Annotated in this window: 96 protein-coding genes and 1 tRNA gene (1 of these 97 running past the window's edge); 59 read left to right on the forward strand and 38 right to left on the reverse strand. The window is 44.5% G+C overall.

The genetic code is table 11. The features are described from left to right. On the forward strand, positions 1–71 hold a 71-nt coding region (locus IE103_RS18675; RefSeq protein ID WP_189345014.1), incomplete at its 5' end, for an IS3 family transposase. Between the two features lie 74 nt (positions 72–145). Here the strand turns inward: IE103_RS18675 and IE103_RS14120 are convergent. Beyond that, positions 146–610: an OsmC family protein gene (locus tag IE103_RS14120; protein WP_189346783.1), complete on the reverse strand. Its 465-nt coding sequence runs from the start codon at positions 608–610 to the stop codon at positions 146–148. A gap of 571 nt (positions 611–1,181) precedes the next feature. On the opposite strand from IE103_RS14120, the gene rplM reads away from it, so the two are divergent. The 9 genes from rplM (at position 1,182) to glcF (ending at position 9,280) form a co-directional block, all read left to right on the forward strand. Then, entirely contained in the window at positions 1,182–1,610 is a 429-nt protein-coding gene (gene rplM, locus IE103_RS14125) for a 50S ribosomal protein L13 (protein ID WP_189346784.1), read from the forward strand. Positions 1,611–1,619: 9 nt separating this feature from the next. Further along, positions 1,620–2,012, forward strand: a complete 393-nt coding sequence (rpsI, locus tag IE103_RS14130) for a 30S ribosomal protein S9 (RefSeq protein WP_189346785.1) — start codon at positions 1,620–1,622, stop codon at positions 2,010–2,012. 382 nt (positions 2,013–2,394) lie between these two features. Further along, positions 2,395–3,432: an N-acetyl-gamma-glutamyl-phosphate reductase gene (gene argC, locus IE103_RS14135; protein ID WP_189346786.1), complete on the forward strand. Its 1,038-nt coding sequence runs from the start codon at positions 2,395–2,397 to the stop codon at positions 3,430–3,432. Between the two features lie 66 nt (positions 3,433–3,498). Next, positions 3,499–4,179: a DUF6776 family protein gene (locus tag IE103_RS14140; RefSeq protein WP_189346787.1), complete on the forward strand. Its 681-nt coding sequence runs from the start codon at positions 3,499–3,501 to the stop codon at positions 4,177–4,179. Positions 4,180–4,259: 80 nt separating this feature from the next. Beyond that, entirely contained in the window at positions 4,260–4,646 is a 387-nt protein-coding gene (locus IE103_RS14145; protein WP_189346788.1) for a bactofilin family protein, read from the forward strand. 78 nt (positions 4,647–4,724) lie between these two features. Beyond that, complete coding sequence (gene erpA / locus IE103_RS14150) at positions 4,725–5,075, forward strand: iron-sulfur cluster insertion protein ErpA (RefSeq protein WP_189346789.1); 351 nt, start codon at positions 4,725–4,727, stop codon at positions 5,073–5,075. Positions 5,076–5,212: 137 nt separating this feature from the next. Then, positions 5,213–6,679, forward strand: coding sequence for an FAD-linked oxidase C-terminal domain-containing protein (locus IE103_RS14155; RefSeq protein WP_189346790.1), 1,467 nt, complete (start codon positions 5,213–5,215; stop codon positions 6,677–6,679). Positions 6,680–6,703: 24 nt separating this feature from the next. Further along, positions 6,704–7,774 carry a glycolate oxidase subunit GlcE gene (gene glcE, locus IE103_RS14160; RefSeq protein ID WP_189346791.1) on the forward strand — a complete coding sequence of 357 codons (1,071 nt, stop codon included), beginning with the start codon at positions 6,704–6,706 and terminating at the stop codon, positions 7,772–7,774. 48 nt (positions 7,775–7,822) lie between these two features. Continuing rightward, a complete protein-coding gene (gene glcF, locus IE103_RS14165) occupies positions 7,823–9,280 on the forward strand; it encodes a glycolate oxidase subunit GlcF (RefSeq protein WP_189346792.1) in 1,458 nt (485 codons plus the stop codon). 66 nt (positions 9,281–9,346) lie between these two features. On the opposite strand, the gene IE103_RS14170 is transcribed toward glcF, so the two are convergent. The 4 genes from IE103_RS14170 to glk form a co-directional block, all read right to left on the reverse strand. Then, on the reverse strand, positions 9,347–9,958 hold the full coding sequence (locus IE103_RS14170; RefSeq protein ID WP_189346793.1) for an OmpW/AlkL family protein: 612 nt from the start codon (positions 9,956–9,958) through the stop codon (positions 9,347–9,349). Positions 9,959–10,388: 430 nt separating this feature from the next. Beyond that, positions 10,389–11,735 carry an alpha-amylase family glycosyl hydrolase gene (locus tag IE103_RS14175; RefSeq protein ID WP_189346794.1) on the reverse strand — a complete coding sequence of 449 codons (1,347 nt, stop codon included), beginning with the start codon at positions 11,733–11,735 and terminating at the stop codon, positions 10,389–10,391. A gap of 41 nt (positions 11,736–11,776) precedes the next feature. Next, on the reverse strand, positions 11,777–13,708 hold the full coding sequence (locus IE103_RS14180) for a glycoside hydrolase family 13 protein (RefSeq protein ID WP_308427002.1): 1,932 nt from the start codon (positions 13,706–13,708) through the stop codon (positions 11,777–11,779). A gap of 176 nt (positions 13,709–13,884) precedes the next feature. After that, complete coding sequence (glk, locus tag IE103_RS14185; protein ID WP_189346796.1) at positions 13,885–14,895, reverse strand: glucokinase; 1,011 nt, start codon at positions 14,893–14,895, stop codon at positions 13,885–13,887. A gap of 632 nt (positions 14,896–15,527) precedes the next feature. On the opposite strand from glk, the gene IE103_RS14190 reads away from it, so the two are divergent. The 4 genes from IE103_RS14190 (at position 15,528) to IE103_RS18615 (ending at position 21,208) form a co-directional block, all read left to right on the forward strand. Continuing rightward, a complete protein-coding gene (locus IE103_RS14190) occupies positions 15,528–17,474 on the forward strand; it encodes a glucokinase (protein ID WP_229827300.1) in 1,947 nt (648 codons plus the stop codon). Positions 17,475–17,771: 297 nt separating this feature from the next. Beyond that, positions 17,772–18,035: a hypothetical protein gene (locus IE103_RS14195; protein ID WP_186890763.1), complete on the forward strand. Its 264-nt coding sequence runs from the start codon at positions 17,772–17,774 to the stop codon at positions 18,033–18,035. An 870-nt stretch (positions 18,036–18,905) separates the two neighbouring features. Next, entirely contained in the window at positions 18,906–19,178 is a 273-nt protein-coding gene (locus IE103_RS14200) for a hypothetical protein (RefSeq protein ID WP_189346797.1), read from the forward strand. A gap of 611 nt (positions 19,179–19,789) precedes the next feature. Continuing rightward, positions 19,790–21,208 (forward strand): methyl-accepting chemotaxis protein, encoded by a 1,419-nt coding sequence (locus IE103_RS18615; protein WP_189346798.1) that lies wholly within the window; start codon positions 19,790–19,792, stop codon positions 21,206–21,208. A gap of 29 nt (positions 21,209–21,237) precedes the next feature. On the opposite strand, the gene IE103_RS14210 is transcribed toward IE103_RS18615, so the two are convergent. The 4 genes from IE103_RS14210 to mutL form a co-directional block, all read right to left on the reverse strand. After that, positions 21,238–24,354 (reverse strand): bifunctional diguanylate cyclase/phosphodiesterase, encoded by a 3,117-nt coding sequence (locus IE103_RS14210; RefSeq protein ID WP_189346799.1) that lies wholly within the window; start codon positions 24,352–24,354, stop codon positions 21,238–21,240. A gap of 318 nt (positions 24,355–24,672) precedes the next feature. After that, a tRNA-Met gene (locus IE103_RS14215) sits at positions 24,673–24,749 on the reverse strand. A gap of 119 nt (positions 24,750–24,868) precedes the next feature. Beyond that, positions 24,869–25,798, reverse strand: a complete 930-nt coding sequence (miaA, locus tag IE103_RS14220; protein WP_189346800.1) for a tRNA (adenosine(37)-N6)-dimethylallyltransferase MiaA — start codon at positions 25,796–25,798, stop codon at positions 24,869–24,871. A 143-nt stretch (positions 25,799–25,941) separates the two neighbouring features. Further along, positions 25,942–27,834 carry a DNA mismatch repair endonuclease MutL gene (gene mutL / locus IE103_RS14225; RefSeq protein WP_189346801.1) on the reverse strand — a complete coding sequence of 631 codons (1,893 nt, stop codon included), beginning with the start codon at positions 27,832–27,834 and terminating at the stop codon, positions 25,942–25,944. A gap of 113 nt (positions 27,835–27,947) precedes the next feature. Here mutL and IE103_RS14230 point away from each other — a divergent pair, with 113 nt between their 5' ends. From IE103_RS14230 to IE103_RS14245, 4 genes are all read left to right on the forward strand, one after another. Then, positions 27,948–28,598 carry a VTT domain-containing protein gene (locus tag IE103_RS14230; RefSeq protein ID WP_189346802.1) on the forward strand — a complete coding sequence of 217 codons (651 nt, stop codon included), beginning with the start codon at positions 27,948–27,950 and terminating at the stop codon, positions 28,596–28,598. Positions 28,599–29,086: 488 nt separating this feature from the next. Further along, positions 29,087–30,163: a methionine ABC transporter ATP-binding protein gene (locus tag IE103_RS14235; protein WP_189346803.1), complete on the forward strand. Its 1,077-nt coding sequence runs from the start codon at positions 29,087–29,089 to the stop codon at positions 30,161–30,163. 1 nt (position 30,164) lies between these two features. Beyond that, on the forward strand, positions 30,165–30,824 hold the full coding sequence (locus IE103_RS14240) for a methionine ABC transporter permease (protein WP_189346804.1): 660 nt from the start codon (positions 30,165–30,167) through the stop codon (positions 30,822–30,824). A 108-nt stretch (positions 30,825–30,932) separates the two neighbouring features. Next, a complete protein-coding gene (locus IE103_RS14245; protein WP_189346805.1) occupies positions 30,933–31,739 on the forward strand; it encodes a MetQ/NlpA family ABC transporter substrate-binding protein in 807 nt (268 codons plus the stop codon). 116 nt (positions 31,740–31,855) lie between these two features. Here the strand turns inward: IE103_RS14245 and IE103_RS14250 are convergent, their stop codons facing one another. Together IE103_RS14250 and tsaE are read right to left on the reverse strand one after the other, a co-directional pair. Next, on the reverse strand, positions 31,856–33,166 hold the full coding sequence (locus tag IE103_RS14250) for an N-acetylmuramoyl-L-alanine amidase (RefSeq protein ID WP_189346806.1): 1,311 nt from the start codon (positions 33,164–33,166) through the stop codon (positions 31,856–31,858). Positions 33,167–33,179: 13 nt separating this feature from the next. After that, a complete protein-coding gene (gene tsaE / locus IE103_RS14255; RefSeq protein ID WP_189346807.1) occupies positions 33,180–33,665 on the reverse strand; it encodes a tRNA (adenosine(37)-N6)-threonylcarbamoyltransferase complex ATPase subunit type 1 TsaE in 486 nt (161 codons plus the stop codon). Between the two features lie 45 nt (positions 33,666–33,710). Between tsaE and queG the strand changes: the two genes are divergently transcribed. Further along, entirely contained in the window at positions 33,711–34,781 is a 1,071-nt protein-coding gene (gene queG / locus IE103_RS14260) for a tRNA epoxyqueuosine(34) reductase QueG (RefSeq protein WP_189346808.1), read from the forward strand. A gap of 2 nt (positions 34,782–34,783) precedes the next feature. On the opposite strand, the gene IE103_RS14265 is transcribed toward queG, so the two are convergent. Both IE103_RS14265 and IE103_RS14270 read right to left on the reverse strand, forming a co-directional pair. Further along, complete coding sequence (locus tag IE103_RS14265) at positions 34,784–35,392, reverse strand: response regulator transcription factor (protein ID WP_189346809.1); 609 nt, start codon at positions 35,390–35,392, stop codon at positions 34,784–34,786. 8 nt (positions 35,393–35,400) lie between these two features. After that, on the reverse strand, positions 35,401–37,404 hold the full coding sequence (locus IE103_RS14270) for a two-component system sensor histidine kinase NtrB (protein ID WP_189346810.1): 2,004 nt from the start codon (positions 37,402–37,404) through the stop codon (positions 35,401–35,403). Positions 37,405–37,626: 222 nt separating this feature from the next. Between IE103_RS14270 and IE103_RS14275 the strand changes: the two genes are divergently transcribed. From IE103_RS14275 to plsY, 7 genes are all read left to right on the forward strand, one after another. Further along, the gene (locus IE103_RS14275) at positions 37,627–38,604 is read left to right on the forward strand and encodes a TRAP transporter substrate-binding protein (protein WP_229827314.1); all 978 of its coding nucleotides are present in this window, start codon (positions 37,627–37,629) and stop codon (positions 38,602–38,604) included. A 93-nt stretch (positions 38,605–38,697) separates the two neighbouring features. Then, complete coding sequence (locus IE103_RS14280; protein ID WP_189346811.1) at positions 38,698–39,249, forward strand: TRAP transporter small permease; 552 nt, start codon at positions 38,698–38,700, stop codon at positions 39,247–39,249. Further along, positions 39,246–40,526, forward strand: a complete 1,281-nt coding sequence (locus IE103_RS14285; RefSeq protein ID WP_189346812.1) for a TRAP transporter large permease — start codon at positions 39,246–39,248, stop codon at positions 40,524–40,526. The genes IE103_RS14280 and IE103_RS14285 overlap by 4 nt, the downstream gene beginning before the upstream one ends. A 716-nt stretch (positions 40,527–41,242) precedes the next feature. Continuing rightward, a complete protein-coding gene (locus IE103_RS14290; RefSeq protein ID WP_189346813.1) occupies positions 41,243–41,788 on the forward strand; it encodes a methylated-DNA--[protein]-cysteine S-methyltransferase in 546 nt (181 codons plus the stop codon). Then, complete coding sequence (gene xerD, locus IE103_RS14295; RefSeq protein WP_189346814.1) at positions 41,782–42,714, forward strand: site-specific tyrosine recombinase XerD; 933 nt, start codon at positions 41,782–41,784, stop codon at positions 42,712–42,714. The genes IE103_RS14290 and xerD overlap by 7 nt, the downstream gene beginning before the upstream one ends. Before the next feature lie 35 nt (positions 42,715–42,749). Next, positions 42,750–43,235, forward strand: a complete 486-nt coding sequence (locus tag IE103_RS14300) for an aminoacyl-tRNA deacylase (RefSeq protein WP_189346815.1) — start codon at positions 42,750–42,752, stop codon at positions 43,233–43,235. A gap of 140 nt (positions 43,236–43,375) precedes the next feature. After that, positions 43,376–43,981: a glycerol-3-phosphate 1-O-acyltransferase PlsY gene (gene plsY, locus IE103_RS14305; protein WP_189346816.1), complete on the forward strand. Its 606-nt coding sequence runs from the start codon at positions 43,376–43,378 to the stop codon at positions 43,979–43,981. 116 nt (positions 43,982–44,097) lie between these two features. Here the strand turns inward: plsY and tsaD are convergent, their stop codons facing one another. Together tsaD and IE103_RS14315 are read right to left on the reverse strand one after the other, a co-directional pair. Next, positions 44,098–45,138 carry a tRNA (adenosine(37)-N6)-threonylcarbamoyltransferase complex transferase subunit TsaD gene (tsaD, locus tag IE103_RS14310; protein ID WP_189346817.1) on the reverse strand — a complete coding sequence of 347 codons (1,041 nt, stop codon included), beginning with the start codon at positions 45,136–45,138 and terminating at the stop codon, positions 44,098–44,100. A gap of 73 nt (positions 45,139–45,211) precedes the next feature. Beyond that, on the reverse strand, positions 45,212–47,347 hold the full coding sequence (locus IE103_RS14315) for an EAL domain-containing protein (RefSeq protein WP_189346818.1): 2,136 nt from the start codon (positions 47,345–47,347) through the stop codon (positions 45,212–45,214). Between the two features lie 288 nt (positions 47,348–47,635). Here IE103_RS14315 and IE103_RS14320 point away from each other — a divergent pair, with 288 nt between their 5' ends. Beyond that, positions 47,636–47,950 (forward strand): hypothetical protein, encoded by a 315-nt coding sequence (locus IE103_RS14320; protein WP_189346819.1) that lies wholly within the window; start codon positions 47,636–47,638, stop codon positions 47,948–47,950. A gap of 279 nt (positions 47,951–48,229) precedes the next feature. Here the strand turns inward: IE103_RS14320 and IE103_RS14325 are convergent, their stop codons facing one another. Then, positions 48,230–48,808 carry a hypothetical protein gene (locus IE103_RS14325; RefSeq protein ID WP_189346820.1) on the reverse strand — a complete coding sequence of 193 codons (579 nt, stop codon included), beginning with the start codon at positions 48,806–48,808 and terminating at the stop codon, positions 48,230–48,232. A gap of 23 nt (positions 48,809–48,831) precedes the next feature. Beyond that, on the reverse strand, positions 48,832–49,515 hold the full coding sequence (locus IE103_RS14330) for a MarC family protein (RefSeq protein ID WP_189346821.1): 684 nt from the start codon (positions 49,513–49,515) through the stop codon (positions 48,832–48,834). 222 nt (positions 49,516–49,737) lie between these two features. Here IE103_RS14330 and IE103_RS14335 point away from each other — a divergent pair, with 222 nt between their 5' ends. Beyond that, on the forward strand, positions 49,738–50,505 hold the full coding sequence (locus IE103_RS14335) for a GNAT family N-acetyltransferase (protein WP_189346822.1): 768 nt from the start codon (positions 49,738–49,740) through the stop codon (positions 50,503–50,505). Next, on the forward strand, positions 50,502–51,359 hold the full coding sequence (locus IE103_RS14340; RefSeq protein ID WP_189346823.1) for a UDP-2,3-diacylglucosamine diphosphatase: 858 nt from the start codon (positions 50,502–50,504) through the stop codon (positions 51,357–51,359). Before IE103_RS14335 ends, IE103_RS14340 begins: the two co-directional genes overlap by 4 nt. 149 nt (positions 51,360–51,508) lie before the next feature. On the opposite strand, the gene sixA is transcribed toward IE103_RS14340, so the two are convergent. Next, positions 51,509–51,988 carry a phosphohistidine phosphatase SixA gene (gene sixA / locus IE103_RS14345; RefSeq protein ID WP_189346824.1) on the reverse strand — a complete coding sequence of 160 codons (480 nt, stop codon included), beginning with the start codon at positions 51,986–51,988 and terminating at the stop codon, positions 51,509–51,511. Between the two features lie 21 nt (positions 51,989–52,009). Further along, a complete protein-coding gene (ppk1, locus tag IE103_RS14350; protein WP_229827316.1) occupies positions 52,010–54,094 on the reverse strand; it encodes a polyphosphate kinase 1 in 2,085 nt (694 codons plus the stop codon). Between the two features lie 432 nt (positions 54,095–54,526). Here ppk1 and pstS point away from each other — a divergent pair, with 432 nt between their 5' ends. The 8 genes from pstS to IE103_RS14390 all read left to right on the forward strand — a co-directional run bounded on the left by pstS (position 54,527) and on the right by IE103_RS14390 (position 62,180). Then, positions 54,527–55,570, forward strand: a complete 1,044-nt coding sequence (gene pstS, locus IE103_RS14355) for a phosphate ABC transporter substrate-binding protein PstS (protein WP_189346826.1) — start codon at positions 54,527–54,529, stop codon at positions 55,568–55,570. A gap of 173 nt (positions 55,571–55,743) precedes the next feature. Continuing rightward, entirely contained in the window at positions 55,744–56,721 is a 978-nt protein-coding gene (gene pstC, locus IE103_RS14360; protein WP_189346827.1) for a phosphate ABC transporter permease subunit PstC, read from the forward strand. Further along, a complete protein-coding gene (pstA, locus tag IE103_RS14365) occupies positions 56,718–57,578 on the forward strand; it encodes a phosphate ABC transporter permease PstA (protein ID WP_189346828.1) in 861 nt (286 codons plus the stop codon). The genes pstC and pstA overlap by 4 nt, the downstream gene beginning before the upstream one ends. A gap of 16 nt (positions 57,579–57,594) precedes the next feature. Next, a complete protein-coding gene (gene pstB, locus IE103_RS14370) occupies positions 57,595–58,380 on the forward strand; it encodes a phosphate ABC transporter ATP-binding protein PstB (RefSeq protein ID WP_189346829.1) in 786 nt (261 codons plus the stop codon). A gap of 57 nt (positions 58,381–58,437) precedes the next feature. Then, the gene (phoU, locus tag IE103_RS14375; RefSeq protein WP_189346830.1) at positions 58,438–59,157 is read left to right on the forward strand and encodes a phosphate signaling complex protein PhoU; all 720 of its coding nucleotides are present in this window, start codon (positions 58,438–58,440) and stop codon (positions 59,155–59,157) included. 93 nt (positions 59,158–59,250) lie between these two features. Continuing rightward, positions 59,251–59,940 carry a phosphate regulon transcriptional regulator PhoB gene (gene phoB / locus IE103_RS14380; protein ID WP_186890802.1) on the forward strand — a complete coding sequence of 230 codons (690 nt, stop codon included), beginning with the start codon at positions 59,251–59,253 and terminating at the stop codon, positions 59,938–59,940. A 75-nt stretch (positions 59,941–60,015) separates the two neighbouring features. After that, complete coding sequence (phoR, locus tag IE103_RS14385; protein WP_189346831.1) at positions 60,016–61,314, forward strand: phosphate regulon sensor histidine kinase PhoR; 1,299 nt, start codon at positions 60,016–60,018, stop codon at positions 61,312–61,314. Between the two features lie 167 nt (positions 61,315–61,481). Further along, on the forward strand, positions 61,482–62,180 hold the full coding sequence (locus IE103_RS14390; RefSeq protein ID WP_308426999.1) for a response regulator: 699 nt from the start codon (positions 61,482–61,484) through the stop codon (positions 62,178–62,180). Between the two features lie 22 nt (positions 62,181–62,202). On the opposite strand, the gene IE103_RS14395 is transcribed toward IE103_RS14390, so the two are convergent. The 3 genes from IE103_RS14395 to IE103_RS14405 form a co-directional block, all read right to left on the reverse strand. Next, complete coding sequence (locus tag IE103_RS14395; protein WP_189346832.1) at positions 62,203–62,958, reverse strand: hypothetical protein; 756 nt, start codon at positions 62,956–62,958, stop codon at positions 62,203–62,205. Positions 62,959–63,008: 50 nt separating this feature from the next. Then, on the reverse strand, positions 63,009–63,869 hold the full coding sequence (locus IE103_RS14400; protein WP_189346833.1) for a MipA/OmpV family protein: 861 nt from the start codon (positions 63,867–63,869) through the stop codon (positions 63,009–63,011). A 139-nt stretch (positions 63,870–64,008) separates the two neighbouring features. Beyond that, the gene (locus IE103_RS14405) at positions 64,009–65,217 is read right to left on the reverse strand and encodes a hypothetical protein (RefSeq protein WP_189346834.1); all 1,209 of its coding nucleotides are present in this window, start codon (positions 65,215–65,217) and stop codon (positions 64,009–64,011) included. A gap of 329 nt (positions 65,218–65,546) precedes the next feature. On the opposite strand from IE103_RS14405, the gene IE103_RS14410 reads away from it, so the two are divergent. From IE103_RS14410 to IE103_RS14425, 4 genes are all read left to right on the forward strand, one after another. Next, on the forward strand, positions 65,547–66,887 hold the full coding sequence (locus IE103_RS14410; RefSeq protein WP_189346835.1) for an ATP-binding protein: 1,341 nt from the start codon (positions 65,547–65,549) through the stop codon (positions 66,885–66,887). Between the two features lie 70 nt (positions 66,888–66,957). Then, positions 66,958–67,854 (forward strand): DMT family transporter, encoded by an 897-nt coding sequence (locus IE103_RS14415; RefSeq protein ID WP_189346836.1) that lies wholly within the window; start codon positions 66,958–66,960, stop codon positions 67,852–67,854. Positions 67,855–68,030: 176 nt separating this feature from the next. After that, the gene (locus IE103_RS14420) at positions 68,031–68,180 is read left to right on the forward strand and encodes a hypothetical protein (RefSeq protein ID WP_189346837.1); all 150 of its coding nucleotides are present in this window, start codon (positions 68,031–68,033) and stop codon (positions 68,178–68,180) included. A 46-nt stretch (positions 68,181–68,226) separates the two neighbouring features. Beyond that, positions 68,227–70,464: a DUF1631 family protein gene (locus IE103_RS14425; RefSeq protein WP_189346838.1), complete on the forward strand. Its 2,238-nt coding sequence runs from the start codon at positions 68,227–68,229 to the stop codon at positions 70,462–70,464. Positions 70,465–70,580: 116 nt separating this feature from the next. Here IE103_RS14425 and IE103_RS14430 read toward each other — a convergent pair whose 3' ends face one another. Further along, on the reverse strand, positions 70,581–71,291 hold the full coding sequence (locus IE103_RS14430) for a DUF4136 domain-containing protein (RefSeq protein ID WP_189346839.1): 711 nt from the start codon (positions 71,289–71,291) through the stop codon (positions 70,581–70,583). Positions 71,292–71,755: 464 nt separating this feature from the next. On the opposite strand from IE103_RS14430, the gene pepN reads away from it, so the two are divergent. From pepN to IE103_RS14455, 5 genes are all read left to right on the forward strand, one after another. Beyond that, entirely contained in the window at positions 71,756–74,425 is a 2,670-nt protein-coding gene (pepN, locus tag IE103_RS14435) for an aminopeptidase N (protein ID WP_189346987.1), read from the forward strand. 48 nt (positions 74,426–74,473) lie between these two features. After that, a complete protein-coding gene (locus tag IE103_RS14440) occupies positions 74,474–75,478 on the forward strand; it encodes a class 1 fructose-bisphosphatase (RefSeq protein ID WP_189346840.1) in 1,005 nt (334 codons plus the stop codon). Between the two features lie 399 nt (positions 75,479–75,877). Further along, entirely contained in the window at positions 75,878–77,605 is a 1,728-nt protein-coding gene (locus IE103_RS14445; protein ID WP_189346841.1) for an alpha-keto acid decarboxylase family protein, read from the forward strand. 59 nt (positions 77,606–77,664) lie between these two features. After that, the gene (locus IE103_RS14450; RefSeq protein ID WP_189346842.1) at positions 77,665–79,677 is read left to right on the forward strand and encodes a flavin monoamine oxidase family protein; all 2,013 of its coding nucleotides are present in this window, start codon (positions 77,665–77,667) and stop codon (positions 79,675–79,677) included. A 289-nt stretch (positions 79,678–79,966) separates the two neighbouring features. Further along, positions 79,967–80,545: an outer membrane beta-barrel protein gene (locus IE103_RS14455; protein ID WP_189346843.1), complete on the forward strand. Its 579-nt coding sequence runs from the start codon at positions 79,967–79,969 to the stop codon at positions 80,543–80,545. Positions 80,546–80,668: 123 nt separating this feature from the next. Here IE103_RS14455 and IE103_RS14460 read toward each other — a convergent pair whose 3' ends face one another. The 6 genes from IE103_RS14460 to IE103_RS14485 form a co-directional block, all read right to left on the reverse strand. Beyond that, positions 80,669–81,157: a hypothetical protein gene (locus IE103_RS14460; protein WP_189346844.1), complete on the reverse strand. Its 489-nt coding sequence runs from the start codon at positions 81,155–81,157 to the stop codon at positions 80,669–80,671. Positions 81,158–81,177: 20 nt separating this feature from the next. Continuing rightward, entirely contained in the window at positions 81,178–81,495 is a 318-nt protein-coding gene (locus IE103_RS14465; RefSeq protein ID WP_189346845.1) for a hypothetical protein, read from the reverse strand. A gap of 264 nt (positions 81,496–81,759) precedes the next feature. Further along, a complete protein-coding gene (locus IE103_RS14470; protein ID WP_189346846.1) occupies positions 81,760–83,274 on the reverse strand; it encodes an aminotransferase class V-fold PLP-dependent enzyme in 1,515 nt (504 codons plus the stop codon). Between the two features lie 252 nt (positions 83,275–83,526). After that, positions 83,527–83,988: a YeeE/YedE family protein gene (locus IE103_RS14475; RefSeq protein ID WP_229827302.1), complete on the reverse strand. Its 462-nt coding sequence runs from the start codon at positions 83,986–83,988 to the stop codon at positions 83,527–83,529. 16 nt (positions 83,989–84,004) lie between these two features. Further along, complete coding sequence (locus tag IE103_RS14480) at positions 84,005–84,445, reverse strand: YeeE/YedE family protein (protein WP_189346847.1); 441 nt, start codon at positions 84,443–84,445, stop codon at positions 84,005–84,007. A 332-nt stretch (positions 84,446–84,777) separates the two neighbouring features. After that, positions 84,778–85,437 carry a pyridoxamine 5'-phosphate oxidase family protein gene (locus tag IE103_RS14485; protein WP_189346848.1) on the reverse strand — a complete coding sequence of 220 codons (660 nt, stop codon included), beginning with the start codon at positions 85,435–85,437 and terminating at the stop codon, positions 84,778–84,780. A 106-nt stretch (positions 85,438–85,543) separates the two neighbouring features. Between IE103_RS14485 and pdxR the strand changes: the two genes are divergently transcribed. From pdxR to IE103_RS14505, 4 genes are all read left to right on the forward strand, one after another. Further along, positions 85,544–87,007 carry a MocR-like pyridoxine biosynthesis transcription factor PdxR gene (pdxR, locus tag IE103_RS14490; protein ID WP_189346849.1) on the forward strand — a complete coding sequence of 488 codons (1,464 nt, stop codon included), beginning with the start codon at positions 85,544–85,546 and terminating at the stop codon, positions 87,005–87,007. A 157-nt stretch (positions 87,008–87,164) separates the two neighbouring features. After that, on the forward strand, positions 87,165–87,986 hold the full coding sequence (gene imuA / locus IE103_RS14495) for a translesion DNA synthesis-associated protein ImuA (protein ID WP_189346850.1): 822 nt from the start codon (positions 87,165–87,167) through the stop codon (positions 87,984–87,986). After that, positions 87,901–89,538, forward strand: a complete 1,638-nt coding sequence (locus IE103_RS14500; protein WP_189346851.1) for a Y-family DNA polymerase — start codon at positions 87,901–87,903, stop codon at positions 89,536–89,538. Before imuA ends, IE103_RS14500 begins: the two co-directional genes overlap by 86 nt. Before the next feature lie 148 nt (positions 89,539–89,686). Next, positions 89,687–92,845, forward strand: a complete 3,159-nt coding sequence (locus IE103_RS14505; protein ID WP_189346852.1) for an error-prone DNA polymerase — start codon at positions 89,687–89,689, stop codon at positions 92,843–92,845. 5 nt (positions 92,846–92,850) lie between these two features. Here the strand turns inward: IE103_RS14505 and IE103_RS14510 are convergent, their stop codons facing one another. Further along, positions 92,851–94,326: an aminoacyl-histidine dipeptidase gene (locus IE103_RS14510; RefSeq protein WP_189346853.1), complete on the reverse strand. Its 1,476-nt coding sequence runs from the start codon at positions 94,324–94,326 to the stop codon at positions 92,851–92,853. Positions 94,327–94,521: 195 nt separating this feature from the next. Continuing rightward, complete coding sequence (locus IE103_RS14515; protein ID WP_189346854.1) at positions 94,522–95,211, reverse strand: GNAT family N-acetyltransferase; 690 nt, start codon at positions 95,209–95,211, stop codon at positions 94,522–94,524. A gap of 111 nt (positions 95,212–95,322) precedes the next feature. Between IE103_RS14515 and IE103_RS14520 the strand changes: the two genes are divergently transcribed. After that, positions 95,323–96,042, forward strand: a complete 720-nt coding sequence (locus tag IE103_RS14520) for a hypothetical protein (RefSeq protein WP_189346855.1) — start codon at positions 95,323–95,325, stop codon at positions 96,040–96,042. A 30-nt stretch (positions 96,043–96,072) separates the two neighbouring features. On the opposite strand, the gene IE103_RS14525 is transcribed toward IE103_RS14520, so the two are convergent. Next, the gene (locus IE103_RS14525) at positions 96,073–96,678 is read right to left on the reverse strand and encodes a YdeI/OmpD-associated family protein (protein ID WP_189346856.1); all 606 of its coding nucleotides are present in this window, start codon (positions 96,676–96,678) and stop codon (positions 96,073–96,075) included. Between the two features lie 240 nt (positions 96,679–96,918). Here IE103_RS14525 and IE103_RS14530 point away from each other — a divergent pair, with 240 nt between their 5' ends. After that, positions 96,919–97,392: a hypothetical protein gene (locus IE103_RS14530; protein ID WP_189346857.1), complete on the forward strand. Its 474-nt coding sequence runs from the start codon at positions 96,919–96,921 to the stop codon at positions 97,390–97,392. A gap of 1,806 nt (positions 97,393–99,198) precedes the next feature. Further along, positions 99,199–99,651: an FxLYD domain-containing protein gene (locus IE103_RS14535; RefSeq protein ID WP_189346858.1), complete on the forward strand. Its 453-nt coding sequence runs from the start codon at positions 99,199–99,201 to the stop codon at positions 99,649–99,651. Between the two features lie 392 nt (positions 99,652–100,043). On the opposite strand, the gene IE103_RS14540 is transcribed toward IE103_RS14535, so the two are convergent. Further along, positions 100,044–101,306 carry a DEAD/DEAH box helicase gene (locus IE103_RS14540; RefSeq protein WP_189346859.1) on the reverse strand — a complete coding sequence of 421 codons (1,263 nt, stop codon included), beginning with the start codon at positions 101,304–101,306 and terminating at the stop codon, positions 100,044–100,046. Between the two features lie 176 nt (positions 101,307–101,482). Between IE103_RS14540 and IE103_RS14545 the strand changes: the two genes are divergently transcribed. Then, the gene (locus IE103_RS14545; RefSeq protein WP_189346860.1) at positions 101,483–103,630 is read left to right on the forward strand and encodes an alpha/beta hydrolase family protein; all 2,148 of its coding nucleotides are present in this window, start codon (positions 101,483–101,485) and stop codon (positions 103,628–103,630) included. An 8-nt stretch (positions 103,631–103,638) separates the two neighbouring features. Here the strand turns inward: IE103_RS14545 and IE103_RS14550 are convergent, their stop codons facing one another. Then, entirely contained in the window at positions 103,639–104,118 is a 480-nt protein-coding gene (locus tag IE103_RS14550; protein ID WP_189346861.1) for a GNAT family N-acetyltransferase, read from the reverse strand. 129 nt (positions 104,119–104,247) lie between these two features. On the opposite strand from IE103_RS14550, the gene IE103_RS14555 reads away from it, so the two are divergent. Beyond that, positions 104,248–105,615, forward strand: coding sequence for an FAD/NAD(P)-binding protein (locus IE103_RS14555; protein WP_189346862.1), 1,368 nt, complete (start codon positions 104,248–104,250; stop codon positions 105,613–105,615). A 76-nt stretch (positions 105,616–105,691) separates the two neighbouring features. Here the strand turns inward: IE103_RS14555 and IE103_RS14560 are convergent, their stop codons facing one another. Beyond that, entirely contained in the window at positions 105,692–106,462 is a 771-nt protein-coding gene (locus tag IE103_RS14560) for a substrate-binding periplasmic protein (RefSeq protein ID WP_189346863.1), read from the reverse strand. A gap of 381 nt (positions 106,463–106,843) precedes the next feature. Between IE103_RS14560 and IE103_RS14565 the strand changes: the two genes are divergently transcribed. Continuing rightward, positions 106,844–107,983, forward strand: a complete 1,140-nt coding sequence (locus tag IE103_RS14565; RefSeq protein WP_189346864.1) for a carboxylate-amine ligase — start codon at positions 106,844–106,846, stop codon at positions 107,981–107,983. Next, the gene (locus tag IE103_RS14570) at positions 107,958–109,199 is read left to right on the forward strand and encodes a hypothetical protein (RefSeq protein ID WP_189346865.1); all 1,242 of its coding nucleotides are present in this window, start codon (positions 107,958–107,960) and stop codon (positions 109,197–109,199) included. The genes IE103_RS14565 and IE103_RS14570 overlap by 26 nt, the downstream gene beginning before the upstream one ends. A gap of 119 nt (positions 109,200–109,318) precedes the next feature. Here IE103_RS14570 and IE103_RS14575 read toward each other — a convergent pair whose 3' ends face one another. Beyond that, positions 109,319–110,647, reverse strand: coding sequence for an NAD(P)/FAD-dependent oxidoreductase (locus tag IE103_RS14575; protein ID WP_189346866.1), 1,329 nt, complete (start codon positions 110,645–110,647; stop codon positions 109,319–109,321). Between the two features lie 545 nt (positions 110,648–111,192). Between IE103_RS14575 and IE103_RS14580 the strand changes: the two genes are divergently transcribed. Next, positions 111,193–112,614, forward strand: a complete 1,422-nt coding sequence (locus IE103_RS14580; RefSeq protein WP_189346867.1) for a histidine kinase — start codon at positions 111,193–111,195, stop codon at positions 112,612–112,614. Between the two features lie 41 nt (positions 112,615–112,655). Beyond that, positions 112,656–113,468 (forward strand): LytR/AlgR family response regulator transcription factor, encoded by an 813-nt coding sequence (locus IE103_RS14585; RefSeq protein ID WP_229827303.1) that lies wholly within the window; start codon positions 112,656–112,658, stop codon positions 113,466–113,468. Positions 113,469–113,629: 161 nt separating this feature from the next. Here IE103_RS14585 and IE103_RS14590 read toward each other — a convergent pair whose 3' ends face one another. Together IE103_RS14590 and IE103_RS14595 are read right to left on the reverse strand one after the other, a co-directional pair. Continuing rightward, a complete protein-coding gene (locus IE103_RS14590; protein ID WP_189346868.1) occupies positions 113,630–114,571 on the reverse strand; it encodes a phytanoyl-CoA dioxygenase family protein in 942 nt (313 codons plus the stop codon). Positions 114,572–114,750: 179 nt separating this feature from the next. Then, on the reverse strand, positions 114,751–115,343 hold the 3' portion of the coding sequence (locus IE103_RS14595) for a YceH family protein (protein ID WP_189346869.1). It continues 97 nt past the right edge of the window; only the last 593 of its 690 coding nucleotides appear in the window; its start codon lies beyond the right edge, outside the window; the stop codon is at positions 114,751–114,753.

Consider the following 115,343-nt stretch of genomic DNA (forward strand, 5'->3'; position numbering starts at 1 on the left):
ACGACAGAATCAAACTGAAACTAAAAGGGCTGAGTCCTGTGCAATACAGAAATCAGCCCTTGCATGCCTAACTAACAAACTGTCCAACTTTTTGGGGTCAGATCAGAGATTATCCGGCATTTTTTTACATTGAAATTCTTCTCATTTATTCATTAACTTCTGTTTTGTCGTGTTCTGATGTCAGAGTTAAGTCTTCGATAATTTCATAGCTGTGTGACATCTGTGCAGTTTTACTCAGCATAATCGAAGCTGAGCAGTATTTCTCATGGGAGAGTGCGATTGCGCGTTCAACCAAGTTTGCTTTCAGATTGCGGCCAGTCACCACAAAGTGGAAATGAATTTTTGTGAACACTTTCGGTTCGGTTTCAGCACGTTCTGCACTTAATTTCACTTCGCAACCACGTACATCTTGTTTGCCTTTACGCAAAATCAAAACTACGTCATAAGCTGAACAACCACCAGTTCCAAGCAAAACCATTTCCATTGGTCTCGGTGCAAGATTATGACCGCCACCTTCGGCAGCTCCATCCATTACGACGGCATGACCCGATCCAGTTTTGGCTAAAAAACTCATGCCGGAAGTTCCGGTCCAGGCTACGTTGACTTCCATTTCTCTTTCCTCCGTATGGGTATGTATACAAACTGGTCTATTGTAACTGAGTCATGCAAAGTCTTGTTTTTATGCAAGAGGGCGCATTTGACAAGAAAATGAAGAAGAATCTGCGCCTTCTCGATTGTAAATGTCACGAAATATGCTACTTCGAGTAGCGAATTTCGATACTTTCTAGATGGTGTGAAGTTTTCCTAGTATAGAAGGATTGATTCGCCTAAGATGATTCCTCAGATTTCGTGTGAGTTTGTCATTGATCTCTGCACGCATCTCCTCCGTCACACCAAGTGACTTATCCCGAAGCTCACCTTCGGGTTTTTTTTGCCCTTTAAAATTGTGCTTTTAGGTTTTTTGAGGCTTGTTTCAACAAAAAAGAAACTGATAATCGATTTAAAACTGCTTAAAACTTAAACAGTGCGTAAAGAGTGCTTGCGCTAAGTCTTTGAAAATACTATAATTTCCGACTCTCTGTTCGCCCAGGAGAGAATTTAACAAGGGAGCGTCTGCCAGAAGTTGTTGGTAGAACCACCGAAATCAGGGTGTTTTTTATCTTTTTTATTTAGGATTCAACATGAAAACCTTTTCCGCTAAGGGCCATGAGGTTCAGCGCGACTGGTTCGTGATTGACGCGACAGACAAAGTTCTCGGACGTGTTGCCAGCGAAGTGGCACTCCGTTTACGCGGCAAGCATAAACCAGAATTTACTCCACACGTTGACACGGGCGATTTCATCGTCGTAGTGAATGCAGCTAAACTGCGCGTGACTGGTACTAAAGCTCTGAACAAAGTTTACTATCGTCATACTGGATACCCAGGTGGTATCTACGAAACGAACTTCCAAAAAATGCAAGCTCGCTTCCCAGGTCGCGCATTAGAGAAGGCTGTTAAAGGCATGTTGCCAAAAGGCCCACTCGGTTACGCAATGATCAAGAAGTTGAAAGTGTACGCAGATGCAACGCATCCGCACGCTGCTCAGCAACCACAAGTACTCGACATCTAAGGAATAGCCATGATCGGTAATTACAACTACGGAACTGGCCGTCGCAAGAGCGCAATCGCTCGTGTATTCCTGAAAACAGGTAGCGGCAAGATTGTGGTCAACGGTAAACCAGCTGACCAATATTTCTCTCGTAAAACTGGCTTGATGGTTATTCGTCAACCACTCGAGTTAACAAATCACCTCGAAACATTCGACATCATGATCAATGTACACGGTGGTGGTGAATCTGGCCAATACGGCGCGGTTCGTCACGGTATCACACGTGCTTTGATCGACTACGATGCAACTTTGAAATCTGAATTGTCCAAAGCTGGCTTCGTTACTCGTGATGCTCGTGAAGTTGAACGTAAGAAAGTTGGTTTGCGCAAAGCACGTCGTGCAAAACAATTCTCCAAGCGTTAATTTGCTTATTGCAGATTTTTGCTGGAACAAAAAAACCGCCACTTGTTGGCGGTTTTTTTTCGCCTAGAATAAATTTTGATTGGCATAGATATTTTTTCGACGCAGAGGCGCAGAGGGCGCAGAGAAATTTTAATTGCAGCCCGGCTCGCCCTAGCTTATACGACTCGTACTAGTTCGAAGAACTCTTCAGTTGAGCCGCCGGAAAAACTCAATTAAACACATTACATCAAACTCTGCGGTCTCCGCGCCTCTGCGGCAAAAGGTCTCAAATACATTTCAAAGATTCCTGCGGAAACAATCGTCTATTGGGAAATCAGGTTTCGACTGCTAGAATGCACGCACAATTTCTTAATGGCACCAGTTTTAGTTTAGGACAATCAACATGATCAAAATCGGTATTGTAGGTGGAACAGGTTACACAGGCGTTGAATTATTGCGAATTCTCGCAACCCATCCACATGCACAGTTGACCGCCATTACCTCACGTAAAGAAGATGGTGTACCTGTTGCGCAGATGTATCCATCCTTGCGCGGTCGTGTTGACTTGGCGTTTTCTTCACCTGACAAAGCGAATTTAAATGAGTGTGATGTGGTGTTCTTTGCGACGCCGCATGGTGTGGCGATGGCACAAGCGCCGGAGTTATTGGCCAATGGCGTAAAAGTGATTGATCTAGCAGCGGACTTCCGTATGCAAGATGTCGCGCAATTCGAAAAATGGTATGGCATGGAACATAGCTGTAAAGATTTATTACCAGAAGCTGTTTATGGCTTGCCAGAACTGAATCGCGCGCAAATTAAAGATGCTCGTTTGATTGGAAATCCCGGTTGCTATCCAACCACGATGCAATTGGGTTTTGCGCCATTGTTAAAGGCAGGTGTGATTGATGCGAGTAATTTGATCGCGGATTGTAAGTCAGGTGTGTCTGGCGCAGGTCGCAAAGCAGAAATTGGTATTTTGTTTTCAGAGACGAGCGATAGCTTTAAGGCTTATGGTGTTGCTGGTCATCGTCATACACCTGAAACTATTGAGCAATTGCAGCGTTTGACTAAGGATAAAGTAGAGTTGTTATTCACGCCTCACCTCGTACCAATGATTCGCGGAATGCATTCCACTTTATACGCGCAATTAACACAAGAAATTAGTAATGAAGCCTTGCAAGCTCTGTTCGAAACTGCATACCAAGATGAAGCTTTTGTCGACGTGATGCCTTTTGGTTCGCATCCTGAGACCCGTTCAACGCGTGCTTCCAATATGTTGCGCATAGCTCTGCATCGTCCAGGCAATGGTAAGCATGTGGTGATTCTGGTGGTGCAGGATAATCTGGTTAAGGGCGCTTCTGGTCAAGCCGTGCAATGTATGAATATTATGTTTGGTTTGGATGAAAGCACAGGTTTACAGCATGTATCTGTCAATCCATAAATCGATCGTTCATCATTGATTATGCCAATCTCAAAATTTTTTCGGCGCCGCATGGCGGTGTCAAAGATGACGATCAATCAGCATTTGCCATGGCCAATCAAGTTTGCCTTGTTTGCAGTGGTGATTGGCTTAGGTGGTGCAATTGCGATGTGGACTTATGACATGGGACGTAGTTTTGCGTTTGGCCCCAAGTTTTCGCCCGAGCAAATGACTGCCTTGCAAGATAAAGTCGCCAGCTTGAGTGCGGAGCGCGATAAGTTACAAGCACTTGCTGCCACCATTGAAAGCCAGCAAAACATTGAAAAGTCGATACAAAAACAATTGACGGATCAAATCAATACTTTAACCGCTGAAAATAATCGGATTAAAGATGATTTAGCTTTTTTTGAGAGCTTGATGCCTTCAGCCAATCGTCCACAAGGGATTACTTTGCAGAAGGCGAAGATAGAGTTGGTAGGTCCGAATTTGTTGCGTTATCGCGCCTTGGTTATGCAGGGGGGCAAAGCGGTTCGTGAATTTAGTGGTGAAATGCATGTCAGCTTGACACTAATTCAAGATGGTAAACCTGTTATGATGGAATTTCCCGATCCTAAATTAGGAGAGGCTGCAAAGTTAAAACTCTCATTTAAGCATTACCAAAGGTTAGAGGGGCAGATTACTTTGCCAGAAGGTGTAACCGTAAAATCAGCACAGATGACAGTTCTCGAAAAAGGTGAATTGCGAGCTAAGCAAGCGCTTAGTTTGTAAGTTTGTCGCGTAGCGCTAAGTGTTATAAAAACCATCTTTTTATTAAACACTGTCAATATTCTAAAAACTGAGGAGTTTGCATGTTTAATCGTAAAAACAAAAGCACGATAGATAGCCTGATCGGTTCTAGTACCAGTATCGAAGGTGATATCCACTTTAAAGGTGGTTTACGCATTGATGGGCGAGTGAAGGGAAATGTCATCGCTGAATCAGGCACGACAAGTATTTTGATTATTTCGGAACAAGCCGTCATTGATGGCGAAGTGCGGGCTGGCCACGTGGTGGTAAATGGCGTCATTAATGGCCCAGTGATTTCCACAGAGTTGATTGAATTGCAAAGCAAAGCAAAAATTTCAGGCGATGTGCACTACAAAGCGCTGGAAATGATGAATGGTGCATTAGTTTCAGGAAAGCTTGCGCATGATCAAAATGCAGAGCCAGTCTTGAAGTTAGCTGCTTCCAACTAGCTTGTGAAATAAGGTCTATAATAGCAACCTGATTTGAACCAATTTGAGCCACTTTGTGCCAACTAGCAGGAGCCGATTATGAACGCTGTTACCGATATGCCAAGCCCAATTATTTTCACTGATAGTGCAGCTGCGAAAGTTGCACAATTGATTGAAGAAGAAGGTAATCCAGATTTGAAATTACGTGTATTCGTGCAAGGCGGCGGATGCTCTGGTTTTCAATACGGATTCACATTTGATGAAGTGACGAACGAAGACGACACCATCATGGACAAAAATGGTGTGCAATTGTTGGTTGATGCCATGAGCTATCAATATTTGGTTGGTGCTGAAATCGACTACAAAGACGATTTAGAAGGTGCACAATTTGTGATTAAAAATCCAAATGCACAATCAACTTGCGGTTGTGGTTCCTCATTTTCTGCATAAGCTGTTTTCCAGATGCACACAAAAAAAGACGCTGCGGCGTCTTTTTTTTATCCAAAAATTATTTCCTACTCACAAATTATTCACTACACGCTACACTGATTGTGATCACTAAATTCAGTGAAACTATGAGGTAAGTCATGGATAGTGTACAGACTCGAGCGGCTATGCTTGCGGCTTTACGCAAGCACCTGCCGGCACATTGTATTTTGTCTGATGCAGAAGATACGCGTCCTTATGAATGTGATGCATTGAGCACTCACAAGCAGTTGCCTTTGCTCGTGGTGTTGCCAGAAAATGAAGCGCAGATTGTTGCGATACTTCAGGTTTGTCGTGATTTTCAAGTGCCCGTTGTGCCGCGTGGTGCTGGAACAGGCTTATCGGGTGGTGCAACGCCTATTCAAGATGGCGTAGTTTTGTCTACTGCAAAATTGAATAAAATTTTGGAAGTGAATCCTTATGCGCGAACTGCAAAAGTGCAACCTGGTGTGCGTAACTTAGCGATTTCAGATGCAGCCGCGCATGCTGGCTTGTATTACGCGCCTGATCCCTCATCGCAACTGGCGTGTACGATCGGCGGCAATGTTGCCGAAAATGCTGGTGGCGTGCATTGTCTAAAATACGGGCTGACCATACATAATGTGTTATGCCTGCGTATCGTCACGATCGATGGGGAAGTTTTAGAATTGGGTAGCCAGGCTTTGGACGCTCCCGGCTTGGATTTGCTGGCGATTTTTATTGGTTCAGAAGGTATGCTTGGCATCGTCACCGAAGTGACTGTCAAGTTAATTCCGAAGGCGCAAACTGCACAAGTGATTATGGCTTCATTCTCTGAACTAGAACAAGCCGGACACGCTGTGGCACAAATCATTGCAGAAGGGATTATTCCAGCGGGATTAGAGATGATGGATCAAACCTCGATCAGAATGGTGGAGCCATTTGTTCACGCTGGTTACGACATCGATGCGGCGGCAATTCTTTTATGCGAATCGGATGGCAATTCAGAAGAAGTTGCCGAAGAAATTGCACGTATGAGCGCAGTTTTAAAAGCTGCGGGTGCTAATAATTTGACGGTGTCGTTTAGTGAGGAACAACGCCAACAATTATGGTCGGGGCGTAAAAATGCCTTTCCCGCCGCAGGCAGAATATCACCAGATTATTATTGTGTGGACGGCACTATTCCGCGCAAACATTTGGCGCAAGTATTAAACGCGATTCGTCAAATGGAACTTCGTTATCAGATGGTGTGCGCAAATGTGTTTCATGCCGGTGATGGGAATTTACATCCTTTGATTTTATTTGATGCTAATCAGCCGGGAGCTTTAGAAAAAGCAGAGGCATTTGGCGCTGATATTTTGGATCTGTGTGTTCAACTCGGTGGCAGTATCACTGGCGAACATGGCGTAGGGATAGAAAAACTCAATGCAATGTGTGTGCAATTTAATGCTGAGGAATTGCTGAGTTTCTTTGGCGTCAAACATGCCTTTGACCCTTTGAATCTGCTCAATCCAAGCAAAGCAATTCCGAGTTTGCATCGCTGCGCTGAATTTGGCCGTATGCATGTCAATCAGGGAAAAATTGGGTTTCCTGATTTATCACGCTTTTAATCTGAAAGAGAACTGAACTTGACGATGAGTGATACCTACAATGAATTGTTACAGCAGTTTCGCCAGCAGATTTTGACTGCGGGCGAGGTTGGTTCATCGCTTTGCATACAAGGTGGTGCTAGTAAGTCTTGGTATGGCAATCCTGTAGCGGGCGATATATTGGATACACGTCCATACCGAGGTGTCATCAGCTACGAACCGACGGAGTTATACATCACCGCGCGCGCTGGCACACCATTGTGCGAGATCGAAGATTTGCTGGCACAACATGGCCAAATGCTGGCGTTTGAACCACCGCATTTTGGCGCGAATGCGACCATTGGCGGTATGGTTGCTACTGGTTTATCCGGTCCACGTCGGGCTACGCATGGAGCATTACGCGACTTCGTACTTGGTGTATCGATGATGAATGGTAAAGGCGAATTTTTGCGCTTTGGTGGACAAGTCATGAAGGATGTCGCGGGTTACGATGTGTCGCGATTAATGGCTGGTTCGCTCGGCAGTTTAGGCTTGCTATTAGACATTGCTCTGAAAGTAATGCCGCGCCCAGCATGCGAAACTAGCCTAGCATTTGCGATGTCCGAACAGGATGCCTTGCATGTCTTGAATCTTTGGGCGGGTCAAGCTTTGCCGATATCGGCGAGTTGTTATCATGCAGGACGTTTGCTAGTTCGCTTGTCGGGTTCTGAATCTGCGTTACGTTTGGCGAAGCAGAAACTAGGCGGGCTAGAGTTGCCGCAAACGGAATTGTTTTGGCAAAATTTACGTGAACATCAACATCACTTTTTTATTCCTGAAGATGGCTTAGCTTTGCTGCGTGTGTCCTTACCACCGACCGCGCCAGCTTTAAAAATAAAAGCAAAATCATTGATTGAGTGGGGTGGTGCGCAACGGTGGTTATGGACACATGAGCCGATTCCTTCTTTGCGTGAACAGGTACAAGCAATGGGGGGGCACTTGACGCAGTTTCGCTATGCCGATCCAACACAAGCTATTTTTACGCCCCTGAGTGCACCGCTTTTAAATATTCATCAGCAGCTCAAGAAAAGTTTTGATCCCGCATCGGTCTTTAATCGCGGTAAATTGTTTTCTTGAGTGGTTTTTCGGTTTAATTTGAATTATTCAACTTAGTGGTCTCCAAGTATGCAAACCAACATTAGCGAAACATATAAGCACACCACGGAGGGGCAAGAGGCTGAACAGATTTTACGTCAGTGTGTCCATTGCGGAATGTGCAATGCGACTTGTCCGACTTATCAATTATTGGGTGACGAACTCGACGGGCCACGCGGACGGATTTATCTGATTAAACAAGTGCTGGAAGGCAAACAAGCGACGCAAAAAACACAGACGCATTTGGATCGTTGCTTGACTTGCCGTAGTTGCGAGACGACTTGTCCTTCTGGTGTTCAATATGGACGATTATTAGAAATTGGACGAGGTATCGTCGAGCAGCAAGTTGCTCGTTCTTGGTCACAAAAATTGTTCCGCTCAGCATTGAAGAATGGTTTGAGTAATCCTCGTTTGTTTCAACATGCCCTAAGGTGGGGACGCCGCTTGAAGCCTGTATTGCCGCAGCAGTTACAAGAAAAAATTCCAGCCATAACCGCACTTACTCCGAGTTCACATCCGATCGCGGCAGGCCAGTACCAGCGTAGGGTCATTTTGCTTGAGGGCTGTGTACAAGGCAGTTTAGCGCCGAATATTAATGCGGCAACTAAGCGTGTATTGCAGCGTTTGCAGGTCGAATCGATAGTGGCGACAGAGGCGGGGTGTTGTGGTGCTGTGCGATTACATTTGAGTGATGTCTCTGGCGCACAAGTGGCTGCAAGACAAAATATCGATGCATGGTGGCCAATCATCAATCAGGCTACAGAGTCAGCGCAAGCGGAGATAGCGATTGTGATGACAGCGTCGGGATGCGGTGTTACGGTCAAAGATTACGCCAGTTTGTTAGTGCATGATGCAGCGTATGCAGAAAAGGCAAAACGCATTAGTGCACTGACTGTGGATTTGAGTGAATACCTAATGAACTTTTTACCAGAATTAATCGCCTTAGTCGGTGGCGATATTCCACAAAAACTGACTTGGCATGCGCCATGTAGTTTGCAGCATGGGCAGCAAGTACGAGGTAAGTTAGAGAAAATACTAGCTAGTCTTGGTGTTGATGTGCGTAGCTGCGAGAATAGTCATTTGTGTTGTGGCTCTGCTGGGACTTATTCGATATTACAGCCGACTTTGGCGAGACAATTACGAGACAATAAAATCGCTGCATTAGAGCGAACTCAGCCCGACATTATCATTAGTGCGAATATGGCGTGTCAGCAGCATTTACAAGCAGCTACAAAAATTCCCGTCTTGCATTGGATAGAAGTACTCGATCAGGCGATGGATACATTGCTTACCACGACCAAAGAGTCGCTTGCACCTATCTTAGTGGCAGAGCAAGCTGAGACAGTTGTACTGCCTGCGCAAAGTTCAACAAACCATTCTGAAAATGCGTCACATGCTGTCAACGATAAGACAAAAGCGGCTTTAGGTCCGAAGACCAATCTAGCAAAGAAAAAACAAAGCAAAAAGAAATCAAAAAGAAATCAATAAAGAAAAAAGTCGCCTCGCTATTAGCACGGCGACTTTATTGCTTTTAGTATCTAATTAAAACTTAGATTAGAAACGGTAGCCTACACCAACACCGATCAACAATGGATCAACTTTAACAGCACTTGCTTTCGCGCCAGCGATTTTCACATCGCTACGAATTTGTACTTTTTTCACGTCTAAGTTTAAAGACCAGTTTTTGTCGATTGCGAAATCAACACCAGCTTGTACAGACAGGCCAAAGCTGCTGCTTTCCAAACTGCCTTTGCCACCCAACAAATTCACTTTAGAGATGTTTGTGTAGTTCACACCAACGCCGAGGTATGGGTTGATGTTGGAGTTTGGTGCGAAGTGATACTGAGCAGACAATGTTGGTGGCAAGTGTTTGAATGTACCAATATTGTTACCATCCAAATACACATCGTGTTTTTGTGGGTAAGTCAAAATCAATTCAGCAGATACGTTTGGTGAGAAGAAATAAGAAATATCGATTTCTGGAATTGTCTTTTTGCCGACTGTGATGCGGTCTTCCGCGCCAACACCGCCAACTTGATCAGATTTGTTTGCTGTGTCGATATTAACAACGCGACCACGAACCAACCATGGGCTATCTTGTGCAATTGCTTCTGCGCTGATGAAACCAACTGATGCTAAAGAGAGTGCGAGAACGAGCTTTTTCATTTTCATTTTCCTTGGTTATTAATACAAATTTTGATTCTTTTGGTTTAGCGATTTGTTTCCTAAACTCGATGGAAACAGTTTAGTTGCGCACTGCAGCATGCGTCTTGAGCTAGATCAAATTAGCTGTCAGCTGGATAAAAAATCTGATGGATTTGTTTTTTCGCTGTTTTGAGTGCATTTCGATTTGATTGTTGAGGCAAGCCCACTTTATTTGCCGCTGTCTATAGAGCACAAAGTAAGTTGAAAAACTACGCGCACAATAAAAAACACCAGCGTTGAGATTTCACGCTGGTGTTTTTTTATAGTTTGATTTTCTTGGTGCTACTTCGTCTCTTCCTACTACCTCTACTACAAACTGGTATTACTGCTCTGCGCTAAGAATTCAGCATTCATTTAGCATTTATGTGGCAAGCATAATACTGTATTTTGCCTATTGCGCAAACACTTTGTATTCCCAAGGTTTGAGATTAAATTTGACATTGGAGCCAAGTGGTGCTTTTGCGCCACTATGAATATCACGTAGTTTGCCTTTTGCCAGCGCGGATTGAACATCGGCGGTTTGTGCCTGATTCGATAAGTTAAAAATCGCCACAATTTTGTTACCATCTTTTTCACGGGTAAATGCAAATACCTTGTCATCTGCACCAGTGTGGATACGTTGCATTTCGCCACCCGCCACGCCATTCCACAAAGCCTTGTTAGTTTTCTTTAATTGAAACAGTTTGGTATAGAGCTGTTTGAATGGGTGTGCTTTCCATTCGATAGGATCGCGTTCAAAGAAATTCAATGCCTTGTTATTCCCCGCTTCTTGGCCGCTATACATCAAAGGCATGCCTTTCATGATATTGGATAAGACTAAGAAGGTTTCTACTGCATCGCCAAGACGTACAAATTCGGTGCCTTCCCAACTATTCAAATCATGATTGGTGATGTGCAACATACGATAGGCGTCGGCGTGGTAATTTTTTTCTTCCCCATTTAAGTAAGCATCTAAATCTTTTACTGATTTTTTACCTTGGGCGATTTCATTAAATAAATCCTTGTATTGCCAGCCATACGTCATATCGAATGCTTTCTCGTGCAATTCAAACTCATGTGCTTCGGCCAGCATGAAAACTTTTTTCGTCTTATCGAGTTCTTTGCGCGTGTCATTCCAGAAATCAGTCGGTACCATCGCGGCGACGTCGCAACGGAAGCCATCGATATTGTATTCAGTGAGCCAGAAGCGCATTGCATCGACCATTTCTTTACGCAATTGTTGATTACTATAGTCGAGCGCAATCACGTCAGCCCAATCTGGTACCGGTGGCACGAACTTACCGTCCTTATCTTTCTTATAGAATTCTGGATGCTTTTCAGTCCATGGATGATCCCATGCAGTGTGATTTGGTACCCAATCAATAATCACATACATACCTTGCGCATGGATGGCTTTTACGAGTTTTTTGAAGTCGGCTGGTGTGCCAAATTCAGGATTGACCCCTTTGTAATCGCGCACTGCGTAGTAGCTACCTAATGTGCCTTTGCGATTCTTTTCACCGATAGGATTAATCGGCATTAACCAAATAACTTTGACGCCCATTTTTTTGAGCTCGGGTAAGTACTCTTCAAACTTTTGAAAACTACCTTCTTTAGAATATTGGCGAATATTCGCTTCATAAATGGTGGCATTTTTTGTCCAAGCTGGATGCACTACTTCGCTACGTGTTTGTGCAGTCGCTGGCATGGCGCTCAGAGCGCCGATACTAAGTAAGAGTGAGAACAGTAAATTTTTCATGATGTGACCTCGTTGGGGGGATGGTTTGCTTTGCTACAGAGTTAGTGCAACTCCAAAATCATTGCTGACTTGGCGTTGACGTTGAGTGTTTTGTCTAAAACCAAAGCACGATTATTCATAATCTCAATCGCACGCTGACTTCCTTGAAGTGCTTCATTAAAGCGCGATAAGTCGAGTTGGACTGCTTTTTCGTTGCGATTAATAATGACCATTACTTTCTGTTTGGCGTCGCTGCGGAAGTACACATAGCAATTATTTTCAGGAATAAAGTGAAGCAGTTTTCCGTGATGAATTGCGCTAGCGGTTTTACGCCAATTGAATAGACGCGTTACAAAATTTTGCATGTCTTGTTGCGCTGGGCTTAAATTTCTTCCGGTAAAAGCATTGACTTCGTCACCCTCCCAACCACCTGGAAAATCGCCTCTGACTTTGCCATCATCGCGCTGTTTGGGGCTGGTCATTAAGACTTCTGCGCCATAAAACATTTGTGGAATACCACGTAGTGTTGCGAGCATGGTGAATGCAAGTTTGTTTAAATCGACATCCTCATTCAGCGCTGAAAATATGCGTGGCGTATCGTGATTGCCCTCAAAAATGGTTAAATTGTCTGGTTCAGCATAAATGAAATCATTGGCAATCGTCTCGTACATCGTCATCATGTCGACGCCTTTGCCATAGCCACCGACTAAGCTCGCGTGCAAGGCTTGATAGGTAGGGAAATCCATCAAACTTGGAACTGATGAGCGATATCCATCATGATTTTGTTTGCCACGCTGCCAGTAGGCGACGATGTTTGGATTCATACTCCATTCTTCACCGACGATATTGAACTGCGGGTATTCTTCCATCACACGTTGCGACCAACGCGCTAGAAACGCTTTATCCGAGTAGGAATAGGTATCCGTGCGTAGACCGGACAGATCTGCAAACTCGATCCACCATAAACTGTTTTGGATTAAATACTTGGCTAGAAATGGATTGCGCTGATTCAAATCCGGCATGGTTTTAACAAACCAACCATCTGCAAATTTTTGTTTATCAATTTGCGCGGCGTGCGCGTCTTGCAAGGTGCTGCGAATATGGTTGGTTTCCGTATATTGCTGCGGAAAATTGAGCCAATCCTTGCTCGGCAAATCCTTCATCCACCAATGATTCGAGCCGACATGATTCAGCACAATGTCTTGGATAACGCCGATGTTTTTTGCTTTTGCTTCTTGCACGAATTGCTGATAATCGCGATTGCTACCAAAACGTGGATCGATGCGATAGAAGTCGGTTGCTGCGTAGCCGTGATAAGAATTAATCTCCTGCGCATTTTCGACCAATGGAGTCGGCCATACCATCGTAAATCCCATTTTTGCAATGTAGTCGAGATGTTGCCGCATACCCTCAAGATCACCACCATGTCGTCCACCTGGGACATCACGTGCATGTTTGTCGCTGTAGTTGTGTTGATTGTCGTTGCGTGTGTCGCCATTCGCAAAACGATCTGGCATCAATAAATAAATCGCGTCACGAGGAGCAAATCCTTTGCGTTGTGCAGAGCCTGCGCGTCTAGCATGTAATTCAAACTTGATACTGCTTGCGACTTTTGCCGCAGAGTTTTTTGTTTTATCTGATGTTTGTAAAAACTGGATGGTGAGCGCACCGGGTTTGGTTTGATCTGCGATCTTTAGATCGATGAAAACATAGTTAGGATTGTCGCTACGATTTACTTGTTTGATGCTGACACCAGGATAAGAAATTTTTGGAGTCAGTTCAGTGATATTTTTTCCATGCACCATCAGTTGCACTTCTGGGTTTTTCATCCCTATCCACCAAGAGGCGGGTTCTACACGATTGATTTGATATTGTGATTGCTGCGCGTTTGCCGTCGGTATTGCAACTACATTGCTGATGAGTGTGGAGAGTAATACTGCAGATGAAAATAGCGTCGCACCAAAAAATCGCTGGCATGCACTTCTAATCGTTATTGAGGAGCGTATTAATGGCCGTGCTAGTCTAGGCTGTACTAATTGCGAAAGCCGCGTAAATGAACATTTTGATAGAAAAAAAGCAGCGCTGCTACACGCCTTACTATGTGGGGATAGTAAGGTCCCTTGGGAGAATAGCGAGAATTTAGAAAAAAATGCGCAGCGCTGCATAGGGTTCACTCTTCACTTTGTTCAATGGCAAAGGCCGCGCCACTCAGTGCCGCTAAGGTGTCTGTAATAAGTGCGGTTGGAATTTGTTGCAGATAGGATTGGAAGCGACCTTTTGCTTCAAACTTACTACGGAAGCGCGATGTGAAAAAGTAATCGCCTAGACGCGGTACGATGCCACCGCCAATATAGAGTCCACTACGTGCGCCTACCGTCAATGCGATATTGCCGCAGAAACTACCTAGTAGTGCGCAGAAACAGTCTAAAGTTTTGGCGCAAACGGCATCTTGAGCTTGTAATCCACGTTCAACGATTTGTTCTGTGCTGAGCTCTTCGGATTGCAGTTGTAAGCTGCGTGCTACTGCGCGATATAGAACTGGTAAACCTATGCCTGATAACAAGCGCTCTGCAGAAATATGATGAAACTCTAGCCGCGCGTGATTCAAGACACTAGCTTCAAAATCATCCGTTGCTGCAAGTGTCGCATGACCACCTTCACCAGGAATCGCAATCCAACCATGCCGCGTCTCAATCACCGATCCGACGCCCAAGCCAGTGCCTGGCCCGACTACGGCAAGTGTTCCTGAATGCTCTGGTAGGGCGCCGTGAGCGCGTATTTGTTCTGCCTTTAAGCGCGGTAAGGATAATGCTAGCGCTTCAAAGTCGTTCAGTGCAATAAAGCGATCTAGTTGCAATGCCGCTTTGACTTCTGTTCGCGTAAATTTCCAATGGCTATTGGTGAATTGAATTTGTTCTTGCCCTACCGCTGTCGCAACCGCAAAGGCGGCGCATCGGGGGGCTTGATATTGTTTGCCTAATTCTTGCTGCAATTGCTGTAGATAAGTTTCGCTAGCCGCAATTGGTGTCGCAAAGTCGGTGACGGCTAAGGTTTTGACTTGCGTAATATCAGCGCCAGCAGCAGCGACCCAGCCAAAACGCGCATTGCTACCGCCAATATCGGCAATCAGCCAAGGGTAGGGGGCAGTTGGTGTTGGCGGCAAATTCGATGCGGTTGTCATTGCGGGTTATTCCTATAGCGTGAATCGTATTCTGTTTAAGTTGATATTTCTGCGATTAGGCGAGCCAAGATAATTCAACTTATACCGAGATAATTGGAATGAATGTAGCAAAACTACATCAAAGTGGCAATGATTTTCGTGTCGAAATTCTGAATTTCGTGGAAAGTGTGGTTTTCCTCGAATGAAAGATTTTGCGAGAATGCGATTGTAGTCAGATAAAACGGTAGCTTGCTCTATAGATCTAATCGACCTTAATGCTAACTATTTGATTTTGATGGTTTATTGATGTCAGTATAGATGCTTAATCATCCGTAAAAATTTGATTGTTATCAATTTGTCTTATGTCGCAAAGCTTGTGATTACATAATGATTCTGTAGTCTAGTTACAAAAATGTACCGAATAGTCAATCAAATATTTACAAAAAATACCTCGTTGACTGATATATCCAAAATTAGTTTAGTCAGACTACAATGCAATCTCTTGCTTTTTTACTTGCATCTTTATTTGCATTTCAGTGCCGCTTGATGCAAGAAAAGAGCGAGGTAAGCACCGACCATGAGTGAGTTGCGCGTGTTTTGAGCGTATTCGCTTTGTTCAGATTTGATCCGTAAAACTTCGATTTTGGAAAATTATGCAAGCCCATCCAGTTGCTCGCACTTCAACCGCGCAAATTGCGCAATATCAGACCCCTCATTTGTTGGCAGATATTGGCGGTACTTATGCACGCTTTACTTTGGAAATGGGGCGGGGCGATTTTCAATATACGCACTCTTTGCTGTGTGCTGATTACGCCGATTTCTATTCAGCCGTGAAGGCATATTTACAAAGTTTGCCAGATCTTCATATTGAACATGCTGCAGTCGCCATCGCTAACCCTGTCGATGGTGATCAAGTCAGTATGACCAATTACCATTGGCAGTTTTCGATTGAAGAGATGCGGCAAAAGTTGGGCTTGGATACATTGTTGATCGTCAATGATTTCACCGCGCTAGCGATGGCATTGCCTCGACTTGGACCGAACGATGTGCAGCAAATTGGTGGTGGTGAAGCGCGTAAACAAAGTGTGATCGGCTTATTGGGGCCGGGTAGTGGTTTAGGTACCTCGGGTTTGATTCCAGCGGGCGATGGCTGGATTTCTTTGGGTTCGGAAGGTGGTCACACTAGCTTTGCTCCGCGTGATGAACGTGAAATTGCGATTTTGCGTTATGTCTGGAAACATTTTTCCCATGTCTCATTTGAGCGCTTAGTCTCTGGTCCTGGCTTAGAGTTGATTTATCAAGCTTTGTGCGACTATGCGCAAATACAAGTACAGGAGTTGACCGCGCCAGAAATCACCCAACGCGCCCTCGATCGAACCGATCCGCAATGTGTTGAAGCGCTGGACGTATTTTGCGCATTACTAGGAACCGCGGCAGCCAATCTTGCGGTCACTCTGGGGGCGATGGGGGGAATTTATATTGGCGGCGGCATCGTGCCTCGTTTGGGTGAGTATTTCGCCGCTTCAAGTTTCCGCGCTCGATTCGAAGAGAAAGGGCGGTTTAGTCGCTATGTTGCCGCCATTCCAACATTTGTGATCACAGCCGAGCATGCGACTTTTATGGGAGCCGCCGCCATCTTAGACGCCCAATTGCGTAGCTTGCAAACCGAACCGGGCTCGGCAATTTTGGGGCAAATTCGTCGGATTCGAGCAGATTTGTCACCGGCTGAATTGCGTGTTGCGGATCATGTGTTGGCGCATGCGAGAGCGGTGGTGAATGATCCGATTGCCGAGATTGCACGGGCTGCCGATGTCAGTCAGCCAACTGTGATTCGCTTCTGTCGCTCTTTGGGGTGTGAAGGCTTATCTGACTTCAAATTACGATTGGCTTCTGGCTTAACCGGCACGGTGCCAGTCACGCATATTCAAGTCACGGACGATGATTCTGCATTGGAATTAGGTGCCAAGGTGTTGGGAAATACCGCCTCATCGATTTTGCAAGTGCGTAATCAATTAAACCGCGACATGATAGAGCGCGCGATTCAATGCATTAGTAGAGCGAATAAATTAGAGTTTTACGCGATTGGCCACTATGGTGTGGTCGCGCAAGATGCGCAATTTAAATTCTTACGTTTAGGTATTCCTAGTATCGCGCATACCGATTCACGTTTACAGCTGTTGTCTGCAAGTGTCTTGGGTGAAAATGATGTGGTGGTTATCAGTAGCAGCAGCGGTCGCTTACCAGAGTTAATTGAAGTAGCTGAGAAGGTGCGTGAACGTGGCGCCAAAATTATTGCGATTGCCGCCAGTCACTCTCCCTTGATTCGTAAAGCGGATATTGCTTTGATTGTTGATCATGTTGAAGATGTCACCACGCACTTGCCTATGGTGAGCCGTATTTTGCATTTGCTGGTGATTGATATGTTAGCAGTCGGCGTAGCGATGGGGCGCAATCCAGGCGCTGCAAGCTTAATGTCGGGTGAGGCTGATGAGCGTCTAGATGAAGCCATGCCCGTTTCTAAAAAGCCCGCTGCACGCACGCAAGCACCTGGCGTGAGCCTCGCCACCCCTCTGGCGACTTTGACTTCACATAGTCGTTAAATCAACTAGCCGCCATCACTATGTGGGTCTCAAGTAGATTTCATTTCCTTATGTAGCATGAAGTAAGCGAATGTAAGCTAGCTGAGACTTCAGGTAGGTATTCGCCTATCTGTGTCGCCCTCCCATTTGTCGTTTAAGTGCCGATTTTGTAGCTTAATCCCGTGCTTTTTGCATTTCGTCGCATGTCGATAGCACTTGACTTAAAGCTTGATTACAGTACACCCATCGAATCACGATTCGATGCAAGAAAACAGTAAAACTTAAATCTTATTAAACGACATCTTTAGGAGAAATATCATGAAAACACTTACCGCTACCGCTATCGTTTCTGCAGCTTCTGCTTGCGTAACATCGTTGATTTTTGTTGGTATCGTCAATGTGGCAACGACCACCCAAGTAGAAGCTTCACCAGCACCGATACAAACAGTGACAGTGCGTCATGCACGTATGACAGAAGCAGAAAAACTCGCTTATGATCAAGAAACATCAATGATGCAAACCGTGGTGATTAGCGCTAAGCGTTTGACACCAGAACAAAAAGCAGCGATGTCTGCCGAGTAATTCAGCCTTGCCTATAGTTGAATAACATTGCTAAATTGTCGTATCGCGTTAAATTTTTCGATGTGATGTAGCTGGTTTAAACGTCATTAAATCGCGCTAGATAATTTAGAAAAATAAGGTGGCAAAATTAGCGTCAATTTCATCATGAGAAAGTTCTGAGTAGAGTCATGAATGAAATCAGAGTTGACGTAACAGTTGGAGTCACAAACAAGAGTTCGAGTGCCGGCTCTTGCGTAATTGAAGTTAATCCGCCGTTGTCTATCCTCAGAGCGGCGATGAAGAGATTTAAGTAACGGAACATCTCCTCAGGCACTCATTTGTCTTCCCGCGTTTACTTATCCCCAGATCGATCAAATACTTCTCAATACAGCTGATTGTGGCTGATGTCGACAGTTTTGTCTTGCGCATAATCTTTGTGTTCATGTAGGTGGTGCGTTAGCACTACAGAGAGAATTATTTTCAAAGCATTTTCAAGTTATTTTGCATACATCTTCTTTGCAATTTTTTTCCTGTTCTAGTCATTTCCAACTTATCTTCAAGCTGCTATCAATTTTCTTTCAAGTTGATTTGAAATCGGAGTGCATCGTCAGCGCACAAGTACATTATTTCTTTGAATATCTCCGCAATTTCATAAGGCGCTTTTTGCCTAAGATGTGAACTACATTCGTTCACCGATTGATTACTTTAATTCCCGCATTTCCGTATTTCGGTCGCGCAATTTTGCAGTTCGTCGCATTGCCCTAGAACTTGATTTTGTGCTTGGATATAGTACACACATCGAAATGCAAAACGAAGCGCAAATCGATCAAATAAACAGCGAAATCAAATGACATTTCGCACTATTTTTGAATCTAACTTTGGAGATTTATCATGAAAACATTTACTGCAACTGCGATCGTTTCTGCGGCATCTGCTTGCTTAACATCACTCATTTTTGTTGGTATCGTCAACGTCGCGACCACAACAGAAGTTGAGGCATCAGTTGCACCGATTCAGACCGTGACAGTCAGCGCAAAACGTATGAGCGATGAAGATAAACTTGCTTACGATTTAGAGTTGGCGCAAATGACTGTAAGCCAAGTGGTAGAAATTCGTGCGAAACGTTTGACTGCTGCTGAAAAAGCAAAGATGGCTGCGGAATGAATTTGTGTCGTCTTATAGACGTAATGTAGTTCGTATCTAGGGTCAATATTAATTGAGTAGATACAGTTGTTTTGATTGTCGCGTTGTTCAATTGGCTTATTTAATTAAGCAATGCTTAGGTAAGTCTTAGATCATATTTTGATCAGTTGTAGTAGTAAAACAGTACAAAATTTCACCAAAGCTTGCGCACTTAAGTGAGTGTTCAGCAAGTCCTCAGTGAGCAAGGATCGTACTGTTAGTCATCGGGTGAAACGCCTGTGTGAGGTTGGTAATCACGCGTAATTCACCCGCCGTCATGGTGACAACACATCATGTCAACGTATTTTCAAACATGCGATTTTAAAGTCGAACAGGTTGCAATATCCTGTCGGTCACATGATTGAATTGTGACGATAGCGCATCAATCGCACTTGGTATTCTTTGTAAATTCCTCCTTAATAAAAAGCATAGAATCATTCGATAAGTCTTAACAAGACTAACTAGGTTCTAGTGGGCGACTTCAACGTCTTTCTTGTCAAACTTGATGTGGATCAAAGTCGATTAGAGTAAACTGAGGAAAGCTCATATTTTTTAACATCGATTGTCGGTGTTTTGCTTTTCTGGAGTTCTCTATGTCAAACCATCTGCTTTCCAAAATGGATGCCACTTATGCAAAGTCAGATAAGCTGATTTTTGTGATCTTAATTGGTATGCAATTATTTGCTTTTGCTTTAGCAAGTTGGCATGACACCTGGAAGATGGCATTCTTTGTTGGTTTGCCTTTGTTGTTAATTCCGGCCTATTTGATGTATGTTTTTCCGGGTCAATTAGTCACACGCTTAGTCAATGCATTTGCCCTGATGTCTTTTTGTGCTTTGCATATACAACAGGCATTAGGCATGACCGAGCTGCATTTTGGCATCTTCGCATTTTTAGCGTTCTTATTGATCTATGCTGATTGGCGCGTGATCTTGGTTGCTGCATTAACCATCGCGGTGCATCACGCTAGTTTTGGTTACCTGCAAGAACTAGGTTTTGGTGTGATTTGCTTTACCAAGCCAAGCTTCGCTATTTTTCTGACACATGCCGCTTATGTGATCGTAGAAGCAGCAGTGCTGTCCTATATTGCTGTGCAGATTAATCGTGATCGCGTGCAAGAAATTGAGTTGATGAACTATACCTCTGAGTTAGATGGGCAAAATGGGGTGATTAATTTGCGTGATCATGAAATGCATCCCGCTAGTGATTCTGGTAAGGCATTGGTCTACGTGATTGAGATGCTGCACAAGTCAGTCAGTGAAGTTAAAAATGGTGTCGACGCGATTATCAGTGCATCACGTGAAATGGCTGATGGCAATGCTGATTTATCGAATAGAACAGAGGCGCAGGCAAATTCACTCGATCAAACTTCTGCCACGATGGATAAGTTGACGGTAACAGTGCAGCAAAATACTGAGCACGCGATTCAAGCAAATAAATTGGTGCTGGCGGCTTCTGACATTGCGCGTAAAGGTGGTGAAGTGGTCAGTGAGGTCGTGCAAACTATGGGTTCGATCAAAGATAGTTCCAAACAGATCGTAGATATTATTGGTGTGATTGATGGCATCGCATTTCAGACCAATATTTTGGCATTGAATGCGGCAGTCGAAGCAGCACGTGCGGGCGAGCAGGGGCGTGGGTTTGCGGTGGTCGCATCTGAGGTGCGTAGCTTGGCGCAACGTAGCGCAAGTGCGGCAAAAGAGATCAAAGAACTGATCGGCAATTCTACACAAAAAGTGGATCAGGGTAGTCGCTTGGTTGATGAAGCTGGTCAAACCATGGAGGCGATTGTTAATAGCGTTAAGCATGTCGCCGACATCATGGCTGAAATCGCCGCAGCGAGTGAAGTGCAAAATGCTGGAATACGCCAAATCAATGCAGCAGTGAACGATATCGATAGCATGACACAGCAGAATGCGGCCCTAGTCGAACAAGCCACCGCAGCATCAGAGAGTCTGTTAGAACAAGCAGGGCACTTGCGTGAAGTTGTTAATCATTTTGTGATTCGTTGATGTTTGATCTGGGATGTTCGATCTAGGCCTTAGGTTTTCGATTTGGCATCTAAGAAGTCCATAAAAGTAGCCTCGGGCAAGGGTTTTGAGTACCAGTAACCTTGCCCATAATCACAAGCCATTTGTTGCAATAATTGATGTTGTTGCTCAGTCTCTACGCCTTCTGCAATGACCTTGATTCCTAGTTTATGCGCCATCACGATGATAGCTTCACATAGCGCGTATTCTGATGAATTTTGGCTTAGGCTTTGTGTGAAAGATTGATCGATTTTTAAATAGTCGACATCAAATTTCTTGAGATAAGATAGAGACGAATAACCTGTTCCAAAGTCATCAATCGCGACTTGGATTTTTGCATCGCGATATTGCAATAGGCTTTGGGTAACACGCACATCATTGTTGATTAACACGCCTTCAGTGATTTCGATCACGATACTCTCGCCATCAACCTCTGATGCTGCAAGCTGATCTAGCCAATTGTGTTGATCGCCGCGCTCAATTAAGAACTGTACCGGTGATTTGTTAACACTAATTTGGAATGGATAAGCCAACAGCGATTGGCACGCGCGTACTTGTTGTAAGGCTTGCGAAAATACCCAATCGCCAATTTGATGGATGGTGCCAGTGTCTTCTGCGATGGGTATAAAACTTGCTGGGGAGATAAATCCGAGTTCAGGGTGTTGCCAACGAATCAGCGCTTCAGCTTTACAATATTTGCCATCACTTAAGTTGATGATAGGCTGATAGTAAACCATGAATTGATTTTGCTTTAATGCATGGCGCATATCGTTTGCTAAGCGCATTCTTTGGGTCGCGTCTTCTTGCATGGTTTTTGTGAAGAACCTGAAACATTGTCGGCCACTATCTTTTGCAGAGTACATTGCCTGATCAGCATTTTTTGTGAGTTCCACAACGTTACTGGCATCATCGGGATAGAGGGCAATACCGATACTTGCAGAGACATAGGATTCAATCCCGCCGATCACAAATGGCAGCGAGAGATGCTCGATAATTTTTTCTGCGAGATGACCGACATCGGCACTGTCGTGAATGCCAGTCAATATCACGGTAAATTCATCGCCACCCAAGCGCGCTACAGTGTCATAAACTCTCACGGTAGATTTGATCCGCGTTGCTGCTTGTATGAGTAACTGATCACCAACATCATGCCCTAATGTGTCGTTGACTTCTTTAAACCGATCTAAATCGATAAAAAGTAGTGCGATGCGTTCATGTTCACGGCCCGCTTTTTTAATGTTCTCTTCAATTCGATCATAGAATAAACGCCGGTTTGGCAATTTGGTCAGTGCATCGTAGTTAGCTTCTATCCAAATTTTTTCTTCCGCATTTTTCATTGCAGAAATGTCTGTATGGGTGCCGACCATACGAAGTGATTTGCCGAATTCATCTGTGCTCACGACCATGCCGCGACCGAAAATCCACTTGTAAGTACCGTCGGCACAACGCATCCGATATTCTGCAGAAAATTGCTTGGTTTGGTGACTTAAATGCCTCTGCATTTCGTCGAGCAAGTGACCTCGATCTTCAGGGTGTATGCAATCAATTAGTTCGCGATAGTCTTCAGAAAATGAGCCTGGTGGATAGCCGAGCATGTCGAGATAACGCTCAGAAAAATTTCCTTTTCCGTTGACAAAGTCGATATCCCAAACGCCGTCACCCGCACCATCTAAGGCAAATTGCCATCGCAACTCAGCCTCTTTCTGTTGCGTAATGTCATTAAAGTTCACAACGATTTGTTTGAGTTGATTATGTTCATCGTTCTCTAGAAACGCGCTAACTTGCACCCAGCGAATCCCAAAATGATTTGGATGGCGAATGCCCATAATCATCTCAGTGAAGGATTTTTTGCTTAACAAAGCGCGATTGACTGGATAGTTATCGGGATGCAGCTTGATGCCAGCTTCATCAACAAAACTCCAAGTTGGATCAGCCACAAACTTACCTAGCATTTGATCTTCATTGAGCCCTAACATTGTGGCTGCGCGCGAATTACTAAATAAAATGCTGGTGTCGGGCGCATGAACGACGATCGCAGTATGCAGTTTTTCTAACAGTGATCGGTGCTGATTTTCTGAGCGAATCAGGGTTTGATGTTTTAACTCTAGTTGTTCAGTACTATTTTTTAAATTGATGATGACTTCATCATATTGACGCCATGCAAAGCCAATTCTGTGAGCGAGGTAAAGCAAACACAAAGTGAATAGCGCGATAACGATACCAACCGAAATAGCTAGATTTCGCCATCCAGATAGGGCGACTTCGGTCGATAGACCAACGTTGATGATGTAGTGATACTTGCTGCTCCGTTGAAAAGAATACAGTCTAGTGATGGGATCGGTGCTGGTCGCGTCGCTGATATAACTACCGGATTTGGCGTTGCTTTTTAGTGCTTCTTGGAACGGCTGTGAGATTGTTGTGCTGCCGATCGGAATCGGGTTGCTTTGTTGAAAAGTGTTGCGTGCAATCAAATGGACATTCTGATGGCGTATGGCGATTGACCCGCCTGGTTCCATATGAATCTGGTTAAACAGTTTTTCAATTTCGTCGGTGTAAATCGAACCATAGACTACACCGGCAAATGAGCCATCAAGATGATTGATGCGGCGCGCGAAAGCCCACACCCATTTTTGTGCAATTTTTGCAAACACTGGTTCGCTGATTACTAAACCTGCATTCGGATCATCGCGTAGGCGTTTGAAAAATTCACGGTCATCGAGATACGTGGTTTTTCTGCTTTGATCAACGCCATAGATGATTTTGCCGAACTGATCCGTACTACGAATAAAAGCGAGGTGTGGCACACGCTTGGCTTGTCGTTCCAGTAAATGGCGAATGCTGTCTGGATCTACATTCTTATTAGCGTGTTGTCGACTAATTTCATCGACAGCAGAAAGTAAAGCAACATCGATGGTATTGATCATGCCATCAAAAGTTTGTTGTAGCGAACTTGCGAGATTTTCGGTGGTGCGCTGTGCACGGGCTGTCGCTTCTTGCCGCAAATACATCAGCGTTATGATGGATGAAGTAATGAAAAATATGATAACAAGACCAATACCAATATATAAAAACCGGCGCCGACTATCGGCAGTCGTTTTTTTCAAGTCGATAGTTGATTTGTTGTTCATAGATAAGGTACAAGTGGAGTAAGGATCGCGTGCTTTGCTTGAACCTAAGTAGTATTTGTGGTCTGAGTTGCTTTATAAGCTTTATTAATCTTCAGGCAAATTTCTCAATTTATCCAGCGGAATTTTTTTTGAGCTGTTATTTAAACGACAGACACAAAACTGGATAATTTATTGCTTCGTTGATGTCACTAGCATATTACATAGCGGTGTTGATTAGTGAGCGGTATGTTTTATTTTTTCATTCTGTTGTTGCTTGGTTTTATTTTGAAAATGAAAAAAACAAAAAAGCCCTGTTATTGCTAACAGGGCTTTGTGTTCTGGTGGTGATAGGTGGATTTGAACCACCGACCCCAGCATTATGAGTGCTGTGCTCTAACCAACTGAGCTATATCACCAAGAAGCCCAAGATTATGCCAGTGGAAGTTTGATGCGTCAAGAATTAATCTGAAATGCTGCTGTGAATTTATTAAAATTGCTTAAGATCGCTTAATTTCTTTTATCTATACAGTTTGAATTATTTGTTGGCGAGCGCGTATTGTAGAACTTGCTGATTAATATTGTCTTTTGTGCAGTCAACTATGTGTCGTTCTGGAATCGATCTACACCAAGTGAGTTGGCGTTTGGCGAGTTGGCGGGTGGCGATGATGCCGCGTTCGCGCATTTCTTGGTAGTCGATGCTGCCGTCTAAATAATCCCAAGCTTGGCGATAGCCTACGCAACGTATTGATGGCAGATCAGCGCTGAGTTCGGGTCTTGATTTGAGCGCACGTACTTCGTCAATAAATCCCTGTTCAAGCATCAGATCGAAGCGTTTGGCGATCCGATCGTGCAGGAAGCTGCGCTCACTTGGTTCTAAGGAAATCGGTAACAAGTCGAAAGGGGCGGCAGCTCTGGGCTGTTGCGCGATCAGTGCTGACATAGCTTGACCCGTGAGCTGATAGATTTCTAGCGCGCGTTGAATGCGTTGGCTATCGTTGGGCTGTAGACGTGCGGCGGTGATGGGGTCGACTTGCGCTAGTCGTGCATGTAAGCCTGGCGCGCCAATCTCTGCCATGTCGGTATCAAGTTGCGCGCGGATGGCGGGATCTGCAGGTGGCAGATCGTCGATGCCGTTGATCAGCGCTTTGTAATACATCATGGTGCCACCAACCAAGATAGGAAGCTTGCCGCGCTCGCGTATTTCTTTGACCAGCCTGGCGCTGTTGTTTAAGAATTGGGCGACTGAATACGCTTCGCTCGGGTCGATAATGTCGATCAGATGATGCCGAGCAGCGGCGAGTTCTTCGGCATTGGGTTTTGCCGTGCCTATGTTCATGTCGCGATAGACCAATGCTGAATCAACTGAGATAATTTCAGCAGGAACTTCACGCGCAATCGCCAATGCCGCTGCGGTTTTGCCGGAAGCGGTCGGTCCCATGATGGCGATAATTTTTTGTTGTTGCATAGCTTTAGAAAAAATTCTGGAGATTTGGTAGCGTCAGAAAATAGCTGAGTCGGGATGCAGCGCTAGGCACACGACGGAGCAATACGTCGGTATTGCGATTAAGTACAACAACGCGATGCGCACCACTGAGACGTTTGATGACATTACTGCCCACGCATAAACATTCTATCTAAGTCATTTAATCCCAATTGCACCCAAGTCGGACGTCCATGATTGCACTGATCGGCGCGTTCGGTTTGTTCCATTTGACGTAGTAGGGCATTCATTTCGACGATGGTTAAACTGCGATTTGCACGCACTGCGGTGTGGCAGGCGAGGGTGCCGAGCAATTCATTGCGTCTATCGATTAACACGCGAGAACCGCCATATTCTCGAACTTCGCGTAATACATCGCGCGCTAAAGATTGGGCGTCGGCGTTCTTCAATAATGCAGGAACCGCGCGCACTGCCAATGTGGTCGGTGAGATTGCGGCAATATCAAAGCCTAAGGATTTTAAAATATCTTGATTCTCTTCTGCGGTTCCCACTTCAACGCCGTCGGCGTGAAAAGTCATCGGGATCAACAACGACTGCACAGGCATTGCGTTTTCATCTAAAGCATTTTTGAGTTGTTCGTACAAAATACGCTCGTGCGCAGCGTGCATGTCGACTAACACTAAACCTTTGCTGTTTTGTGCGAGAACATAGATGCCGTGTAGTTGCGCGAGCGCGAAGCCGAGTGGATGATCGTCGTTGGGTAAATGTGATTCCGACCCTTTCGCTGATTTGTCGCCAAAAAATGCGCCATAACTTTCTGCGGACTGAGCGACTCCTGCGCCTTGCGCACGTTGTTGCATGAAACTGTAATCGTAGCCAGTGCCGCCGCTATTGTTGCTAAAACCACCGCTTTGGTTCAAGTCACTATCTTTGATAGTAAAAGCCGGCGATGCAAATTGCGCTGAAAAGCTGGTTTGTTCGCCACCTATCCATGGCAGTCGTCCGCTATTGTTTTGCACTTCGCCGATTCCAGCCGTGGCGGGCGCGGGTACGGTACCAAAAGAGGTTGCTGAAGTTTGCGCTAACGCGCGATTCACCGCATGGAAAACAAATTGGTGCACGGCACGGCTATCGCGAAAACGTACTTCAATCTTGGACGGATGGACATTTACATCAACCAAGGCGGGATCGAGATCGAGTGCGATGACATAAGAGGGATAGCGATCACCATGTAAAACATCTTGATAAGCTGCGCGCACTGCATGTGTTAATAATTTGTCGCGAACAAAGCGGCCATTTACATAAAAATACTGTGCATCTGCGCGACCTTTAGATGCAGTTGGCAAACCAATAAAACCATGTAAACGCAATGGTCCTGCACAATCGTCGATAGGCAAGCGCGCATTCGCAAAACCTTCGCCCAAAATGGTGGCACTGCGTTTATCGATTGCACTGACATTCCAATGATCGACGGTTTTGCCGTTGTGCGACAGAGAAAATGATACGTCGGGGCGTGCAAGCGCAATCCGCCGCACCACCTCAGCGCAATGACCAAACTCAGTTTGTTCGGATTTTAAAAATTTGCGTCTTGCGGGAGTGTTGTAATACAAATCTTGAACATCGACCGTGGTGCCTTGTGCGCCAGAGGCTGGGGTGATTTTGCCATTTTCAATTTGCCAAGCATGCGGTGCATCGGCGGTACGCGTCGTCAAAGTGAGAATAGCAACCGAAGAGATCGATGCTAAGGCTTCACCGCGAAAGCCGAGCGTCGCAACATTTTCTAATTCTTCTAGTGAGCTGATTTTAGAAGTGGCATGGCGTTGAACCGCAAGCGGTAATTGATCCGCTGGGATGCCGCGCCCATTATCAATGATTGCAATCCGTTTGACGCCGCCTTCTTCAAGCCGCACCGTAATAGTTGAGGCACCTGCATCCAATGCATTTTCGAGTAATTCTTTTACTACGGCAGAGGGGCGTTCCACCACTTCTCCAGCGGCAATTTGAGAAATTAAGTGATCAGGCAGTGCCTGAATTGGGCGGGGAGTTAATGTTGTCGTCATGCTGTCATTATAACTGTGTTCGCTTAGTGTATGATGTCGCCGAGAGGCGATCTCGCGTGACTTTTTTACTCAATATAATCAATAGAACTTGCCCACAAAGAAAGTTGAGCATTATGGATTTTATGCAGTTTTTAGATATGGTGTTGCATGTCGATAAGATGGGGCAACTGATCGAACAATATGGAACGCTGATTTACGTCGTGTTGTTTGCGATTGTGTTTTGTGAAACCGCTTTTGTTATTTTTCCATTCTTGCCAGGTGATTCTTTGTTATTTATTGCAGGGACTTTTTGTGCTGCAGGTGCAATGGACCCTTGGTTCTTGATTGCGATTCTCTTATTTGCATCGATCTCTGGTAATTCGATTAATTATTGGATAGGTAGTACAGTCGGTCACAAGGTGATGGCAAGTAACTCGCGTTGGATTGATAAAGCTGCGTTGGAAAAGACGCATGCTTTTTATGAGAAACATGGTGGTAAAACCATCGTCTTAGCGCGCTTTACGCCTATCGTGCGTACTTTTGCTCCCTTCGTTGCCGGTTTCTCAGAAATGAGTCATCGTAATTTTCAGTTCTACAATGTACTTGGCGCGATCTTGTGGATCGTTTCCTTGGTTTTGGCTGGTTACTATTTTGGGCATATTCCACTGATTAAAAATAATCTGTCGATTATTGTGATGGTTGGTGTAGGCGCGGCGATCGTTCCAATTATTCTTGGCTTGGCTTGGAAGTTCGGTCGTAAATTATTTGTTAAGAAGTCCTCTTAAGCTAGTTTGATCAGTGATGAATTCCTCGGGACATGATCATCAAGTGATATGGTGTCAGCCCGAGGCACCATCAAAACCAATAGTCGGACAAGCTTGTAACGGCTGTGGTGTTTGTTGTTTAGCTAGCCCTTGTCCCGTTTCCCGACTCTTCTTGTGGCAATGGCGTGGCGCTTGCCGTGCGCTAGAATGGCATGCCGAGTCTAGGCAATATCGATGCGGCATGCTGTTGCGGCCCGCATACTATCTCAATTCTCTTCCTGTATTTTTAGAACCCATGTTTCGTCGTTGGGTTCGACGCTCTATTGCGGCCGATGTTGCATGTGATTCTAGTGTATAAGTCACTAAATGCTTTGAGCTTATAAGCTAAGCTTTTTAAAAGATTGGATAGAGATAAGCGACTTCGATAGAATGTTTCGTATCTTGACTTAGCTTTATCCGGCTTTGCTCAATTTTTGCTCAATTGCGAACAACCAAAAGGGAATTCCTCCGTGATAGAAATCGCGCAATTAGAAAAAGATTATTTGGTACAGGGACGACAGGTCTCCGCGCTGCGTAATATCAATTTGCACATCGCGCAAGGCGAAGTGTTTGGTATCATTGGTCGTTCCGGTGCTGGTAAAAGCACTTTGCTGCGTGCTTTAAATTTATTAGAGCGACCTACGCGTGGCAAGGTCGTATTCGAGGGCGAAGACATCACGCAATTTGATGCATCGCAGTTGCAAAGTCTGCGTCAACGGATTGGTATGGTGTTCCAACATTTCAATTTGTTGAGTGCGAAAACTGTCGCGCAAAACATTGAATTTCCACTTAAATTGACTGGAAAATATACAACCGAAGAACGCACAAAACGGGTTGCTGAGTTGATTGATTTGGTAGGTTTGCAAGAGCATGCGAATAAATATCCAGCGCAATTATCCGGAGGTCAAAAGCAACGAGTGGGGATTGCTCGCGCATTGGCCAATTATCCGCATTTATTATTATGTGATGAAGCAACCTCGGCACTTGATCCCGAAACGACGCAACAGATTTTACGTTTGCTGCTCGATATCAATCAAAAGCTGGGCTTAACGATCGTTTTGATTACGCATGAGATGCAAGTAATCCGCAGCATTTGTGATCGGGTTGCGGTCATTGATAGCGGCGAGATTGTCGAAACTGGCAATGTGGTCGAAGTGTTTTTGCATCCACGACACACGGTTACGCAAAGTTTGGTAGCAGAGAATCAAGCTTTAGATCTGAGTTTGTTGCAAGAGTTGGCTCAGCGTGGAAATGTGGCCGAGCATAGTTATTTATTACGTCTAACGTATGTAGGAAATGCGACGCATGAACCGATATTAAGTCGCATTACCGCGCAGACCAGTGCTGAGATTACCATTTTGCAGGGCGTGATCGCGCGCATTAAAAATACCCCCTATGGTCAATTAATTGTGGAAGTGCTTGGATCAGAAATTGAAATCGATAAAGTCTTAAAGCTGTTGGGACAAGCGAATATTCGAGTAGATGTCTTGAATCACTTGGTGCAGAGTTCGATTAATTCCACAACAGATCAAACACAGGAGAACTAAGATGGATTTTTCAGTGATTGATTGGGAAGATATTCTGCAAGCGACCTTGGATACGTTGACCATGACTGGTGTGTCTTTGGTTTTTACTATTTTGTTGGGCTTGCCTTTGGGCGTGCTGTTGTTCTTGACTGGTAAAAAGCAATTGCTAGAACAGCGCGGGATTTATGCATTGTTGTCGTTTGTCGTGAACATGCTGCGTTCCGTGCCTTTTATTATTTTGCTCATCGTTTTGATTCCCTTAACCTTGATTCTGGTAGGAACATCGCTAGGTGTGGCAGGAACGATTCCGCCTTTAGTGATAGGAACGACACCGTTCTTTGCGCGCTTGGTCGAAAACGTCTTGCGTGAAGTGGATAAAGGCATCATCGAAGCATGCCAGGCAATGGGTGCTAAAACGCATCAAATTATTTTGCAGGCCTTGCTGCCAGAAGCCTTGCCTGGCTTACTAGCTGCAGCTACGGTGACGACGATTGCCTTAGTATCTTATTCCGCGATGTCGGGCGTGATTGGTGGCGGCGGTTTGGGTGATCTAGCTTTGCGTTATGGTTATCAACGTTTTCAAACTGAAGTCATGATCGTGACCGTGGCGATCTTGGTGATTTTGGTGCAGTTGTTTCAATGGTGGGGCGATCTGTTGGTCGCTAAATTTACACGCAAATAATCGTTGGTAATAACTGCCTCCCCTTGAAGGTGACGGAGTTAGAGCCAGCTAGTCGTACAGACGAGAAAAAATTTTTACAAAGAATTTAACAAAATACAGAGAGCTTTTATGTCCGTTTTATTTCAACAAAGTCGTCGCGTTTTTACCCTTGCTGGATTGAGTCTATTGCTATGCGCGAATGTGGCACAAGCACAAGAAACATTGACGATTGCAGCAAATCCCGTTCCACACGCCGAGATTTTAGAGTTCGTAAAACCTCAGTTAGCAACACAAGGTGTAACGCTAAAAATCAAAGTGTTCACCGACTACATCCAACCTGGCGTACAGGTCAACGAAAAGCGTCTTGATGGTAATTATTATTTGACTCAGCCTTACTTAAACGAATTTAAGAAAAGTCATAAAAATGATTTGCAAGTGCCCCTAGTGAAAGTGCATGTAGAACCATTCGCGGGCTATTCCAGCAAATACAAAAAACTCAGTGATTTGCCAAACGGCGCGACGATTGCGATTCCGAATGATCCTGCCAATTCTGGTCGTGCTTTGATTCTGTTGGCAAAGCAAGGACTATTGAAATTAAAGGATATGAACAATATTTCGGCGACCAAAAAAGATATCGTTGAAAATCCTAAGAGCCTGAAGTTCAAAGAGTTGGAAGCAGCGACTTTGCCACGTATCTTAGGGCAAGTCGATCTGGCATTGATTAACACTAATTACGCGATTGAAGCAAAATTAAATCCTTTGAAAGATTCCTTATTTATCGAAGATGCGAATTCACCGTATGCCAATTTGTTGGTCGCACGTGAAGATAATAAAAACAGTCCAGCGTTTAAGAAATTGGCAGCAGCGTTAAATTCGCCAGAAGTGAAGAAGTTTATTCAAGAGCGTTACAAGGGAGCGGTTGTGCCTGCGTTTTGATGGAGATTGATTCGATACCAGAAAATTTTCTTAGTCATCTCTGTGCTCTGTGTGTGGCGGGCGGCGCCAGTATTGCCGCCCTACATCGTTACTCACGCAATTAAAGCGTTATTGGTTTAAGCAATCTTGCCACGGTTTAAAGGTGGGTTCTTGGCAAAGTATTTCTTAATTCCACGAACGATCGCTTCTGCTAATTCATTTTGATAGGCTTCATCGGTTAAACGCGCTTCTTCTTCAGGATTGGAGATAAAGGCTGACTCAATCAAAATGCTAGGGATGTCGGGCGCTTTTAGGACCGCGAATCCTGCTTGTTCTACCGCAGGTTTGTGCAAACGATTGACGCCCGAAATCTCTTTTAACACGACTTTGCCGACTTTCATACTATCGTTGATCTGCGCTGTGGTCGAGAGATCGAGTAAAACGCCAGCTAATTGTTTATCTTGATCTTTAAGATTGATGCCACCGATTAAATCTGCATCATTTTCTTTTTTTGCCAACCAGCGTGCTGCGGTTGAGCTTGCTCCTTTTTCTGAGAGCACGAACACCGAAGAGCCACGTGCTCTGGGTTCGATAAACGCATCAGCGTGAATTGATACAAATAAATCTGCTTGTACACCACGCGCTTTTTTGACGCGAGTTTGTAGCGGTACAAAATAATCGCCATCGCGCGTTAACATCACGCGCATATTGTCTTCTTGTTCTAATTGATGCTTAAGGCGTTTGGCGATTGCCAACACGACATCTTTTTCGCGACTGCCAGCACGACCAATTGCGCCCGGATCTTCGCCACCGTGGCCAGGATCAAGGGCAATGGTGATCATGCGAATTTGTTGATTCGATGTTGGTTTATCGGTTTTTTGTTCTGCTTTATTGTCGTGCTTATTGTTGTTATTCGCGGCATTTTCGTTTTTGTTATTGCCAGACATGGCAGCCGTCAGTGCATCATCTTTGTGCCACTCACCTTTTTCAATTAAGGCGGTGATAGGATCAACTGGATTGGCGGGATATAAATCAAATACCAAGCGATGTTGATAATCGCCTATTGGCTTTAGGCTAAAAACTTGCGGGTTAATTTCTTCTTTTAAATCAAACACTAGTCGCACCACATTCGGACGATTTTGTCCTACTCTGACTTGTTTGATATAGGGATCATTGGTTTGTATTTTTGCGACCAGATCTTTTAAGGTTGCGTTCAAAGTCAAACCTTCGATATCCACCACCATGCGGTTCGGATCTTTGACTAAAAAATGGCTCGCTTTGAGTTCAGCATCATTTTCTAGCGTGACGCGCGTGTAGTCAGCCGCTGGCCAAACCCGTACTGCTAAAATTTGCATGGCGTTGGCCGCCATTGGCGCGATGACCGATAGCAAAAGGGTAGAACCTGCTTTGAGGAAGGTGCGACGATGAGCAGGAGTGCGACTAGACATGATGAAGGTCAACTTAAAGATTTGGTGCAAAGTGCAATTGGCTTAGACAAATATTACCCTTGTCTGATAAAGCGCGTAATTCTACCTCGCGTCCGATTTCTGCAATAGTAAAATGTATTGCTAAATCAGGTAAAGGCAAAATGCCATCTCCTTTTTCTGGCCATTCAATAATACAGATGGTTTTTTCATTCATCTCATCACGAAAGCCCGCTTCAATAAATTCGTCTGCACTACGCATACGATACAAGTCGAAATGCATTAACTTGGTCGCTTCGCCTTTGACAAGAATTTCATATGGTTCTGCTAAGGTATAAGTCGGGCTTTTGACGGTGCCTTGATGACCCGCTGCGTGCAAAATGGCTCTGGTGAGTGCAGTTTTACCTGCACCAAGATCACCGTGTAAATGAATTACGATGCCCGCCAATAAGCATTGCGCCAAACTTTTGCCCAATGCTTGGGTCGCTGCTTCATCTGCCAAGCTTGTTTTATAATGTTGCATTCTGAATTCTTTTGCTGCCTTAGAAGGCTCAAAACATACCATAACATGACTGATTACGTCCAACTTGCGCAAGAAATCAAAGAACTTGGCAAGCAAGCGGGTTTCGCTGATATTCGCATTAGTGATGTGGATTTGTCGCATGTAGTTGAACGGTACCAAGCTTGGATTGCAGCTGGATTTCACGGCGATATGACGTATATGGAAAGCCATGGCAGCAAGCGGTATCGGCCTGATGAATTGGTACCCGGAACAGTGCGGGTAATAACCGCGAGAATGGATTACCTTCCGAGCGATACAACTAAGGATTGGCGCGATGTTGAGAAAACGCGGGCGGCCGATCAAGCGGTGATTTCGATTTATGCACGTGGACGCGACTACCACAAAGTCTTGCGGCAACGCTTACAGCAATTGGCTGATGCGATTGCCTTAAAGCTTGGAGATTTTGGTTATCGGGTATTTACCGATTCTGCACCCGTGATGGAGGTGGCCTTAGCGGAGCAGGCTGGCCTCGGTTGGCGTGGTAAGCATACTTTGTTATTAACGCGCGAAGCCGGATCTTTGTTTTTCTTGGGCGAGATTCTGGTTGATATTCCTTTGCCAGTGGACCCGCCCACTAGTAATCATTGTGGCCAATGTCAATCTTGTATTACCGTCTGCCCGACGCAAGCGATTGTCGCTCCTTATCAATTAGATGCACGACGTTGTATTTCTTATTTAACGATAGAACTGCACGGCGTGATACCGCTTGAATTCCGTTCTTTGATTGGTAATCGCGTCTATGGTTGTGATGATTGTCAGCTTTACTGTCCTTGGAATAAATTTGCCCAGCCTGCGACCTTGAATGACTTTGATGTCCGACATGGCTTGGATCAGCGCACCATGTTGGAATTGTTCGCGTGGAGTGAAGCCGATTTTTTACGCAGAATGGAAGGAAGTCCGATTCGTCGTATCGGTTACGAACGATGGTTGCGCAATCTAGCGGTCGGCTTGGGAAATGCGGCTAGTGAGTTCAAAGGACGTGCCGATATCGTCAATGCCTTACAAGCGCGGCTTGATGATAGCTCTGAGATGGTGCGCGAGCATATTACATGGGCATTGGCACAACATCTGAACTGAAATTATTTTAATAAACCCGCTAACTCAACTGCGGACTTGATCTGCATTTTGTCAAAAATATGCGCGCGATGGACTTCGACAGTACGCATGCTAATACCAAGTTCGTCGGCAATATTCTTATTCATTTTGCCTTGTAAGATCAATTCTAAAACTTCGTGTTCGCGTTGCGATAAGCTTTGCAAGCGCAGTTGAATTTGATGCGCTTCGCCCGCTTTCAGCGATTGCTGCAATGCCTGTTCTACTCTATCCATTAAGGCATTGTCATTAAATGGTTTTTCAAAAAAATCAAAGGCGCCGCGTTTGAGACTATCGACCGCCATTGGTACATCACCATGACCAGTTAAAAAGATGACGGGTAATCGTTGAGTCAATTGACGCGCGCTGAGAATGTCGAATAAGGCAGTGCCGCTGAGTTCTGCCATCCGCACATCAAGCAATAGACAATCACCGTGTTTTGATGCGCTAAACCCTGCATCGGATAGCGCTGCCGCATCGATGGCAGCCAGAAATGCCTCGCCATTGACATAGGTTTTTGCCTCGATCTGACGCGAACTAGCCAGCCATAACAAAGCATCGCGCACCACTTCTTCATCGTCAACAATATGTAACATGCTTAGCCTTACTTCTTATGCAGATCATTTTTCTGAGCATCGCAGGGGAGCGTAAATTCAAATACCGTACCGCCAGCGGGATTGGCGCGATACTTTAAGCTGCCACCATGAAACTCTATCGCAGTTCTACAGATATTCAAACCCATGCCCATGCCAGTCGCTTTGGTCGAAAAGAATGGCGAGAATAATTGTTCGGCGACTTCTGGCGCAATGCCGTGTCCTTGATCGATGACTTGCACCAGCAGCGACCGACTGTGCGGTAGATGTGGGTCAGCAATCACGTGTGCATGTATTTGCATTTGCCTTTTTGCATAGGCGACATCGTGCATCGCTTCGATGGCATTTCGGGTCAGATTTAATATAACTTGCTCGATCAGAACTTGATCGCCAAAGACTTCTGGCAAATCAGGATCGATTTGATATTGCACGTGGATGTGCGCACTTTGCGATTGTAGTGCGATTAAAGGCATTACACTTTGTAGTAAGGTCTGGATATGAAACAAAGCACGACTAGCTTCGCGTTTTTTGACGAATTGATGTACGCTGCGTATGACTTGCGCTGCACGTTGCGCTTGTTGTGTCGTTTTTTCTAGTGCATCACTTAAAGATAGTGTGTTGACCTGATCGCTTTGTTTCAAAATATTTAGCGCACCGGTGGCATAGCTAGAAATCGCGGCGAGTGGTTGATTCAGCTCATGCGCCAGCATTGATGCCATTTCTCCCATCGTCGCTAAACGTGCGTTTTGATGTAATTTTTCTTCTTGTTGGCGACTTAGTTCTTGCGCGCGTTTGAGTTCGGATACATCCAAAATCGAACTCATCCAACCAGTTTGCTTGCCATTTTCATCCACCAACGGCGACTCATAAATTAGTACTGGAAATCGTTCGCCATTGGCACGTTGGTAGATGGTTTCAAAACCTTCAGGTTGTACCGTGCCAGTCAATATTTGCGCGAAGCGATTTTCATATTCGGTAATTTCTTCCGGTGCCCAATAAGGCATAGGAGGCAGTTTTCCTATTAATTCCTCTGCGGGGAAGCCAAGCATTTTGCAGAAGGATGGATTGACATAAGTGAGTCGACCTTCCATATCACGTGCCCGCAATCCAGTAATCAAGGAGTTCTCCATTGCCGCCCGAAACATGGCTTCTTTGCGCAGTGCGCCTTCTGCCTGCAAGCGTCGATTGATATCTCGCCACAGCGCGATCAGGCTCCACACTAATCCTAGCGAGAGTAGTACTACTGAGACCACCAATAAGTTAGACAGTAATTTGGGTTCAGCCTTGGTGCTATTGGTATGTAGATTTAAACTTAATTGTGGAAAATCAAGTGCTCGATTGTGGGTGTAGACATTTTTTCCCGCACCAGCAGCAGCGCGTTTTGCTAGTATTTTTTCGTCTTGATCCAACAGTGAAATTTCGTTTTCTTGTGCAAACCACCATGGTACGGTTTCATCCAATAAGGTTTGCAAGCGATAACTAACCGTCACGCTGGCGAGATAAGTGACATCACTGAATAATGGAAAGCGGCAGTACAGGTTAGCGACTTGTTGTTGGCTTTTAACGCACGAGGCTTTGCGTAATTTCTGAGTGAAATTGGCGTTTGACTGGAGAGCTTCGATCAAGGAGTTAGGTGGAGATTTTGTTCCCGACTCAATATTGCTAGCAACTAGCTTGTCACGTGCATCCCACAACGCGAGTTCGCCAATTTCATGATTATTCGTTGCGTATAAATTTAGGCGTGCTTTGAGTACTTCGACGCTGACTTTGCCGCTAGCGAAATCTTCCGCGATATTCGACAAACTTTCTTGATGCCGATTGAGTTGAAATTGCAATGCTTGTTCTACCCACAGCGTATCAGCGATGAGTTGCTCTTGGCGCTCATTGGTTTCCATCCTTTGTGCTTGCCAAGGTAACCAGATCAAAACCGCAACAAACAATAAAACCAGCACGATAGGTAACATCCACGGTAGCGTGGTTGGGAATCGTTGGCTGGATAAGGTCTTGATTTTCATATTAAAAGTGTAGCTGAACTACTGTTGAATGCCCACTTTGACAGGCTTTTGTCACCATCTGGCGACATTGTGGTTAACCACAGTTGTAAATTGGCGTCCGAACGGCTAATAATGATTGCACAATAATTTAATTAGGAGACTTTAATGAAACATACAGATATGCGCATGTCTAAAAGGCAGAGCTTGCGTCAACTGCTCACAGCGATCGGCACCAGTTCCTTAATGGTAGCTAGCTTTAGTCTAAGTGGGTCGGTATTTGCACAAAATCCGATCGTGATTAAATTTAGCCATGTGGTGGCGAACGATACGCCAAAAGGTAAGGCTGCGGAACGATTTAAGGAATTGGCCGAGAAGGCAACCAAGGGCAGGGTTAAGGTTGAACTGTATCCAAATAGCACGCTGTATAAAGATAAAGAAGAACTAGAGGCATTGCAGCTCGGTGCAGTGCAAATGTTGGCACCATCTTTGGCAAAATTTGGTCCACTGGGTGTCAAGGAATTTGAAGTATTTGATTTGCCTTACATCTTTCAAAACCGAGATGTTTTGCATCGTGTTACTGAAGGTGCCGTCGGTGCCAGTTTATTAGCTAAGTTAGAACCAAAAGGGATTACCGGTTTAGGTTTTTGGGATAACGGCTTCAAGGTCATGTCCTCGAATGTGCCGATGCGTGTACCTAGTGATTTGAGAGGCAAAAAACTACGTATCCAGTCCTCTAAAGTACTCGATGCACAAATGCGTGCGCTTGGTGCAAATCCGCAAGTGATGGCGTTCTCTGAAGTCTATCAGGCTCTACAGACAGGCGTGGTCGATGGCACAGAAAATCCACCATCGAATTTATACACTCAAAAAATGCATGAAGTGCAGAAGCATGTGACGATGACCAATCATGGCTACCTAGGTTATGCGGTGATTGTGAATAAAAAATTCTGGGATGGCTTGCCAGCAGATATCCGCTCAGAACTTAATAAGGCAATGAAATCGGCAACCCAGTATGCGAATGCGATCGCGCAAATTGAGAACGATAACGCGCTCGAAGCAGTTAAGAAATCTGGCAAAACCAGCGTCTATGTACCGACCGAAAAAGAGCGCGCAGAATGGGTGAAAGCCTTGATGCCAGTGCAGCGTTCGATGGAGAGTCGAATCGGCAAGGAGCTAATTCAAAGCGTGCATAAAGAAGCACAAGCTTTAGGCTTGAAGTAATCCTTCCTTTCGTCAATCCAGCAGAGAATTGTTGAAGTTCTTTAGTACGCTGGATTGACTCCTCACACTTATTTTTTCTTACCGGGAGCTGGCATGAAATTGCTTGATCACTTGGAAGAGTATTTGATCGCCTTGCTGATGGCAACCGCGACCCTGATTACCTTCGTCGCGGTACTACATCGTTATATGTCGGGTTTCGATATTCCTGTAGTGCAGGATTATCTGATTAGTTTGAATACCAGTTGGGCACAAGAATTGACGATCTACTTATTTGTGTGGATGGCCAAATTTGGCGCCGCATATGGTGTTCGTTCTGGGATTCATGTCGGCGTTGATGTTTTGGTCAATCGTATGAATGAAAAGAACCGCAAGGTGTTTACCTTGATTAGCCTCGGTTCTGGCGCATTGTTTACATCGATTATCGGTAGTTTAGGTGCGTATTTCGTTTATGGTATCGCGCAAACCGATCAAACTTCACCCGATATGGAAATCCCGATGTGGTGGGTCTATATGGCAATTCCACTTGGGTCGTTTTTAATGTCCTTCCGTTTTCTTCAAGTGGCTTGGCATTTCATTCAACGTGGCGAATTGCCCAAGCATGATCATGCCCATGTCGAAGGCTTGGATAAAGAGGTGCAAGCATGAACGCGCTGATTATTTTTAGCTTGTTGCTGTTATTGATGCTTACTGGCATGCCGATTTCGATCGCGCTTGGTTTAACAGTATTGACCTTTTTGTTTACGATGACTTCAGTGCCAATAGAATCGGTTGCTTTAAAACTTTTCACGGGAATAGAAAAGTTTGAAATCATGGCGATTCCGTTTTTTATCTTGGCGGGTAATTTTCTTACTCATGGTGGAGTCGCTAGGCGCATGATTAACTTTGCGACTTCGATGGTGGGACATTGGCATGGCGGTTTGGCATTAGCCGGTGTTATCGCTTGTGCCTTATTCGCTGCGGTGTCCGGTTCGTCTCCAGCAACGGTGGTTGCGATTGGCTCGATTATTATGCCGGCGATGGTCAAACAAGGTTATCCAAAAGGATTTGGCGCGGGTGTGATTACGACTTCCGGTGCTTTGGGGATATTAATTCCACCATCGATTGTGATGGTGATGTATTCAGTATCGACGAATACTTCGGTAGGCCAATTGTTTATGGCAGGAGTGATACCAGGTTTAATGTTGGCTTTTTTTCTTGGCTTAACGACTTGGTACTTAGCGCGTAAGCATAATTATCCTCGTATGATCAAGGCGACTTGGGGTGAGCGATTTGTCGCTTTTCGCAAAAGTGCTTGGGGACTATTGCTAATTGTGATCGTCATGGGGGGAATTTATTCTGGCATGTTCACGCCGACAGAAGCGGCTGCCGTATCTGCGGTCTATGCGTTTATTGTTGCCGTGTTTGTGTACAAAGATATGAGCATCAAACAAGTCCCCAAAGTCTTGATTGATTCTGCCGCAATGTCAGCGATGCTACTGTATATCATCACCAATGCGGTTTTGTTTTCCTTCCTAATGACTAGTGAAAATATCCCACAATCGATGGCCGCATGGATATTGGATAGTGGCTTTGGCATGCTGAGTTTTTTGTTGGTGGTGAATATTTTGTTGCTATTGGCTGGCAATGTGATGGAACCATCTTCGATCGTTTTGATCATGGCACCCATCTTATTTCCGGTGGCGATGAAGTTAGGCATTGATCCTGTGCATTTCGGCATCATCATGGTCGTCAATATGGAGGTCGGTATGTGTCATCCTCCAGTCGGATTAAATTTGTATGTAGCTACCGGCATTGCGAAAATGGGCATTACTGAATTGACAGTCGCCGTACTGCCTTGGTTGATGACAATGATTGCGTTTCTGATGTTGATTACTTATGTGCCGATTATTTCAACTTGGCTCCCACGTTTGATTTATGGTTGAACGATTTGCTGAAAGTTTGAAACTTCGTCTGAAACTGAATTCGCGTCCGCGGTACAAAGATAGCAAGCTAGGTTTTCAGGTTTTTGTATAGAATAAAAAACGCTTCGAATAAAAATCGAGGCGTTTTTTTATGTTAGAAATTTTTTTGTGACGGTCGATTTAGTACATCTGCGTGGCAATTCTTGTACGCTTAAATTTTGAATTTACGATGCTGGCGAAGCTTATCTATATGTTTAAAAATTTCTCCACGGAATTGCTAATATTTCCCTATGGTAAATTAAATAAATCATTTTTGATTTAGCACATTTTTTTTGTAATTTGCGATCTTTCTCTGCTGCAGAAGCACAAATGCAACAAAGCTTTTTTTTAATCAAAAGCCTTGCCTAATTTTTTGATTAGCCATGCTATATTTCGCACACCTTAATAATTCGCTGGATCAAATGATCGCGAGTTCCTTTAAGGCAGCAGAAAATAAGGCAGGAGAAATAACAAAGCTATATTCGCTCCTGATACAGGTTATGGAAGTGCAATAATAGTGCCCAATAGGGCGCAGTCAAAAGGGGGGGAGATTCGCGTTTCAAGATAAGCTGAGTCCTTGTTCGAAGAGACTAAACAGCACAAACGTGAAAAATTTTAGAAGGCGCATCCAGTGGATGCGCCTTTTTTCTTGCGCGTTTCTGTAGGACAATCACGTTATTCTTATGAATGGAAATGTGATGGCAACTCCCGAATCAATCATTGAAGCGGCTATTTTCTCGGCAATTGTTCCTGCACCGTTTGGTTACATCGGTGTGCGCACTGAAAACGCAGAACTAAGTGAGCTAGTCTATTTACCGCAGCGCTTCCAAGAGAAAGCGCCGAGCGACGCTATCGCGCAAAGCGCTGCTGAACAAATTACACGCTATTTCGCCGATCCTGATTTCCAATTTGATTTGCCATTAAAGTCTGTAGGAACAGCGTTTCAGCACAGAGTATGGCAGGCTATTTCTAGTGTTCCGCGTGGCCAAGTGCGCACCTATGGTCAAATTGCACATCTGATCGGATCGGCACCGCGCGCAGTAGGACAGGCTTGTGGTGCGAATTGGTTTCCATTGATCATTCCTTGTCATCGCGTGACGGCATCCGGTGGACTCGGAGGCTTCGCACATCATGATGATGCGACGGGATTTCATTTAGGCGTTAAACGTTATTTACTACGCTTAGAAGGTGTGCCAGAGTATAGTCAGCCTGAATCAACGCAACATCAGGAGTCGATGTGGTAAAACCTGCTGAAAAGCCCGTATCGGTAGAGTTGCCAGCTCTAGTGCAAGCGCAAATTGATCAGTTTTGCGATAGCTTATGGTTGGAAGATGGTTTGGCAAAAAACTCTTTGGATGCCTATCGTCGTGATTTGCGTTTGTTTGCCGAATGGTTACATCAAACCCATCAAAAGCATTTATTACAAGTAAGCGAAGTCGATATTTTTTCCTATGTCGCTGCCAAGCACCAGAGTTCTAAAGCGACTTCGGTGAATCGCCGTATGTCGGTGTTAAAGCGTTACTACCAGCAAGCATTTCGCCAACATCAAATTGCGGTCAACCCTTGCACCAAACTTAAATCAGCAAAACAGCCAGATCGTTTGCCTAAGACCTTAAGTGAAGCGCAAGTTGAATCGCTATTACAAGCGCCAGATGACCAGACCCCGCTGGGATTGCGCGATCGCACCATGCTTGAACTGCTCTATGCCTGTGGTCTGCGGGTGACAGAATTGGTGTCGTTGAAGGCGTTCGAAGTCAGTTTAAATGATGGGGTTTTGCGTGTGACGGGGAAAGGTAGTAAAACGCGTTTGGTGCCTTTTGGTGAAGTAGCGCGGATGTGGTTGCAACGTTATTTGAGTGAAGGTAGGCCAGCAATCTTAAACGGACAGATTGATGACGCGTTATTTGTTACTGCTCGCGGTGGTGCAATGACACGTCAAATGTTTTGGGTGGTGATAAAAAAATGCGCTGCGCTAGCCGGAATTACCGCGCCTCTGTCGCCTCACACATTGCGTCATGCGTTTGCGACACATTTACTGAATCATGGTGCTGACTTACGTGTGGTGCAATTATTACTGGGGCATGCTGATATCTCCACAACGCAGATTTACACGCATGTCGCACGTGAACGTTTAAAACAGCTGCATGCGCAGCACCACCCGCGCGGTTAAAATAATGCAATTTTGTAGAGCTTGAGAGAATTATCTTGGCAAAAAAAGAACACGTATCAGAAACACCCGCAACCCAATTATTGCGAAAGCATGGCGCGGTTTTTACAGAACATCCTTATGCGTATGAAGATCATGGCGGCACTGCTGTTTCTTCACGCGAGCTAGGGGTTGAAGAGCATGTTGTGGTAAAAACTTTGGTGATGCAAGATGAACAGGCTAAACCCCTGATCGTTTTAATGCATGGCGATAAAACCGTTTCCACCAAAAATTTGGCGCGTCAGATTGCTTGTAAGTCAGTAGAACCATGCAAACCAGAAGTGGCTCAGCGCCATTCAGGTTACATGATTGGCGGCACCTCTCCTTTCGGTACCAAAAAGGCGATGCCTGTTTATGTCGAGGCATCGATCTTGGCGCTAGAAAAAATCTACTTGAATGGTGGGCGTCGAGGATATTTGATTGGCATCACGCCACAATTATTGGTCGACTTATTATCTGCCAAGCCAGTCAACTGCGCTTTATAGCGTTGTTGCGCTTTGTTAAACACTAGAGTTTCATACCTCGATGTGTAAGAATGTCGCGCTAGTTCGGATATTCGCTTTTGCCTTGATCCGGACGAAAAAAACAGTCAAATGAAATTTAAAATAATAGGATGGAGAAGTAGATGAACGCAGCGATTGCCATAGCGGTGGCATATTTAATCGGATCGATTTCCTTTGCGGTGGTAGTCAGTCGTTTGTTTGGATTGTCCGATCCGCGCACTTATGGCTCTAAAAATCCAGGTGCTACCAATGTTTTGCGTTCTGGGAATAAAGCCGCTGCGGCATTGACGCTAGTTGGTGACGGTTTTAAAGGTTGGCTCGCGGTTTGGTTAGCGATGGTTTATCAAGATCAATTCAACTTGTCGGATACCACGGTTGCGCTAGTAGGATTAGCGGTCTTCGTTGGTCATTTATGGCCTGTCTTCTTTAAATTTGTTGGCGGTAAGGGCGTTGCGACTGCTTTGGGGGTTTTGTTAGCGATTAATGTTTGGTTAGGATTAGCCACTTTTGCGACATGGCTAATCGTTGCCTATGCATTTCGCTATTCATCGTTAGCGGCACTCATCGCGTCTTTGTTCGCTCCGTTCTATTACGGCCTGCTATTTGGTGCAAACTTCACTTTGCTAGCCGTCGCAGTGATGAGCGCCTTACTGATTTATCGTCATGCACAAAACATTGCGAATTTGATGAGCGGTAAAGAGAGCCGTATTGGTAGTAAGAAAAAATAAGATCTTTGACTTTACCGAACTAGAAGCGTTCCTGATCGCAGGATCTGTAGTTCACAGTGAATAGAATAAATCCCTCGACCTATTGGACTTCAGTTCATTGGGTGCGAGGGATTTTTTTATGCAGAAACCAATTCATGCAATGGCCAACGCGGGCGCACATTGAAGCTGTAATTTTTTGTTGCTAGTTCCGGGTAGGCTTGCAAGCGCATAGCTCCCGCAAAAGCAATCATGGCGCCATTATCGGTGCAGAACTCTAGTTCTGGATAATAGACTTGAAAACGTTTTTTCGGATTCGATGCATTGGCTGCTGCATTGAGTGCCGCACGCAATTGTTGGTTGGCACCGACGCCACCCGCGATGACTAAGCGTTTTAATCCAGTTTGTTTCATCGCAGTTTGGCACTTGGCTACTAGAACATCAATAATCGCATCAACAAAACCGCGTGCAACATTAGCTTTGTCATTGTCAGTCAATGCCTCTGGGTATTTTTTTACTGCAGTAAGGACAGCGGTTTTGAGTCCAGAAAAACTGAAATTCAAGTCTTTCGAATGTAGCATCGGCCGTGGAAATTGATGTATCAATGGATCGCCGCTCTGTGCTAATTTAGAAATGGCGGGGCCACCAGGATAATCGAGTCCGAGCAATTTGGCTGATTTATCAAATGCTTCACCTGCGGCATCGTCCAGTGTCTCACCTAATAAGCTGTATTGGCCGACGCCATCGACGCGCATCAATTGTGTGTGTCCACCAGAGACGAGTAAGGCAATAAACGGAAATTCAGGCGGCTGGCTAGCTAGTAGTGGCGATAGCAGGTGGCCTTCTAAATGATGGATGCCAATTAGTGGTTTGTCTAATGCTAAACCTAATCCACACGCCACGGATGCCCCGACTAAAAGCGCACCTGCTAAGCCAGGGCCTTGAGTGTAGGCGATGGCATCGATGTTTGCCGCTTGTACTTGGGCTTTAGTTAAGGTTTCACGCAGTAAAGGAAGTGCACGTTTGACATGATCGCGCGATGCGAGCTCTGGTACCACGCCGCCGTATTCTTGATGCATGGCGATTTGGGAGTGCAAGGCATGCGCCAACAATCCGCGGTTGGTATCGTATAGAGCGATGCCAGTCTCGTCACAAGAAGATTCGATACCAAGAACGATCATAATGAAATTCTAAGAAAATGCGATGATGTGGAAAAATTATCCCGCATTATAAAGCATTGCTATAGATCACTCGTTATGAGTGCTGTCGGTTCTGGTTATGAGGCAAAGATGTCAACCAATCACCGAGCGTGCTGCCGTGTAGTGGCTTACTCGCAAAGTAACCTTGCATGGAGTCGCAACTCAATTTGATTAAGGTGTCGCGTTCGGCTTGGGTTTCTATGCCTTCGGCGATAACATGTAGCCCCAAGCTATGCCCCATTTCTACAATGGTTTTAACGAGTTTTTGAGTAGATTCTTGCTGATCAATATCAATCACAAAACTGCGATCAATTTTTAATTCTGATACGGGTAGTTTCTGCAGATAGGCGAGCGATGAGTGTCCAGTACCAAAATCATCGATCGATAATCCGATACCTGTAGCACGTAGACTGTGCAGTAAGGGAATGGCATCGTCGGGATTTTCCATGATGCCACTCTCGGTTAACTCTAATTGTAAGTTCATCGGAGAAATTTGGTATTGATGGATTAATTGCTTTACCCTTTCTGGTAGTTTTTGGTCGCGTAAATCATTAGTGCTGACATTCACCGCGATACTTAATTGCGGGTATTGGTTTTTCCATTGAGCCAAGGTTTGTACCGCTTGTTCTAACATCCAGTTTGTTACGTGACTGATGTATCCAGCGCGTTCTGCAAAAGGTACAAATTCGATCGGTGAGATAAATCCTCGCTTTGGATGTTGCCAGCGTACTAGGGCCTCAAATCCATAACAGTGCATATCATTTAATCGTATTTTAGGCTGTAGCCACATTTGTAATTCGTTGTTTTGAATGGCGGAGCGAAGATCTGACAATAGGCTTAAGTGACTTAGACGAGATGCTTCTTGCGCATCGGAATACCAAGCAAATGTCTCGCTACGTTCTTTCGCTGCATAGAGTGCGACTTCGGCGTTTCGGATCAGTGTGGTTAAATTGTTGGATTCGCTATTAGCTATTGCACTCCCAAATACGAGATTGACGTCAATACTATAACTACCGCATTGAACCGGTACGTTTAGTTCGAGTTGGATGTCGTGAATGATTTGTTCGACCAAATTTTGCGTGTACGAGTCTGAATTATCAGCACAAAATAGAGCAAACTGTCCGCCCGAGAATTTTGCCAAAAATGTCTTTTTTTCAGAATGTTTGCCAAGCGCTCTTTGTAATCGTTGGCTAGTTTCAACAATTAAAGTATCGCCAGTCCCAAATCCCAAAGTCTCATTCACAATTTTCAACCGTGCGATATCCATTAAGATCATTGCATGGTGTCGCAAATTTTGCTGTGAAAACATTGTTAGCAAGCGCGTACGATTTGGTAAATTACTTAAGCTATCGTAGTAAGCAAGCTGCTCAATTTCCGCTTCACGACTGGCGATTGCATCGGTCATAACGTTAAGTGCATGGCTTACTTGAGCAACCTCAGTGGTGCGAGTCGTCGGCACCTTGCTGTTGTAGTCGCCCGATGCGATTCTTAGTGCACTATGTTCTAACATACTGAGTGGTTGTACGACGCTGCTTTGCGTAATAAAGGCAAGCACCATACCTGACAATACTATTAACACGGAGATCGCAAGGATGTGAAGTTTGAGTTGCGCCAAATCTTCTTGTTCTTCTGCCTGTCTTTGTCGTATGCGTTGTTTCGCAAGTTCTAGCAAAACATTGCTTTCGCTTAAGAAAGCCTGGCGTGCGGGCGCAACTTGCGTTTCGAATACTAGTTTTGCTCCTTCAGTATTATCTAGTTCAATTTCATCAAATAGATTTAAATATGATTGTCGATATTCTTGATGAGTAGAAGATAATCTTTGTAAGCATATCAATTGCGCCTCATCGTCTGATTCGGCACTCAGTTGCTGGATTAATTCATCGATATGTTTTTTCTTCGCATCAATGGCATCGTAAGCGGGTTTTCTTTTTTCCTGAGTAGCATTAAAAATTAAGACTAAAGCGCTGGTTGAGCCTTCAATATCGAGAGCAAGATTTTGTACTTGCAATAATTTCTGCAGGTCTTGACTTGCAAACTCTTGACTGCGTCGTGACACTTCTTGTACTTGCGATACGCTACGGATGACTACAAGGATAAATAGACTCAGTATCAATATATAACTTAGTGCCAAACGATAGCTAATTCTGCTAGGCAGAATGCGTTCGATAAGATAATGATAGGCATTTTTCATGATTCTTTGATTATCAAAGTGTCGACTTTCTGCGTTGACTTGAACACGCAAACCCAATAGTTTGGCTTTACTCGAAAAATCACATTGTTTGCTTGGCGATCAAAATGAATCCATTAGAGCAAATTGCCTGCTTGCTGCAAAGTGAATTTTCAAATTGTTGTTTGAATCGTTGTATGACTATAGTGATTATCAAGTCTCTGCGATCAAATTCACGCCAAATTGTCCCGATTAGTGAGGGGATGGGCTAGAATGAAGTTCTTCATATTCTAAGGATGTTAGGAGAAGTCTATGTTTCTAGATCACGCAAAAATCTCAGCCACGCATAGTGAAACCGAACCAGATCGGATAGAACGTTTGAATCGTGTGTATGGATATGCGATCGCTTTAGCCGATGCAGATGGGAATCATGACTGCATTATCAAACTCGCTAAGCTGCATGATCACAAAGGAACCTTGATGGTGCTGTGGCATCAAGCGCCGACGGAACTTGAGCGAATTTATTTTATGAAAGCTTGGAAAAGTCGAGTTGGCGATGAATCAACCCAAGTTGAGCATGCTTTGATGTTACAAGATGCTAATGCGAATGAAGCGGAAAGCGCTTAGCTGCATTAAGCAATGCACGCATAAATTCAGGCTTAAAAAATAAACTAGGATAGTGCGGCAGGCTAAATAAGAAAATGGCTTGTTGATTTGTGTGATAAATCACATTCATCAACAAGTCATTTTTTTGATTCAAAATACGCTAGAGCAGTTCTAACTCACAATAGAATTGCTAACTACTGGCGTAAGATGCGCCGGAACATTGCAGTTGCGTAGGGCGCCAGTGCCGACCAAGAGAATACCGAAGTCGTGGCCTGTGTTTTCGTCCGATAGACCGCCCAGTTAGGCTAGTCTTGGGCGAGATGTAAGCTCATAGCTTGGTGGAGCGATTCCGAGCGGAACATAGAAGCCATTTACCAGCAACGTAGGCACGCCACGAAAGGCGATCTCGAGCAGCCGAGCCTCACCACCGTGTAGCTTGAAAGATCCGGTGGTGTGAGCCAACCCCTTGTTGGCAGAGTAAAAGATAAGCGCTAATGCTGCTTCTGCTTCGGACTCTTCTCCTGGATACGCTGCAAGAGCTTTGGCCTTAGTGAGCATCGAAAGGCTCGCGAACTGCTCGACGCCCAGATCGTCGGCATTCGTGCGAGCTGAGCGCTCCATTACTTCGGTTGGCGACGTTTTTGAGGCCTTGATGCCAAGGAACTCAAGGACCGCGCGACAGTGAATAATTGCAGACTCGATCGCCGCATTGGTGAAACCGGTAGCTTTACCTTCAATCACTTGTTGGCCGTTGAAGAAAACCTCCATAGATGGAGCCTCTTCCCACGACATATGATGTTGCAATGCTAGATGACCGATGGAAATGGCTCCTAGGCGATAGGCCAGCATGTTAAGCAGAGCGTGGTCCGGAGTTTTCATTAGAGTTGCTAACTTGTATTTTATTATCGGCGCATTTTCAGATCTTCTAATAATTCAGAGAAGCCAGACCAGCCAATTTCAATACCAATACACAGCAAGATAAATGCGGACAAACGCATCAATACAGTTGCGCCAACATCACCCAAGAAACTTTCTAAATTGCGAGCAAAGCGATATGACAAGAAAATCGCAATTGTGGTCAAAAACACGCCTATCGTCGCAGCCAAACCTGTGATCAGCCAATCGACCGGTTTGTTTGGTAATTGCGCACCTAAAGTAATTGACGCAGCAATCGCACCAGGTCCAACCGTCAAAGGGAAGCTAAACGGGTAAAAACTATGGCGACGTAGTTCTTCCTTGGTCCAATTACCGGCAGATGCCGCGACTGAATTGCGCAATTTATCCTGTCCTTGATCGTTCAGTAATTTCCAACCTGCCATGCCGACTACGATACCACCGGCGACGCGCACAATCGGTAATGAGATACCAAAGAAGTCGAGCACGTAAGATCCAATAAAAACGGCTCCCATCAATAGAAAGAAACAATTAATTGCGATTCGCTTGGCAAGTCGATTTGCCATCACTTGATCCATAGGTCCAGTCATCGATAGAAAAATTGGCGCAACGGCGATTGGATTGAGAATCGGTAGCAGCGTGACGGGTACCACAATGAGCGCTTTTACAAAAACGGTTAGTGCGATGCTCATTTTGCCTCCTTGATTTTAGAATAATTGTGATTATGCAATATTTCTTTTATTTGTTGGGGGTTTTCATGGATTGCCGTCCAGATGACTATCGCTACGACGCCACACTCATTATTTGTTGTAGTTTTACATTGTCATAAAACGGACATGCAACTGTCACAGTCTTGAAGTATTCGCTCTTTATTCTGCAGCCTAAATGCTGATTTGAATAAAGGAGACCAGCGCATGCGAGTGTTGACGATACCCGGGGATGCTAATCCTAGTTTTTCCAAATTAAGTCTCAGTCTTGCGAGTACCAAAAAAGAAGTGAAAGAAGTGCAGCGTCTGCGCTACAAAGTCTTTATCGAAGCAATGGGACTGACTGCTTTGGCAAATGATGATTGTTTAGATAAAGATGAATTTGACGAATACTGCGATCACTTAATTGTACGTGATACCAAATCCTTGAAAGTGGTCGGTACCTATCGGATTTTGAGTCCAAATGCGGCACGTCAGATTGGACGTTACTATTCCGAAGGTGAGTTTGATTTGTCGCGCTTGCAAAACATACGTGGCAGCATCGCCGAGGCTGGTCGTGCATGCATACATCCGGATTATCGTAGCGGTGCCGTGATTATGTTGTTGTGGGCTGGTTTGGCTGCATATATGCGTCGTGAGCGTTGTGAATTCCTGATTGGTTGCGCCAGCATTAGCTTGGCCGACGGCGGACACAATGCTGCAGCGATCTACCGCAATTTCAAAGATCAAGAATTTGCTCCCCTTGAATATCGTGTTACACCACATTTGCCATTTCCTCTTGAAAATATGGATGAGGGCTATGAGGCGCGTATTCCTCCACTTTTAAAAGGCTATTTGCGCGCTGGTGCATGGATAGGTGGCGAGCCTGCTTGGGACCCAGATTTTCATAGTGCGGATTTATTTGTGATGCTACCAATCGCGAATTTAGATAATCGTTACGCTAAACACTACGGAACCGAGGATATTGCCAAATGATGCCAGCAGATCAGTTTCTCGATAAGAAAATGCAAAAGCTTTTAAAGCCATCTAAAACGCCGAAGAAAGACATCAAACATTTTCGAACTATCTGGATATCTGATCTGCATCTTGGTACGTCCGGCTGCCAAGCTAAACGCTTGCTAGAATTTTTAAAATCGACCGAATCAGAAACTTTGTATTTGGTCGGCGATATCATCGACGGTTGGCAATTGAAGCGACGCTGGTATTGGGATCAAACCCATAACAACATCGTGCAAACCGTGCTGAAGAAAGCGAAGAAGGGGACCAATGTGATTTTCGTTCCAGGAAATCACGATGAAGCCGCCCGTCAATTTATTGAACTTGATTTCGGTGGCATTCAAGTGCGCGATGAATTGGTTCATACCACCGCAAACGGTAAGCGCATGTTGGTCTTGCATGGAGATAGATTTGATGGCGTCATTGCTTGTGCAAAGTGGTTGGCCTATTTAGGCGATAGTATGTACACCGTGATTCTGAAAATTAATCAAGTCTTTAATCAATGGCGCGCACGCGCCGGGCTGCCTTATTGGTCCTTATCGCAGTACCTCAAGCTGAAGGTCAAGAACGCGGTGAGTTATATTACCAAGTTTGAAGATGCCTTAGCCGACGAGGCTCGTAAGCGCGGTTTAGACGGTGTGATCTGTGGGCACATTCACAAACCAGAAATCCGAGATATCGACGGTATCATTTACTGTAACGATGGTGATTGGGTAGAAAGCTTGTCGGCCTTGATTGAGGAAGCGGATGGCGAATTACGGCTGATTACTTGGCACGATGTGGTACCACATGCACAGGCTGTTGAGGCACAGCAAATTGCCGTGCCTGCTTAAGTTATTGCGGCTTCACTAGAATTGGCTGAATTGTGTAGCTTCAAGTCAGCTAGGTCGAATCCGTTGATGTGACTGTTAGCGATAGGTTTTGATATCAATGACCGCTATCGATAAATAAGTGATCAAGTAGAGCAAGGGCGGTTTTGATCTTATTTGATGACCAAATCAGGCGACATAATTGCTTTTAAATAGGTACGCAAGCCTTCACCATCGCGTTCCTTTTGTGTAATCCACCAGACGTTTGCTTTGCGTACAGCACACTCATTTTGTTTGGGCGTAATTAAGCGCGCTGCTACATCACCTAGACTGGGTTGGTGCCCAACTAACATCACGGTTTCGCGCGCGTCTGGCCAATTAGCTGCTTTGAGTAAATCGTCGGCACTCGCTTCAGGACTAATCTCTGTGGCAATCTTGAATTTTCGATTTAACTTGGCAAGTGGCATCATGGTTTCGCGGGCGCGAATTGCCGGGCTGACCAGAATCCGACAATTATCCGGCAACACGCTGTCTAACCAATACGCCATTTTTTGCGCTTGTTTGTGACCTTTAGGCGTCAGGCGGCGTAGCGCATCGGCTAGTTCTTCATTTCCGGGTTCGGCTTCCGCATGGCGCCAGAGAATCAGATCCATCGACTTTTTCCTCAATATGATTTAGTTATCTTCTGATTCAGGCGAACCTAAAGTCTGCATCAAATATTGTTGTGCGCTAAATGGCTTCTGTTTGCCACGAACTTTTTTGCGTTCATAACTACCGTCAGAGTCAAGCACCCAAGCATTTTGGTTATCTTTTAAGTAGGGATCTAAACCTTCGGAGATAATGCGTTTCTTCAGGCTCTTTTCTAAGACCGGAAACGCAACTTCAATACGACGGAATAAATTACGGCTCATCCAATCTGCACTAGCCAGATAAACATCGTGCTGCAAATCATTCCGGAAATAATAGATACGTGAATGTTCTAAGAAGCGTCCAATGATAGAACGCACCGTAATGTTTTCAGACAATCCAGGAACACTAGGGCGTAAGGTGCAGGCACCGCGAACGATCAGGTCGATTTTGACGCCATCTGCTGATGCGGCATATAAAGCACGGATCACCGATTCATCGACCAAGGCATTCATTTTTGCGATGATGCGACCGGGGCGACCTTCACGTGCGATACGTGCTTCATTCCGAATTGCCTTGATGATTTTGGGTTGTAAGAAGAAAGGTGCGAGCCACAGATGTTCTAGTTTTTTCGGCTTGGTTAAACCTGTTAAGTGAATAAACACTTCGTTGACTTCAGCTGCTTTTTTGGGGTGAGCCGTGAGTAGACCAAAATCTGTGTAAAAACGGGTGGTGGAAGGGTGATAATTGCCAGTCCCTAAATGCGCATAATGACGCAAGCCTCCACCTTCTTCACGGCGAATCACTAAGGCTAGTTTGGCATGCGTCTTTAAACCGACCACACCATACACAACTTGAGCGCCAGCTCTTTGCAAGCGATCTGCCCAATTAATATTTGCCTCTTCATCAAAACGCGCCATTAATTCGACTACCACCGTGACTTCCTTGCCCATGCGTGCTGCGGTGATCAGTGATTCCATTAGATCGGAATTCATGCCGGTGCGATAAATAGTTTGCTTGATCGCTAAGACATTCGGGTCAAGCGATGCCGTTCGTATGAAATCAATTACCGTTTGGAACGGCTGAAATGGGTGATGCAATAAAATATCTTGTTTGTTTAAAACATCAAAAATATTTTTTTGTGCAAGCTTGGAGTCCGATTTGGCTGAAAAGGCTGGGAAGCGCAGGTTTGCTTGATTCACATGGTCGATTAACTCAGATAATCGCACCATATTGACTGGGCCATCGACCGCATAGAGACGGTCTTTACTCAGAGAAAATTGTTCTAGTAAAAATTGTGACAAAGATTCAGGGCAATTTTTGGCAACTTCTAGGCGAACTGCCATGCCAAATTGACGACCTTGCAATTCTCCTTGCAAAGCTTGACGTAGATTTTTCACTTCATCTTCATCCACCCATAAATCACTGTCACGTGTGACGCGAAATTGCGAGTAAGCGAGAACTTCTCGATCATTAAATAAATCACCAATGTGCGCATGGATGACTGAGGACAATAGACAGAAAGCTTGCCCTTTCTCAGTTAGCTCGTCGGGAATCTTGATGACACGCGGTAAAACGCGTGGTGCTTTCACAATCGCGATCGCAGTGCCGCGTCCAAACGCATCTTTACCCGCCAGCGAGACAATAAAGTTGAGACTTTTATTAACAACTTGGGGAAAGGGGTGTGCTGGATCTAAACCTATCGGTGTTAATAAGGGACGTACTTCGCGATCGAAATAGGATTTCACCCAAGCACGTTGAGCTTCGGTTCGTTCGGTGTGACGTAATAAATGTATGCCTTTGCGCGATAAGGCTGGCAAGATGTCTTGGTTTAATACTTCGTATTGACGTGTCTCTAACGCGTGACACTCTTTATCGATACGTTCCATCATGCTAGTGAAAGCGGCGTGTTGGGCTAGTTGCCCATCGATGGTATTTTGCGCTAATAAACTAGCTACGCGCACTTCAAAGAACTCGTCTAGATTACTGCCAACAATACATAAATATTTCAAGCGCTCTAATAAAGGGATACTTTTGTCTTCTGCTTGTGCCAACACGCGCCAGTTAAACGCAATTTGTGATCGTTCTCTATCTAAATAGATTGCTGACCGTGGCAAGCCTAGGCTTGTCATTAATGCCGATTCGCTATCGTTTGTCGCTTTGTGGCTCATGTTAGCGCCTGCTGAAGAAGAGGAATTTGCATTAACCTCTATTGCTTCTGTCGTGTCAATGACATTGTTTATGACATCCGGATTGATCATTGCGATTTTTCGTTTTAAACGATTTTGAACTAAATAAACACGCTGCTTGGCAAGCAAAATAGCCAAGTTCTGCAAAGATTGTAATTATTAATTATGACAAGTTTGTGACAGAAATATTTCCCCAATTCAAATATTTCATAGATCATTAAAGTCTGTCATATTCTTGTCATATTGGGCTAGTACAGTTCGATCCATGTTATTTCAGTGCACAAGCAAATTGCTTAATTCATGAAGTCACATACAGGTTTTATAAAGATTTTTATTAAGCTTGAAGAATCGTTTTCCCAATTACACGAGGTCAATATGCAATTTAATCGTATTGTTAAGTCTTTGGTCATGGCAGCTGGTGCTGCGTTGGCTTTTTCGTCTGTGCATGCTGCTGAAGTCACTGGTGCAGGCGCGACTTTCCCCTATCCAATCTACGCAAAATGGGCTGATGCTTACAAAAAAGCAACGGGAAATACTATCAATTACCAATCCATCGGTTCTGGTGGTGGTATTAAACAAATTAAAGCAAAAACAGTTGATTTTGGTGCAACTGATATGCCATTGAAAATCGAAGATTTGAACACTGACGGCATGATGCAGTTCCCAGCAGTGATCGGTGGTGTTGTGCCTGTAGTGAATTTGGAAGGGATTACGCCAGGTCAATTGAAAATGACTGGTGAGGTATTGGCGAAGATTTACATGGGTACAGTTACTAAGTGGAATGCAGCTGAAATCGCGGCGATCAATCCAGGTGTGAAATTGCCAGCGGAAGATATCACTGTAGTACATCGTTCTGACGGTTCTGGTACAACATTTATCTGGACAGATTATTTGTCTAAAGTAAGCCCAGAATTCAAATCTACTGTGAGCTCTGGTACTGCGGTTAAATGGCCAGTTGGCTTAGGCGGCAAAGGTAACGAAGGTGTTGCTGCAAATGTACAACGTATCAAAGGTTCTATTGGTTACGTTGAATATGCTTACGTGAAACGCAACAAAATGACGCACACACAAGTGAAAAACTTGGATGGTCAATTTGTACAACCAGATGACGCTAACTTTAAAGCAGCTGCTTCTGGTGCAGATTGGGCAAAAACACCAGGTATGGGCGTGATTTTGACAAACCAACCAGGCAAAGCAACTTGGCCTATCAGTGGCGCAACTTTCATCTTGTTGCATAAAGTACCTGCGAATGCAGCGAATACACAAGAAGTTGTGAAATTCTTCGACTGGGCTTTTGCAAACGGCTCAGCCATGGCGACTGAATTGGAATACGTTCCATTGCCAGCAGATGTCGTGAAATTGATCCAAGCTAGCTGGAAAGCGAACTTGAAAGATGCATCTGGTAAAGCGCTGTATTAATCTTCTAAATCTTTTAAATCGTTAGATTGATTTGATTATTGTGAAGTAAGTAAGACACAAACATCCCGACCACACGTTGGGATGTTTGCACATAAAAAGTAAAAATATCTACTCCAGCTTTGAACTCTTCATCTGCATCGATTCGGGATGAAATACAGGAAGATAGTCAAGTGATGACAAGTACTCAAACCACACAAACCATGATGCATAGCTCAACTATGCGGAAACAGAAATTGCAGGATTTTCTGTTTCATAAATTGACCTTTAGCTTTGCGCTAATGGTCTTACTCGTTTTAGTCGGTATCGTCGTATCGCTATTTTATGGCGCTTTACCGGCAATGAAAGAATTTGGATTTGCCTTTATCACCACCGTTGAGTGGGATCCAATCAATGATCAATATGGCGGCATGATTGCGATTGTTGGTACCTTGGTGACTTCAGGTATTGCCTTGTTGATCGCGTTTCCAATTAGTTTTGGTATCGCTTTATTTTTAACAGAGATCTGCCCAGTTTGGCTAAAACGTCCACTCGGTACCGCGGTTGAATTGTTGGCAGGTGTGCCTAGTATTATTTACGGCATGTGGGGTTTATTCGTATTCGCCCCATTTTTCAGCACTTATGGACAGCCATTTTTGGCAAGCACTTTAGGTAAGTTGCCTGTCGTTGGCGTTTTATTCTCAGGTTCGATGATTGGGATTGGCGTACTAACAGCCGGCATCATTCTGGGCATTATGATTATCCCGTTTATTGCATCCGTAATGCGCGACGTGTTTGAAATTGTGCCACCTGTATTGAAAGAATCTGCCTACGGCTTAGGTTGTACACGCTGGGAAGTGGTGCGTAAAGTTGTGTTGCCATACACCAAAGCCGGTGTGATTGGTGGTGTAATGTTGGGGTTAGGGCGCGCACTCGGTGAGACCATGGCAATTACCTTTGTGATCGGTAACGCGCATAAATTACATTGGTCTTTATTTGCAGGTGGAAATAGTATCGCTTCTAGTCTCGCAAATGAATTTGCCGAAGCAGAATCTGAATTGCACGTCGCTTCCTTATTCTTGCTGGGCTTAATCTTATTTGTAATTACATTCGTGGTCTTGGCTTCGGCAAAATTGCTGCTGTTAGGTATGAAAAGAAAAGAAGGTGTGAAATGACCCAAGCTGCTGTGAATTCTGTATATAAGTCGCGTTTGCGCAAGCATAAGATTGGTATTTTCTTTTCTACTGCTGCGATGGCTTTAGGCGTATTTTTCTTAATGTGGATTTTGTTAACTTTGGTCAGCAAAGGTTTGGGCTCATTAAGCTGGGAAGCCATTACCACTGCGACGCCAGCTCCAGGTGAAGAAGGCGGTGGTTTAGCCAATGCATTATTAGGTAGTTTAATGATGGTTGGTTTCGCGACTTTGATCAGTACACCAATCGGCATATTGGCAGGGATTTATTTGGCAGAATATGGTGAGAAAAATTGGTTTAGTGATTTGACGCGCTTTGTGACAGACATTATGTTGTCTGCACCATCAGTGGTGATTGGTCTATTTGTGTACGCGATTTACGTGGCACACATTAAACACTTCTCCGGTTGGGCCGGTACGTTAGCGATTTCTCTGATTGCGATTCCTGTTGTTGTGCGTACTACCGATAATATGTTGGCGCTAGTTCCCACAAGCTTACGAGAAGCTGCATTTGCGCTGGGTGCTCCGCGTTGGAAAGTCGCTTTGTTTATTCGTGTGAAAGCGGTTAAGGCAGGTATTTTGACCGGTGTCTTGTTGGCAATTGCACGCATCTCGGGTGAGACTGCTCCTTTGCTTTTCACTGCGTTGAACAACCAATTTATTAATATCGACATGAATAAACCGATGGCGAATTTGCCGGTGGTTATTTATCAATTCGCAATGAGTCCTTATGACAATTGGCGTGGTCTGGCTTGGACCGGTGCCTTATTAGTGACCTTTAGCGTATTGGCATTGAATATTCTGTCACGTACTGTATTCGCACAAAAAGTGCATAAATAATTTAGAGCTGAACATCATGATTCCAAATACAAAACCAGTAGTAGAGCAAAAAGCTTGCATCGAAACGAAGAATTTGAATTTCTATTATGGGAATAACCGCAGTTTGCATGACGTGAATTTGAAGGTCTATGACAAGAAAGTGACTGCTTTCATCGGTCCTTCTGGTTGCGGCAAGTCGACTTTGTTACGTACTTTTAACCGTATGTATGACCTGTATCCAGGTCAAAAAGCTGTTGGTGAAATTATTTACAACGGCCAGAATATTTTGTTGCCAGGTCAAGACATCAATATGTTGCGTGCAAAAGTGGGTATGGTGTTTCAAAAGCCAACTCCGTTCCCGATGTCGGTGTATGACAATATCGCCTTCGGTGTTCGTTTATACGAGAACCTCTCTAAAGGTGAGATGGATGAACGTGTTGAATGGTCGTTGAAAAAGGCGGCTTTGTGGAACGAAGTTAAAGATAAATTGAGTAGCAGTGGATTAAGCTTGTCTGGTGGTCAACAGCAACGTTTATGCATTGCGCGCGGTGTTGCGGTGAAGCCAGAAGTCTTGCTGTTAGATGAACCGACCTCGGCACTGGACCCAATTTCTACAGTAAAAATTGAAGAGTTGATTAACGAGTTGAAAGAAGATTATACGATCGCGATCGTCACGCACAATATGCAGCAAGCTGCGCGTTGTTCCGATTACACCGCCTATATGTATTTAGGCGAATTAGTCGAGTTCGGTGAGACCGACAATATCTTTATGAATCCCGTACGCAAAGAGACCCAAGATTATATTACTGGCCGTTTTGGCTAATTTTGGCGAGTACATTTGCAAATACCGTAGACGATCAATCAGAATTCAGGAGCTAACATGACAGGCGAACATTCATCGAGTCAGTACAATCACGATTTAGAAGCAATCCGTTCCCAAGTATTGTTAATGGGCGGTTTAGTAGAAAACCATTTTCAGGATGCGATGTCTTGCTATCGCACCGGTAACAGCGAACATGCAGCAGCGGTTGTGAAGTCAGACGAAGAAGTGAATCGTTTAGAAGTCATGCTTGATGATATGTGTAGTCACTTGATCGTTAAACGTCAACCAGCCGCGAATGATTTACGTACCGTGATGGCGACTGGTAAAGTAATTACCGACTTAGAGCGTATCGGTGACGAATCAACCAAGATCGCGCGTATCGCACAAGAAATGATGCATAAAAATCGTAGCAACGCGATGTTTAGTGGATATGAAACTGTACGTGTTTTGGCCAATAGCGTTGGCCAGATGTTGCATCAATCGTTGGACGCATTTGCACGCCATGATGATGCAAAAGCAGTGCAGTTAATCGCATTTGATGAAATTATCGACAGTGACTTTCGTTCGATCATGCGTAATTTGATTACGTTTATGATGGAAGACCCGAGCACGATTTCTTTCGCTCTCGACGCATTGTGGGTAGCAAAAGCGATTGAACGAATTGGCGATCATGCAAAGAATATTGCCGAGCATACGATTTATATCGTTGAAGGTCGCGATATTCGCCATTCCGATTACGTCGCTAGCAAACAAGATAAAGCGACACCACAAGTATAAGTTGGGAAGTAGCGGTGTGAATGAAATCGATTGCACCGCTATTACTTATCCTGTGCAAGCAATTAAAAATATAATCCTAAAAAATATAATCCTATGTCAGTTGATAAAACCACGATTTTAATCGTAGAGGACGAACCTGCGATTAGTGAGTTGATTAGTTTTACTTTACGTGCGGCAGGTTGGAATACAGTTGCTGTTGGTAATACCGCAGAAGCTTGGGAATTCTTGCAACATCGCACGCCGCAATTAATTTTGTTAGATTGGATGCTGCCAGATCAAAGCGGCTTGCGATTGTTATCTAGAATTCGTTCCGATCGCAACTTCAATGAAATGCCGGTCATTATGTTGACTGCAAAAAGCATGGAAGAGGACAAGATTTCAGGCCTCGATCATGGCGCAGATGATTACATCACCAAGCCATTTTCTCCGCGTGAATTAACTGCGCGCATCAAGGCCATGTTGCGTCGTAAGAGTCCAGAGCATGCGCAAACGAGTTTAGTGATTGCCAATGTGCATTTAGATCCTGTTAGTTGCACAGTCAAGATAGACGACAAGAAAATCGAGATTGGTCACGCAGAATATAAATTGTTAAAGTTCTTTATGGCTCACCCAGAACGTGTGTTTTCTCGCAGCCAGCTATTAGACAAAGTATGGGGCGATCATGTTGTGATCGAAGAACGTACCGTTGACGTGCATGTGCTACGTTTGCGCAAAGTTTTAAAGAATGCGGAAGGATTGATTAAAACAATTCGTAGCGTTGGTTATATGCTGTCGGAAAAGTAAAAAATTTTAATCGATAGTTTTGTCTTATCATGACTGAGATATTCTTTCTCAGTCTTTAATTTGAATCACTCAATAATGCGCCCACATCTCGTTTTTTGGATTTCAGCGGCCGTCCGTATGACGATCATTCTGGCAATGTCGGCGGTAGCTGCGTACTTTTTTGGTGTGGTGACAGGTTTAGCACTCGCACTGATTAGCATGATCGTGTTGATTGTGGTGCAGTTGCAGTATTTATTGAACTTGTCTGATTGGTTGGATAATCCCAATAGCGCTCGACTTCCCGATGGTTGGGGGGCATGGACTGAAATCTTTTCGCGGCTCTACAAATTGCGTCGTGGCGACGAAAAAAATCAATCTGAATTAGCTGAATGGTTAGCCCGTTTTCGACAAGCGATGACCTTGTTGCCGGATGGTTTGGTGATCATGGATGACGTGATGTTTTTGGAGTGGTGTAATCCAATTGCAGAACATCATTTGGGTTTGGATTTGTCGCGTGATAAGGGCATGCGCGTGACTAACCTTGTACGCGCACCGGAGTTTATTGATTATATTATTCTTGGTCGTTACGAGACGCCATTGACCTTATCACTACGTGACCGAAAGTTAATCGTGCATGTGATTCCGTTTGAAAATCGTCGTCAAATTTTGGTTACTCATGATATTACTGAATCAGAACGTATTGATATGATGCGCCGTGATTTCATTGCCAATGCATCACATGAGTTACGTACCCCACTTACGGTAATTAATGGCTTTTTAGAAATCGCCGCGATGCAACCGGATATGGAAGTATCGATTCGTTCTTCGCACGTGAAGTTGATGATAGAGCAGGGCGAGCGTATGCAACGATTGGTTGAGGATATGCTGACCTTAAGCCGGCTAGAATCAACTGAATTTAAAGTACGCACAGAACACATTGATATGCATTTGATGTTGCGCCATATTTGCCAAGAGGCGCAGGCATTGTCAGCGGGTAAGCATCAAATTAGCTTAGAGTTTGATGGACCAGATATTCAAGGTAGTAGCGATGAAATTCGCAGTGCGATCAGTAATTTGGTAACCAATGCGGTGCGATATACACCAGAACACGGCGAAATTAAGATCATTTGGAAGAACACACCACAAGGGCCGAAGTGCGTGGTTCAGGACAATGGCATTGGTATCAGCCAAGAGCACATATCGCGCTTAACCGAACGATTTTATCGCGTCGATAAAAGTCGTTCGCGTGAGACCCAAGGAACTGGTTTGGGCTTAGCCATCGTCAAGCATGTATTAATTCGTCATGATGCGCAATTGTTGATTGAATCGACCGTTAATGTCGGTAGTAAATTCTGTGTACAATTTTCACCGCGTGCCGTTGTGTTGCCTAGTTAAAACCCTTGGTTTAACTTTTGCTTAACTTGTCGTTGCGGTCTGATTGTAAATCGCCTTCAGCTACAGCTAGTTGCTGATTCTATTTCTCCGTCTTAGTGCTTTTCTTTACGCTCAGAGGATTGCTGTTGTAATGTAGTCCTTATACAATGGAGCAAAGGAGAATACCTATGTTTCGTGTGATGTTAGTAGAGGATGATGAGCGCCTCGCCAGTTTAATTATCGAATATCTGCAAGCGTATGAGTTTGCTGTTGACCTAGTGCCACGAGGTGATTTGGCATTGGCGCACTTTCAAGCGACGTCACCGGATATGGTGGTATTAGATTTAATGTTGCCCGGCTTGGACGGCATGGTGGTGTGCCGCCAGATTCGCGAAATTAGCCGTGCGCCGATCTTGATCTTAACAGCCCGTGAAGATTCCTACGACGAAGTCTCTGCATTAGAGCAAGGTGCCGATGATTTTGTCAGTAAACCTGTGCAGCCGCGAATTTTATTGGCGCGTTTGCGTGCTTTGGTAAGACGAATTCAGGGTGCAACAAGCTCTAGCAATGCCGTAGATAATGATGGGTTACAGTTTGGTGCCTTGAGTATTTCTCGTAGTGACCGAGTGGTGCATTGGCGTCAACAAGTCGTCGATTTGTCGAATACAGAATTCAAGCTATTGATGGTGCTGGTTGAGTCACCTGGGAAAGTCTTATCACGCGACGATATTTTGAAGAAAATGCGTGGTATTGAATTCGATGGACTCGATCGGAGTATTGATAACTTGATTTCACGCTTACGCCGTCGTTTCGATGATCAAAACTCGGAAAAAATCAAAACCGTGTGGGGCGAAGGTTATTTGTTCTCACCTTCTGCTTGGGAATAAATTTGAATAGCGTTCTGATCGTTTATTCTATCAGAGCGATGATTGCTAAAGGGCTGGTACGTGTATGTATCTGCCCTTTTTCTATTTTGAGGTTGGCTTGCGTGTAGTTCGCAACATTTCCGGGGGCGCCAAAAATTACATTGCTTGTTTTAAAGTGGGGAGGGCTGTCAGGCCATAAACCAGTATTTTCACTAAGCGCTAACGTTGTACTTTGCGTTAAATATTTAAATTCGACAGTCGCGTTAGTATCTTTCTTCGCAAAGGCGAAGCGCACGCCAACACATCGTTTGCCACGAAAATTAGATGGTTCAATATAGGCTTGGTAAGCAAGTGTTTGTTCGCAAGCGGCACGAAGGTCGGCCAATTCATAAATCCCATCGGCTCTGAGATTAATACTCGTTCTAAAGCGAAATGCTGCTTGTCCTTCTTTTTGATTAAGGACTAGTTCTGCATTGTCATCGTAGGCTGCCTTTAATAAGGGCAAAGAGGTGCGCCCGAGCGCATCAAGAGGTAAATCCAGATGGGTGGATTTTCCTAAAATCCGTAATTTCAGTTGATCGATTGTAAGTGATTTATCTGCTGGAATAATTTGTAATTGGAGCTGGATCAGATTTTTTGCTTTTCCATATTTCTCAAACCAAAGCATTGATTTATACGCATCGCGGTAACTCATCCATTCAGCGTCTTTCGCACGTATTGGTTCGCCAGCAGACTGCGCTAATGCATGCGGTGCAATAGTCAGTGTGATTAGGGCGAATAATGCGTTACAGAGTTTCACGGTGAGCTAACTTACTTATAAGTGGTTGAGATAAAAGAGCTTTGATTCATTCAGAAACGATAAGCAAGTGCGGTTGATACATAGACATTCGTTTTGCGTTCAACTAATGGACTTTTACTGGCGTTTCCAACTAATTGGCTTAAGCTGAGTTTGGAGGTTACTAACCATGAGGCGTTTAAATTCCAATTCCAAAAAGCTTCTGCATGAATGTTTTTTATTCCTGCGCTGGACTCAAACTGTGGATTAATGCTGCGTCCCGCTTCAACTTCGGTGACCCCAAAATAGCTATTGGAATAGGCTTTGTTGACAAGGTTGACACCAACGCCGACGATTAATTGGTGGTGACGTGCAATATCTTTGAAGTGATATCGAAGGTCAGAACTTAAGCGGATTCCTTGGCGGTTGTTACCTGCGCCAAACACCAGGGTATTGGTGTTGCATAAGTTCTCGCTGACATGGAAATTGTAGAAGCCGCCTGCCAGCACGCGGGTATGAATATTATCCATGCCCACCAATCGGTTATTTTGTCTAAGGCTTTTTTCGTCTAAACCTGGACCCACTGCACTCGAGTGACCATAAGCTGGTGATTGAATCGCGTTCGATGTTCCATCGGGTGTGCGACTCGGTTCTAGCATAATGATGGGACCAAACTCATGACCATACTGATTTGACATGTGCAAGCCAGCACTCATTCCTGCTACAAATAATCCATTACTCCATTGCATTTGTAAGACAGGAACAGCAACGCGTTTTGTATTCGCAGCGCCTTCATATAAAGGGCGCGATAAAACACCTAAGCCTAAGTACATATCATGACTCCCATCGGGCATCAGGTTCTGTGCTGGGCTTTGCGCATTTGCTGCCTGGCTCAAAGCACAGGCAGCGATCAAAAAGCTGGTTATTTTCTTCATTGTAAATTCTCAAAATTGCAAAAAAAGATGGGTACCCTTCAGCATTTTACAATTGAGAAATAATTTCAGGGTTGAATTTCAATTTTGATTCATAGAAATGTGGGATTGAAATGCCTTCGACCTAGAGAAATAAATTGGTTTAATTCACCGGAAGCTTCACTGAGTTAAATTCCACGGACTCATTACTTTGATCAACTTCTGCGATGTAATAGGGTGTTGTAATCACCGCTGTGCATACATTATGAGGTGCAGGCTCAGTCTCGTAGTAGCTTGCTGCCAATTTGCCATTGTTACGCCATACGCGTAAATCGCTAATATTGTTGCAGCCTGATCCGCGTGAGCCAAGAAATACGGCAATCAGCATTTTCTTCGAGAAATCAACTTGCGCTTGTGATGCATTATTTTCTTTGTTGTGCGCTTGCCAAATACTATTCCAAGTGGCTTGATCTTTAATGACTAAGGTACGTGCATCTTGGATACCTGAATAAAATCCACTTGTGATCGTTTTTTGCGTTACTAAGGATTTACTGACATCGGTAAATTCTACTGGTAAGCCTATCTTCGGTGTCTCGACCATATGCATAGGTGTGCTTGCGGTCGGGCTTTCGGGATCACAGCTCGCAATCGCAATTCTTTCTTCTTGGAAGTAATGCGCACTTAGTTTTTGGCCGTCTGAATTGAGTCGTAAGAAGCGTGTAATGCTGCAGTTATTCGCCGTTTTAAAGAAGTTCACCAAAACCATTTTTGAATTGAAGTCCGGTGTCAACAAGCCAGCATCTTGTTTAATATTGGCAAGTGTCCAGAACGTGTTCCAACTAGCTTGGTCTTTAATGACCGTATTTTGCGGGTTGCTGCCGCGATAAAACGGTGCTGACAATCCTTTGATCGCAATCAGATTGCTCGCTGGTGCAGGGATATTTAAGCTCTGTACTTGATGTCCAGATCCCAAGCCGAGGTCAGCTTTATCAAGGTTTTGAATCATTGTTTTGAATAAACTTTCTGCTGCCGTGTCTGTGCAACTTGTACGTGGCCCAGCGATTGAATCTGCATGAGTACAAAGCAAGCTTTGCACATTATTGCCATACAAATTTTGTGCGTAGGACGCATCCGCGCAGCTGCCTGCTTTATCCCACAAGACATATTTCTGATCTACGATGAATAGACGATTTCTAAAGTTCGCACAACTAGCATCTTTTACCAAATTCAAAAATTCACTGCTAGCGATCGGTGGTGCTATTTTTGCAGGTTCTTGTTGCTTAACACCACCATCACCGCCACAGGCGCTTAATGTGATGCTCAGCGTGGTGGCCAGAGAAATTGCTTTGAGACGAGAATTAAAAGCTGACATTCGAAATTCCTTTGCACGAATTGGGGCTAGTCGATTGGCTAAATTGTCTAAATGGATTAAGTCAGTGTGTTAGTGTCAATGCGCTCTGTTATCAACAGTATTGCATGCAGTGTTCACATCTTAAAATTGATTCAAATTCAAGTCTTCCTCGAATTAAGCGGAATTTGTCGTCAATTTGTACAAAGTTTCAAAATGTGCGCAAAGCCGACGAAAACGCTTAAAAATCTCGTGTTTGGCATAGACATTCTTATAAAATAGCCGGCGAGGAGAATCTTAATGTGGTGTTTTTGCAATAATCTAATAGTCATACATGGCGACCGAGGGTACTTGTGAATCGCCTCTTTCTGCGTTTTTTAATCCCCGTGTTACTTTCTATCGCGTTAGCCACGGTGCTGGTGTACGCCGTGATTACTTGGTTATTCGGTGATCCAATTGAAAAGAATGCAGAGCGTCAGGCAGCGCCGCAAATTTTTTTGATTGAGCAATATATTGATAAGGCAGCGACGGATGAGTGGCTAGCGCGCCTAAATAAGGTACGTGAAGTTTCACAAGTACAATTTGAATTGATCCCGCTCGCGCAAGCGCTTGAGAAAGTCGATCGTGCTCAAGTAAAGAAATTGCAAAGCGGTAAAATCGTCATAGATGCTGCGAATCGTGCATTGTTTCGTCGCGTCGACCTTGATGGTGAACGCTATATCGGTAGTGACGAAGATGTCTTGTATGCACAAAATTTACCGATCGATTATTGGTTTAATATCCGACTTGAGATAGTTCGTTTTATCATTGTCGCCTTTGTTCTCTTGATTCCGATTGCTTTTTGGTCGAGCGCGCACTGGCGGGATATTCAAGCTTTGTCCCGCGTCACAACTGCGATTGGCGAGGGGGAATTATCTGCACGTGCGACAACTTCGAGCAAGGCAAGTATTTATCCCTTAGCGCAACAAATTAACTTAATGGCGGGCAGGATTGAGCAGCTGATTAGCGCGCAAAAAAATCTTTTACATTCAGTCTCGCATGAAATTAGAACGCCAATCGCGCGTTTAGAGTTTGCGCTAGAAATTTTGCAGGATAGTGCTGACAGTGATGTAGAGGACAAGCTGACGAGTGCCGAGCAAGAAAGACGTAGGCATAGAATTCAAGCGATGCAAGCAGATTTGGGTGAGTTGAATATGCTGGTATCTGAGTTACTCAATATGGCTAAGTTGGAAGCGCAAGGGCAGCTAAGTAAGGCACAACTGGATGCTAAAGTCTTGGTCGAAGAATGTTTGCAACATTTACCGCCAATGCCCGCACATTTGCAACTGCAGACAGTTTTAGCGGAGAACGATTTGCTGCTTCAAGTCGATCAACGTCTGATTGTTCGCGCAATTCAAAACTTATTGAAGAACGCATTCAAGTATGCCGAACAGCAGATTATTTTTTCAGTGCGGCAAGACAGCGATCAATGCTTGATTACCGTAGAAGATGATGGCGCAGGTATTCCCGATAGTGATGTAGAAAAGATTTTTGAACCTTTTTATCGTCTAGATCGTAGTCGCGATCGTGCTACTGGCGGGTTTGGTTTGGGCTTGTCGATCGTGAAGCAGATTGTCTTGTTGCACGGCGGCAGTGTGTCGGTTCTTAAATCGGAAATTGGTGGTGCGCGCTTTGATATTCGTTTGCCGATTTAATCTTATCTTTGAAGGCGACGAATAATTTCGTTTGGCGTCATCGACGATTGTCTACTATTGGGAGTACTTCTTGCAGTCCACGCAACTTGATCGTCGTAAGCAACTGATAGGCCTTAGTTTAGCAATTGCTGGGGCAATTTTATTTTCAGCTAAAGCGATAGTCGCCAAATTGTTGTATCAATATCAGCTTGACGCTGTTACGGTGATTGCTTTCCGCATGCTTTTTTCTTTGCCAGTCTTTGGCGTAATCGCGTGGTGGCAAAGCCGTCAACAAGCGCCACTCGCCTTGGCAGATCGTTGGCGCTTAGTAGGCTTAGGATTAGTTGGCTATTACTTGTCGAGTTTTTTAGATTTTTTAGGACTCCAATATATTTCGGCAGGTCTTGAGCGTTTGATCTTGTTTTTAACGCCTTCATTTGTATTGTTGATCCATGTGTGGTGGTTCAAACGTTTAATTCGTCCCATTGAATATCTGTCACTTGGGATAGCTTATCTTGGTATCGTGCTGGTTTTTATGCATGATCTTTCTTTTAATGGAAATCAGGTTGTCCTTGGCGCGGGTTTAGTGTTGGGATCAGCGTTGGCGTATGCCACGTATTTGATTCAGTCTGGCGAAATGGTGGCGAGAATTGGTTCATTACGTTTGGTGTCATACGCCATGTGTGTCTCTAGCGTGGCATGTATTCTGCAGTTTTTGTTATTGAAACCGATCAATCATTTGATCCAGCCTTGGCCAGTGATTTCTTTATCTGTTGTAAATGCGATTGCCTGTACTGTGTTTCCAGTATTTCTAACGATGTTTGCCATTCAGAAGATAGGTGCGCCAAAGGCATCACAAGCTGGCATGATAGGACCCGTATCAACCTTGATATTCGCTTATATTTTTTTGAATGAAGCGATTACCGTTTGGCAGTTAATTGGTTCCAGTTTGGTTATTGTTGGAATGTATTTGTTGAGTCGTAAATAATGCGCTTGGCGCTAGAAAAGAATAATTAAAAGAATAATTTTTTACGTTCAAGCTTCGAGAATACTTATTTTTCTTTTTCTTAGCGTGAGAACGACTAGTCGAATTAATGGAAAACAACTTATACTCAAGTATTCCGTTTGTCCTTAAATTTTAATTTAGGAAAGCAACAAATCTTTATGGCATCAGAGAATTCCCCAGAAACCAAAGAACATTCTACTGAGGACGATGGCAGCCCCAAGTTTGGGCGACTTCTTCTTATTTTGTTAGCTGCGGTTGCATTGATTGTGCTGATCACATTCGCGACCGAGGCTTATCATACGCCTTAGTGAAAAATGGTTGCTGCCGATTTTGAATCATTATTCTGAGTAAGCTATGGATTCCACGCCAATTTCTCCAACTGCTGCTAATACAGCGAAAGACGCCGCTAGCGTAAGCAAGCCCGCGACTGGGCACTTGCGCGAGAACAAAGTATTGGAATCTTCGAGCGCTTCTCGTTTATTGATTTTACAAAGCATGGTGCCGTTGGCTACGAATTTGGTCTCCTCGCAATTAGAGGCACTGTCCAATCGTTTGGCAGAACAATTATTCAAGCTCTCTGATCAAGCCGTGCGACCAGAAGAAGCGCGTATCAGTCTAGATGCCCATCAACTCATAAAGCGTAATAGCACCAGCTTTTATCGTCTGGTTGCTAGCCAGATTAATGCTGCTTTAAGTCGTGAAGTGAGTGTTTTTAATACCAGAAAGCGTGTTAAGAAAGATCAGCAATATTTAGATAACACTGCGCAAACCTATGAGGAAATGGAAGGCAAGATTTTGCTACGCAATGCAAGTCATGCGCTAGAAGTCTTGAATGCGGAACCTTTGGTGATGCTTAATACTTTAATTGGACGCATATTAAACCGCATACCAATTGATGTTTCGCAAAATCCGTTTCGGCCTGAAATCTTTGTAAAAGCGGTGCATCAGGCGTGGATGGAATTAGATCCGAATCCAGCTTCGCATTTATTAGTTTTGCGATTATTGCAGCCAGCGGTGTTTTTGCAGTTGCACCCCATCTTAGATGAAATCAACCAAGCCTTGATGGCGCGTGGCATTCGTCCAGATGGTGACGACTTGGCGGATGCTTCAACCGGGAATTCAGTTTATTTGCCTGTGCAAAAATCGTTCAATATGGATCCTTATCTTCAAGATAAGTTGAAGCGTGTATTTTCCGGACAAATTGAGTTACCGTACACCGATCCTGATCATGGCTTAAGTAGCCTAGCGATGGTTAGCGACACCTTGACCAATCAATTAGATCATGATGCGGAAGAAGATCATGCAGACAAGGCGAGTATCGACCAACAGTTTTTTGAAGATTTGCGTGAGATGCAAATTCGCTATGCAGAAACTGAGAGTAATACGACGCAGTTAAGATCGCGTTTGCACAAAGTGCTGCATTCGCCGTCGGCACAAAAGCTCAGTTTGCTTGAACGGAATACGATCGAATTACTGGCACGAATGTTTGATTATATTTTTGCTGATCCAAGTTTGGGCAGCGATATGAAAAACATGATTGCGCAATTACAAATTCCGATTGTGCGAGTCGTTTTATTTGATCGCGATTTCTTTTTTAGAGAATCACATCCAGCGCGTACCTTGCTTGATATGCTCGGCAGTTCAGGCATTGTGTTGGATCAAGAGTCCAGCAATCCAGACCCATTACTAGGCGTGATTGGCGATGTCATCGAGCGTGTGCAATCTGAGTTTGATGAGCATATTGATTTGTTTTCTGATGTCGTCTCAGATTTAGAATCGTATTTGAAGGAAGAAGAATCGAAAGCGCAGATGGCGATTAGCCAGCCTGTACAAACCGCATTAAGCGCAGAAAAGATGCGGATTGCGAGGGAATTTGCCGAACATGATGTGGCAATCCGGGTCGAAACTGGCGAGGTAGCGGGTTTCTTAGAAGTGTTCTTAGAAGAGCAGTGGATACGCATTTTGACTATTGCGCATAGCGTTAAAGAAGAAAAACCACATGCGTTGGAAAATGCCTTAAAGACGATGGACGATTTGATCTGGAGTCTTAAACCCAAAAATAGCCCAGAAGAGCGTAAAGAGTTGATTGCAAAGTTACCTGCAATGCTGACTTTACTCAATGCGTGGTTGAACGCGATTCGTTGGGATGAACCTGACCGCGTTTTGTTTTTTTCTAAGTTAGCCGAACGTCATGCGGCGATGGCGCGAGCGCCGTTAGAGCTGTCGCCTCGTCGTCAATTGGAAATTGCCGTCAATATCGCACAGCGTGCTAGTAACCGTCGATTAGAGCGATTTGTACATGACAAAAACGTGCAAGAAGAAGATGAAGCAAGCAAAGAAGTCGCGGCTTTAGAGCGAGGAATGTGGCTGGCTTTTAGTGAAGATGCAGAGCAAGTGACCCGCTATAAGTTAGCGTGGATTAGCCCGAAACGCGGTAGCTTTATTTTCGCAAATCGCCAAGGAGATCAGGCATTTTCTATTACAAACACGGATTTGGAAGCCAAATATCGGGCCGGAACAGTCAGCACTATATTGGCTAATTCTTTGGTAGATCGTGCTCTCAGCCATGCCTTGCGAGATTTAGCAGTGTAAAAAATAAGCTGACTTTTTGCTTTTGTGAACCAGCAAGTTAGACAAAAAATACCCCGATGCTTTGTTGTATCGGGGTATTTTTTATAATGGTGCTAATAGATTTGTATGGAACAAGCTTACTTTTCTAACTCGATTTCTACTTTGCTTTCACCAGTCTTGTTTGGAAATTCACGCAAAGCGCTTTCTACTAGTAAGGCGATATAAGGATCAATATTCTCATCAGCCTGAGTTGTTTTTGCGGTAACTGAATACAATAATTTTCCTGTTTTTGCATCATTAATACTGACCTCAATGCCATGATCAAAGTATTGGCGAGCCTCTAATTGCGCTCCGTAAAATGGATCATTTAGACGACCAAATGCCCAAGGTGAATAAATTGGTCGAATATAACGTGGATAGAACACGGAACGCACTCGCATAGGATAGTAAGGGTAGCGCAAAAATCCAGAGTACATAGGGAAGGAATTAAAACCACCCATAGGAATCACTAGACCAGATGGGGTAACGATGTAACTGATAGGCCCGTAAAGTGAAGAGACGTGAACATTGCCGGGAATCGAGATCAGTTGTAAGCCAACTTTTAGCGCTGCGTTTTCAGCTGCAGCCTCGCTAAAACCTAATTCTTGCATACGTGCTTTGAGGTCTTCGGTCGCATGTAAATATTCTGGTTCTTTAGCTTGTTCAGCATGTTCAACAAAGGTGTAGGATTTTTGCGGTAACACCTCCGGTAGTTGATTAACTGTCTTGATATTGCTGGTAAAAGTGCTCGCGCATCCTGTGAGTAAAAAAGCACTGAATATGAGTAAGCTAGCTGTAAATTTTTTCATGATGTTTGTCTCCGGTATTGCTGGATGATACTAGAACTACATAAAACAAAGTGAATTGCATCGATTGTTGTGACTCTAACATGATCTATAAAGCCATGAAAGTCGGTGTCATGGTTCAACGTCGAAATTATCGATGTGCTTGAAACGGTTTGCATACCACTTTAAAAAATCTCACTTCGAACTTAATTAGTATTGAATAAGGAATAAACGTGAACGAGCCGAGTTTGGTAACAATATTTTTCTGCTTGTGGTGGATTTTTATCTAATTTCTTGATTTTTCCGCCATCTTGGCTTGCTTTAATTGCGCTGTGACGACTATCTCAATGCAATTGTTGAGATTTGCAGCCTTCCAGTGTCTGTGCTTGGTAAAATACGGGCTTCCAATTTTTTCTGCCGAATAACACCACTTTCGACAGTTGTTTTTATTCATTTGGGTGAAATTTATGCGAAAACCAGCGCAGGACATGAATATTGCTACTCCCGTCACAATTTATCGTAAAGATTACGTTGCTCCGGGTTTTTGGGTTGATACCGTAGAAATGGGTTTTGACTTACACCCGCAACGTACCCATGTTGCTACCCGTATCACGATGCGGCGCAATCATGAGAGCGCGGAAAAGGACTTAGTGTTGTTCGGTGAAGATATCAAACTGCTGCAATTGCGCATGAATGGTATCAATCTGAAAAAATCCGCTTATAGCTTGAATAAAGAACGCCTAGTGATCAGCAATGCGCCTGATCAGGTGACGTTGGAAATCGAAACCGCGATTGCAGCCGATAAAAATACCACGATGTCGGGTTTGTATGTCTCGAATGGCAATTTCTTCACCCAATGCGAAGCAGAAGGTTTCCGCAAGATCACGTATTTCCCTGATCGTCCAGATGTGATGGCGAGTTACACCGTCATGTTACGCGGTGATAAGAAGTTATACCCAGTGCTCTTGTCGAACGGGAATTTGATAGAGCAAGGTGATCTTGGTGATGGTCGTCATTATGCGAAGTGGGAAGACCCATTCAAAAAGCCGTCTTATTTATTTGCCTTAGTCGCTGGTAAGTTGGTGTGCCAAGAAGAAAAATACAAGCTCAAATCCGGCCGCAAAGTCTTACTGCAAGTGTGGGTAGAAGAGGGCAATCTCGATAAAACCCAACACGCGATGGATTCACTGAAAAACAGCATACGTTGGGATGAAGAGCGTTTTGGTTTAGAACTTGATTTAGATCGCTTCATGATCGTTGCAACCAGTGATTTCAATATGGGCGCGATGGAAAACAAGGGCTTGAATATTTTCAATACCAAATACGTGCTAGCGAATTCTCGCGTAGCGACAGATACCGATTATGCGGGTATTGAATCGGTGGTTGGTCACGAATATTTTCACAATTGGACGGGTAATCGCGTCACGTGTCGCGACTGGTTTCAATTGTCTTTGAAAGAAGGATTGACCGTCTTCCGCGATCAAGAATTTTCTGGTGATCTGGTTGGCAACGAGACTGGGCGCGCGGTCAAACGCATCGAAGATGTACGCGTGCTACGTCAATTGCAATTCCCTGAAGATGCAGGTCCGATGGCACATCCTGTGCGTCCTGATTCGTTCGTAGAGATCAATAATTTCTACACCGTGACTGTGTACGAAAAAGGTTCCGAAGTCGTGCGCATGTATTACACCTTGCTGGGCCACGAAGGCTTCCGTAAAGGGATGGATTTGTACTTCCAGCGTCATGACGGACAAGCGGTGACTTGCGATGATTTCCGTGCAGCGATGGCTGATGCGAATGGCCGCGATCTCAAGCAGTTTGAACGTTGGTATAGCCAAGCTGGCACACCACGTGTGAAGGCGCATGCTAGCTACGATGCCAATGCAAAAACGTATACCTTGAACTTGAGTCAATCTTGTTCTAAGACTGCTGGGCAGGCAAAGAAATTACCTTTCCATATTCCTGTCGCCGTCGGTTTGATTGATGCAGAAGGAAACGATATACCTCTGCAATTGCAAGGTGAATCTGCGATTGCTACGACCAAGATTTTGGAATTAAAAGAAGCGCAGCAAAGCTTTGTGTTCACCAATATTGATCGTGAAGTTACGCCATCCATACTGCGCAATTTTTCTGCACCGGTGATTTTGGAATACGATTATAGCGACGAGCAATTAGCGCATTTGTTAGCACACGATAGCGATCCGTTCTGTCGTTGGGAAGCGGGACAACGATTGGCGATGCGTCGTTTGTTGGGCTTAGTGAGTGCGGTACAAAAGGGTGAAGCCTTGAGCATAGATGATTTGTTCATACAAGCATTGCATAAGACTTTAAACGATCAACATCTTGATCCTGCCTTCCGTGAATTGGTGTTGACTTTGCCGTCGGAAGTCATGATTGCTGAGGAAATGGCAATCGCTGATCCGCATAGTATTCATACCGCACGTCAATTTGTGCGCGCGACTCTGGCGCAGCATTTGAAGGCAGATTTGCTGCAAGCCTATCAAGATAATTTGACGCCAGGCAAATACAGCCCTGACGCGCAATCTGCGGGCAAGCGTGCGTTGAAAAATTGCGCTTTAGCGTATTTAGTCGAGTGGCCAGAAGCAGCTACCTATGCTTTAGCGCATACCCAGTATCAAGAAGCAGAAAATATGACTGACCGTATCGCAGCTTTGAGCGCGATGCTGCATTGTTCTTCCGCATTGGATAAAGCGCACAGCAAGACACGCAAGCAAGTGTTAGCACACTTCTATAAAGAGTTTGAAAGCGAAGCCTTGGTGATCGATAAATGGTTCACTCTGCAAGCGACGGCGCCGACAACGGATGTGGAGCAAGTACGCGCTTTGATGCAACACAAAGCCTTTAGCATGAGTAATCCGAATCGTGCGCGTAGCTTGATTTTTGCTTTCTGCAACGCCAACCCCGCACGCTTCCACGCGGCTGACGGTAGTGGTTATGCTTTATGGGCTGAGTGCGTCATTGCATTGAATAAACTCAATCCGCAAGTCGCAGCGCGCTTGTCTCGTAGCATGGATAGATGGACTAAGTATCCCAAAGCCAATCAAGCATTAATGAAAGTGGCTTTGCAAATAGTAGCAGCGACCAAGAATTTATCGAAGGATGTATTGGAAGTGGTAACGAAAGCTTTGGCGGCGTAACGATCGCCAACAAAAAGATCATTAGATTTATTTTAAAGAAGGAACAATATGAAACGCATTAGTCTGACCCGTTTTCTGGTCGAAGAGCAAAGGCTCAACAATAATATTCCTGCAGAGTTACGCCTGTTAATTGAGGTGGTAGCACGTGCTTGCAAAACCATTAGTCACGCGGTTGGTAAAGGTGCATTGGGCGAAGTCTTGGGTACAGCGCATTCAGAGAATGTACAAGGCGAAGTGCAAAAGAAACTCGATATTTTATCCAATGAAATTTTGTTAGAAGCGAACGAGTGGGGCGGTCATTTGGCGGCGATGGCGTCGGAAGAAATGGAAACCATCCATCCAATTCCCAATCGTTATCCACAAGGCGAATACATGCTCTTGTTCGATCCACTTGATGGTTCTAGCAATATCGATGTGAATGTCTCGATTGGTACTATCTTCTCGGTTTTGAAAGCACCTGAAGGCATGGGCGCACCAACAGAGCAAGATTTCTTGCAAAAAGGTAGCCAGCAAGTCGCAGCAGGTTACGCCATTTATGGCCCGCAAACGATGTTGATTTTTACCACTGGCAATGGCGTGAATTGCTTTACCTTAGATCGTGAAGTGGGTGCTTGGGTACTGACTGAACGTAATATTCAAATTCCGGTGGATACGCAAGAATTTGCAATCAATATGTCGAATGTGCGTCACTGGTATCCGCCAGTAACACGTTATGTGGATGAAATGTTGGCGGGTAAAACTGGCCCACTGAATAAAAACTACAATATGCGCTGGATCGCTTCGATGGTGGCGGACGTGCATCGCATCTTACATCGCGGCGGTATCTTCATGTATCCAGCCGATAAGCGTGAACCGGACAAGGCTGGTAAATTACGTTTGATGTATGAAGCCAATCCTATGTCGATGATCGTGGAGCAAGCGGGTGGTGCGTCAACCGATGGCAAGCAACGTATGCTCGATATTCAACCAAGCGCATTGCATCAGCGTGTGCCAGTGTTTTTAGGCTCTAAAAATGAAGTGGATTTGATTACACGTTATCATTTAGAAGGATGAGCTAGAACTAGCCAGTAAGTTCTCCAAAGAGGGACTTTAACTAGAGTCGGGTGTTTAACTTAGAAGGCACAGACAGAGAGTACTCTGTCTGTGCCTTTTTTGTTTTAGCGTGTAAGCGAATCATTAACACGTTAAATTGGTGAGTCTCTATTCACTTGGAACTCGCTGAATAGTTGTGATTCCTGATTCAAAATTGCTTGCCGCGCAATTTGAATTCCCGCTGTAGAACAATCCTAAGTTCCACCCTTTAAATTCGATATTTTCAAAGATGATTTATTAACTGGCATGTAATTTGCTGTTGTTGAATTTGCGATTGTCAACATGCTTATGCTGATTTTTATTGATCAGAATTTGTAAGCCTGAGATCGCCCGGTTAATTAATCACAAGGAAGATATCTCATGCGTTCTCAACCATTTACCGTAGCCGATTATCTGCTAACTCGTTTACTGCAGCTGAATGTCACCGATGTGTTTCAAATTCCTGGTGATTACGTTAAACATTTCACCCAAGCTTTAGAAAATTTCGATGGCATCAACACGATAGGCGCGATCAATGAATTAGATGCGACTTATGCAGCCGATGCTTATGCGCGTACGCGCGGTCTTGCAGCAGTTTCCCTGCAATATGGTGTTAGTACTTTTAGTGCTTTAAATGCGGTCGCTGGTGCCTATGTTGAACGCAGCCCTATTGTCGTGATCAGTGCTTGTCCGGGCGCAGATATGCGCAATCAAACCAATATGTACGGCATGATTTTTCATCATTCCACTGGTAATTTAGATGCTGATCAGAATGTGTTCAAGAACGCCACCGTTGCAGCAGAAACTTTGAGCACCTCGGTGGGTGCTGCCGAAAAAATTGATGCCTTATTGATTGCCGCACTCACGCATCGTCGTCCTGTGTATATCGCTTGCTACAAAGAAGTGTGGGGGGAACCTTGCCCACGCCCATCGTCAACGCCGTTGAAAGCGGCGCGACTAACAAGTGAAAAACTCGCTTTAGAAAATGCAGTGGAATTGGCATGGTCGCAAATCACTGCGGCGAAAAAGCCATTGATCTTTGCTGGCGTGGAAGTGCTACGTTTTGGTCTCAGCAAGTTACTACAAAAGATCATCGACGCCAGTGGCATGCTCTATACAACGAGCACTTTGGGAAAAACCGTGGTCGATGAAGTGGGCGAGCAATTTATTGGAACGTATGCTGATCAAGCTTCTATTTCCAGTGTGATCACAACGGTTGAACAAGCCGACTGCATCATTTCACTGGGCACGATTTTGACTGATGACTATTTGTGGCTGATGGAAAATAAATACCCTCAAATGATACAAAGTTCCATCGGACAAATGCGGGTCGGTTACTTCCAATACGATGGCGTGTTTATGGAAGACTTTATGGAAGCGCTCTTAAAGCGTTTTAAAAAATCCAAGTCCTACCCGTTAAAAGTACAAGCGCCAGCTAAGCCAGTTTATCCGGAACCTTGGTTATCGAACTCAGATGCGCGTTGGAAAGACAAGCCAGAAGTCATCACCTACAACCGCTTCTTCCAGCACACCATGAAATTCTTGCTGGACCAAAAGATGATGGATGACATCGTCATGGTGTATGGCGTGAGTAGCGCGATGTATGTTGCCAGCAATGCGATCGGTATGAAGCAAGGCAGCTATATCAGCTCCGCTGCTTGGCAATGCATAGGATTTGAAACTGGAGCTGCCTCTGGCGCACAACTAGGTAGCGGCAAACGCGCGCTAACGATCGCTGGTGATGGCGGCTTTATGATGGTCTGCCAATCTTTATCTACCTTGGCTCGCAATAACTTGAACTCAGTGATCTTTGTTATGAGTAACGGCGTGTATGCGATTGAACAAGTGTACGTTGATATCACCGCCTTTCAGGCAGGTCCTCAGCACAAATTTGATCGCTTCGACATCTTGCCCAAATGGGATTACATGGCGCTGGCGCAAGCCTTTGGCGCTAAGGGATTTAAAGTCGAGACGGTAGAGGAGTTGAAACGTGTTTTACCACTGATTAAAAAAATCAAATCACAGCCAGTCTTGGTGGAAGTTTGTATTCCAGAGAAAGATTTACCTCAACAGATGGCACGTTTGGGTAACGAAACTTTACCTGTGTAAGCAGGTATTTACTAAACAGCAAGCGATCAATCATTCTAATTATTTAGTCGGAGACTTTCATGGCAAAAGCAAATTCAAATGCAAAGACATATTCCATCTTTGGTGCTGGTGCTGCGGGCTTATACACCGCATGGCGCTTACTCAATGGCGAGGTCAAAAACAGCAAAGATAAAAGTAAAAAGCTCGCAAAAGGCGATACTCTAGAGCTCTACGACTGGGGGCGATACGACTTTTCTAAAGCCTTTCCCGGTACTCGCGCTGCGGGTGCGCGTATCTGCACTTGGCACTACAAAAATGATCAATCACAGTCCTACCTAGAACTCGGCGGTATGCGTTATTCCGATTGGGATATGAATGCAAAAGATGCGAACAACGGCACTGCACCCGGCCATCGAGTCGTTACGACCGTTATCAAGCAATTAGGGCTCGACAAATATTCTGTGCCATTTAATGAATCGACGAACCCTCTTTACTATTTGCGCAGTAAGAACTTTTTTTTAAATCAAATTACCTCACAAAATCCCGCGCCTTATCACGTTGATCATTATGGCGCAGATGGCGCGCCAGATAATGGATTCTCAACCTTAGAGAAATTATCAGTGAGCAAAAATCTGACCCGTCGTCAATGGGATACTTTTTATCGTGACGGCGTGATTAAGGTGGAAACGGGCGATGCTTCTGTTTATCAAAAAGGCGATAAATTAAAAGACATCGGTTACTGGAATTTGATGTACGACCAATTAGGCAGCGAAGGTTATAACTATGCAGCGGACGGCAATGGCTATAGTTCCAACGTGATCAATTGGAACTCTGCTTACGCATTTCAAGCGAATAATGAGTTCACCCCGGGGAATCAATATAAGACGATTAATATCGGCTATTCTGGCATGTTTAACGCCCTGTTCGAGCAAATCGTCAAGCTCGCCAGAGCGCAGGGCGTGATCTTCAACTATCAACCGAATACGCGCCTGCAATCTATCGTTGCCAAAGATAAAGTCATTCACTACAGCTACGCAACACGTGAAAATCCATGGAAAAAAGCTGACACCAAAACTACCGATGCTGCGTGGTTAGCGATGCCGCGCCACGCGATTGAGCAGGTGGCACAAGGTTCTCGCTTTGATGCTGACGCCGGCGTGACTGATGTTCTCAATCACCGCAAAGTACAGTTGTATTTAGAGGCCGCAATCATGCAGCCATCGTACAAAGTTGGGATGTTTTTTGATACGCCTTGGTGGACTGCGGACGCAGAAAATCCACCGACTTATATGCCGCAATTAACAGGCTATGAGGTGACGCAACGCGCAGTAGTGCAATTAAAGGCTATGGGTTTGTCGAAGGCAACTTTGAAAGCATTAAGTAGTTTAGTTGGCATTCCTTATGCGAGTTCTGCAGACTTGATCGGTGCAGTGGAAGCGATCACGGAAGAGCGTTTAAGTCTTAAACATGAAAACGCTTTGCTACAAGTGACTTTGAATAACACGATAGGCCCTAGCGTGACCGACACGCCAATTCGTCAAGTCGTGTATTTCGGTAATAACGCCAGTGATACCAAAGCTAAACCTATCTATGGCTTGCTAGCCAGCTATGATGATGAAGTCTATACGACATTTTGGAAAGAGATGGAGCTAGAGCCAAATCAAGAGCAGCACATTCCTACGAATGAAAATGTACAAACTTTGCAAGGCCCGAAAAAGGTTCCAGCACGCATGGTGAAAATGTTGCGCAAACAATTAGCCGAAATTCATTTTGGCCCTAATTCAGATTACAGCATGGTGCCAGCACCAGTTGAAGCTGCTTATATGGATTGGTCACTGCCACCTTTTAATGCTGGCTACCACGCATGGGCGTCGCATTTTAATATTGGTGATGTACAACAGAAAATTCGTAAGCCTTCGCAATTGATGGAAAAAACCGATGTGAATATTTTTATTGTTGGTGAAGCGTATTCGAATGATCAAGCATGGGTAGAAGGAGCTTACTGTACTGCAGAGTCAGTGCTGAATGATTTCTTCGGTATCGAGCCAATAATCGATAATCGTGAGTATCCGTTTATTTGTTCCGCGAAGTAAGACTTGATTGTGGAATTGGTTTGGCTAGATAGAATCACACCGAGATTTTATGTAGCCAGTTCTGTCTATTTGATGTCGGTTAGCAATGCCTTCGTACGAAAATTGATGTGTACTTTTTGACTGAAGGTACTGTATTTTAATACCACTTAGTTTATACAAGACGACTTAGTAAAACAAATTTCGATTTCTTTGACCTCAACACTAGACTCGCTTCCATGTTGTGCACAGCGATGAAAAGCAGTGCATACATTGAAGCAGCTGGTTTTGATTACTTTTAATAGAGGTTCATATGTTGAAGAAAAATTTGTTTGTGTCCCTGTTGTTGGTTGCTGGTTTGGGTATCGGCGCTTCCGCTTCTGCACAAGTTTATGTTGGCGGTACAGTTGGACAATCTAAATGGAATGTCGATTGCAATCAATCTGGTGTGAGCTGCGATAAGACAACGAATTCATACAAAGTGATCGGTGGTTATAACATCGATAAAAACTTTGCAGTAGAAGCAAGTTACTTCTCCTTAGGTAAAGTAAAAGCAAATGCCGCGATTGGTGCAGTTAATGCATCAGCAGAAGCGAAGGGTACTGGCTTTGAATTGGCTGGTGTGCTCAAGCATGACTTTACTGAAGAATTCGGTGGCTTCGCGAAATTGGGTGTTGCGCGTGTTTCCGTTGATACAAAAGCGAACGTTCCATCAGCGTTTTCATTCTCTGAAGATACGAAATCAACGCAGCCTGTCGCTGGTTTAGGTTTGACTTATAAAGTCAGCAAAGAAATCGCATTGCGTGGTGAGTTTGAGTCACGCCGTGTAAAAATCGGTGACGAGAAAAATACAGTTAATAATTTCTCAGTTGGTGTGCAATACACGTTTTAATTTGGCGTAGTTGTTAGCTGTTTTTTTGAAATAGATCTTACCGGAAATTACGTTGTTAATCGCAATATCAAGGTAGTACGAACGCGCAATCAATTAACGCTGATTGCGCGTTTTTTTGAGCATTTAGTCGAGGCGTTGAAAACCTTGCTCTAGCCACTTGGATGCGGAAGATGGATTTAATTTGAAATCGGGGCGGACTTTAATTTTCGCAATCTGTTCGCCATTGGTATCGAATGCACTTAGATAAGCGTGTGGGTCATCTTCATCCGGAATGATTTGTAAACAGATTTTGTAATCAGTGTTATCTGCATTGAGCACTAAACTTTTGTTTAGGCTGGCATGCAGTTGCTGTTCATGACGGCGTACAAACTCACTCGCAGTTTTGACTAAAGTATTAAATGCGTTGTGATCTAATGGTTTAGGATTTTTTTTGTCGCGTCCCATTGTCCATGGACCAATTAGTGCTGCTTCCGCTTCACCATCTTTGTACATCGCAACTGCCCAGCCATCATCCTCTTCATTTTTTATCACGCGCGCGGTCCAGCCTTTCGCTTGCCAAACGCGTGCTTCTTGAATCAAAGAATCTTCATCGGATGCTATTGTTTCAGACATGTAATCTCTTATTTGCTTATTTATTTGTTGGATGTTGTGCTAAATACTTTGACGATACTTAGGCCTTCACTACCTGTATTGCAAGTATAAATACCGTCTTTTAATTGTATAAATTGTTCTGCATCCAAATCGACTGTTTGGCCATTCACCATCAAAGAACAACTGCCTTTGAGTACATACAAATGAAAGCTATGCGAAGCCTTAATAGTGATACTTTGATTGGCTGCATAGGTATTGTTGTAGAACTTGAAATTTTCGCTTGGGCGATGTTGCTGACGTACGCTGATTTCTGAAATAGCACTATCGTTGATTGCAGACCAGGATTGAACTTGTGACATGGAATTCCTTAAAAATGAGTTAAATGCCGATACAGCAGAGCGCTGTATCGAGTTGGCATTTAATTGCGATGATTCTGAGAGCTTGGAGGTGATAAGAACAGGACGTGCTTAGTAGTCTGCGCGACAGAAGAAAGCACAGTATACGTGAAATTGGTGATTTCTTGAATTCTTAAGACGTTTGCTAAATGAATCTGTTCGACCCAATGATCGCTTACCCGTTAGTGATTTAGGGATTTGGGTAAGCGATACAGCGTCATTGACGAATTAAGCTGCGAACCAGTTAGCCACCATAGTTGCTTCGACTGGTTTTGCTTCTTTGTGTAAGAACTCGTTAGTCGCACAGTCGTAACGATATGCTGTTGCCCATTCTTGGTGTTGCTCTGCTAATTGTTTGATGCTGGCGCAAACATAAGCGATTTCAGCATTGGTCGTCGTCGGATGAATCGACATACGTATCCAACCAGGTTTGCTCGTTAAATCACCAGAGCTAATTTGGTCAGTGAGTTTATGTGAAGTTTCTTGATCAACGTTGAGTAAGTAATGACCGTAAGTTCCCGCGCAGCTACAGCCGCCGCGGGTCTGAATGCCGAAACGATCATTTAGTAGTTTAACGCCAAGATTAAAATGTAAATCTTGGATGAAGAAAGAGATCACACCAAGACGATTTTGATGTTGAGGGGCGAGTATAGCTAAGTTGGGGATTTTTCCAAGTTCAGCAAATACAAAATCGGTGATTTCTTTTTCGCGAGCCAAAATATTGGCAACGCCCATTTGCTCTTTAAGTTGTATGGCTAATGCAGTTTTGATGACCTGTAAAAAGCCGGGCGTACCGCCATCTTCACGGCTTTCAATATTATCGATGTATTGATGTTCACCCCAAGGATTAGTCCAAGTTACGGTGCCACCGCCCGGGCAATCTGGCACCATATTGCGATAGAGTTTTTTATTGAATACCAACACGCCGGAAGTGCCAGGTCCACCTAAAAATTTGTGCGGTGAAAAAAAGATCGCATCCAAATAGCATTCCGGATCAGCTGGATGCATATTGATTTCAACATAGGGGCCGGAGCAAGCAAAATCCACAAAGCACAAGCCATTATTTTGATGCATTAACTTAGCGACTTCGTAATAAGGAGTCTTAATCCCAGTGACATTTGAGCAGGACGTAATGGACGCGATCTTCATTGCTCTATCTTGATACTTGTGCAGTAAAGCTTTTAAGTTATCAATACAAAACAAACCTTGTTCATCGGCTGGAATCACTTCAACATCGGCAATCGTCTCCAACCAAGAAGTTTGGTTAGAGTGATGCTCCATGTGTGAGATAAAAACGATGGGACGTTTATCTTTGGGCAGGGAGAAATAGTCTTTTAAGGATTCTGGTACTTTGAAACCAAGAATCCGTTGAAACTTATTGACTACGCCCGTCATGCCCGTGCCGTCATTGATCAACACATCGTTGTCATCGGCATTTACATGCTTCTTAATAATGTGTTTGGCTTCGTGATACGCCAAGGTCATCGCAGTACCGGAGATGGTTGTCTCGGTATGGGTGTTGGCAACAAATGGACCAAATACATTGATTAGCTTCTCTTCGATCGGGCGATATAGGCGTCCACTAGCTGTCCAATCGGTATAAATAATATTTTTGGTGCCGTAAGGTGACTCAAATTGTTGATCGATACCGATGATTTGTTCTCTAAATGGCGCGAAGTGTTGTTCAAGTGCGCTAGCGCTAGTGACGGGTGCCGAAGAAGCCGAAGTTGCTACGTTATCCATTGCGATGTTTCTCTTGATGAAGAAGCGAGGTCGAAAAACACGATGTTAACATAAGCTTATGCTAGTGGGGAATTTACAAATTACGAGAAAGTCTATTGATATATTCGAATAAGTTGCTTCTTTAGATATAAAAATGCCCCGTTTGGATTTTCTACTTAGAAAATCGCACGAGGCATTTTTTATTAAGACGACAGTTTGTGATGTCCTTGTTCTTACTTATTTTTACGATGAGCTAAATTTTTTTAAGAAAAATTAGTCGTCGTTATAGTCATTGATTTGGCTAGGATTGCGACGCGCTGTTATTTGGTTGAAGCGATCAGCAAGCCACATTCCTAAGCACATCGTCAGTACAAATGAAGCGCCTTTAGCAATGCCTGCGCCGAGTAAAATAATGCTTGGGCCAGGACAAATTCCAGCGATTCCCCAGCCTATTCCAAACAACAAACTGCCAACAATTAAACGACCATCAATATCCGTTTTTTTAGGAAAACGAAGTGGCTCGCCGGACCACGCTAAGGTCTTCTTTTTTAGGATAGTGAACGGCAAAATAGCGATGCCGATTGCACCCGCCATGACCAATGCCAAAGATGGGTCCCAAGCACCAAATAAATCTAGAAACGCCAACACTTTAGTTGGGTTTGCCATGCCAGCAATGATCAAGCCTAAGCCAAAAATAATGCCACTGATTGCAGCGATGAAAACGTTAATCAACATAAAAAATTAATCTCAATTAAAGGATGTGGCGAATTAGTGCAACTGTCGCGAAACCCGCAGCCATAAACACGATGGTGGCGATGATAGAGCGCGGTGATAAGCGTGAAATGCCGCAAACGCCATGTCCACTTGTACAGCCAGAACCGAGTCGGGTGCCGAAGCCAACGATGAGGCCAGCGAACAAAATTGCAGACCAATCTAGTTGCATATCGATGGCAGGCAGTTCCGCAAATAGACTGTACAAAAAGGGGCTAATAGCGAGCCCAAGAATAAATGCAAGACGCCATGACCATTCGGATTTGTTGGCTTGAAATAAGCCGGTAAAAATGCCCGCAAGAATACCTGTCACACCTGCAATTCGACCAATTCCTGCCATCAATAAAACTGATGCTAAACCGATTAATAAACCGCCACTGATTGCAGTAAACGGCGTAAATTGTTCCCATGCGATGTGCATAGATTGTCCTCAAAAAGTAGTCATTAGGTTGATTTTTAAATAGTAGCTAGGCGGAGCGTATTGAGTATTCGTTTACGGATAAATCGCAGGTATCAGATGCTGATCATCTGAGCAAAAAAATGCAATATCCAATCCCATTATTCAATCTTTAGGCCTAGCTATTGATTGCAAGGGGGGAGGAAAAATTATCTTGTGCCGCTTGCTTTAAAAAATCTAAAAATAATTATAGAGGGAAAAAAAGAAACAAGTGGTTTGGTGCAGACGTGAGAAAAGCAGCAAGGGCGGGGAAAAGGGAAACAGTTGCCGTGATGTTTCCCACATTTGTTAACGTTTTAGTTTGTTTGATGCCAGTTCTTGACATATGCAGGTGCAGCCTGTGTATTACGTTCATGAGGAATGGGCGGCAGTGCTTGACGACAAAGTGGTAAGACGCCTGCCCAAACAGTTTGTGCCATGTCATCCTCATCGTCGTTTGGACCGCCGCTGCGTTGTTTGCATGCTGCCTCGGTCAAAGGAATGCGCATGACGGTCGTTCCTGACAGTTCGGCGTGATTGCCAGGGCGTGCCTCTTGCTGACGACCGGGGGCAATTTTATCCATGAATGCGGCCATTGAAGCAGCTTTGCATTCGCCATCTACACGCTCAAAAATGCCATAAATCATCGCTGAACGATAATTCATCGAGTGATTAAATGCTGCGCGTGCTAGGACTAAGCCATCTAAGTGGGTAATGGTCACGCAGGCTTGTGTTTCACGCATCAGAATCTTTGCTAAACGGCTAGGATTCGCTGCATGAATATATAGAAAATCAGCTTCGCGCCAGCAAGCAGTGGGAATGCAATGACTACCTTTGTCATCGGCAAACGCAACATGGCAAAGATAGGCCTCGTCAATAATCGCGTAAAGCGTATCTTTATCGTAGTTGGCATTGTCGGCAATTCGACGTACCTGCGTACGTTCGCTGGGGGCGGTTGCATTTGTACTGCTCGTCATCGTAGCGTGTCCTTAAAAGTATGTTTGGTGAAAACTACATGAACTATAATCATGTGCTGGTTCTAACTCAAGATCCACTATATCCATATTTTTTAGGACTACATAAATGGACTATGTTTTATTGATAGCGCGATATTCCAAAGAACGAGATAAAGCATGGTCAGCACAAAAGACTTTACATGCAGCCTTAAAAAATGCAATTCAAGATGGTGCACTAGCCGCTGGAGCTCGTTTACCCTCTAGCCGTGTGCTAGCACAAGAGTTAGGAATTGCCCGTAACACGGTGGTGTACGCCTACGAACAACTAGTAAGTGAAGGTTATTTGAGCACTGATAGGCGCGGTAGCGTGGTCAATAGTATGGCGGTGATCGCTAGGCAGTTGCAGACCCTGACGTCAGACATTGAACCCAGCGTGAGTCTGGCACGCCGTGCACAAAATCTCATGTCCTTACCTGTCGCTTCGGATTTGACGTCGGGATTTGCGCCCGGTGTGCCAGCGTTGGCAGATTTTCCTATTGCCTTATGGCGAAAAAATTTAGATGCAACTTGGCGACAGCTATCGGTAGCGCAGCTTGGCTATGCGGATGCATCAGGTGAGTTGGTATTGCGCTCAGCAATTGCTGAGCATCTGCGTGCTTCACGTGGGGTGGACTGTGATGCAGAGCAGGTAATTATTACGGATGGTACGCAAAGTAGTTTGAGTTTATGTGCACATGCTTTGGCGGATGTCGGCGATAAAGTGTGGATAGAAAATCCCGGCTATGTGGGTGCGCAAATTGCTTTTCGGTCTGCGCAGCTCAAGTTGGTCGGTATTGCGGTCGATCAGGATGGTATTGCACCCAAGGCCAATGATTGGCTATTACATTCACCTAAATTTGTGTATGTCACACCCTCGCATCAATATCCTACAGGTCAGGTATTGAGTTTAAGCCGGCGTTTGGAGTTGATTCAACAAGCGCGCTTGCATGGAAGTCTATTGATAGAGGACGATTACGATAGTGAATTTCGTCACGATGGACCGCCACTTCCAGCTATGCAGGGACTTGTTCCGAATGCGCCAGTCATTTACTTGGGAACGTTTAGTAAAACACTGTTTCCTGCGTTACGTATCGCTTATCTCATTTTGCCGAAAAATTTAGTGATGACGATGCGCGCCCTAGTCGCAAAAGCATCTTTACGCGGGCGTTCTGCTGATCAGATTTGTTTGGCAAAGTTTATATATGACGGTCATTTTCTACAGCATTTACGGCGTATGCGTCGTTTGTATAGGCAAAGACGCGATGTCTTGGTGGATTTGTTGCAGACGCAATTGGGAGACATTGCCAGTGTGTATGGCGATACGGCGGGGATGCATCTGTCTTTATGCTTTCATGATGTCAGCTTAAGCGACCAAGCGCTTAGTCAAGCTGCGTTAGCCCAAGGCATTGTGGCGCCAGCCTTGAGTTCGCATGCAGTAGGGCAGCGACGGCAAGCTTGGTCGGGCTTGATGCTAGGTTATGCACAGGTGCAGGCGGACGAGATGCCTAGTTTAGTGACTAGGTTGCAAAAAGTTTTGCGTTGCCAGTGTTGAATTATTTAGGATTCCATTTTCATGGAAATGATGGAAATTCAGACGTAAATTTAATTATTAGTTAGCTTGAAAGACAATGAAAAATAATCTAAACAAAGCTTTGAAAAAGCCTTAAACAAGGAATATACTGTATATCCATTCAGTATTTTTTCTTGTTATGTTTTCCGCTACATCACCACGTTCTCATGTCAATTTGGAAAATCTGCATCCGTCTTTATGGCGCGCATCGCAGTTGGGGCGTAGCTTTGGCGATTATTTGGACTGTGTATATCCCTCGTTGGCCAAGGAATTGCCTGGAGCAGGCTGGCCTTTGGCGAATCTAATTGAATTAGTGGTGCAGCAAGCTGGCAGTGGGGAATTGCAATTACTGAGCCCGGCATTAGCGCAATTAAAAGAGGGCAGGATCATTTTTTTGAATCCACCTTATCAACCGCAAATTCTGGCACTTTCTGCTTTGCGTCTAGATTTGTCGCGGGTGTTATGGCTACCGTGTAGCAAGCCGCAAGACGCTTTGTGGGCAGCAGAGCAGATTGTAAAGAATCAAGCTTGCAGTGCCTTATTGCTGTGGCAATCGACGCGACATCGATTTACCGCTGATGCTTTACGTCGCTTGCATTTGGCAGCGCAAGCGGGGCGGTGTTTGTTTTGTCTGATACGTCCGTGGGAAAGTCAGTTCAGTCCTTCGCCCGCGCCATTAAGGCTAAAACTATCACGCCAGCATACGGGTTTACAAATTGAAGTGTTTAAACGACGAGGGGCGCAGCAGATCAAGCCCATTGTGTTACCAATCAAGGATTTCGTCCCGCAATGTTTATCACCAACGAGTCAGTCTGATAGCCAACCTGATAGTCAATTTTATAGTCAATCCCAGCGCCAGCTTCATAGTCAACATCATGCCAAGCTTGATTCCCCCATTGTGGATAGCCATTTACCTACCGCAGCTCGCGCTGGAGGTGTTTCATCCGCATTGGTGGAGTAATAGTTTTAGTGAAGCTCAAGATGCTCATCAGCGTGATCAGCAAAATCAGCAAACAAGTCATCATCTGGTCGTTTGCGAGCAGCAGCGTATTTATGCTTTGAGTGATGCGCTTCGTGTGTATGGTTTATTGCCTGGCATGCGGCAAAACAGCATAGGCTTATTGTGCGAACAAGCTGTGATCAAACAACGTGATCTTGAATTAGAAAAAGCATTGCGTCAGCAAGTGGCGATGAGTCTTTTACAGTATTCGCCACAAGTATGTTTTTGCGAAGAGCATGCCGATATTATTCAGATCGAGGTCGCTGCTAGTTTACGTTTATTTGGTGGCATACGACGATTGTATCGCCGTATTCGACAAGACTTATGTCACATGGGACTTAGTGCGCAAATTGGGATTGCACGTAACGCCAGCGCGGCTAGTTTATTGGCGCAAAAGAATACACAAATACCCGTATATTCAAGCGCACAAAAAACATCGATAAAAACATCAGCAAAGTCGGCCAGCAAGCCAGTGCGATCGCGCCAGTTGCAAATCTGTTTAAGCAATCGACACTTAGCGCGACATTTGGATGTTTTACCCTGTTATTTACTTCCAAGCGCACAGGCTTATCTTGATTGGTTGCAAGGCATCGCGTGTACTGATTTGGGGACATTACACCATTTGCCCCGAGCTGGTTTGCAAAGGCGTTGTGGTAAAGCCTTGCTGAATGCTTTGGATATTGCGTATGGAGAGCAAGTCACCTTGCATCAATGGATCACGGTTCCTGACCGTTTTCATGCGCGTTGTGAGTTACCTGACCGCATCGATAAAACCGATACCATTTTTCATTTCACTCGCGGTTTGGTTTTGCAATTATGTGGTTGGCTGAATCAGCAACAAAAAGCCATCAAGCAATTTAGTTTGATCATTGAACATGAACGCGGTCGTCAAGCACTTGCACCAAGCTTATTGCCGATTTCATTAGCGCAAGCTTGCTGGCAAGAAGAACACATCACACGTTTGTTAAAAGAAAAACTCGCCCATTGGCAATTAAGTAGCGTGGCGATTGCGATACGTTTAGAAGTCAAGCAGATAGAAGCACGACAAGCGTTCAATACTTCTTTATTTCCTGATCAAACTAGCCAAAGCGAAAGTGAAAGTCGTTTGTTAGAACTCTTGATCGCTCGTTTAGGTGCAGATCAAGTGTTGCAAGCCGCGCCGTGTGCGGATCATCGCCCTGAAGTCGCGAATCGTTGGGTTTCGGTATTGGAAAGGTCCGCTGGTAAAGCGCAGATGCCAGCATTTAATAATCCACGTCCGAGTTGGTTACTGAAAGTTCCTCTTGCACTCAATGTCAGGCAACACAGCCCTTACTATGGCTCGCGTTTAAAACTATTGTCGGCAGCAGAACGGATAGAAGCAGGTTGGTGGAATGGGCAACTGGTGACTCGCGATTACTTCATTGCTGAATGCAGCAACTACTATCGTTATTGGATTTATCGCGAACGCATAGGGCAAGAAAAACTCATGCAAGAAGATGAGGCTTGGTTTTTGCATGGCGTGTTTGGATAAGCATTTTTTGTATTTGCAAATGTTGGGCATATTTAAGCCGAATTAATAAACGCAGTATGGGTATTCATAAATACCGAATCAATAAACGTAAAACTAATAAATACAGAACCAATAAAAGAAAAATCAATAAAAGCAGCAGAAAATCATTATGCTCCCTCACTACGCCGAACTTTACTGTCAAACCAATTTTAGTTTTTTACATGGGGCGTCGCATGCAGAAGAATTGATTGCGCGTGCAGTTAAACTGAATTATCAAGCACTCGCAATCACTGATGAGTGCTCGCTGGCTGGCGTGGTGCGCGCGCATGAAGAAGCGCTGAAACACGATTTTCCTTTGATTATCGGTAGCGTCTTTCAATTAGAAGCAAGCTCACTAGAACCTCAGTTAGCGCAGATGCGGATCATCGCGTTAGTGCAAAATCGCGATGGTTATGGCAACCTTTGCGAATTGATTAGCTTAGCTAGAATGCGTGCGAATGTAGTTAAAGGTAGCTATTTGCTTACTCCTGAAGATTTGAGTGATCCACCTCAAGATTTACAGCATATCGCGGGGCTACCTGATTGCTTATTAATTTTGGTGCCAGCCTATCCACTCCAGCCAGAAATAGTGCGAGCGCAGGCCGCATGGATGGCGCGTCATTTTCCGCAGCGTGCTTGGTTAGGTTTACATTTGTTAACGCAAGCGATGGACGACTGGCAACAGCAACAATTGCAAAGCATAGGACATGAATTCGGTTTGGCCGTTGTTGCTATCGGCAATGTATGTATGCATGTACGTTCACGCAAACCACTACAAGATACCTTGACAGCGATACGCTTAGGCAAAGCAATCGCGGATTGTGGTTATGATTTAGCGCCAAATGCAGAGCAGCATCTGCGCTCACGTTTACGCTTGGGGAATATTTATCCTGCATCTGCGATACAAGAAACTTTACGCATCGCCGATTTATGTCAGTTTTCATTGAGCGAGTTGCGCTATGAATATCCAGATGAACTGGTGCCACAAGGACAAACCCCAGCTTCGTTTTTACGCCAAGAGGTCTATGCCGGTGCGCAACTACGCTATCCGAATGGCATTAGTGCAGCGACGAAAAATAAAATTGAATATGAACTGCATTTAATTAATGATCTCGCCTATGAAGCTTATTTTCTAACGGTGTATGACATTGTGCGCTTTGCTCGTTCGCAAGATATTTTGTGCCAAGGGCGTGGCTCTGCTGCTAATTCAGTGGTCTGTTATTGCTTGCACATTACTGAAGTCAGTCCAGAAAATGGCATCTTATTATTTGAACGATTTTTATCGAAAGAACGTGGCGAACCACCCGATATTGATGTTGATTTTGAACATCAACGACGAGAAGAGGTTATTCAATATCTGTATAAAAAATATGGTCGACATCGTACCGCGTTAGCGGCTGCGGTACATACCTATCGGCCGCGTGGTGCTTTGCGTGAGGTTGGTAAAGCGCTTGGTGTGGACGCACATTTAATCGACAAACTCGCCAAATCTCAGCATTGGTTTGATAGCAAAGAAGCTTTGTTAGAACGTTTTAGTGAAAGCGGTTTAGATCCGCAATCGATGATCGCGCAGCAATGGGCTGATTTGGTGAATCAACTTTTAAAATTTCCAAGACACTTATCCCAGCACAGTGGCGGCTTCGTGATTGCGCGCGATAAATTAACGCGTTTGGTTCCTGTTGAAAAAGCGAGTATGGAAGGGCGCAGTATTATTCAATGGGATAAGGATGATTTGGAGGCATTGGGCTTACTCAAGGTCGATGTGTTGGCACTGGGCATGCTCTCCGCCTTACAAAGAGCATTTAAATTGATGCGACAAATCCCCGGTTGCCCACAACGGATGCAAGATATTCCTGTAGAAGACGTTGTTACTTACGACATGATTTGTCGAGCCGATACGATTGGTGTTTTTCAAATTGAATCACGCGCTCAAATGGGTATGTTGCCACGTTTGCGGCCTCGTTGTTTTTATGATTTGGTAGTGCAGGTCGCGATCGTGCGTCCTGGGCCAATTCAAGGTGGGATGGTGCATCCTTATCTTAAACGCCGACAAGGATTGGAACCAGTCGTTTATCCCACAGCAGCGATAGAAAAAGTTTTATCACGCACTTTAGGTGTGCCGATTTTTCAAGAACAAGTGATGCAAATTGCGATGGTCGCCGCTGATTTTACACCAGGTGAAGCCGATGAATTGCGGCGTGCAATGGCAGCATGGAAGCGCAAAGGTGGACTCGCCCATTATCAAAGCCGTATCGTCGACACCATGGTAAAAAATGGTTATGAAAAAGAATTTGCGCAAGCGGTATTTGATCAAATGCTAGGCTTTGGTGAATATGGATTCCCCGAAAGTCATGCAGCTAGTTTTGCTTTATTAACCTATGCGAGTTGTTGGATTAAGTGTCATCAACCTGCGGTATTTTTATGTGCGCTACTAAACTCGCAACCGATGGGATTTTATTCGCCATCGCAGTTAGTGCAAGATGCTAAACGTCACCAAATTAGAATACGACCGATTGATGTGATGTATAGCGATTGGGACGCGAAGTTAGAAGACTTACCCTTACACAGCCATAGTGAACAACAAGCTGCGGTACGCTTAGGAATGTCTTTATTGCGTGGTATGTCGCAAGCGGCGGCAGAGCGGATTAGTCATGCGCGCCAGCAAGCGGCCTTTCACGATATTCAAGATTTAGCACGTCGTGCACAATTAAATCGTGCAGACCTCGAAGCTTTGGCTGATGGAAATGCTTTAGCTGCATTGACTGGTAATCGTCATCAAGCACTATGGCAAGCAGTTGCTGCCGTTCCTGACAAGGATTTACTGCGCCCTACAACGCTTGCTGAATCACCAGCGCAGCTCAGTACACCTAGTGAGGCACAAGAAATTTTGCGTGACTATCACAGCACAGGTTTAACTTTACAGCGGCATCCAATTGCTTTGCTTAGACCGCGACTTTTAAAACAGCGCTTTTTACCGGCAGAGGTTTTGCATACGTTTCAAAATAAACAGTTCGCACGTGGTTGTGGGCTAGTGACAGTTAGGCAGCGACCTGGTACTGCCAAGGGCGTTTTGTTCATTACGATAGAAGATGAAACTGGGCCAGTGAATGTGATTGTCTGGCCAGCTTTGGTAGACCAATTTCGGCATGAAGTATTGAATGCCAAGTTGTTGGGTGTCTATGGCATTTGGCAAACCGATGGAAAAGTACACCATCTGGTTGCCAAACGCTTGGTCGATATGAGTCACTTACTCGGTGATTTTGTTGCACTTAGTCGTGACTTTTGTTAGCGCATTTATTTAGCTGGGATACGCTCTAAAACGGCCAACAGCAAAGTCCAATATTGGCCAACTGTTTTAATATTCACCATTTCATCGGGGCCATGTGGAAAGCGTATTGTCGGGCCGATAGAAACCATGTCTAAATGCGGATAGGGCTTTTTGAATAAACCACATTCTAATCCAGCATGAATCACCATAATTTCTGGCTCGCGTTGATAAATGCTTTCATAGGTGTCTTTGACAATCGCCATCACAGGAGAATTATTGTCTGGCTTCCAACCTGGGTAGCGACCTTCAAATTGCACGCTAGCACCAGCCAGATCGCATAAAGATTGCAATTGGCTTTCGATATATGCGCGGCCACTATCAATTAAAGAACGTACCATGCACACCACGCTAATATGGTCTGCTGCGGTACTTACTACACCGACATTGAGTGAGCTTTCTACCACGCCAGCTACTTCATCACTCATACGCATCACGCCATTTGGGCATGCATTGATCAAATGAATTAACTGTTGTTGCGAATTGCTGCGCAATACTTTTTCTGGCGCTGTGCAGTCGCTGATAGTTAATCGTAGATTCGGTTCCGTCGCTGCCAATTCTGCTTGCAAGATCGCTTGATATTGCGCGACACGTTGTTGCAATAAATCGAGTTTTTCAACTGGCAAAGTAAAGCTAAATTGTGCCTCACGTGGAATCGCATTACGTAGTGAGCCACCTTGCGCTTGACTAATCGCGATGCCCAATTCAACCGCATGTCCGGCAAAAAAGCGCGCCAATAATTTATTTGCATTGCCGCGTCCTAGATGAATATTGACGCCGGAATGACCACCTTTTAAGCCAGCGATACTCAGGGTGTAGGCTAAGTGCGCTGGATCAGCGTCTTGCCATTGCACAGGTAATTGGATTTTTGCATCGACACCACCAGCGCAACCCATATAGATTTCGCCTTCTTGTTCAGAATCGGTATTGATTAAAATTTCTGCTTCTAAGATGCCAGCTTGCAAACCAAATGCACCAGACATGCCAGCTTCTTCATCCACCGTCAGCAAGACTTCAAGTGGGCCATGTTTGATGTCGGATGCACCTAAAATGGCTAAGGCCGACGACATGCCGATTCCGTTATCTGAACCTAGCGTGGTGCCACGTGCTTTGACCCATTCACCATCAATCCAAGCTTCAATTGGGTCAGTCAAAAAGTCATGGACTTTATCGGCATTCTTTTGCGGCACCATGTCGAGATGCGCTTGGATCACGACAGTTTTTCTATCTTCCATCCCCGCTGTTGCTGGTTTGCGAATAATTAAGTTACCGACTTGATCGACAATCACAGGCAGGCCACGTTCTTTTGCCCACGCTTGGATATGGGCGCTTAATGCTGCTTCGTGCTTGGAAGGATGCGGAATGGCACAGATTTGTTCAAACCATTGCCAGAGTGGCTGAGGGAATAATTGACTGAGTTCAGATTGTGTAGTGGGCGTTGTCATCTCGGTATCTCGGTATCTGGGAATTGCGGTAAGCGCCGTGCGGCGTAAAATGCAAGAGTCGAGAGTTTACCATACCGATGTGAGCGGACTGCTTGATGAAAATCTAGTAAGTTTATCGCTAGAAGCTGGCGGATCGCTTAGTCTGTTACTTGATTGGTGAATTCGACATGCTGATTGCATACCAAAGCAATATAACTATTCACAACGACGAATCACGCGCACTGCTGTCTCACAATAGTCATGAAAACCCATGCGCAAATACAAGGCGTGTGCCGCGTCATTGCTGCGCATTACATGCAGAAAGGGGATTTCATTCGCTAATAACTGACGGCGAATAATTTTATGCATTAAGCGTTTAGCCCATCCTTGTCCTTGGTAGTTCGGATGCGTGCAAACACCACTTACCTCGCGATAGGGTGGGGCAAAACTACGTTCGCCCGCCATTGCAACTAGCTTGGTGTTATCGAAATAAGCAAGATACTCACCCAGTTCAATCGTTCGTAATCCGAATGGTCCGGGATTGGTCAATTGTGCTAATGCCATGGCTTGTTCGGCATCTTGCTGATTGAATGGATCTAAACGACGTGCTTGAAACTCCGGCTCGTCTGGCGGTATTTCACCATCCCACACCATGCGATACATGGTGCTTTCAGCGACAAGCTGCCAGCCACTAGGGATTGTGCCGCTCCATCCAGCGCAATAAAATTGTTCGCCAAGTTCGCAATAGGGTGTAATGGCTTGAAAATCAGGGTGCTGCGCATCTGCAAAGCCGAGGATAGGAGAGAAGCCTTTTGCATAGCGTCGCGCACTCGCTTCACCTTCAGCAAAATGCACTTGTGCACCAGATAAACTGTGCCAAAAGATATTATCGAGTAGTTGTGTCATAGCGAATTGCGAGATTATTTGTTATCAGTCTAGCAGAGCATGCTAGTTTGCTCGTTACAATAATAACGACTATTAACGACTATCTTCCTTTTTTAAAGCTTGCGAATCGGCATGAATCCTTACCAGACCTTAAACTCCCCTATCTTGAATGATGTTGGCTTAAATTGCCATGCTGTGTTTGCCATTGCGGATTTGTCCGAGGAAGTTAAAACAATCTTGTTTGAACGATGTCCGCAAGCAAAGAATTATCAACAGTTAATTTTGATTGGTCACGCAGGTACGCAATTTTGGCAATCATTGAATCAGCATGTGACTGATGTTGCGATTCAGGCGCATCCAATCGACACCTTTACCATAGCGACCGTGCAGCAGTTCTTACAAACAGAGTATCCATCAGCGTCTTATGAAATCGTGTATCCAGGCGCTTATATCGTGAATCTGCAGGATCTTGGTAAGCTCGCTGGGTGGCATCACGCATCACCGTTCATGGTTGGTGTGAATACGCACTTTGGCTCGTGGTTTGCTTATCGTGCACTGGTTTTAGCCAATACCAATCTGCCGATCACCGCAGCGATCCGGACCGCATCACCCTGCAACAGTTGCGAAGAGACTCCATGCACTCATGCTTGCCCGCCACGTGCTTTAGATGATGGTAAATTTAATTTAAAAGCCTGCTTAGACTATCGGTTGCAGGAAAATTCAGCATGTAAAAATACTTGCTTGGCGAGACGCGCATGTCCGGTCGCGAGCGAACATCGTTATACCGATCAACAAATGCAATTTCACTACGGACGTTCGATGAAAATGATAGAGATTTACGCAAAAAAATGATTTACATTTTCGGCGCGAACATCATGCGGCTTAACACTTCTCGTACTTCCAGTTACGACGTTTACCTTCTGCCATCCAGTCTATCGCTTGTTGTAATCGTTTCGCACGAGTAGCATCAGTTTTTGCCTCGGTATACCAAGCCACATACTCTTTTTTCTGCGAATAAGGGAAGGCATTGAAAGTCGCCATCGCCGCCGCATTTTTCTGTAACTCGCTTAAAAAATCCGGTGGAATTTCAAGATCTTTCTTTTCGTTTTTATCTTTATTACGCGATGGCAGCTTGGCGCCTGAGTCGTGTAACTGCATTGCCTGCTTGAGCAATTGGATAAAAGCAGCATCATCAGGTAATTCCGATAAGCTGGTAATACGCCCAAATTGCCCCATAGCTTTTTCTAGCTTGCTATCAATCTGCAATAATTCGCCATACCAAAAACCTAAGGCACAATGCTTCTTGAATGCAGCAAAGTGGCAAAAGATGCTGCCATTGTATTCAAAGTGCGGCATGCTCCATTTAATCGTTTCACTGACATCCGGACAATGCTGATGCACCATAGCACGAATATGCCGCAATATCGGCTGCGCGAAATCAGCAGATTTTTCTATGTAGGTGTCGATGCGAGGATCGGTATTGTTCATTATGAGTGGCCTTGAATCGATATTAGAAAAGGTTCTAAATTATGGGCGTAATAGTGACCTATAAAAATACGACCGCACTTGCCAGTGCAATGCACTTTTTTCGGTTTAGTTATACATGAAGTTTATACAGTATAACGAATTTGAATCAAGTATCATGCGGGTTTCAAGAGGTTTGAAACAAATTGTCTTTTTTGATAAGTCAAGTTAATATGTGTTTATGATAAATTGAAGTTGTGCGTCATGATGACCAAGCAATCAGTGCTCGAAGAAATAGATGAAGTATTCGGACCCGTTATCCGACCTAATAAATTTACGTTAGAAGATGGTGACCCTGAGTGCATGGACCACAATGCGCTCCTTCAATCTAGGGCACGGGAAACGTTGAGTCTTGATGATGTTGGGAATGCTGGGTACGACCCATTGTGTGAATGTTTGCCCGAAGGTATTGCCTATTTTTTTCCGACACTCGCTCGCTTTGCTCTATCTAGTCCGGTAAATTCATTCAGTTGGTACGGTGGACAGTTGATCTTTCATCTTTCATACAACGATAGAGAGAACAGATTTCTTTGTTATTGCTCGAAGTTGCAACGTGCCGCAGTTGCTTCGCTACTTAAATACATCATCGATAATTGTGAAAATTTGATTCGCGATGATGGAGCCGAGATGGAGGAATTTAAGTCTTGTTATTTAATGTGGAAAAGTGAATGCTATTGATGACCAACATGACATTCGAAAATGACACGCGAACGAACTTCCATCTCTAGAAGCAGTTATAAACAATTGCGAATGATACGGTCGTTATTGTGAATAGCTTTATGTTAGCTGGAGAATATCACCGTGCCCAGATATCTCAGGTTTGAAGCTGTGTGGTGGATCACGGGAAACGTGGTACTACTTTTTTTCTGGGCGGGGGTGGCTTGGATCAACTGGCCTTGGCCGAACTATGGTTACTGTGACTTCTGGCCGCCGCTCACTTGGGACTTTGTTGCGGGCTTGGTTCCGAATTTTGCCTTTCTCATCTCGGCGGCTGCAGTTCTGGTCGCGGTTGTCAGAGCGGCGGCTACTCGCACCTGGTTTGGGCTCTTCGCTACTATTGCAACTGCACTCGTTTGGTTTCTTATTGCTCAACATGATTTCGTACCAGATGCGCCCCCAGGAGACGGCTGTTACGACCTCAATAGCGGTTCGCTATCAAGTACATCGCAAGGGCAAGGCCGTGAGCAATAGAGCGTCAAGCCCAGATTGCCGCCAGTGGCGCTTCAAGTTCAACAGTTGAGGCCTATGAAATTAACTCCAACGATTCGTACTACGAGTGATCTACTTCGAAAACCAGAGCGCGAAAACTACAGAGTTCTTTATGCGCGCAATGCACTCCACAAGGCCGACCACTTTCTGAACTTCCGCATCACCACCGACTCAATGCAGGATCACCTATTAGAGCACCTTGGACAGGTTCAAGCAGGTACAGTTAAAGAGTTCCGAGAACGTTGGCAAAAGGAGTCTGCCATTCTTGCTGCCGCAGATAACGCAAACTCCACGAAACACTTTGTGCTTAGGGACAAAAAACTAAACATCCAAAATTACCCAAAACCAAAAATGTTAGTCGCGGTAGGAGTGAGTACGTTGATATTTACGAGGATCGGAGTGGCAATTATTACGTGCAGTTGGTATCTATTCCAGACTATTAGGCCCAGCTGTCGGACAGATCACGGCACAACCTGCACAGGTCCATGGAGGTGGTACTTGCGTTTTGGCGCGATGAACTCACAGTACATCGGGTAAGCGTTAGAAGGCAGCGTTTCGAGAATCTCAGTAGCTCAAGGAATGATGTAAAGGTCATCGAACAAAAATTGGTTTAACTTTCCCTCAAACCACTAATAATTAATCAACAGATTTAGCACGAAGAAAAAAAACTGCAGTCTCCTAATTGGCATTTAATGCGGAATACATTTTATTCCGTGCCAACGAGGAATTGGTGTAATCATAGCGCTACTCGCTAATTTGAGAAAAATAGAGAAGGTGTGAAGCTGTCGGAAGTTTGGTTTTAGCATCATCGACGTTTAATCATTTGGTCACAATACAAGTGAGACAAGTAGCCCTCTCCCACAAAGACAAGTATCACTGATGGACTACATTGAAGCAATGAAACAGCGCATTCAAGCAATACGTCAGATGATTAGCAATTGTAGAACCTGTGCATGGCAATCTTCGCTTTGACAAAAAACTTGATGGCTGAACTTTACATAGAAAATAAGTGATTACGCAATGGCAACAGTACAGCCTCGTTCATGCCATCAAGAAATTAGCGAATCATTGATATGCGATCTAGCGAGAGTAAGTGCGACACATAAAAGGATTTACTACCTTGTACTTGCTTCAATTTGCAGCCTTATGGCACATTACTTCTTATGTAATTAAATTTCACTAATTCCATAAAAGCTTCAGAATCCTCTGCATTCTGTTTGGCTGGTTTTTTAGGTTTTTATATGCATTATTGTTAGAACTAATCGGAGAAAATAGATGATCGATAATCTTAAAAAGAACTTCATAACTTTTGTCCAAGGCATTATGTTCGGTTTTGGTTTTTGTATAGCAGCATCGGTTTTATATTTTGCCTTTCAGGCAAAAACACAAGAAACGCATGAATATCGAGGCGATACAACGACCGCAACATCATCTCCAACAAAAGACAACCAATTTGCATTTCGTGATGTAGAAGAAATTAAACGAAATGGACGTTCCTACTTTATTGGCAGGGTAAAAAACAATGGCTCATTTCCTGCGAGTGGCGTAAGTATTGAAATTAACCTATTCCTCAAGAATAAGTTTGTTGATCAATACTCGTCGTACATTACAGGCGATATTGGACCCGGCGAAGAGAGATATTTCAAAGTTTCTTGCGGATGTAAAGAAGAGTCTCCCACAGAACACGATAGTTATAAAGTCGGTGTTGTTGGTAGCTATAAATTCTAACCTTGCATATATGGACTTGCCAAAAAGTGCAAAAATTAATCACTAGATTTGGCGCGAGGAAAAAGCCTACGCTCGACTATCCGGCATCTAACGCGGAATCTATCGTGTTCTGTGCCGATATGGAATCTGAGTGATCATCGCCGTGAATGATCTGGTTCAGTTGTGCTGTGATGGGTGATTCATCTCTACGTAAACGTCGATGAGAAATTGATTTTTTAACTTTCAAGTTTCGCTGTAATCTTAACTACCACCGACTTCACTGCGCAAGTCGGTTAATTGCAATTCACCTTGAGTAGCACGCGCTGCTGGTTCAAAAACCATTTCACAGCAACGACTCGGTAGCAGCTTTCCAAATGCTTTAGAAAAGGCTGAATTTAAAATCCTTTTGAGTGCTATGTCTCTTTGGTCAGCATCTGCGCCCGTAATTTATCTTTCTTATTCGGCCGTTTTCCCTTGATCCCGCCATTGGGATCGCTTGCTCTAGCAGTTTGCGCTAACGCCAATTTGTCCTCACTAGGAATAAATCCAGCAATCTGCTCTCGTGCGATTTTGATGTTGTGGCGTTTCTCGATTAAGCGGAAATGGGCTTCGTTGGCGGGATCGGCGCAGATAAAGCTGATTGCTAAGCCGGCTTCACCAGCGCGACCGGTACGGCCGATGCGGTGGGTGTAGTCATCGCTAGAACGGGGTAAATCAAAATTGACGACAACTGGTAATTGGTAAATGTCGATACCGCGCGCGGCGACATCGGTGGCGACTAAGATTTTGACGCGAGATGCTTTGAAATCGCTGATGACTTGGCTGCGTTTGCCTTGGGTTTGTTCACCGTGAAAAGCTTCGGCACTGATATGTGCTCGACGTAATTTGGTCGATAATAAGTCGGCTGCATATTTGGTAGCGACAAAGACTAAAACGCGTGACCATTTTTCAGTTTGAAATAAATGTTTGAGTAGTTGCGTTCTCTGTGTTGCTTCAACCATGATTGCGCGTTGTGTGATGTCCGGCTTGCTCGCTTCGGTATCGGGGATATTGACACGCGCAGGGTCGTTTAATAATGTTTGCGCTAACTCAGCGACATTCGGCGCGAACGTCGCTGAGAAAAAGCAATTTTGTCTTTGTGTAGCGATTAGCGCTAAGATTTGTTTTAATTCTTCGGCAAATCCCAATGCCAACATACGATCAGCTTCATCTAAAACGAGACAAGCGACTTGATCCAACTTGATTGCATTTTTACTGTGCAAGTCGAGTAGTCGTCCTGGCGTAGCAACCACGATATCAGCACCGCCGCGTAAATGCAGCATTTGTGGATTGATCGAAATGCCGCCGAATAAAACAGCTAACTTCGGGGGGCGTGCGGCACCCAAACTAAGACTACGCAAGGTATCTCCAACTTGTACCGCTAATTCTCTAGTAGGAACCAAAATGAGACTCTGTACTGTGCGTGCTTGGCTATGTGTAGTTTGTAAATAGCGTTCAAGTAAAGGTAGGCAATAGGCCGCAGTTTTTCCAGAGCCGGTCTGTGCGGTTGCTAGTACATCACGCCCGGTCAACATGACGGGAATCACATCTTGTTGAATCGCTGTTGCTTGCGTATAGCCGCGCGTTTGAATCGCATTGAGTAAAGTGTTGGACAGACCGAGTTGAGAGAAAGACATAGTCGCAAAGTGGAGAGGGGCAAGCAAGTTGCCGACAGACGAGATTTTAAACGATATTGGTGGGGGAACTAGCTTTCTTCAAACTTGGACTTTCTTGGTGTATTCTCGCTGACGCTCGATGTTGTAAGCGAATTTTTTAGTAAGCCCTTAAACTGAGAAAAAGTAAGGATAAGAAAATGAAAATAAAATATGCCTACGCAAAACATGCGTTGCAGAGAGTCGCACTATTTGTCTTTCTGAGTAGCGGTCTTAGTGTTGTTGCCGCCAACCCAAATGCCAACACAAATACCAACACGGTCAATACTGCGTCGAGAATGATCACGCCGCAAGATTTGTGGGCGGTAAAGCGCGTCGATAATCCAGTGGTTTCGCCAGATCAAAAACACATCGCTTTTACTGTACAAACCTGGTCGTTAGAAAGAAATCGTGCGCAGAATCAGATTTGGTTAATGGATAGCCAAGGGCGCAATCAACGTCGTTTAACCACTGCCGATGCGAGCGATAGCGCTCCCGTATGGAGCCCAGATGGTAGCCGTATTGCCTTTACCTCACGTCGCAGCGATGACGAAGCACCTGCACTGTATATTTTGCGCTTAGATGGTGGTGAAGCAGAAAAAGTTTTGGAGTTACCTTTTGGTGTGATCAATCCAAAATGGCATCCAAGTGGAGACAGTTTGATCGTCGGTACCAAGGCGATTCCTGCACTCAAAGGAAGCTGGCGTGTAGATGACATGCAAGCGATGAAAAAGGAAATGAAGCGTCGCCGTGATAGCAAGATGACGGCGAAGGTGACCGAAGATCGCGTGTATCGTTTCTTTGATCATTGGCTCACTGATGGGTTGTCCGCACATTTTTTGCAGTTTGATTTACGCAATAAATCCTTGATCGATTTAACACCGCAATCGACGGAGCTGTTTAGTTCTTCGAGCAGCTTTGATTTTGCGGTTTCACCAGATGGCAAGTCACTGGTATATAGCGCAAATACGATTCCTGCACCACATCACGAAGCGGATAATTCAGATTTGATTTTATTGAAATTGGATGAAATTGGAAAATCAAAAAATATCACCAATGAGAATCGTGGACCAGATTCTTCACCGAGTTTTTCTGCGGATGGCAAAAATATTTATTACACACGTACCAATACGCCTTTGTATGATGGTAGCTCAGCGAAGTTATGGCGCTATGAGGTCAGCAGCGCTAAACATAGTCCTGTAACCGAGGCACGTGATTATGCCATTGCCGAATTCCAAGCGAGCAAAGACCTTAGCAAATTGTGGATGGTCGCTGAAGATCAAGGTGAAACCAGTATCTTCAGCAGTAAAATTGATGGCAATCAGTTTGAACGCGTGATACGTGATGCCGGTATTTCCAAACTTAAATTACTAGGCAATCAATTGGTGTTTTTACGCAGCAGCTTTGATCGTCCGAATGAGATTTATAGTATGGACCTTGCAACTAAGACGCTGCGTCAGTTGACCGATTTTAATGATGAATTGATGGCAAATTTGAAGCTCGGTAAAGTCGAGTCTTATCAATTTAAAGGTGCGAACGATCAGTTAGTGCAAGGCTGGTTGATCTTGCCACCTGACTACGATAAAAACAAAACTTATCCATTGCTACAACTGATGCATGGCGGGCCACATACCATGGTTGGCAATGCATTTAACTTCCGTTGGAACGCGCATGTGATGGCTGCACCGGGATATATTGTTAGCTGGGTGAATCGTCATGGTTCCACTGGCTTTGGCGAACAATTTGCTCGCAGCATTAATGCAGAATGGGGAGTTAAGCCAACACAAGATATTTTGCGTTCGAATGATTATTTGATTCAAAAGTTGGGAAATATTGATAGCAAACGTATCGCCGCTGCTGGCGCTAGTTATGGCGGTTATTTAGCAGCTTGGTTGGCGGGTCATACTGATCGTTTCGTAACGATTATTGACCATGCGGGCGTCAATGATTTAGTTACGCAGTACGGTTCTGATTCAACCAATTACTCGTTTGAAAAAACTCTGGGCGGTAACCCTTGGAGTGACACTGAGGTGATGCAGAAAAATAATCCTATGTCGTATGCCAAGAACTTTAAGACACCGATGCTGTTGACCCACGGTGAGCTTGATTATCGCGTACCGTATGTGAATAGCACAGCTTTGTACGGCGTTTTACAAGGGATGAAAGTGCCTTCACGATTAGTTGTTTTTCCCAACGAAAACCATTGGATATTGTCGCCACAAAATTCGGTCTATTGGTATTGGGAAGTACAAAATTGGTTGCAACGCTACATCGGTGGCACACCGACTTTGCCGCAACCAAAGTTTTGATTTTTAAATCAATACAGATAAGCCATTAAGGCTTCGTCGAGATAGCGGTTTTCGCTCTGCAGGTAGGTGTATTTACGCAATACACCTTCTTGTTGAAAACCGCATTTTTCATACAGTGCAATCGCACGCGCATTTTCTACGCTGACACTTAATTCTATGCGCTTGAGGTTTCTTGTTTTTCCTAATGCAATAATCCCCGCAAACATCTTTTGCGCGAACCCTTGACCGGAAAAACGAGGATCAATCGCAACACCACCAAGATAAGCAATATGCGCAGTTCTGTACTTTAAAGGGATGAGCTTGAACATGCCGATCGGGATATGATTGACCTCAAATACATACAACACCTCATCATCCAGCAATTGCTGAAAAATCGGCGCGAATGCTGATTTTTCCATAGGCTCATAGAGCAGAAATGGATTAATCTCTGGGTGCATGTATAAGTGGTAAATAAATTCAAAATCATCGGCGTTGCTTAATCTATGCATGCTGTTTGGCTTTCGTTGTTAGTTGAAATTGAACCTGTTACTGCATTTTCATCTACGTTTTCATTTGATACTCAGCTTATGCCAAAATGATGCATATTTGCTGAGATTGCAGCCTTATAATAAAAATTTATGAAAAAAATAGCGATTATTGGAGCAGGATTTAGCGGCTTGCTTACTGCGATTCAATTAGTCAAACAAAGTCAAGGTAGTCAAATACATATTTCGCTCATTGATCAAAATCCTTACCCTGGTAGAGGATTAGCTTATGGTACACGCGATGATAATTTGTTGTTGAACGTACCCGCGGGGAATATGAGTGCTTTCCCCGATGATACGCAACACTTTGTTGAATATTGCCAAGAGATTGATCCAGCTTTTCATGAAGGAACATTTGTTTCTAGACGAATTTACGGTGACTACTTAGAAGATTTATTAGCCAAAGCAAAGAAGGAATTCGGATCAAGTTTTGAAATAATTTGCGCTAATGTGTTGGCTGTAAAAAGAATTGGCAATGAAAGATTTTCTGTAAAAACCGCATTAGGACACAGCTTGGTGTTCGACAGAGTCGTGTTGGCTCTAGGACACTTTGAATCACGTAATCCATTCCCTCAGAAGCAATTGGATACCGATAGCAATGTATTTTTGACGAAAAAAGATATTCCAAATCTTTGCCAAAATGCGCATCAACAATCGCTTGTCGTAATAGGTAGTGGTCTCACTGCAATTGACTTGATTTTTCAATTAAGTAGTGCAGGGGTGAATAAAAAGATTTTACTTATTTCTCGGCGGGGTTTGGTACCGCAGTCGCATCGTGTGAATCCTAAAGTTCCGGCAAGACAAATGTCAGATATTCTTGCCGAAGTTCCGAGTACAGTGAGGGCTTTTCTGCGCGCTATACGATTTGAAATATCGCGTCGTCAAAATAGCGGAGGTAATTGGCGAGATGTGATCAATGAGCTACGTCCTCATATCCCAGAGATATGGTCGCGCTTGCCTTTTGATGAACGACGTCGATTTTTAACAAAAGTATTGCCATATTGGGATACCCATCGTCACCGATTGGCTCCAATTGCGTATAAACGATTTATATCTCTAATTGAGTCTGGGCTGGTTGAAGTGCTTGCAGCAAGACTTGAAAGTGTGCAGCCAATTGCTTCAGGGTGGCGTTTGCAAATCAAAAAACGCGGACAAGAAATTGTGGAAGAAATAGACGCGATAGGTATGTTTAACTGCACTGGTCCCAATAGTGATATTCATCAAATTCGCGACCCATTAATACAGCAGTTAGTAAATGATGGAATGATTTGCGCAGACCAATTACGTATTGGCATATCGACGACGTCAAATTACCAAACTTTGGGCAAAGAGGGGCAAGAGGTCAAGGACCTTTTTTATATAGGACCGATGCTAAAAGCGAGTTACTGGGAAGCTATAGCTGTTCCTGAGTTACGCGTACATGCAGCGAAACTGGCTATGGAGATCTTAGATCGTCTTTAAGTGAAGTTGATACCTGAGGATGATCAGTAAGATTGATTGGATCAATAATGCATGAACAACGCACGAGTATATTTGCTTACTCTCGATAGCGATTAAAAATACGTTTTAACTCGCCCGATTTTTGTAAGCTGATGAGCGCTTCTTCTATCATTTTTACATGGCTGTCAGGCAGATTTTTTCTTAAGCCCATATAGAATTTCTCTGATAATTTGGGGCTATCTAATAGGCGTATTTCTTTTGAGAATCCTGAATGTCTAATTGAGGTTTTGATTCCGGGTGAGCGGTGGCAGTAAAAGCGACCACGACCTGCGAGTAGTTTTCTTAAATTCGAGATGGATGAAGTGGCACCATAGTCGATTTTTAAACCGCCCATCTTTTGCAAGATGTCAGTGATGCCAAATCCTCTGATCACTAAGATTGTCCCTTCATCACCTAAGGCTCGAATATCATCCCAGCTATCAATTTGAATGGGGTCGTCCGCTCTGACTGCGAGTAGATAATCAACTGTAAACAGTGGTGTGTTGAGTAGTTTATATTGAGCAGTGTTTCGATCAATATTTTGTACTCCGCAAATAGCATCAATGCGATTTTCAAGGAAATTCGCATCAATGCGTAGGCGTGGCATCCAAGTTTGGTCGCCGCGAAATTGAATTTCAGGGAAGCGTTTCTCAATTGCACGGAAGATATCGACGCAAATACCGCCGATCGCCGCTTTACCATCATGGTGAATTGCAATGTATTTGGGTTCAGAGGATTCTTGGGCAGCGGTGCGAATGACGATCTCCGCAGCGGCAGGCAGGTGTATGCAGAAAAGAATGATGGCTAAAATGCGTCGCCAAGTGATCATAAATTGCCCCAAACTTTTAAAGATACGAGTCTATCTTTAAAATTTCTTAATGAATTCGCATTGTACTCCTTAATATACTAAGCGTTGAAGACCTGATCTTTAAAGAATGCAAACTGTTGTCAAAGTAAGTGAGATTGTATTTCTATACATTGTTTTCTTGATCTTTGGTGTACGAATTAGGAAGAAGGAGGGGTAATTGACTTTGATGAAGATAAGTTAAATTCACAAACAGCTCTACTTATTGCCCTTTACTATTGCAATTGAATTAGCATTCCTGCCGCTACACTCTTTCTAATACCTGATCCAGCTGCGGCATATTTTCGCTGACAGGATAGTTCTGAATAAATTCGGTAGTGATAACCACGATGAGTGAGGGGATGCATGCGTAATTTGATTACTTTAGGTGCAGAAGAAGAGTTACAAATCGTTGATCAAGATAGTTTGGAGTTGGTGGCGCATGATTTTGATCGTGGTCAGCTTGACTATCCTGATTGCAACGGTAGCTCCTCCTGCGAGCTGCATAAGGCAGTGGTCGAATTACAGACGCCTATTTGCCATACCCCAGATCAGATCGTCGCCAGTGTTTCTTCTATGCGTGAAATTATTCGTTTAAGAGCGCATGCGCAAGGCCAACGAATTCTATCCGCGGGGGTGCATCCATTCTCTAACTGGAAGGAACAAGAGATCAATAAAGACCTGCACAAGCATCAGCACTATATTCGTTTAGTGGATGAATACGCTGACATTATGCGTAGTTTGGTGTCATACGGATTTCATGTTCATTTGGGTTTGCCAAAAGGAATTCCGGCTATGGCAGTGTTCAATTCTTTGCGCAATAGTTTGGCTCCGGTGTTGGCGATTTCTTTGAGCTCTCCTTTTTATGAGGGCCGTGACACAGGGATGCAAAGTTGGCGTCATTCGATGTTAGATCGCTTGCCGCGTATGGGAACACCTGATATTTGGCGATCAGAAGAAGAGTATTTCAAACACATAGAATTGTTGCGCAAAGTTGGTACTCTGGAAGAACAGCATGGCATGTGGGAAGACTTACGTTTGCATCATCGTTATCACACGCTGGAGGTGAGAATTTGTGATGCCACGCCATCGCTCGAACACATCTGGTTAATCACAGCCTTGTTGCAATGTGAAGCCGCAACGCTGGTGCAAGATTATCAGCGTGGTCGATTAACTAAGCCGCTGTCACGCGCTTGTTTGGAAGAAAATAAATGGCGGGTACGTCGGCATGGATTAGCTGCTGCCTTGATTGATTGGAATAGCGAGAAACCCATCAGCTTGCATGATTATTTTGATCAATGGCTTGTGCGTTTAACGCCAGTAGCACGAGAATTGGGCTTATTTGAGCGGATGCGCGAAAAGATCCAAGCTTTGTTTATTCAAGGCGTATCTGCAGATATTCAACGCGGTATATTCAAACGTTCTGAAAATTACCAAACATTGGTTCAGCATTTGATTTACGAAACTGAGGAAGCGCAATTTGCACCCGTACAATATAGGCAGTAAGTCAGTGGTGCCTGCTGATCATCCGTTTCATCCGCTTAGTTTTGAGCTGCAACAAACAGCACCTCAATCTAAACAGCGCATCCATGATTTGTGGGCACAAGCAGCCGGGACGCCACATCTGCCACCGCAAGCAGTGCTATTTTCCGAATGGCCGCTAGTCGCATCGCAGTGCTTACAAGACAAATTGACGCAAAGGACAGAAGCACTCTGCCAGGTTTTGCAACCCCATTTACAAGCACAAGCGATTCAGCAACATGGTTGGCAGCATGGTACAGCGGCGGATGTATTAACGATTGATTACGCGATCATTTGCGATGGCGATAGCTGGGATATTCGCTTGGTTGAATTTCAAGCGTTCACTTCTCTGTTGACGATGGGGTACCGCCTACATCAAGTCCATAGCCAATTATGGCCACAGTTAGCCGATTGCCCACCATGGCAAGGAGCAAAGACTGAACAGTCTTGGATGCAAGCGAGTCGCGCATGGTTGGCGGGCGGTGATAATCCTGCGCTGTTAGAATACCAAGCTTGGCAACGTGGCACGCTATTCGATTTGCATGCGAGTTCATTATTATGGAATATGCCGATCGTCGAGCCACATCAGATTGAAGTGGATGCCAATGGCAGACTCTTTTCGACGCAACATGGTGTACGCCAACAGCACGACTATATTCTCAATCGCTTGATCTTGAGCGAATTAGAGGATGATGCGCAATTTTTACGACAACTTCAAAAGTCGCAAATGAATTGGCACAGTCATCCTGCATGGTATTTTTTGGTACACAAGGGCTTGTCTGCAGAACTAACAATTCCTTTTGAGCCCAAAAATGTCAAACTCAGTCAATGGCATGAGCTAAATTTGCCAGCACAAGAAATCGTTGCGAAAAATATTTATTCTTGTGGCGGGAAAGATTTGCGAATTGGTCCATCTGTGCAAGAACTAGAAGACTTATCGCTTGCTGGGCAAGGCGATCAATGGCTAGTGCAACCGCGTTATCGTCCTTATCCTGTCATGCGTTCGAGCAATGGTGTGCCTGTATTTGCAGAAGTGAGAATGATTGTGCAACTGCAAGAGAATCAGCAAGCACGCAGTCAGCAAACACGCATCGCCATGCAAATTCTTCGCATGTATTGCGCTGAGCAAGCATCGGCTAGTTTCTTTCAAGGACGTGAAGGTGAGGGCGCAAACATCTTACATCGACCTCCGAATAATTGAGCTCGCAGAGAACGGATACTAGGTAAAAAATTCGCGATAAGCAATCTGTAGTTACTTATCGCGAATTGTTGGGATTGAGATTGATGCCTAGAGCAAAATATCAATGCAAGTAATGCGGATTAATGTAATTTAATTCTAGGATTTCTGACACGATCAATGGTCTCGGCCCAGGTGGATAACCAAGTATGGAACCAACCATTGACCGCGACTTGATGATGTTTATGCAGTGACCAATACATCCATTTCGCGAGCGTGCCTTCAATAAAAACAGAACCGCTGGCAATTGCGCCCATCAGGCTACCAACGGTACTGTAATTGCCGAGCGAAACCAAAGAGCCATGATCTTTGTAAGTGAACTCTTTGAGTGGTTTTCCTTCCAGTGAGCGACATAAAGAATCCGCTAAACACGATGCTTGTTGGTGCGCTGATTGCGCACGTGGCGGCACATTCGCTTGTCCTTCTCCTTGTGGGCACGCACAACAATCACCGATGGCAAAGATCGAGACATCTGTGCTTGTTTGTAAATTGCGGTGTACCACTAATTGATTTAAACGGTTCGTTTCTAGTCCATCTAAGTTGCGTAAGAAATCAGGCGCTTTGATACCCGCGGCCCACACCACGATACCACTGGGAATAAATTTTCCACTAGCCATGGCAACACCTTCTTTGCTTACTTCAACGACTTTTTCATTGGTATGAATTTCGATAGCGATGCTACGCAACTCTTTTGCCACTGCATCAGACAGGCGTTCGGGCAACATTTGTAATAAGCGAGGTGATGCATCGACGATCACAATTTTTAAGTCTTTTTCAGGATGAAAATTGACTAAGCCATAGCTTGATAAAATCTTAGTGGTCATGTGCAATTCTGCGGCGAGCTCTACCCCAGTAGCTCCGCCGCCGATAATGGTGACGGTGAAGCGACCTTCGCCAGCATTTTGTTTTTGTGATTGCGCACGCAGACAACAGTTCACTAATTTGTGGTGAAAACGTTCTGCTGCTTGTAAAGAGTCAAGCATGATGCAGTTTTCATTTGCACCTTTGGTTCCAAAGTCATTCGTTTGACTGCCGAGCGCTATCACCAGTTGGTCGTAGTGGATGGCTTGCTGTGGTAGTAACTCGATACCTTCTTCGTCCAGAGTTGGCTCTAGATAAATTTCTTTCTTCTCTCTCGATAAACCATGCATACGACCGAGTCGAAATTCAAAATGTTTACTACGTGCTAGCGCAAAGTATTCACGTTCATCTGCATGGCTGTCTAAGGTGCCAGCAGCGACTTGATGCAATAGTGGTTTCCACAAGTGGGTACGACTGGCATCGACTAAAATAATCCTTGCTTTCCTTTTCTTACCAAGACGTTTTCCTAGGCGTACAGCCAATTCCAATCCACCCGCACCGCCACCAACAATGACGATTTGATGCAGTGCTTCGTTTTGCACAGTATTCATGTTGCGCCCTTTAATTTAAAAACCTATTTCAAGACGCACCGATCAATTGTTAAGCCGCATTGATACTTAGCGCAGATTAGTTGATTTCAGATGCCACTTAAAATAGATTTTCAATCGCCACTGCGATTTTACTCCTGCTTGTTCATGCTGGAGTTTAATATTTTAGAATCTCGTATTTGAATCTTATCGACAGCACAATCGACAATCCAATTCAGTCGCTGATTTACATAAAATTTGACTTGTAAAGTCGGTGCGCTTGTTTGTTTGTGTTTATTTGCGCCTAGGATTTGCTTGTACTTAGCTTGATCATTATCGGGGTTTATTAAACTACGCAGCAATTCAGTTGCCTAGTGTAGGTGACTAACTAAAAGAAATACAAATAATCAACAATGCCAATGGTAAAAATACTTTCCAATAATTAGTTTATGTGCGAGACTTATCGGCCAATTCACAGTCTGTAATCCCATCCTTGTTGAATCAATTTTGAATCAATTATCGTCAGAAATTCTCAATCTCATCATTAATTCTATTCCCCCCAAAGTTGCATGCCTAATGACTCACAATTGATCGCTATTGAACACGTTAGCATTGGTATGTTCGTCGAGCTCGATTTGAGTCGACTTGAGCACAGCTTTTCGACGAACGCGTTCAAGATCAGCACTCAGCAGCAGCTTAATCAATTACGCGCCTTGAGACTAAAGCAAGTCCGCTACATTCCATCTAAGTCAGACATCGTGCAACTCAACGTGGCAGTCTCAATGGATAGCATTACCAAAACTAAACCTGAACATTTTGAAAAAAATACCGCGCATGACTCTTCGTGGCGATATGTACTCAGTACGGCATTTGACGATCTTTGGAACATCGGTGCGCAACGCCGTCTACCGTGGTGTGCCCATTGGCCTCTGATCGCTCTTACTGGTGCTTGTGTGGGTATGGCAATCGTCCTTTTTGCGGCGTTGTTTAGCGGTAATCTGCTGCGTATAGAGCGGTGGCTATCGAATTTAGGTTGGGCGATGCTAACTGGTATCACGATCATGTTGCTCTTGCAAGGCAGTTTTATTGTTTTGAGTGGGGTCATCTCGGCGGAGCGACTCTTGCAATGGCGTGAAGGGGTAGGGCGCTCGCGTTGGTTGGCGTATATTGGCGTGCCGGCAATCTGCAGCGTGCTGGGGCTAATTACTCAGGATGTCCTGATGCGTTCGGTCGATACGGGTAGTATTGTGCAACCTCGATTACCGAGTTACGGGGCGCTGATTACCTTCCTTGCTGGCGGTATTCTGCTAGCAGGACTGAGTTGGTGGCGACTGCGCGCTCAGTTGCGAGCGCATAAAGTTCAACAGCAAATGACCGAGGCGCAGCTACGTCTTTTGCAAGCTCAGATCGAGCCCCACTTTCTTTTCAATACCCTCGCTAATGTTCAGGGCTTGATTGATTATGAACCTGCGCTGGCCAAGCGCATGCTTGATGCCTTTACTGATTACTTGCGGGCGAGCCTGCTACAGATGCGCGAGCAAAACGTGAGTTTGGGTCAGGAGTTGGATCTAGTGCAAAGTTATCTGACCGTAATGCAATGTCGAATGGGGGATCGTTTACGTTGGCAACTGGACTTGTCAGTTGAGCTAAGAGACGCACAAATTCCACCGCTACTCTTACAACCCTTGATTGAAAACGCAATCCACCATGGATTAGAACCCAAGGTGGCAGGTGGCCAGCTTGTTTTACGTGCACGCATTGAAGACCATACGCTTTGCATCGAAATCGAAGACGATGGCATCGGCCTGATTGCTGCGCAGGAACGACCCCGTCGAGGTAACGGTGTAGCGCTGAGGAATATCCGCGAGCGGTTGCAGGCTGCGTATGGTGCGCAGGCTAGTTTGCTATTGATGATGGGAGCAAATCAAGTAGGCACTCGCGTGTACTTACGTTTGCCTCTTACATATCCTCCATTGATACCTACTATTTAACGAATATTTAAATTGAGCTGACATCGATGAATATGAATTCCATGCAACGCCCCCGAGCCTTGCTTGCTGACGACGAACCTCATTTGCTACGTGTATTGCAAGATCGTCTTCTTGAACTTTGGCCAGAGTTGGAGATTGTTGCGACGGTACAGCATGGTCTCGCCGCTGCTGAGCAAATCGGACTGCTACAGCCAGATATTGCGTTTTTAGATATCCAGATGCCTGGCCTGACAGGTCTAGAAGTCGCTCAAGGAATTGAAGGAGCGACCCGCGTAGTGTTTGTAACAGCTTACGATGAACATGCGTTGAGTGCCTTTGAACACGAGGCCGTTGACTATGTGCTTAAGCCTCTAAAAATCGAGCGTCTTCAATTGACGGTGGATCGCTTGCGTCGAACCTTAGCAAACCATTCTGCAGTTGCTGTCAATGCGAGTGATGGGAATGCTGCATCGATCGTTCCTTTGTCCGACGCGACGCAACTAGCAAAAGTGCTAGCGCAATTGATGCCGCGTATCGCCAGTCCTCAACCGACGCTGCGTCACCTGCGTGCCAGCCGCGGTAGTATTACCTACGTCATTCCCGTGGAGGACATTCTTTTCTTACAGTCCGATGAAAAATATACCCTTGTTCGCACGGTGGAACATGAGTATCTAATTCGCAGTTCTATTATGGAGTTAGCCAGCCAGCTTGACCCGCAGTGCTTCTGGCAAGTGCATCGTGGCATCATTATTAATGTGGATCACCTGTTGTCTACGCGACGCGATGACAATGCTCGGCTCTACTTGCAAATGCGTGGACATGATGGCGAACTTCCTGTGAGTCGCGCTTATATGCACATGTTTAAGGCTATGTAAGTCTAGTCAGCTTAGTTATCTTAGTTAGCCAAATTTTTATAACTTGAAAATTCTAATAAGTGACGTTGCAATCGGCAGCGTATCTTGCCTTTAAAGTTGAGAGCTACTTATAAGGAGGAATCGTGTCCTAGATTGAACGCTGTTCAATCTTGATTGAGCCTTCAAATCCAAATCGGATGTTCTTCGTCATCGTTCGGTATATAGCTCAGATATTGCACCATTCGTGGTGTTCTGCCGTGATTGGGAGTCGCGCAGTGTGGTAATGCTTGATGCCAAATGATGAAATCCCCAGCTTTGCCGGTGATGGGCTTACTGATTAGCGTTTGCTCGGCGATACGACGAGGATTTTCATCTGGGCCTAATCCGTTCAACCAGCTTGGTATTTGCTGGTGAAAGCCTGGCACACAATGAAATGCACCGTCGTTCTCATTACAATCGCTTAAATATAATAAGCCTTGAAATCGATTTGGGATAGGCTGCGCGAGGCTAACATCCCAATGCAAACCATTTCCACGAAACGAATAGTGCGTTGTTTCTGGTGGATTAAAACTGACGTGATCGATCGTTTTGTAAATTGCCTTACTACCATATAGTTGTTCGTACGCCGCACGAATTCGCGTTGATGTTCGATTGGTATTGAGACGAGGGTGGTTATACAGCGGGAGCATTAATCCCTGTCTCTGTGATTGCGAGCGATACCATGTGCTTGGGTCGTTTAAATCAGCTTGTAAGAAATCAAGAATTGCTTGTCGGCTTTCTGCGCAGGCTTGGGCGTCAATGACCTGCGGCAAAACGAGATAAGCATTTTCTTCCCAAAACGCGATTTGCTCAGCACTTAATTGATAGTCAGATTCGTTTTGTATCGCATCATCAGTTTGATCGAGAATTACATATTCCGAATTCGATCGCACTAGCCAAGTGCGAAATTCTTCCAGACTAGGACGCTCTTCCAAAACAAATTTCAAAGCAATTGGGTGTGGAATATGACAAGCATATAAAGCTTGCACCATCCGTCGCCATGAGTAATTGGTGCGCGGGTCAGAATGATAAGCAGGATCGCAATGACGTTCCCAAAAATTCTTAAGAATAGGCCAGTCTTGCATTTGCCATCTCCCGAAAAGTGCTATTTACTTTAAATTTGCTTTATCGGCATCAGATGAGTTTTCTGGTGATCACATCACTGAAATACTTGTGGCCAGTTCGGATGCATGATTATTTTATGTGCAGACACTGAGTCGTTCTATATGTGACCCAATATATTCGTTGCCAATTGAGTGCTAAGCTATTCGAATTGTTTTTTGAATTCAGCAAACTGAGCGGTAAGCTCCGATACGCTAAGACGTAATTGCGCCACTTCTTCTTCCAAATGCGCGATGCGATCTTTTTGGTTTGTTGAAGGTGTCGCAAAATTTGTCGATTGTTGTTGCTCGATCTCGGCTTCATCGCAACTGAGTAGATGGGCGTAGCGAGGTTCTTTTGTGCCAGGAGCTAATGCTAAACGGCTTACCAGCGCGGGATATTTATTCATTAAAAAATCTAAGGATTTTTCAACATCTGCAACGCTGGCGAATTCATGCAAGCGACCAACTCGATTTCGAATTTCTCCAGCGGTTTGCCATCCGCGTAGCATTAATACCGTTAACACTGCTAGTTTGTCTTGCTCAAGCATCCATTTTAAACGCATGCGATGTTCATACTTAGCAACTCTGGCACCCGCTTGATGCGTCACACCGATTAATTTTTTTATGGCGAGTCGATCAAGTGCTTCGCTCACTTGTGATTCTGTTAGTGACATCACAGGATCACGGCTGGTTAATTGATTACATGCGTTGACTAAAGCGTTTAAAGATAGTGGATAGTTATCTGGCGTGTTTG

It is taken from the genome of Affinundibacterium macrobrachii (genome assembly GCF_014652415.1).
GTDB classification, from domain to species: Bacteria; Pseudomonadota; Gammaproteobacteria; order Burkholderiales; family Burkholderiaceae_D; genus Undibacterium; species Undibacterium macrobrachii.

Bases quoted from the DNA above. Each gene is read 5' to 3' on its own strand.
- IE103_RS14575 (WP_189346866.1), bottom strand. From the start codon at position 110,647: ATGAATACTGTGCAAAACGAAGCACTGCATCAAATCGTCATTGTTGGT.
- phoR (WP_189346831.1), top strand. From the start codon at position 60,016: ATGCGCCCACATCTCGTTTTTTGGATTTCAGCGGCCGTCCGTATGACG.
- imuA (WP_189346850.1), top strand. From the start codon at position 87,165: ATGTTTTCCGCTACATCACCACGTTCTCATGTCAATTTGGAAAATCTG.
- IE103_RS14520 (WP_189346855.1), top strand. From the start codon at position 95,323: ATGAATCCTTACCAGACCTTAAACTCCCCTATCTTGAATGATGTTGGC.
- IE103_RS14250 (WP_189346806.1), bottom strand. From the start codon at position 33,166: ATGTCTAGTCGCACTCCTGCTCATCGTCGCACCTTCCTCAAAGCAGGT.
- IE103_RS14515 (WP_189346854.1), bottom strand. From the start codon at position 95,211: ATGACACAACTACTCGATAATATCTTTTGGCACAGTTTATCTGGTGCA.
- phoB (WP_186890802.1), top strand. From the start codon at position 59,251: ATGTCAGTTGATAAAACCACGATTTTAATCGTAGAGGACGAACCTGCG.
- IE103_RS14500 (WP_189346851.1), top strand. From the start codon at position 87,901: ATGCCAAGCTTGATTCCCCCATTGTGGATAGCCATTTACCTACCGCAG.
- IE103_RS14530 (WP_189346857.1), top strand. From the start codon at position 96,919: ATGATGACCAAGCAATCAGTGCTCGAAGAAATAGATGAAGTATTCGGA.
- IE103_RS14400 (WP_189346833.1), bottom strand. From the start codon at position 63,869: ATGAAGAAAATAACCAGCTTTTTGATCGCTGCCTGTGCTTTGAGCCAG.
- IE103_RS14505 (WP_189346852.1), top strand. From the start codon at position 89,687: ATGCTCCCTCACTACGCCGAACTTTACTGTCAAACCAATTTTAGTTTT.
- glk (WP_189346796.1), bottom strand. From the start codon at position 14,895: ATGACAACCGCATCGAATTTGCCGCCAACACCAACTGCCCCCTACCCT.
- sixA (WP_189346824.1), bottom strand. From the start codon at position 51,988: ATGGATCTGATTCTCTGGCGCCATGCGGAAGCCGAACCCGGAAATGAA.
- pdxR (WP_189346849.1), top strand. From the start codon at position 85,544: ATGGACTATGTTTTATTGATAGCGCGATATTCCAAAGAACGAGATAAA.
- phoU (WP_189346830.1), top strand. From the start codon at position 58,438: ATGACAGGCGAACATTCATCGAGTCAGTACAATCACGATTTAGAAGCA.
- pstA (WP_189346828.1), top strand. From the start codon at position 56,718: ATGACCCAAGCTGCTGTGAATTCTGTATATAAGTCGCGTTTGCGCAAG.
- glcE (WP_189346791.1), top strand. From the start codon at position 6,704: ATGAGTGATACCTACAATGAATTGTTACAGCAGTTTCGCCAGCAGATT.
- tsaD (WP_189346817.1), bottom strand. From the start codon at position 45,138: ATGATCGTTCTTGGTATCGAATCTTCTTGTGACGAGACTGGCATCGCT.
- pstB (WP_189346829.1), top strand. From the start codon at position 57,595: ATGATTCCAAATACAAAACCAGTAGTAGAGCAAAAAGCTTGCATCGAA.
- pstS (WP_189346826.1), top strand. From the start codon at position 54,527: ATGCAATTTAATCGTATTGTTAAGTCTTTGGTCATGGCAGCTGGTGCT.
- IE103_RS14285 (WP_189346812.1), top strand. From the start codon at position 39,246: ATGAACGCGCTGATTATTTTTAGCTTGTTGCTGTTATTGATGCTTACT.
- rpsI (WP_189346785.1), top strand. From the start codon at position 1,620: ATGATCGGTAATTACAACTACGGAACTGGCCGTCGCAAGAGCGCAATC.
- IE103_RS14120 (WP_189346783.1), bottom strand. From the start codon at position 610: ATGGAAGTCAACGTAGCCTGGACCGGAACTTCCGGCATGAGTTTTTTA.
- IE103_RS14175 (WP_189346794.1), bottom strand. From the start codon at position 11,735: ATGAAAAATTTACTGTTCTCACTCTTACTTAGTATCGGCGCTCTGAGC.
- IE103_RS14315 (WP_189346818.1), bottom strand. From the start codon at position 47,347: ATGAAAAATGCCTATCATTATCTTATCGAACGCATTCTGCCTAGCAGA.
- IE103_RS14275 (WP_229827314.1), top strand. From the start codon at position 37,627: ATGGTAGCTAGCTTTAGTCTAAGTGGGTCGGTATTTGCACAAAATCCG.
- queG (WP_189346808.1), top strand. From the start codon at position 33,711: ATGACTGATTACGTCCAACTTGCGCAAGAAATCAAAGAACTTGGCAAG.
- pstC (WP_189346827.1), top strand. From the start codon at position 55,744: ATGACAAGTACTCAAACCACACAAACCATGATGCATAGCTCAACTATG.
- IE103_RS14170 (WP_189346793.1), bottom strand. From the start codon at position 9,958: ATGAAAAAGCTCGTTCTCGCACTCTCTTTAGCATCAGTTGGTTTCATC.
- argC (WP_189346786.1), top strand. From the start codon at position 2,395: ATGATCAAAATCGGTATTGTAGGTGGAACAGGTTACACAGGCGTTGAA.
- IE103_RS14195 (WP_186890763.1), top strand. From the start codon at position 17,772: ATGAAAACACTTACCGCTACCGCTATCGTTTCTGCAGCTTCTGCTTGC.
- IE103_RS14510 (WP_189346853.1), bottom strand. From the start codon at position 94,326: ATGACAACGCCCACTACACAATCTGAACTCAGTCAATTATTCCCTCAG.
- IE103_RS14140 (WP_189346787.1), top strand. From the start codon at position 3,499: ATGACGATCAATCAGCATTTGCCATGGCCAATCAAGTTTGCCTTGTTT.
- IE103_RS18615 (WP_189346798.1), top strand. From the start codon at position 19,790: ATGTCAAACCATCTGCTTTCCAAAATGGATGCCACTTATGCAAAGTCA.
- IE103_RS14335 (WP_189346822.1), top strand. From the start codon at position 49,738: ATGCGAGTGTTGACGATACCCGGGGATGCTAATCCTAGTTTTTCCAAA.
- IE103_RS14475 (WP_229827302.1), bottom strand. From the start codon at position 83,988: ATGTTGATTAACGTTTTCATCGCTGCAATCAGTGGCATTATTTTTGGC.
- IE103_RS14270 (WP_189346810.1), bottom strand. From the start codon at position 37,404: ATGAAAATCAAGACCTTATCCAGCCAACGATTCCCAACCACGCTACCG.
- pepN (WP_189346987.1), top strand. From the start codon at position 71,756: ATGAATATTGCTACTCCCGTCACAATTTATCGTAAAGATTACGTTGCT.
- mutL (WP_189346801.1), bottom strand. From the start codon at position 27,834: ATGACGACAACATTAACTCCCCGCCCAATTCAGGCACTGCCTGATCAC.
- IE103_RS14430 (WP_189346839.1), bottom strand. From the start codon at position 71,291: ATGAAAAAATTTACAGCTAGCTTACTCATATTCAGTGCTTTTTTACTC.
- IE103_RS14265 (WP_189346809.1), bottom strand. From the start codon at position 35,392: ATGTTACATATTGTTGACGATGAAGAAGTGGTGCGCGATGCTTTGTTA.
- IE103_RS14450 (WP_189346842.1), top strand. From the start codon at position 77,665: ATGGCAAAAGCAAATTCAAATGCAAAGACATATTCCATCTTTGGTGCT.
- IE103_RS14190 (WP_229827300.1), top strand. From the start codon at position 15,528: ATGCAAGCCCATCCAGTTGCTCGCACTTCAACCGCGCAAATTGCGCAA.
- IE103_RS14200 (WP_189346797.1), top strand. From the start codon at position 18,906: ATGAAAACATTTACTGCAACTGCGATCGTTTCTGCGGCATCTGCTTGC.
- IE103_RS14245 (WP_189346805.1), top strand. From the start codon at position 30,933: ATGTCCGTTTTATTTCAACAAAGTCGTCGCGTTTTTACCCTTGCTGGA.
- IE103_RS14290 (WP_189346813.1), top strand. From the start codon at position 41,243: ATGGCAACTCCCGAATCAATCATTGAAGCGGCTATTTTCTCGGCAATT.
- IE103_RS14590 (WP_189346868.1), bottom strand. From the start codon at position 114,571: ATGCAAGACTGGCCTATTCTTAAGAATTTTTGGGAACGTCATTGCGAT.
- IE103_RS14330 (WP_189346821.1), bottom strand. From the start codon at position 49,515: ATGAGCATCGCACTAACCGTTTTTGTAAAAGCGCTCATTGTGGTACCC.
- rplM (WP_189346784.1), top strand. From the start codon at position 1,182: ATGAAAACCTTTTCCGCTAAGGGCCATGAGGTTCAGCGCGACTGGTTC.
- IE103_RS14340 (WP_189346823.1), top strand. From the start codon at position 50,502: ATGATGCCAGCAGATCAGTTTCTCGATAAGAAAATGCAAAAGCTTTTA.
- IE103_RS14555 (WP_189346862.1), top strand. From the start codon at position 104,248: ATGAAAAAAATAGCGATTATTGGAGCAGGATTTAGCGGCTTGCTTACT.
- ppk1 (WP_229827316.1), bottom strand. From the start codon at position 54,094: ATGACAAGCCTAGGCTTGCCACGGTCAGCAATCTATTTAGATAGAGAA.
- plsY (WP_189346816.1), top strand. From the start codon at position 43,376: ATGAACGCAGCGATTGCCATAGCGGTGGCATATTTAATCGGATCGATT.
- IE103_RS14470 (WP_189346846.1), bottom strand. From the start codon at position 83,274: ATGGATAACGTAGCAACTTCGGCTTCTTCGGCACCCGTCACTAGCGCT.
- IE103_RS14390 (WP_308426999.1), top strand. From the start codon at position 61,482: ATGTTTCGTGTGATGTTAGTAGAGGATGATGAGCGCCTCGCCAGTTTA.
- IE103_RS14440 (WP_189346840.1), top strand. From the start codon at position 74,474: ATGAAACGCATTAGTCTGACCCGTTTTCTGGTCGAAGAGCAAAGGCTC.
- IE103_RS14550 (WP_189346861.1), bottom strand. From the start codon at position 104,118: ATGCATAGATTAAGCAACGCCGATGATTTTGAATTTATTTACCACTTA.
- IE103_RS14565 (WP_189346864.1), top strand. From the start codon at position 106,844: ATGCGTAATTTGATTACTTTAGGTGCAGAAGAAGAGTTACAAATCGTT.
- miaA (WP_189346800.1), bottom strand. From the start codon at position 25,798: ATGCAACAACAAAAAATTATCGCCATCATGGGACCGACCGCTTCCGGC.
- IE103_RS14535 (WP_189346858.1), top strand. From the start codon at position 99,199: ATGATCGATAATCTTAAAAAGAACTTCATAACTTTTGTCCAAGGCATT.
- IE103_RS14325 (WP_189346820.1), bottom strand. From the start codon at position 48,808: ATGAAAACTCCGGACCACGCTCTGCTTAACATGCTGGCCTATCGCCTA.
- IE103_RS14425 (WP_189346838.1), top strand. From the start codon at position 68,227: ATGGATTCCACGCCAATTTCTCCAACTGCTGCTAATACAGCGAAAGAC.
- IE103_RS14145 (WP_189346788.1), top strand. From the start codon at position 4,260: ATGTTTAATCGTAAAAACAAAAGCACGATAGATAGCCTGATCGGTTCT.
- IE103_RS14210 (WP_189346799.1), bottom strand. From the start codon at position 24,354: ATGAACAACAAATCAACTATCGACTTGAAAAAAACGACTGCCGATAGT.
- IE103_RS14445 (WP_189346841.1), top strand. From the start codon at position 75,878: ATGCGTTCTCAACCATTTACCGTAGCCGATTATCTGCTAACTCGTTTA.
- IE103_RS14540 (WP_189346859.1), bottom strand. From the start codon at position 101,306: ATGTCTTTCTCTCAACTCGGTCTGTCCAACACTTTACTCAATGCGATT.
- IE103_RS14480 (WP_189346847.1), bottom strand. From the start codon at position 84,445: ATGCACATCGCATGGGAACAATTTACGCCGTTTACTGCAATCAGTGGC.
- IE103_RS14485 (WP_189346848.1), bottom strand. From the start codon at position 85,437: ATGACGAGCAGTACAAATGCAACCGCCCCCAGCGAACGTACGCAGGTA.
- IE103_RS14580 (WP_189346867.1), top strand. From the start codon at position 111,193: ATGCCTAATGACTCACAATTGATCGCTATTGAACACGTTAGCATTGGT.
- IE103_RS14560 (WP_189346863.1), bottom strand. From the start codon at position 106,462: ATGATCACTTGGCGACGCATTTTAGCCATCATTCTTTTCTGCATACAC.
- IE103_RS14405 (WP_189346834.1), bottom strand. From the start codon at position 65,217: ATGTCAGCTTTTAATTCTCGTCTCAAAGCAATTTCTCTGGCCACCACG.
- tsaE (WP_189346807.1), bottom strand. From the start codon at position 33,665: ATGCAACATTATAAAACAAGCTTGGCAGATGAAGCAGCGACCCAAGCA.
- IE103_RS14230 (WP_189346802.1), top strand. From the start codon at position 27,948: ATGGATTTTATGCAGTTTTTAGATATGGTGTTGCATGTCGATAAGATG.
- IE103_RS14465 (WP_189346845.1), bottom strand. From the start codon at position 81,495: ATGTCACAAGTTCAATCCTGGTCTGCAATCAACGATAGTGCTATTTCA.
- IE103_RS14420 (WP_189346837.1), top strand. From the start codon at position 68,031: ATGGCATCAGAGAATTCCCCAGAAACCAAAGAACATTCTACTGAGGAC.
- IE103_RS14545 (WP_189346860.1), top strand. From the start codon at position 101,483: ATGAAAATAAAATATGCCTACGCAAAACATGCGTTGCAGAGAGTCGCA.
- IE103_RS14155 (WP_189346790.1), top strand. From the start codon at position 5,213: ATGGATAGTGTACAGACTCGAGCGGCTATGCTTGCGGCTTTACGCAAG.
- erpA (WP_189346789.1), top strand. From the start codon at position 4,725: ATGAACGCTGTTACCGATATGCCAAGCCCAATTATTTTCACTGATAGT.
- IE103_RS14585 (WP_229827303.1), top strand. From the start codon at position 112,656: ATGCAACGCCCCCGAGCCTTGCTTGCTGACGACGAACCTCATTTGCTA.
- IE103_RS14240 (WP_189346804.1), top strand. From the start codon at position 30,165: ATGGATTTTTCAGTGATTGATTGGGAAGATATTCTGCAAGCGACCTTG.
- IE103_RS14525 (WP_189346856.1), bottom strand. From the start codon at position 96,678: ATGAACAATACCGATCCTCGCATCGACACCTACATAGAAAAATCTGCT.
- IE103_RS14280 (WP_189346811.1), top strand. From the start codon at position 38,698: ATGAAATTGCTTGATCACTTGGAAGAGTATTTGATCGCCTTGCTGATG.
- IE103_RS14455 (WP_189346843.1), top strand. From the start codon at position 79,967: ATGTTGAAGAAAAATTTGTTTGTGTCCCTGTTGTTGGTTGCTGGTTTG.
- glcF (WP_189346792.1), top strand. From the start codon at position 7,823: ATGCAAACCAACATTAGCGAAACATATAAGCACACCACGGAGGGGCAA.
- IE103_RS14460 (WP_189346844.1), bottom strand. From the start codon at position 81,157: ATGTCTGAAACAATAGCATCCGATGAAGATTCTTTGATTCAAGAAGCA.
- IE103_RS14320 (WP_189346819.1), top strand. From the start codon at position 47,636: ATGTTTCTAGATCACGCAAAAATCTCAGCCACGCATAGTGAAACCGAA.